The sequence below is a fragment of the Haloarchaeobius sp. HME9146 genome, assembly GCF_025399835.1.
Taxonomy (GTDB): Archaea; Halobacteriota; Halobacteria; order Halobacteriales; family Natrialbaceae; genus Haloarchaeobius.
The window spans coordinates 172,020-287,362 of record NZ_JAODVR010000002.1; the positions used below are offsets into that span (position 1 = coordinate 172,020).

General features: G+C 62.9%; 94 protein-coding genes (1 of these 94 only partly in view). 43 read left to right on the forward strand and 51 right to left on the reverse strand.

The window, feature by feature from the left end:
- Both N6C22_RS18740 and N6C22_RS18745 read left to right on the forward strand, forming a co-directional pair.
- On the forward strand, nt 1-782 hold the 3' portion of the coding sequence (locus N6C22_RS18740) for an alpha/beta hydrolase (protein ID WP_261652723.1). The gene continues 181 nt to the left of window position 1, outside the view; only the last 782 of its 963 coding nucleotides appear in the window; its start codon lies off the left edge, out of view; the stop codon is at nt 780-782.
- Nucleotides 783-924: 142 nt separating this feature from the next.
- Nucleotides 925-2,250: an E3 binding domain-containing protein gene (locus tag N6C22_RS18745; RefSeq protein WP_261652724.1), complete on the forward strand. Its 1,326-nt coding sequence runs from the start codon at nt 925-927 to the stop codon at nt 2,248-2,250.
- 125 nt (nt 2,251-2,375) lie between these two features.
- On the opposite strand, the gene N6C22_RS18750 is transcribed toward N6C22_RS18745, so the two are convergent.
- The 4 genes from N6C22_RS18750 to N6C22_RS18765 all read right to left on the reverse strand — a co-directional run bounded on the left by N6C22_RS18750 (nt 2,376) and on the right by N6C22_RS18765 (nt 6,400).
- On the reverse strand, nt 2,376-3,386 hold the full coding sequence (locus N6C22_RS18750) for an NAD(+)/NADH kinase (protein WP_261652725.1): 1,011 nt from the start codon (nt 3,384-3,386) through the stop codon (nt 2,376-2,378).
- Nucleotides 3,387-3,392: 6 nt separating this feature from the next.
- On the reverse strand, nt 3,393-4,397 hold the full coding sequence (locus N6C22_RS18755) for an alpha-ketoacid dehydrogenase subunit beta (RefSeq protein WP_261652726.1): 1,005 nt from the start codon (nt 4,395-4,397) through the stop codon (nt 3,393-3,395).
- Nucleotides 4,394-5,455, reverse strand: a complete 1,062-nt coding sequence (locus N6C22_RS18760) for a thiamine pyrophosphate-dependent dehydrogenase E1 component subunit alpha (RefSeq protein ID WP_369684453.1) — start codon at nt 5,453-5,455, stop codon at nt 4,394-4,396. Before N6C22_RS18760 ends, N6C22_RS18755 begins: the two co-directional genes overlap by 4 nt.
- 177 nt (nt 5,456-5,632) lie before the next feature.
- Nucleotides 5,633-6,400, reverse strand: coding sequence for an IclR family transcriptional regulator (locus N6C22_RS18765; RefSeq protein WP_261652728.1), 768 nt, complete (start codon nt 6,398-6,400; stop codon nt 5,633-5,635).
- Nucleotides 6,401-7,122: 722 nt separating this feature from the next.
- Between N6C22_RS18765 and N6C22_RS18770 the strand changes: the two genes are divergently transcribed.
- The 4 genes from N6C22_RS18770 to N6C22_RS18785 all read left to right on the forward strand — a co-directional run bounded on the left by N6C22_RS18770 (nt 7,123) and on the right by N6C22_RS18785 (nt 11,085).
- On the forward strand, nt 7,123-8,430 hold the full coding sequence (locus N6C22_RS18770) for a hypothetical protein (RefSeq protein WP_261652729.1): 1,308 nt from the start codon (nt 7,123-7,125) through the stop codon (nt 8,428-8,430).
- A 47-nt stretch (nt 8,431-8,477) separates the two neighbouring features.
- Nucleotides 8,478-10,154: a CRTAC1 family protein gene (locus tag N6C22_RS18775; RefSeq protein WP_261652730.1), complete on the forward strand. Its 1,677-nt coding sequence runs from the start codon at nt 8,478-8,480 to the stop codon at nt 10,152-10,154.
- A gap of 44 nt (nt 10,155-10,198) precedes the next feature.
- On the forward strand, nt 10,199-10,552 hold the full coding sequence (locus N6C22_RS18780) for a hypothetical protein (RefSeq protein WP_261652731.1): 354 nt from the start codon (nt 10,199-10,201) through the stop codon (nt 10,550-10,552).
- An 83-nt stretch (nt 10,553-10,635) separates the two neighbouring features.
- Entirely contained in the window at nt 10,636-11,085 is a 450-nt protein-coding gene (locus N6C22_RS18785) for a universal stress protein (RefSeq protein ID WP_261652732.1), read from the forward strand.
- A 104-nt stretch (nt 11,086-11,189) separates the two neighbouring features.
- On the opposite strand, the gene N6C22_RS18790 is transcribed toward N6C22_RS18785, so the two are convergent.
- The 3 genes from N6C22_RS18790 to N6C22_RS18800 form a co-directional block, all read right to left on the reverse strand.
- On the reverse strand, nt 11,190-12,413 hold the full coding sequence (locus N6C22_RS18790; protein WP_261652733.1) for a site-specific integrase: 1,224 nt from the start codon (nt 12,411-12,413) through the stop codon (nt 11,190-11,192).
- 372 nt (nt 12,414-12,785) lie between these two features.
- Complete coding sequence (locus N6C22_RS18795; protein ID WP_261652734.1) at nt 12,786-13,499, reverse strand: fumarylacetoacetate hydrolase family protein; 714 nt, start codon at nt 13,497-13,499, stop codon at nt 12,786-12,788.
- 75 nt (nt 13,500-13,574) lie between these two features.
- On the reverse strand, nt 13,575-14,552 hold the full coding sequence (locus N6C22_RS18800) for an AIR synthase family protein (RefSeq protein ID WP_261652735.1): 978 nt from the start codon (nt 14,550-14,552) through the stop codon (nt 13,575-13,577).
- A gap of 79 nt (nt 14,553-14,631) precedes the next feature.
- On the opposite strand from N6C22_RS18800, the gene N6C22_RS18805 reads away from it, so the two are divergent.
- Both N6C22_RS18805 and N6C22_RS18810 read left to right on the forward strand, forming a co-directional pair.
- Entirely contained in the window at nt 14,632-15,687 is a 1,056-nt protein-coding gene (locus N6C22_RS18805; protein WP_261652736.1) for an alanine--glyoxylate aminotransferase family protein, read from the forward strand.
- 34 nt (nt 15,688-15,721) lie between these two features.
- Nucleotides 15,722-17,254: a PTS transporter subunit IIC gene (locus N6C22_RS18810; RefSeq protein WP_261652737.1), complete on the forward strand. Its 1,533-nt coding sequence runs from the start codon at nt 15,722-15,724 to the stop codon at nt 17,252-17,254.
- Between the two features lie 52 nt (nt 17,255-17,306).
- Here N6C22_RS18810 and N6C22_RS18815 read toward each other — a convergent pair whose 3' ends face one another.
- Nucleotides 17,307-18,176, reverse strand: coding sequence for an ArsR family transcriptional regulator (locus tag N6C22_RS18815; protein ID WP_261652738.1), 870 nt, complete (start codon nt 18,174-18,176; stop codon nt 17,307-17,309).
- Between the two features lie 100 nt (nt 18,177-18,276).
- Between N6C22_RS18815 and N6C22_RS18820 the strand changes: the two genes are divergently transcribed.
- Nucleotides 18,277-19,284, forward strand: coding sequence for a Gfo/Idh/MocA family protein (locus tag N6C22_RS18820; protein WP_261652739.1), 1,008 nt, complete (start codon nt 18,277-18,279; stop codon nt 19,282-19,284).
- A 230-nt stretch (nt 19,285-19,514) separates the two neighbouring features.
- Nucleotides 19,515-21,617, forward strand: a complete 2,103-nt coding sequence (locus N6C22_RS18825; protein ID WP_261652740.1) for an alpha-amylase family glycosyl hydrolase — start codon at nt 19,515-19,517, stop codon at nt 21,615-21,617.
- Nucleotides 21,618-22,110: 493 nt separating this feature from the next.
- Here N6C22_RS18825 and N6C22_RS18830 read toward each other — a convergent pair whose 3' ends face one another.
- From N6C22_RS18830 to N6C22_RS18855, 6 genes are all read right to left on the reverse strand, one after another.
- The gene (locus N6C22_RS18830; RefSeq protein WP_261652741.1) at nt 22,111-22,953 is read right to left on the reverse strand and encodes an ABC transporter permease; all 843 of its coding nucleotides are present in this window, start codon (nt 22,951-22,953) and stop codon (nt 22,111-22,113) included.
- Nucleotides 22,950-23,897, reverse strand: coding sequence for an ABC transporter permease (locus N6C22_RS18835; RefSeq protein WP_261652742.1), 948 nt, complete (start codon nt 23,895-23,897; stop codon nt 22,950-22,952). Before N6C22_RS18835 ends, N6C22_RS18830 begins: the two co-directional genes overlap by 4 nt.
- 7 nt (nt 23,898-23,904) lie before the next feature.
- Nucleotides 23,905-24,999: an ABC transporter ATP-binding protein gene (locus N6C22_RS18840; RefSeq protein WP_261652743.1), complete on the reverse strand. Its 1,095-nt coding sequence runs from the start codon at nt 24,997-24,999 to the stop codon at nt 23,905-23,907.
- An 87-nt stretch (nt 25,000-25,086) separates the two neighbouring features.
- The gene (locus tag N6C22_RS18845; RefSeq protein ID WP_261652744.1) at nt 25,087-26,265 is read right to left on the reverse strand and encodes a PotD/PotF family extracellular solute-binding protein; all 1,179 of its coding nucleotides are present in this window, start codon (nt 26,263-26,265) and stop codon (nt 25,087-25,089) included.
- Nucleotides 26,266-26,407: 142 nt separating this feature from the next.
- Nucleotides 26,408-27,601 carry an FAD-binding oxidoreductase gene (locus tag N6C22_RS18850; protein WP_261652745.1) on the reverse strand — a complete coding sequence of 398 codons (1,194 nt, stop codon included), beginning with the start codon at nt 27,599-27,601 and terminating at the stop codon, nt 26,408-26,410.
- Between the two features lie 9 nt (nt 27,602-27,610).
- Entirely contained in the window at nt 27,611-28,795 is a 1,185-nt protein-coding gene (locus N6C22_RS18855; protein WP_261652746.1) for a Xaa-Pro peptidase family protein, read from the reverse strand.
- A 1,029-nt stretch (nt 28,796-29,824) separates the two neighbouring features.
- Between N6C22_RS18855 and N6C22_RS18860 the strand changes: the two genes are divergently transcribed.
- Together N6C22_RS18860 and N6C22_RS18865 are read left to right on the forward strand one after the other, a co-directional pair.
- Nucleotides 29,825-30,601: an IclR family transcriptional regulator gene (locus tag N6C22_RS18860; RefSeq protein ID WP_261652747.1), complete on the forward strand. Its 777-nt coding sequence runs from the start codon at nt 29,825-29,827 to the stop codon at nt 30,599-30,601.
- Between the two features lie 69 nt (nt 30,602-30,670).
- Nucleotides 30,671-31,456, forward strand: coding sequence for an IclR family transcriptional regulator (locus tag N6C22_RS18865; protein WP_261652748.1), 786 nt, complete (start codon nt 30,671-30,673; stop codon nt 31,454-31,456).
- Between the two features lie 63 nt (nt 31,457-31,519).
- Here N6C22_RS18865 and N6C22_RS18870 read toward each other — a convergent pair whose 3' ends face one another.
- The 3 genes from N6C22_RS18870 to N6C22_RS18880 form a co-directional block, all read right to left on the reverse strand.
- Entirely contained in the window at nt 31,520-32,449 is a 930-nt protein-coding gene (locus N6C22_RS18870) for a metallophosphoesterase (RefSeq protein ID WP_261652749.1), read from the reverse strand.
- Between the two features lie 66 nt (nt 32,450-32,515).
- Entirely contained in the window at nt 32,516-36,277 is a 3,762-nt protein-coding gene (locus tag N6C22_RS18875) for a glucodextranase DOMON-like domain-containing protein (protein WP_261652750.1), read from the reverse strand.
- Between the two features lie 704 nt (nt 36,278-36,981).
- Nucleotides 36,982-37,398, reverse strand: coding sequence for a universal stress protein (locus N6C22_RS18880; protein WP_261652751.1), 417 nt, complete (start codon nt 37,396-37,398; stop codon nt 36,982-36,984).
- A gap of 114 nt (nt 37,399-37,512) precedes the next feature.
- Here N6C22_RS18880 and N6C22_RS18885 point away from each other — a divergent pair, with 114 nt between their 5' ends.
- The 5 genes from N6C22_RS18885 (at nt 37,513) to N6C22_RS18905 (ending at nt 42,977) form a co-directional block, all read left to right on the forward strand.
- Nucleotides 37,513-38,688, forward strand: a complete 1,176-nt coding sequence (locus tag N6C22_RS18885; protein ID WP_261652752.1) for a sugar MFS transporter — start codon at nt 37,513-37,515, stop codon at nt 38,686-38,688.
- 66 nt (nt 38,689-38,754) lie between these two features.
- Nucleotides 38,755-39,921: a thiolase domain-containing protein gene (locus N6C22_RS18890; protein WP_261652753.1), complete on the forward strand. Its 1,167-nt coding sequence runs from the start codon at nt 38,755-38,757 to the stop codon at nt 39,919-39,921.
- A 55-nt stretch (nt 39,922-39,976) separates the two neighbouring features.
- Nucleotides 39,977-40,366, forward strand: a complete 390-nt coding sequence (locus N6C22_RS18895) for a Zn-ribbon domain-containing OB-fold protein (RefSeq protein WP_261652754.1) — start codon at nt 39,977-39,979, stop codon at nt 40,364-40,366.
- A gap of 31 nt (nt 40,367-40,397) precedes the next feature.
- Nucleotides 40,398-40,898, forward strand: a complete 501-nt coding sequence (locus tag N6C22_RS18900) for a gamma carbonic anhydrase family protein (RefSeq protein ID WP_261652755.1) — start codon at nt 40,398-40,400, stop codon at nt 40,896-40,898.
- 66 nt (nt 40,899-40,964) lie between these two features.
- Nucleotides 40,965-42,977, forward strand: coding sequence for an AMP-binding protein (locus tag N6C22_RS18905; RefSeq protein WP_261652756.1), 2,013 nt, complete (start codon nt 40,965-40,967; stop codon nt 42,975-42,977).
- A gap of 144 nt (nt 42,978-43,121) precedes the next feature.
- Here N6C22_RS18905 and N6C22_RS18910 read toward each other — a convergent pair whose 3' ends face one another.
- Complete coding sequence (locus N6C22_RS18910; RefSeq protein ID WP_261652757.1) at nt 43,122-43,541, reverse strand: metal-sulfur cluster assembly factor; 420 nt, start codon at nt 43,539-43,541, stop codon at nt 43,122-43,124.
- Nucleotides 43,538-44,614: an amidohydrolase family protein gene (locus tag N6C22_RS18915; protein ID WP_261652759.1), complete on the reverse strand. Its 1,077-nt coding sequence runs from the start codon at nt 44,612-44,614 to the stop codon at nt 43,538-43,540. The genes N6C22_RS18910 and N6C22_RS18915 overlap by 4 nt, the downstream gene beginning before the upstream one ends.
- Nucleotides 44,615-44,752: 138 nt before the next feature.
- Here N6C22_RS18915 and N6C22_RS18920 point away from each other — a divergent pair, with 138 nt between their 5' ends.
- From N6C22_RS18920 to N6C22_RS18930, 3 genes are all read left to right on the forward strand, one after another.
- Complete coding sequence (locus tag N6C22_RS18920; RefSeq protein WP_261652760.1) at nt 44,753-45,508, forward strand: SDR family NAD(P)-dependent oxidoreductase; 756 nt, start codon at nt 44,753-44,755, stop codon at nt 45,506-45,508.
- A 57-nt stretch (nt 45,509-45,565) separates the two neighbouring features.
- Nucleotides 45,566-47,236, forward strand: coding sequence for an aldehyde ferredoxin oxidoreductase family protein (locus tag N6C22_RS18925; protein ID WP_261652761.1), 1,671 nt, complete (start codon nt 45,566-45,568; stop codon nt 47,234-47,236).
- Between the two features lie 104 nt (nt 47,237-47,340).
- A complete protein-coding gene (locus N6C22_RS18930) occupies nt 47,341-48,414 on the forward strand; it encodes a 2,3-butanediol dehydrogenase (RefSeq protein WP_261652762.1) in 1,074 nt (357 codons plus the stop codon).
- 150 nt (nt 48,415-48,564) lie between these two features.
- On the opposite strand, the gene N6C22_RS18935 is transcribed toward N6C22_RS18930, so the two are convergent.
- The 4 genes from N6C22_RS18935 to N6C22_RS18950 form a co-directional block, all read right to left on the reverse strand.
- Nucleotides 48,565-49,464, reverse strand: coding sequence for an ABC transporter permease (locus tag N6C22_RS18935; RefSeq protein WP_369684458.1), 900 nt, complete (start codon nt 49,462-49,464; stop codon nt 48,565-48,567).
- A gap of 103 nt (nt 49,465-49,567) precedes the next feature.
- Nucleotides 49,568-51,118: a sugar ABC transporter ATP-binding protein gene (locus tag N6C22_RS18940; protein ID WP_261652764.1), complete on the reverse strand. Its 1,551-nt coding sequence runs from the start codon at nt 51,116-51,118 to the stop codon at nt 49,568-49,570.
- Between the two features lie 37 nt (nt 51,119-51,155).
- Nucleotides 51,156-52,469, reverse strand: a complete 1,314-nt coding sequence (locus tag N6C22_RS18945; RefSeq protein WP_261652765.1) for a sugar ABC transporter substrate-binding protein — start codon at nt 52,467-52,469, stop codon at nt 51,156-51,158.
- Nucleotides 52,470-52,641: 172 nt separating this feature from the next.
- A complete protein-coding gene (locus tag N6C22_RS18950) occupies nt 52,642-53,418 on the reverse strand; it encodes an SDR family NAD(P)-dependent oxidoreductase (protein ID WP_261652766.1) in 777 nt (258 codons plus the stop codon).
- Nucleotides 53,419-53,541: 123 nt separating this feature from the next.
- On the opposite strand from N6C22_RS18950, the gene N6C22_RS18955 reads away from it, so the two are divergent.
- Together N6C22_RS18955 and N6C22_RS18960 are read left to right on the forward strand one after the other, a co-directional pair.
- On the forward strand, nt 53,542-54,396 hold the full coding sequence (locus N6C22_RS18955; protein WP_261652767.1) for a 3-keto-5-aminohexanoate cleavage protein: 855 nt from the start codon (nt 53,542-53,544) through the stop codon (nt 54,394-54,396).
- A gap of 527 nt (nt 54,397-54,923) precedes the next feature.
- Entirely contained in the window at nt 54,924-55,691 is a 768-nt protein-coding gene (locus tag N6C22_RS18960) for an IclR family transcriptional regulator (RefSeq protein WP_261652768.1), read from the forward strand.
- 227 nt (nt 55,692-55,918) lie between these two features.
- Here N6C22_RS18960 and rdfA read toward each other — a convergent pair whose 3' ends face one another.
- Nucleotides 55,919-56,557, reverse strand: a complete 639-nt coding sequence (gene rdfA, locus N6C22_RS18965) for a rod-determining factor RdfA (RefSeq protein WP_261652769.1) — start codon at nt 56,555-56,557, stop codon at nt 55,919-55,921.
- Nucleotides 56,558-57,197: 640 nt separating this feature from the next.
- On the opposite strand from rdfA, the gene N6C22_RS18970 reads away from it, so the two are divergent.
- Nucleotides 57,198-58,277, forward strand: a complete 1,080-nt coding sequence (locus N6C22_RS18970) for an AI-2E family transporter (RefSeq protein WP_261652770.1) — start codon at nt 57,198-57,200, stop codon at nt 58,275-58,277.
- A gap of 71 nt (nt 58,278-58,348) precedes the next feature.
- Nucleotides 58,349-58,513: a hypothetical protein gene (locus N6C22_RS18975; RefSeq protein WP_261652771.1), complete on the forward strand. Its 165-nt coding sequence runs from the start codon at nt 58,349-58,351 to the stop codon at nt 58,511-58,513.
- Nucleotides 58,514-58,540: 27 nt separating this feature from the next.
- On the opposite strand, the gene N6C22_RS18980 is transcribed toward N6C22_RS18975, so the two are convergent.
- Both N6C22_RS18980 and N6C22_RS18985 read right to left on the reverse strand, forming a co-directional pair.
- On the reverse strand, nt 58,541-58,996 hold the full coding sequence (locus N6C22_RS18980; RefSeq protein ID WP_261652772.1) for an Hsp20/alpha crystallin family protein: 456 nt from the start codon (nt 58,994-58,996) through the stop codon (nt 58,541-58,543).
- Nucleotides 58,997-59,110: 114 nt separating this feature from the next.
- Complete coding sequence (locus N6C22_RS18985; protein ID WP_261652773.1) at nt 59,111-59,539, reverse strand: hypothetical protein; 429 nt, start codon at nt 59,537-59,539, stop codon at nt 59,111-59,113.
- A 140-nt stretch (nt 59,540-59,679) separates the two neighbouring features.
- Between N6C22_RS18985 and N6C22_RS18990 the strand changes: the two genes are divergently transcribed.
- Nucleotides 59,680-60,042 (forward strand): lamin tail domain-containing protein, encoded by a 363-nt coding sequence (locus tag N6C22_RS18990; protein ID WP_261652774.1) that lies wholly within the window; start codon nt 59,680-59,682, stop codon nt 60,040-60,042.
- Between the two features lie 74 nt (nt 60,043-60,116).
- A complete protein-coding gene (locus N6C22_RS18995) occupies nt 60,117-60,431 on the forward strand; it encodes a hypothetical protein (RefSeq protein ID WP_261652775.1) in 315 nt (104 codons plus the stop codon).
- Nucleotides 60,432-60,605: 174 nt separating this feature from the next.
- Here N6C22_RS18995 and N6C22_RS19000 read toward each other — a convergent pair whose 3' ends face one another.
- From N6C22_RS19000 to N6C22_RS19025, 6 genes are all read right to left on the reverse strand, one after another.
- Nucleotides 60,606-61,325: a class I SAM-dependent methyltransferase gene (locus tag N6C22_RS19000; protein ID WP_261652776.1), complete on the reverse strand. Its 720-nt coding sequence runs from the start codon at nt 61,323-61,325 to the stop codon at nt 60,606-60,608.
- A 41-nt stretch (nt 61,326-61,366) separates the two neighbouring features.
- On the reverse strand, nt 61,367-63,106 hold the full coding sequence (locus N6C22_RS19005) for an alpha-glucosidase (RefSeq protein WP_261652777.1): 1,740 nt from the start codon (nt 63,104-63,106) through the stop codon (nt 61,367-61,369).
- Nucleotides 63,107-63,218: 112 nt separating this feature from the next.
- Nucleotides 63,219-66,008, reverse strand: coding sequence for a DUF4350 domain-containing protein (locus N6C22_RS19010; protein ID WP_261652778.1), 2,790 nt, complete (start codon nt 66,006-66,008; stop codon nt 63,219-63,221).
- 223 nt (nt 66,009-66,231) lie between these two features.
- Nucleotides 66,232-67,140, reverse strand: coding sequence for a rhodanese-like domain-containing protein (locus N6C22_RS19015; protein ID WP_261652779.1), 909 nt, complete (start codon nt 67,138-67,140; stop codon nt 66,232-66,234).
- Between the two features lie 83 nt (nt 67,141-67,223).
- Nucleotides 67,224-68,408: an alpha-hydroxy-acid oxidizing protein gene (locus tag N6C22_RS19020; RefSeq protein ID WP_261652780.1), complete on the reverse strand. Its 1,185-nt coding sequence runs from the start codon at nt 68,406-68,408 to the stop codon at nt 67,224-67,226.
- A 167-nt stretch (nt 68,409-68,575) separates the two neighbouring features.
- Nucleotides 68,576-69,148, reverse strand: coding sequence for a metal-dependent hydrolase (locus N6C22_RS19025; protein WP_369684454.1), 573 nt, complete (start codon nt 69,146-69,148; stop codon nt 68,576-68,578).
- 257 nt (nt 69,149-69,405) lie between these two features.
- Between N6C22_RS19025 and N6C22_RS19030 the strand changes: the two genes are divergently transcribed.
- From N6C22_RS19030 to N6C22_RS19045, 4 genes are read left to right on the forward strand one after another with little or no spacing between them, the layout of a single operon-like run.
- On the forward strand, nt 69,406-69,681 hold the full coding sequence (locus tag N6C22_RS19030; protein WP_261652781.1) for a hypothetical protein: 276 nt from the start codon (nt 69,406-69,408) through the stop codon (nt 69,679-69,681).
- Nucleotides 69,682-70,758, forward strand: a complete 1,077-nt coding sequence (locus N6C22_RS19035; protein ID WP_261652782.1) for a DUF4350 domain-containing protein — start codon at nt 69,682-69,684, stop codon at nt 70,756-70,758. It begins immediately after the preceding gene.
- Complete coding sequence (locus N6C22_RS19040; protein WP_261652783.1) at nt 70,751-71,746, forward strand: MoxR family ATPase; 996 nt, start codon at nt 70,751-70,753, stop codon at nt 71,744-71,746. Before N6C22_RS19035 ends, N6C22_RS19040 begins: the two co-directional genes overlap by 8 nt.
- A 15-nt stretch (nt 71,747-71,761) precedes the next feature.
- A complete protein-coding gene (locus N6C22_RS19045) occupies nt 71,762-74,704 on the forward strand; it encodes an FtsX-like permease family protein (protein ID WP_261652784.1) in 2,943 nt (980 codons plus the stop codon).
- A gap of 25 nt (nt 74,705-74,729) precedes the next feature.
- Here the strand turns inward: N6C22_RS19045 and N6C22_RS19050 are convergent, their stop codons facing one another.
- The 6 genes from N6C22_RS19050 to N6C22_RS19075 form a co-directional block, all read right to left on the reverse strand.
- A complete protein-coding gene (locus N6C22_RS19050; RefSeq protein ID WP_261652785.1) occupies nt 74,730-76,109 on the reverse strand; it encodes a hypothetical protein in 1,380 nt (459 codons plus the stop codon).
- A gap of 82 nt (nt 76,110-76,191) precedes the next feature.
- A complete protein-coding gene (locus N6C22_RS19055) occupies nt 76,192-77,001 on the reverse strand; it encodes a hypothetical protein (protein WP_261652786.1) in 810 nt (269 codons plus the stop codon).
- 302 nt (nt 77,002-77,303) lie between these two features.
- The gene (locus N6C22_RS19060) at nt 77,304-81,146 is read right to left on the reverse strand and encodes a PGF-CTERM sorting domain-containing protein (protein WP_261652787.1); all 3,843 of its coding nucleotides are present in this window, start codon (nt 81,144-81,146) and stop codon (nt 77,304-77,306) included.
- Nucleotides 81,147-81,329: 183 nt separating this feature from the next.
- A complete protein-coding gene (locus tag N6C22_RS19065; protein WP_261652788.1) occupies nt 81,330-81,854 on the reverse strand; it encodes a hypothetical protein in 525 nt (174 codons plus the stop codon).
- Nucleotides 81,855-81,928: 74 nt separating this feature from the next.
- A complete protein-coding gene (locus tag N6C22_RS19070; RefSeq protein ID WP_261652789.1) occupies nt 81,929-82,354 on the reverse strand; it encodes a hypothetical protein in 426 nt (141 codons plus the stop codon).
- Between the two features lie 438 nt (nt 82,355-82,792).
- A complete protein-coding gene (locus N6C22_RS19075; protein WP_261652790.1) occupies nt 82,793-84,520 on the reverse strand; it encodes a hypothetical protein in 1,728 nt (575 codons plus the stop codon).
- A gap of 483 nt (nt 84,521-85,003) precedes the next feature.
- On the opposite strand from N6C22_RS19075, the gene N6C22_RS19080 reads away from it, so the two are divergent.
- Nucleotides 85,004-86,041, forward strand: coding sequence for a hypothetical protein (locus tag N6C22_RS19080; RefSeq protein ID WP_261652791.1), 1,038 nt, complete (start codon nt 85,004-85,006; stop codon nt 86,039-86,041).
- A 21-nt stretch (nt 86,042-86,062) separates the two neighbouring features.
- Here N6C22_RS19080 and N6C22_RS19085 read toward each other — a convergent pair whose 3' ends face one another.
- Nucleotides 86,063-86,335 (reverse strand): hypothetical protein, encoded by a 273-nt coding sequence (locus tag N6C22_RS19085; protein ID WP_261652792.1) that lies wholly within the window; start codon nt 86,333-86,335, stop codon nt 86,063-86,065.
- Nucleotides 86,336-86,699: 364 nt separating this feature from the next.
- Here N6C22_RS19085 and N6C22_RS19090 point away from each other — a divergent pair, with 364 nt between their 5' ends.
- Nucleotides 86,700-88,415, forward strand: coding sequence for a glycoside hydrolase family 99-like domain-containing protein (locus N6C22_RS19090; protein ID WP_261652793.1), 1,716 nt, complete (start codon nt 86,700-86,702; stop codon nt 88,413-88,415).
- Between the two features lie 96 nt (nt 88,416-88,511).
- On the opposite strand, the gene N6C22_RS19095 is transcribed toward N6C22_RS19090, so the two are convergent.
- Nucleotides 88,512-88,712, reverse strand: a complete 201-nt coding sequence (locus tag N6C22_RS19095; protein WP_261652794.1) for a hypothetical protein — start codon at nt 88,710-88,712, stop codon at nt 88,512-88,514.
- A gap of 121 nt (nt 88,713-88,833) precedes the next feature.
- Here N6C22_RS19095 and N6C22_RS19100 point away from each other — a divergent pair, with 121 nt between their 5' ends.
- From N6C22_RS19100 to N6C22_RS19120, 5 genes are all read left to right on the forward strand, one after another.
- Nucleotides 88,834-89,580, forward strand: coding sequence for a pirin family protein (locus N6C22_RS19100; RefSeq protein ID WP_261652795.1), 747 nt, complete (start codon nt 88,834-88,836; stop codon nt 89,578-89,580).
- Between the two features lie 106 nt (nt 89,581-89,686).
- Nucleotides 89,687-90,244 carry a hypothetical protein gene (locus N6C22_RS19105; protein ID WP_261652796.1) on the forward strand — a complete coding sequence of 186 codons (558 nt, stop codon included), beginning with the start codon at nt 89,687-89,689 and terminating at the stop codon, nt 90,242-90,244.
- Nucleotides 90,245-90,380: 136 nt separating this feature from the next.
- The gene (locus tag N6C22_RS19110; RefSeq protein WP_261652797.1) at nt 90,381-91,172 is read left to right on the forward strand and encodes a winged helix-turn-helix domain-containing protein; all 792 of its coding nucleotides are present in this window, start codon (nt 90,381-90,383) and stop codon (nt 91,170-91,172) included.
- Nucleotides 91,173-91,263: 91 nt separating this feature from the next.
- On the forward strand, nt 91,264-92,007 hold the full coding sequence (locus N6C22_RS19115) for a hypothetical protein (protein ID WP_261652798.1): 744 nt from the start codon (nt 91,264-91,266) through the stop codon (nt 92,005-92,007).
- A 5-nt stretch (nt 92,008-92,012) separates the two neighbouring features.
- Complete coding sequence (locus N6C22_RS19120) at nt 92,013-92,762, forward strand: hypothetical protein (protein ID WP_261652799.1); 750 nt, start codon at nt 92,013-92,015, stop codon at nt 92,760-92,762.
- A gap of 47 nt (nt 92,763-92,809) precedes the next feature.
- Here the strand turns inward: N6C22_RS19120 and N6C22_RS19125 are convergent, their stop codons facing one another.
- The gene (locus N6C22_RS19125; protein WP_261652800.1) at nt 92,810-93,349 is read right to left on the reverse strand and encodes a hypothetical protein; all 540 of its coding nucleotides are present in this window, start codon (nt 93,347-93,349) and stop codon (nt 92,810-92,812) included.
- Nucleotides 93,350-93,509: 160 nt separating this feature from the next.
- On the opposite strand from N6C22_RS19125, the gene N6C22_RS19130 reads away from it, so the two are divergent.
- The 5 genes from N6C22_RS19130 (at nt 93,510) to N6C22_RS19150 (ending at nt 101,351) form a co-directional block, all read left to right on the forward strand.
- Nucleotides 93,510-94,532 carry an ABC transporter ATP-binding protein gene (locus tag N6C22_RS19130; protein WP_261652801.1) on the forward strand — a complete coding sequence of 341 codons (1,023 nt, stop codon included), beginning with the start codon at nt 93,510-93,512 and terminating at the stop codon, nt 94,530-94,532.
- Entirely contained in the window at nt 94,529-95,368 is an 840-nt protein-coding gene (locus N6C22_RS19135; RefSeq protein ID WP_261652802.1) for an ABC transporter permease, read from the forward strand. Before N6C22_RS19130 ends, N6C22_RS19135 begins: the two co-directional genes overlap by 4 nt.
- Nucleotides 95,369-95,452: 84 nt before the next feature.
- Nucleotides 95,453-99,601: a hypothetical protein gene (locus N6C22_RS19140; RefSeq protein WP_261652803.1), complete on the forward strand. Its 4,149-nt coding sequence runs from the start codon at nt 95,453-95,455 to the stop codon at nt 99,599-99,601.
- A gap of 30 nt (nt 99,602-99,631) precedes the next feature.
- The gene (locus tag N6C22_RS19145) at nt 99,632-100,945 is read left to right on the forward strand and encodes a PQQ-binding-like beta-propeller repeat protein (RefSeq protein ID WP_261652804.1); all 1,314 of its coding nucleotides are present in this window, start codon (nt 99,632-99,634) and stop codon (nt 100,943-100,945) included.
- A gap of 127 nt (nt 100,946-101,072) precedes the next feature.
- On the forward strand, nt 101,073-101,351 hold the full coding sequence (locus tag N6C22_RS19150) for a hypothetical protein (protein ID WP_261652805.1): 279 nt from the start codon (nt 101,073-101,075) through the stop codon (nt 101,349-101,351).
- A gap of 231 nt (nt 101,352-101,582) precedes the next feature.
- Here the strand turns inward: N6C22_RS19150 and N6C22_RS19155 are convergent, their stop codons facing one another.
- Both N6C22_RS19155 and N6C22_RS19160 read right to left on the reverse strand, forming a co-directional pair.
- The gene (locus N6C22_RS19155; RefSeq protein ID WP_261652806.1) at nt 101,583-102,089 is read right to left on the reverse strand and encodes a hypothetical protein; all 507 of its coding nucleotides are present in this window, start codon (nt 102,087-102,089) and stop codon (nt 101,583-101,585) included.
- A 285-nt stretch (nt 102,090-102,374) separates the two neighbouring features.
- Nucleotides 102,375-103,847, reverse strand: coding sequence for a S8 family serine peptidase (locus N6C22_RS19160; protein ID WP_261652807.1), 1,473 nt, complete (start codon nt 103,845-103,847; stop codon nt 102,375-102,377).
- A gap of 383 nt (nt 103,848-104,230) precedes the next feature.
- Here N6C22_RS19160 and N6C22_RS19165 point away from each other — a divergent pair, with 383 nt between their 5' ends.
- Complete coding sequence (locus N6C22_RS19165; protein ID WP_261652808.1) at nt 104,231-105,220, forward strand: MBL fold metallo-hydrolase; 990 nt, start codon at nt 104,231-104,233, stop codon at nt 105,218-105,220.
- A 219-nt stretch (nt 105,221-105,439) separates the two neighbouring features.
- Here the strand turns inward: N6C22_RS19165 and N6C22_RS19170 are convergent, their stop codons facing one another.
- From N6C22_RS19170 to N6C22_RS19205, 8 genes are all read right to left on the reverse strand, one after another.
- Complete coding sequence (locus N6C22_RS19170; protein WP_261652809.1) at nt 105,440-106,624, reverse strand: hypothetical protein; 1,185 nt, start codon at nt 106,622-106,624, stop codon at nt 105,440-105,442.
- Complete coding sequence (locus N6C22_RS19175; protein ID WP_261652810.1) at nt 106,621-108,663, reverse strand: VirB4 family type IV secretion system protein; 2,043 nt, start codon at nt 108,661-108,663, stop codon at nt 106,621-106,623. The genes N6C22_RS19170 and N6C22_RS19175 overlap by 4 nt, the downstream gene beginning before the upstream one ends.
- On the reverse strand, nt 108,660-109,670 hold the full coding sequence (locus N6C22_RS19180) for a hypothetical protein (protein WP_261652811.1): 1,011 nt from the start codon (nt 109,668-109,670) through the stop codon (nt 108,660-108,662). The genes N6C22_RS19175 and N6C22_RS19180 overlap by 4 nt, the downstream gene beginning before the upstream one ends.
- Nucleotides 109,660-110,889, reverse strand: coding sequence for a hypothetical protein (locus N6C22_RS19185; protein ID WP_261652812.1), 1,230 nt, complete (start codon nt 110,887-110,889; stop codon nt 109,660-109,662). The genes N6C22_RS19180 and N6C22_RS19185 overlap by 11 nt, the downstream gene beginning before the upstream one ends.
- On the reverse strand, nt 110,877-111,758 hold the full coding sequence (locus N6C22_RS19190) for a hypothetical protein (protein WP_261652813.1): 882 nt from the start codon (nt 111,756-111,758) through the stop codon (nt 110,877-110,879). Before N6C22_RS19190 ends, N6C22_RS19185 begins: the two co-directional genes overlap by 13 nt.
- Nucleotides 111,755-113,470 carry a hypothetical protein gene (locus tag N6C22_RS19195; RefSeq protein WP_261652814.1) on the reverse strand — a complete coding sequence of 572 codons (1,716 nt, stop codon included), beginning with the start codon at nt 113,468-113,470 and terminating at the stop codon, nt 111,755-111,757. Before N6C22_RS19195 ends, N6C22_RS19190 begins: the two co-directional genes overlap by 4 nt.
- Nucleotides 113,458-113,751 carry a hypothetical protein gene (locus N6C22_RS19200; RefSeq protein WP_261652816.1) on the reverse strand — a complete coding sequence of 98 codons (294 nt, stop codon included), beginning with the start codon at nt 113,749-113,751 and terminating at the stop codon, nt 113,458-113,460. The genes N6C22_RS19195 and N6C22_RS19200 overlap by 13 nt, the downstream gene beginning before the upstream one ends.
- A gap of 609 nt (nt 113,752-114,360) precedes the next feature.
- A complete protein-coding gene (locus tag N6C22_RS19205) occupies nt 114,361-115,035 on the reverse strand; it encodes a transcription initiation factor IIB family protein (protein ID WP_261652817.1) in 675 nt (224 codons plus the stop codon).
- Nucleotides 115,036-115,343 lie beyond the last annotated feature (308 nt).

The window sequence follows — 115,343 nt, forward strand, 5'->3', positions numbered from 1 at the left end:
CAGGCGACGTCCCGATTCGACTGTATCGACCCATCGAGGACCGAGCGCTCCCGGCGCTCGTATTCTTCCACGGGGGCGGATGGATGCTCGGTGACCTCGACACGCACGACGCGCTGTGTCGGGCGGTCGCGAACGCGACGGAGTGCCTCGTCGTCGCCGTCGACTACCGACTCGCACCAGAACACCGGTTCCCGGCTGGACTCGAGGACTGCTACGCTGCGACCTGCTGGGTCGCTAACAACGCCGAATCGATCGGTGCTGTGCCCGGCTCGCTGGCGACCATGGGAGACAGTGCAGGTGGGAACCTGGCGGTCGGCGTCGGGCTTCTCTCTCGCGACAGGGATGGTCCGGAGATATCGTACCAGGTGCTCGCCTATCCGGCCACGAACCATGCGTTCGATACGGACTCCTACGAGGAGAACGCACAGGGATACTTCCTCACGCGAAAGGACATGGAGCGGTTCTGGAACGGCTACCTCCGGAGCGAACTGGACGCCGAGCACGCGTACGTCTCCCCCCTCCAGACGGAGTCGCTCGCCGGCCTCCCCCCGTCGCTCGTGCTGACCTGTGGGTTCGACCCGCTTCGCGACGACGGGCAGGCACTCGCGACTCGTCTGTCCGAAGACGGCGTGGACACGCATCACATTCACTATGGCGACATGATACACGGGTTCCTGACGATGCTCTCCGACCCCGAACTCGACCGCGCACGCGAGGGTATCGAAGAGATCGGCGAGATGGTTCGCAGCGAACTCCAGGAAGCTCCCCCGGTCACGTCGTGACCACACCGCCCCTGTGGCGGTCTGACCGCGACGGACAGCCCCACTGTCTCCCGAATCGAAGTCCGAGTGAACGGTTGCCACAGTAAACACGCTTTTGTAGGATGCCGTTGATGAGGTATATATAATGGCAATTATCGTTAAAATGCCAAAGCTTGGGCTCGAGATGGAGCAGGGCATCATCCTGGAGTGGTTCTTCGAGCCCGGTGAGGCGGTGTCCGAAGGCGACGTGATCGCAGAGGTCGAGTCAGAGAAGAGCATCGGGGAGGTCGAAGCCCGCGAAGACGGAGAACTTCGACGGATCTACCTCGAGGAGGGGGAGTCCATCCCCCCGGGTAAGCCGATCGGTATCCTCGCGGCTTCCGATGCCGAGATATCCGACCTCGAGGCCGAGGTCGAAGCCGAACTCGGCGACGCGGGTGCGGCCGTCGACGACAGTCAGGACGACGACGCGGCAGCAGAGACGACAGACACCGACTCGGCTGCCGACACCGAATCCACGGCGTCCGATTCTGGCGCAGCAGGGGACGACGTGAAGGCGTCGCCGCGGGCGAAGAAGCAGGCAGAGGAACTCGGCGTGGACCTCACGACGGTCGAGGGGACCGGGCCGATGGGTTCGATCACGGCCGACGACGTCGAGGCAGCAGCCAGCGAGTCCGACGGGCAGGATTCGAGCTCCGAGCCGGTCAAGGCATCGCCACGGGCGAAGAAGCAGGCGGAAGAACTCGGTGTGGACCTCACGACGGTCGAGGGGACCGGGCCGATGGGCTCGATTACTGCCGACGACGTCGAGGCGGCAGCTGACGCCGCACAGTCGGGTTCGAGCGGTGGGGTTCACCGAACCACCGGCGGACAGTCCGAAGTGTACCGCTACGAGAGACTCTCTGCTGTGGCAAACCCCGAGGCCGGGGAAGCCCTCCTCGAGACCACGGAAGCGGTTCGGTCAGCGTTCGAGGAGCGCGTCACGACCACCGACGTGTTGCTCCTCGTCGCCTCGGCCGCACTCGAGGAGACGCCCGTGTTGAACGGTACCTACGCGGAGTCGACGCATCAGCTGCAAACGCAGCAGGATATCGAGCTCGTGTCCGACGCCGATGACGACCTGGCGTCGGGCGTGATCGCTGGCGTCGACGAGAAATCACTGACCGAGATCGTCGAGGCACGGGAGTCACTCGGCGACGACGAGGACGACGAGACGGCCTCGTTCACGCTCTCGAACACGGCAGGAGAAGACCCGGATGGACCACTCATCAACAGCCCGGGTGTGGCCGCACTGGAGATCGACCCGTCCGGGCAGCGGGCCGTTCCGAACGGTGACGGCGTCGAACTGCAACCGCTGGTCACCGTCGATCTGACGTACGACACGTGCGCCATCGGCGACGCCGAAGCTGAAGCGTTCGTGGACAGCTTCTTCGAACAGGCGGAGCAGGCATCCGAACTGGTGCTCGGGTCGTATCGCGGCAAGGAATAACCGAACTGGCGGTCACGCTTTTCTGGCAGCTGCGCTTCCAGCCTCTCGCTTCTCGAGCGATGCTCGTCTTTGACGAGGAAGGCGACAGTGAATTCGAGAGAAACGGATGACAGTCGGGTAACCGATTACCGCGAGAGACTGCCCCGGAGCAATGCACCGCCCTCGGGGGCGGCCTTGAGCGCGGCATCGACGTCCACGAGACGCGGCCCGTCGGCAGTGGGTGTCATCGTGACGGTCGCATCGGTGAGTTCGAGCTCGCGCTCGCCATCGGCACCGATGACGCAGTCGGTCCCTTCGACGGTCTTTGATTCGCCCCATCCGAGCGGTTCGTGCGCTTCGAGCCCGACGGTCGTCGTCATTCCCGGCGCGAGGACGGCACGGACCGACCGTTCCGCCTGGGCGGGGTCACAGAGGCTGAGTGAGACGCCGCCCGGTGCATCGGGGGCCAGGGGCTCGACACAGCCCGCGACGCTCGTGAGCCCGATCTCGGCGGGGTGTGCCCGAGTCACGACACCACCGAGCAGGTCGGACGGGTCGATGACGGCCCTCGTTCCGATGAAGGATCGGTCGGTGATGCCGACCGTCGCCAGCCCGGCCATCGATTTCTGGCCGGAGACGTCATCCACCTCGACGTCGATTCGTCCGTGACGGTAGGTGACGGCATCGGCGTCGACCACGCCGTTCGCGATGACGGTCGCTGCTGCACCGGCGACGGTCCCATCCACGGGCGTCGGAACGACGTTGTTGGTCCCCGTCGAGACGGAGAGGAGTGGAACGTCGCCGAGTTCCAGCGCTGCGTCCCGGGTCGTCCCGTCACCGCCCAGGACGACGACGACGTCGGCGGTCTCCCGGAAGTGGGCCGCAGCTCGTCGCGTGTCCGCGGCCGTCTCCTGGATGGTCATATCCACCAGCTCGACGTCCATCTCCGGTGGTGCCTCGTCGATGGCGTAGGAGGCGATGCCGACCTTCTCGGGCATTATCTCCACGCTGGGTGTCTCGTCGATGAGGGTCGCTCCGTTCAGCACGCACTCGGCGACCCGGCGCTTCGCGTAGTTGTCGACGACGCTCGCGCCGCCGGTGAGGCGACGGATGTCGCGGCCTGCGGACGGGTTGACGATAAGTCCAACGTGAGCCACGTCAGCTCACGTTATCCGATTGATGGCGTTCTCGACCTGGTCACCGTCCGGCAGGACCTCCTGTTCGAGCGGCGTGCTGAACGGCATGTGCGTGTCGGGGGTCCCGACGCGCTGGATCGGTGCGTCGAGGCTGAAGAACGCCTCTTCCTGTGCTCGGGCGACGACCTCGGCGTGGATACCGTACGAGAGCGGGCTCTCGTCGGCGACGACCATCCGGCCGGTCTTCTGGAGGCTCTCGACGATGGTGTCGGTGTCGAGCGGGTACAGCGAGCGTGGGTCGATGACCTCGACGCTCACGTCACCTTCTAGGCGCTCGGCGACCTGCAGCGACTCGCCGACGAGTCGTTGCGTCGCCACGACGGTGACGTCCTCGCCTTCACGTTCGACGGCTGCTTCACCGATCGGGACGACGTAGTCGTCGTCGACCGGGACCTCGCCCTTCTGCTCGTAGATCATCTTGTTCTCGAAGACGAAGACGGGGTCGTCAGACCTGATCGCGGCCTTGGTCAGCCCCTTGGCGGAGGCGGGCGTACCGGGTGCGACCGCCTTCAGACCGGGGAAGTGGGCGATCCAGGCGTGGACCGTCCCGGAGTGCTGGCTTGCGGCACCCATCCCACCACCCTCGGTGGTGCGTACGGTGACGGGCATCTCGGTCTTCCCGCCGAACATGTAGCGCATCTTCGCCATCTGGTTCATGATCTGTTCCATCGAGACGCCCATGAAGTCCGAGAACATGAGCTCGACGACGGGTCGGGTCCCGGTCGCCGCGGCACCGGTCGCCGCCCCGGTGAACCCGGCTTCGGCGATGGGTGTGTCTCGAAGTCGCTCCTCACCGAACTCCTCGATGAGGTCGCCGGTGACCTCCAGGACGCCGCCGAAGTCACCGACGTCTTCGCCCATGACGTAGACGTCCTCGTCGCGACGCATCTCCTCCCGGAGCGCCAGACGGATGGATTCGCGGACCGTCATCCGTTCCGTCTCCATCCCGTCGAGTTCCGACTGGACGCTCATCGCGACTCACCTCCGTTAGCCCCGCCATCGGTGCGGAGTCGCTCTGCGAACTTCTCTATCTCGGGTACTGGCTCTTTGAACATGTCGTCGTACGCGTCTTCGGGCTCGGGCAGGTCGGACTCCTGTGCGAACTCGATGGCATCGGCGATTGTCGCTTCGACGTTCGCCTCGAGGTCTTCGAACTCGCCTTCGCTGAGTTCGTCGCGGTCGATGAGTCGCTGCTTGAACGAGTCTATCGCGTCTCGCTCCTTCCACTGCTGGAGCTCTTCGTCCGTCCGGTAGTTCTGTTCGTCGCCCTCGTAGTGACCGTGGTATCGGTACGTCTCTGCTTCGATGAGTGTCGGTCCGTCACCCGCTCGGGCTCGTTTTCGTGCCTCGGTGACGGCCTCGTACACGGCCGTCACGTCCATCCCGTCGACGGTGATTCCGGGGATGTCGTATGCCTGTGCGGTGTCGCTGAGGTTGTTCACGTTGTGCTGCTTCTCGACCGGAGTCGCCTCACCGTACTGGTTGTTCTCGATGAGGAAGATAGCGGGCAGGTCCCAGGTCGCGGCCATGTTCATGGCCTCGTGAACCTGTCCCTGCGCGGTCGCACCGTCACCGAAGAAGGCCAGCGCGACCTGGTCGCGGTCCTGGTAGTCGATTGAGAGCGCGGCACCCGTTGCCAGCGGCGGTCCGGCACCGACGATACCGTTCGCGCCGAGCATCCCCGCATCGACGTCGGCGATGTGCATCGAGCCACCCTTGCCCTTGCAGTAGCCGCTCTCCTTGCCGAACAGTTCGGCCATCATCAGCTTGGGGTCCAGCCCCTTCGCGATACAATGTCCGTGGCCTCGGTGTGTGCTGGTGATGTAGTCGTCCGGTTCGAGCGCGCCACAGGTCCCGACCCCCACCGCCTCCTCACCGATATAGAGGTGGACGAAGCCTGGAATCTCACCGTCGGCGAAGTACTGTCCCGCCTTGGTGTCGAACTCTCTGATGGTCAGCATCCGGCGCAGGGCCTCTACTCTTCCCTCGGGTGTATCTAAATTATAATTTGCCATGCTACGTCTTATCATGACAGTAAACACCGGCTTAAAACTAGTGATTACACCATATTATCACTAAGTGGTATCTCTTCCTCAGGTCACAGGCGTGGACAAAACGAACACGGAGATCGCTGTAAGCCCGATTTCCAGCCCACTACGGTCGTTTCCCCTGGGGAAAACCGCCTGGCAGGCCGTGTCGTCGATGTATCACGAATACTCCCGGTTCCCGCGGATGATGTTCGCGTACTCCTGGACGACGCTGGGGTACTCCTCGAAGAACACCTCGTCGTCGAGGCGGTTCGGCGGGCCATACACCGCGATTCCAGCGTGCATATCGTCCGACTGACTCGTTATCGGGACACCGATTCCGCGCATCCCGTCGAAGCATTCCTCGTCGTCGAACGCGTACCCGCGCTGGCGAACCAGCTCCATCTCGTCGAGCAGGGACTCGACGTCCGTGATGGTGTTCTCCGTCTTCGGGTAGAGTCCGTACTGTTCGATGATGGCCCGGATCTCCTCGTCCGGTAACTGCGAGAGGATCGCCTTCCCGTAGGCGGTGGTGTGTAGGCGGGACTTGACCCCGGGATAGGTCCGGCTGACCTGGAGCCGCTTCACCTTCTCTCCCTTCTTCATCGACAGCAACACACCGAGGTTGTTCTCTTCGATCATCAGCCCCGCGAACTCGCCCGTCTCCTCTGCCAGCCGTCGAAGCTCGGGTTCCGCAGTCCGGTATATCTCGTTGTCTCGGCGCACGCGATTGCCCACCTCGAGGAAGGAGGTCGCCACACGGTAGCGACCGTCAGCCTGTTTCGTGATGTGGTTGAGCGTCTCGAGGGTGTTGATGTACTCGTACATCGTACTGAGTGGCATGTCGAACTCATCGGCCAGCTCCCGGACGGATGCCGTCTTCATCTCTACGAGTCTCTCCAGTATCCGATTCGCACGAACGAGCGACTTGAGAGGCTTCGAAGGCATATCAGGTACATCCGCAGCAATCAACATCATTGTTCCGGTTATATCGAAATTGGCAGGTCGAGTCTGAACTTCTGACCTCGATGGTACTCGCCTGGGGACGCGGGTGGCTGTCGGTTCCAGTCGAGTTTTCGAGATAGTCGGAATGACCCCACTGTGGGTATTATTATCATGGACAATTGTGCCATAGTGTTTGGTGGTGATTCCGATTATCTCGAATTACATGTTCCACTCCACTGCAACCGTGTGTTGACCACCGATTCGTCGAGTCCCAGCCGTTTGTCGGTGGACTGCGACGTGTCATTTCCTCCCCTGTGCAAAGGAACGCGACAGTGTGTTACAAAAATATATGTGTAACATGGTGCCCTGGTGGTGGTGTTACACAGATATCTCTGTAACGACCGCTGGTAGGAGTGGTGCGCGGACAGGAGCTGGCTGACGTGACTGTCTCTCTCGGTAGGAAGGCTATCTGGGAATTGACCCTCGAGTACCCATTATGGAACTGATACTACTATTTCCAGAGTACTTCCTCTAGTATCTGCCCCATAGAGGCCGCACTGAATCACGATGATTTTCTCTTTGGGCTCATACAAGACAAATCGCCATCACAGTTGAGTGGGGGATATCTGGAACCGGGAACCGGTCGTGACAGACGGGTACAGTTCAGGTGACCAGTCTCATGCCAGCAAAAACATTTTTATAACTTGATTGTAAATTATAGTAGTATGCCTGCCAATAGTTCTCGCGGACTCTCACGGCGGTCGCTCGTTCGAGCTGCCCTCGCCATCGGTGGCGCGAACGCACTCGCGGCCTGCCAGGAGTTCGAGCGACCACCCGACGACGGGAAGACGACGACGTCTCCGGACTATCCCCGTGGGACCGAAGATCGCTCGAAGCTCCCCGAGCGGCAGCACGCCTGGGACGAGTATCTGGTGAACAGCGTCCACGGAACGACGACCCAGAGTCAGCATCAGTTGCTCCTCGGGCTCAGCTACGAAGGCTCCATCCCACCGACCGAGTCCGAGCGACGACAGGTCGAGAATGCGCTCCGGGGACTCGAACGTGCCTTCCAGTGGGGGAGCGGCCTCAACACGAGTGGCAGTGTCAACAACGGGCTGCTGTTCATGCTCGGCTATGCACCCCGCTACCTGACGCAGGTCGACATCGACGTCGACGGACTGCAGCCGCCCGAGGAGATACTGGATGAACTCGGTGAGGACCCCGGTCTGGCAGCAGAGTTCGACGCGATGTTGCTGCTAGATAGCGATTTCGCCTCTATCCTCCTCGCGGCCGAGCAGGCGCTGTTCGGTGAGAAGGAGACGCTCAACGGGCTCGAAGTCGAGAATCGACTGACCGGTGTGTTCGAGGTGACGACGCGCCGATCAGGTGTCATCGGGAAAGGCCGACCGGCCCAGGAACTCGACAACGAGAACATCCCCGAGGATGCACCGCTCTCGATGGGCTTTCGCGCAGGGTTCGACAACAGCCTGCCCCCGGAGGAAATGGCGACGCTGACCTCGGGTCCGTTCGCCGGTGGGACCACACTCGTCGTCTCCCGCATCAAGACCGAACTCGATGACTGGTACGAGCAGTCTCACCGGGACCGATTGAAGGAGATGTACTGTCCGGCTCACGACTACGAGGAGGTGGGCGACATCGGTGACCGGATGGGTGACCACAGCGGTATCAGGGAATCGGACGTCGAGAACATGGACGAACTGGCAGCCGAGCATGGAATCGTCGGGCACGCCCAGAAGGTGGCCGCTGCCAGGGACGACGATTTCCAGACGAAGATTCTCCGCCGCTCAGAGGGGGTCGCGACCGACGACGTCGATGGCTCCTCGTTCAACTTTTCGTCCATCCAGACGGACACCCAGAAGTTCGTGGACGTGCGAAGGGCGATGAACATCGACGAGTACGACCACGATGTACCGGACGACCGGCACGGCATCGTCGACTACCTCGGCACCCGGTCGCGGAGCACCTACCTCGTCCCACCGCGCGCAGACAGAGCCCTTCCGAGCAACCGATGACGGGACTCACGACACGACTTCCGTGGTCTCGGAAGCAATGGGCTGTGGTGTCGGTGGTGTTCCTGCTGGTCGCGAGTGCCGGCTGTACTGGTCTGACGAGTTCCGGTGCGGACCTCGACACGACGATAGAATTCCGGGACCGGACCGACGAGGTCGGCCTCGAGTACCGGACGGACGGGGGCGGTGCAGGCAACGGAGACGACGGTGTGTACGTCGCGGACTACGACCGTGACGGCTGGCAAGACATCCTGGCCGTCGGCGGGGAGAATCCAGTACTGTTCCGGAACACCGGGGGTGAGTTCAGTCGCGTCAGGAACTTCTCCGTCGGTGACTCGGTCAAGAGTGCACTCTTCTTCGACTACGACGGCGACGGGTGGGAGGACCTGCTGTTGCTCCGGTCCCACGACGAGCCCGTGCTGTTCCACAACGATGGCGGAGAGTTCGAGCGGGCATCGATGGACTTCGGCTCGCTCGCGTACCCGATGGGTGCGACCGCGGACGACTACGACGGTGACGGCGACCTCGATCTGCTGGTCTATCAGTCGGGTGACTGGGCGACCACCAAGCCGGAGGGCTACTTCAGCCTGCACAAGGTCGTCCGGGAGGACAACGGTCACCCGAACGTCCTCTACGAGAACACCGGCGATGGCTTCGAACGCGTCGAGAACTCGGGCCTGAGTGAGTCACACCGCTGGAGCCTCGCGGCGAGTTTCGTCGACCTGAACGGTGATGGACTGCCCGACGTCCACGTCGCGAACGACTTCAACACCGACACCGTGTACGTCAACAATGGAGACGGGACGTTCGAGGAGCGACCACTGCGTGGGAACACGTCTCGGAACGGGATGTCGTCAGAGATCGCCGACGTGAACGGCGACGGGGCACAGGACGTGTTCACGACGAACATCTACCTCCCCCTCGACGAGGTGGGTGACGAAGAACGCCAGGAACGGTTCCGGTTCCTGTTCAGCTACGTGATACAGTCTGGCCGCACGAAAGGGAACACGCTCATGCTCAACGATGGGTCTGGCGAGCTTCACGACCGGGCAGTCTCCTTCGGCGTCCGCCAGGGCGGGTGGGGATGGGCTGCGAGTCTGAGCGACCTCGACAACGACGGCGACCGGGACCTGATTCACGCGACGCAGTACGTGGTCCGCCTCGACCGTGAGAACCCACACTACACCTATCCGATGCTGTTCGAGCGCGAGGGCGACGCGTTCGAGAACCTCGACGCCAGCGAGCGGAACCTGGGCGAGCAAGACGGACGCGGGCTCGTGACGCTCGACTACGACCGGGATGGCGACCGCGACGTGGTCGTCGCCCCGTACGATGGTGACGTGAAACTCTACGAGAACGTGGGTGCTGATGCGAACAGTATCGAGTTCCGGGTAGCCGATGCGCAGGGGTCGACCGTGTACGGTGCAGAAGTCACAGTCTCGACGTCCGCTCGAACAACCGTGGTCCAGCAGACCGTCCAGTCGGACTTCCTCTCACAGGAGAGTCGTGTCTCCCACGTCGGACTGGGTGGACACGACCAGGTCGACCTGACGGTGACCTTCCCGGATGGCACGACGCGGACGTTCGAGAACGTCGATGCGAACCAGCACGTGAGAATCACGAAAGACGGACTATCGGTCGTTGCGGACTGGCAGAGAGACGAGGAAGACTCCGAAGAGGCAGCTCGCCTCGACAGCCCATCGACTTCGGGACAACACCTGCACTGACTGAGCCGGGGGAATTAACACCCAGTCCCCCGAACACGCAGACCATGAGACGGTACGAACCTGACTGCGTGGATGGGACGCTCTTCCTGGTCTCCGAGGGTGACAGGGTCGAAATCGGTGCAGTCGACGACATCGTCGACATCGTCGGTGGGGAGACGTACACCATCGAGTACGACGACACACAGAGCACACAACCCTGGCTCGAGACGGACGATGGGGCACTCACCGTCGAGGTCCGTGAGACGGTGACGACGATGTCACACCCCGAGGAACTGGTCGCTGGGCTCCGTGACCTCGACATGGAGACGGACCGCTACGGTCTCCCGACGCGGACGGTCGAGTTCGCGAACCGGTTCGTCGACATCCTCGACTCCCAGGGTGTGGAAGCGGGAGAATAGGACAGTCCGGTCAGTAGCTGATGAAGGGACCCCGCACGGTTCCTCGATGGATTTATGTAGCATGAGTGGCCACTTGGATAAAGATGGACCGAGGATTAGTACTCATCGAGGAGAGCGACGACCATCGTCGTCTACTGTCGGAAGCGGTCGAACACGCCGTCGGTGCAGGGGCGGATCTCGTCCTGTTGACGACGATGACGGAGAAACAGTTCGAAGACGATGCGGAGACACTGGAGTCTATCGGGCGAAGTGAGAACACGAACTACGACAGCAACACCGTGCTCGACGGCGCAGTTGCGGACATCGAGGCGTTCGCCGGGGACCAGATTCCGGACGACATAGAGACTACTGTGGTCGCTCGGGTGACTGACAGGCCGGCGAAGGCGCTACTCGACGTCGCGGACAAGCGAGACTGTGACCACGTCTTCGTCCTGGGGGAGCGGCGTTCTCCGACCGGGAAGGCGCTCTTCGGGGACGTCGCACAGCAGGTCGCCCTGAACTTCGACGGGTACGTGACGCTTTCGACCCGCTGAGCGACAGAATCGACGGAGCCGGTGGGTCGCAGGCTCAGAGCACCGGCAACGGTCCTGCTACCACCGGCGGCCAGGGATCCGATGGCGGCCGACAGCGACTACAGTCACGTGTCCCTGTCGATTGCTTCGAGTGCTTCAGTCGCAACATCGCCCAGTTCTCCGGCCTCGATGTGCGAGTACCGCTCACGCACCATCTCTTCGGAATTGTCGAGATAGCGGGCGGCGACGGTGTATCCAAACGCGCGCACGAGGACCTCCCCCATGCCACGCCGCCCACCGTGGGGAGCGAGATAGTCGTGTTTCTGGTCGGTGATCTCGATGTTCGCTTCGTCGGTCAATCGCTTGAGGAGCGACCGAGCGCCATCGGTGGTCAACGATGGGGGCCGAATATCCGCATCGAGCGCCAGCAGGAGGTCACGGGCGTACCCATCGCGTCGTTCGTCGATAGCAGCTGGACGGTGCCCTCGGTCGGCGAGTTCGTCACGAACCAGCTCGGCGAGCGTTCGCTGGTCGAAGGTCGGGAACACCGGCCACCGGTCCGATGGCGGGTCCATGAGTCTCCGGTAGGACTCAAGTGGCGCGATGACCGGGTCTGGGAGACTCGCTGCGTCCCACTGCTGTTTCTTCCGGTAGACCTCCATGCTTCCGTCCTCGAGGTCGAGCTCCTCCCACCGAACGCCGCGTCGACGTGGGTCGTTCGGGTCCCGGAGGAGCTCCCCGACGCGGACGGCCGTGTACGCGAGGATGAAGACGAGGGCGCGGTCTCGGGCGGCTCGCAATGCGACGTACCGTTCTCGTTGTCGGTCGGACTCGGTATCGAGGCCGGTGAACGACTCGATTGCGGTTCGGGCCTGTTCGTCGACGTAGCGGGTGAAGGCGTGTCGCTGGTCCGGTGTCCAGGACTGCTGGTCGCCGGGTTTCCTGCCGTCGTCCTCGGGGAGGGGTGCGGTCGCACTCGCTCGCTGGGCGTAGTGCGACCCGAGGTAGCCCTCGTTGACACACCAGCCACACCAGGCCGAGACGTAGGCGTAGTACGTCTTGACGGTGTTCTGCTTGAGACCGCGGTCTCCCGTGAGATGTCGTGCGTACTCGCGGAACACCCGTTCGTCGATGTCGTCGAACGTCGGCTCACGGTCTGCATCCCGGGGGACGATGCCGGCCCAGGAATCGCTCCCGTGGTCGCCGGCCGCCCACGCCGCGAAGCGCTCGAGTTCGCGGGCTGCGTTTCGTCGGTAGTTCCCACCAGAGCCGCCGCGCCCTTTGCCCTTGTCCTGGAGGTAGCGCTCGAACGTCTCGGCGAGCGGTGTCGACGGGCCTCGCCCTCTCATCGGCCGCCCCTCCGTGAATCCGCGATAGCGCTGCTGCTGGCTCTCTTCCGGGGGCACGCCGTCGATTGTGGCGGATGTGGCATTCGTGCTTCACCGACAGCGCGGAGGTACTTCAATCTGGTCGTGATTATCAGAGTAATCATGACCACGATGTGTTTTCCCCGATTCGCCCGAATTCGAGAGTCTGAGCCCACGAACAGCCCACACAGCCCCTATATAAACCTTATGACGCTATAGCAAATCGGCTGAACCGCTCTGAGACGACACTGCGTCAGCACTGCTGGAGAAGCCAGGTTCGTACGGTCGATAGCCGGAATTTCTCCGGAGTCGAGCGAGAAGCAGTATTCCGAACGTCGAAGTGATGTGGCTGGATTACTCGACGATGGTGTTCCGAAGGGTGCCGACCCCCTCGTAGTGGATCTCGACCGTCTCACCCGGGTCGACCAGCCCCGGGTTCGCAGGACTTCCGAACGCGATGACGTCTCCCGGCTGGAACGTGAATCGCTTCGAGAGATACGAGAGGATCTCGTGCGGCCCGAACAGCATCAGTTCGGTGTTCGCCTCCTGTCGTCGCTCCCCGCCGACGTCGGTCCACATGTCCATGTCGGTCGGGTCGACGTCCGTCTCGAGCCACGGGCCGAGTGGGCCAGACCGGTCGAACGCCTTCCGAGCGGTCCGCCCCTGCTGGTCGAGCGCGTCGAGGTCGTTCATGATGGTGTAGCCGCGAACGACTTCGGGAACTTCATCGACAGAGAGGTCCCGGCAGCGCTCGTCGATGACCGCTGCGAGTTCTCCAGCGTAGGTCAGCTCGTCGGTGAACTCGGGATAGGGAATCGGTTGCTCGTGTGCCGCGAGCGAGGTCCGGGGTTTGATGAAGAAGTCGGGTTCGTCCGGTCGTTCGTACTCCATCTGGTCCAGCGTCTCGGCGTAGTTCCGACCGACACAGTACAGCGTCGACGGGTCACAGGGTGGGAGCAACTCACCGTCGACGCCGACCTCGTAGTCGCCATCCGCGGCGTGAATCACTCCGTCCTCGTAGTGCCCCTCGACGGGGCCGTCCGGTGTGGAAAGTCGTGCGATTCGCATACTTGGAGTATCGAACCGACGTGATTAGTAATCGTTGGACCGAAATCGCTCCGGAATCGCGCAGCCCAGTCCAGTTCAGTCCCAGAGGTCGTACATGTCGTCACGGACGCCGCCGGTGAAGCGCTCGCCGTCGGCGTAGACGCCGATCTCGTCCTCGGCTGCCGGTTCGTCGACCGTGGCGACGATGCTCGCCTCGATTCCTTCCGCCCGCAGCGCCGAGAGCGTTTGCTCGGCCTTCGCTTCGGGGACGCTCGCGAGCATCCCACCCGAGCCGAGCACCCGGAGCGGGTCGACAGCCATCGCATCACACAGCGTCTGCGTCTCCGGCCGGACCGGGACGTCCCCTCGCGACACGTCGAGCCGGACCGCCGACGCGCAGGCGAGTTCGACCAGTCCGTTCAGCACACCGCCTTCGGTCGGGTCGTGCATCGCCGTCGCGACCGACCCGAGGACCGCGGCTTCGGGGAGGACGCTGATGTCGTCGAAGAACCCTGTCGCGCGGTCGATGGTTTCGGATTCGACGCCGCGCTCGGTGAGGTCGGCGCGGAAGTCCGTCGCGAGGACGGCAGTCGCTTCGATACCGGCACCCTTGGTGAGTATCACGACGTCCCCTGGCTCCGCCCCGGAGGTCGGGACGTACCGGTCGGTCGGGCCCATGCAGGTCAACGAGAGCAACGGGCGGGCGAGCCCGGCAACCGTCTCCGTGTGTCCACCGACGATGGAGATTCCCAGCCGGCTGGCCTCGTCGTCGAGTTGGGCGGTGATGTCGTCGATGAGGTCGACGTCCGGGTCCGGGAGGAGGATGGTGCTCACGAGCCATTCCGGAACGCCACCGCAGGCGGCGACGTCGTTACTCGCGATGGCGACACCGAGCGTCCCGATGCGTTCCGCCGCGAGCGAGATGGGGTCGGTGCTGACGACCATGGTTCCCTCGTCGGTGGCGATGGCCGCTGCGTCCTCCCCGTAGCCGGGGCCGACGAGCAGGTCCTCGTTGGCCGCGCCCGTCCGCGAGAAGATGTAGCGGTCGAGGTCCGCAGGCGAGAGTTTGCTCATGTCCTCCTCTGTGTGTGGTGTGCTTTTGTGCCTTCCGTCGAGCGCTGGGTTGAAGCGACCGTACCGACAACGGCTCTCTATGCAGATGACACCCGGTCCGACGGCCGTTCCCCCGCGGGTTCGAGACCGCATGAGCGACCCGATGCCGAACCCCGACGTGGAGCAGGCCTTCTTCGACATGTACGACGACGTCTGCGAGAACCTCCAGACCGTCTACGGAACCGACGACGACGACGTGATCGTCATGGGTGGCGAGGGTATCCTCGGACTCGAAGCGGCCATCGCCTCGACGGTCGCCCTGGGCGACGAGGTGCTGTGCATCTCGAACGGGCTCTACGGCGACGGCTTCGCCGACTTCGTCGAGAACTACGGCGGGGACCCCACGCTCGTCGGGGCCGACTACACCGACCCCCTGGACGTCGAAGCCGTCGAGGCGGCCCTCGACGACGGTGATTACAAGGTCGCGACCATGGTCCACTGTGAGACCCCGACGGGCACGCTAAACGACATCGAGCCCGTCCTCGAACTGTGCCACGAACACGACGTGCTGACCGTGGTCGACGCCGTCTCCTCGCTCGGTGGGACGCCCGTCCCGAGCGAGCACATCGACATCAATCTCGGCGCGTCCCAGAAAGCGTTCAGTTCGCCACCGGGACTGACGACGGTCGCCGTCAGCGACCGCGCCTGGGCGGTCACAGAGGAGCGCGACCCGAACTCGCTCTACACCAACCTGCTCCCGTGGCGCGACACCAGCGACATGTTCCCCTACACCCACCTCGTCGCCAACGTCGCCGCGCTCGACGAATCGCTGTCGATGCTGCTGGACGAAGGTATCGATTCGGTGTACGAGCGCCACGAGACCGCGGCTGCCCGCTGCCGCGAACGCGGGGCAGAGCTCGGGCTCGACCTGTACCCCGATGCCGAGCGCAGCGCACCGACGGTGACGGCGTTCCACCTCCCCGGAGAGGCAGCGACCGTCCAGCACGAACTCGAGGAGGAGCACGACATCGTCCTCTCGACCGGACTCGGTGACCTTGCGGACGACATCCTCCGCGTCGGGCACATGGGCTACAACGCGAAGGTCGAGAAGGTCGAGCAGGTGATGGACGCGCTGGAGCAGGTTCTGACGGAGTAGGTAGCTTTTTACTCGGCTCCTTGTGAGTTAGCCCGTGTACGATTTGTCGGGCAGGCTGGTTCGCGAAGCGTTCTCGACGCTGTCGCTCGCCCCCGAGCTATTGCTGCAGGCAGACGGTGGCGTCCAGCTTCTGGAGCAGGTGCAGTCGCTGTTCTCGGCGATGGGTCCGGCGTTGCTCATGCCGGTCATCGTGTTCCTCCTCGGCGTCGTCGTGGGCTTGCCAGTTCTCAGCGCGGTTCGCTCCGGCCTGCTCGTCGGCGTCGCCTTCGTCGGTATCTTCGCGCTCCTGGACTTCGTCCTGGGACCGATTGCACAGACGGTCCAGGCACTCGCGACGGTCTGGAATCTGAACCTCGTCGGACTCGACATCGGCTGGGCACCGGTCTCCGGCTTCGCCTGGGCGATGGGCGTGACCGCGCTCATCATCCCGCTCGGGCTCGGCGTGAACCTCATCATGCTCGCGCTCGGCTGGACTCGAACCCTCGATGCGGACATCTGGAACTACTGGCAGTGGGCGCTCAACGCGGCCATCGTCTACGTCATCACCGGTAGCTGGGTGCTCGGACTCCTTGCTGCGGTCGTCACCGAAATCGTCGTCCTTCGGCTCGCCGACTGGACAGCCGAACTTGGACAAGCGTACTTCGGGATTCCGGGGACGAGCCTTCCCCACGCGCAGAGCGTCCTGCAGGCCCCGTTCGTCTTCGCCATCGACCGCTGTCTGCGGGCGCTCCCAGTCATCGGGTCGCTGGAGGTCAGCCCCGAGGCTATCGAGGAGCGAATCGGCGTCCTTGGAGAACCGGTCCTGCTCGGCTTCCTCGTCGGCCTGTTCATCAGTCTCCTCGCACAGCAGCCACCTATGGACGGCTTCCGAACCGCGGTTTACGTCGCTGGCTTGCTGACCATCCTCCCCGAGATGGTCGAGTTCCTCGTCGACGGCCTCGACCCCGTCGTCGAAAAGGCGTCCACCCGGGTCAACGAGAGCGACCGATTCGGTGGCGACACGGTCGTCATCGGCATCGACGCCGGAGCCATCGTGTTCGCCGACACGACCGCGGTCGTGGCCGGACTCTTGCTCATCCCTTATGCGCTGGGTCTCGCGTTCATCCCCGGTATCGTCGTCATGCCGCTGGCAGACCTGGTCGTCTTGCCGATATTCTGCATGTGGGCCGCCGCGATCAGCCGGGGGAACCTCGTCCGCACCGTCATCGGCGGCGGCATCATGACGACCATCGTGACGGTCGCGAGTACCGTCCTCGCGCCGTATATCACCGAGATCGGGACCGCGACTGGTGGTCTGCAGACGGTCGATACGAACGGTTCCGAACTCGTCTCCGCTCTCAGTGCTGGCGGCCACTGGTGGTCGCTCGGACTGTTCAGCCCGCTCGGACTCTCGGCTGGCGTCAGCGAAGCGGTCGTGCTTGCGGGCGTGGGCTCCGTCGTGCTCGCGTACGGGTGCTACCGGTGGACGAGACACATGCCCGCTCAGGTGGCCGCGAATTTCGATACGGAGTCCAGTGACGGGGTCGAACGGAAGACGGTGGTCGCACCTGCCGAAACCGACGATTGACTGTCCAGTCTGGCGAGAGAGAACGTCTCGACGAGCCGGCGACAGGTAGTCGTTAGTGTCTGGGTCGCCGCCTCGCCGTCTCGACCACGGTTGCGGTCTCGTCGACCGTGACCGCCAGCGTCTCATCGCCAGCGTCGATGGGGACGACGTACCGCGGTGGGTCGGTCGAAGCGACGGTCACCCCTGCATCGTCGAGGCAGAAATCGAACGTCCAGAACCGGCGGTCGTCGACGTAGATTCCGTGGTCACCGAGGAACGAGACGACTTCGGGGTCCGAAAGCAACCGGAGTCCGATGGTCGAGCCGACGGTGCTGCCGCAGTCCTCGCAGCTGCTCGTGGCCGCGTAGTCGATGTACCAGCCGGGGTCCGCATCGACCGTCGTCTGCATCCTGCCGCTACAGTGTGGGCAGACTCCGCGGTGGGCGAGCGTGAAGTCGCGCCAGAGTCGCTGGGAGTATGCATCGAGGAAGTCATCGGCGTTACGCGCTGCCCGGCCACGCGGGGGGAAATAGCCGTAGTGGACCAGGGTCTCACACGCGGGGCACCCGAGTTCGAGGTCGCCATCTTCGTAGGTCGCGTGGAGCTCGGTGCCGCATTCGGGGCAGTTCGCGCCAGCCGGTTCGTCGATGGGGGCTGGAGTCGGGCCGAACCGTTCGTCGAGGACCAGGTCGACCGCCTTGGCCCCGGCCGGGGTGAGGTGGTACCCGTCGTCGGTCTTGGTGACGAATCGAGCCACGAGTTTGTCGAGGTGGTAGTTGAACCGGCCGCTGTCCTCGAAGCCTGCCGCCTCCTGGAGCGCGGCGAATCCAAGCGGGTCGGACTGCCAGAGTGCGAGCAGGATGTCGATGCGTGCCTCGTCCGCGAGCGCGCCCAGCGCGGCTGCTGCCTCCGCCGCGTCCACGTCGCCGGTGCGCTCTTCCATACCCGTTCTTCGGCGAGCAGTCCCCTGAACCTGTCCCTCTGGACCGAAGAAAACTTCTGCTGAACCTTATTGCGCGCTGTCCCCAATCTCCGGTATCAGAATGACAGCCCCAATCAGCACTGGCATCATCGGGACGGGTGGGTTCGGCACGTTCTTCGGCGAACAGTTGGCCGAGGTCGAGGCTGCGTCGATAGCCGCCATCGCCGACGTGAGCGAGGAGAACCGAAACCGGGCGGGCGACCAGTTCGGCGTCCCGGCCAAGTCGCGATACGAGGACTACGAGGAGATGCTCGCCGAGGCGGACATCGACGCCGTCGTCATTTCGACACCCCATACGCTCCACTACGAGATGATCACGGCCGCGATGGATGCGGGCCTCCACGTGATGTGCGAGAAGCCCCTGACCACCGACCTCGGTCACGCGAAAGACCTGGTCAGGCGCGCCGACGAGCGCGACACGATCCTCATGGTCGGCTACCAGCGCCACCTCAGTCCGGCGTTCATGCTGGCCAGAGACGAACTCGCTGGCAGCGAGCCGAAGTTCATCACCGCGGAGATCACCCAGAACTGGCTCGCGGCGACCGGCGGGACGTGGCGGCACGACCCCGACCTCAGCGGCGGTGGTCAGCTCTACGATACCGGGAGTCACCTCGTCGACGCCGTCCTCTGGACCACCGGCCTGGTCCCTGATTCGGTCTCGGCCGAGATGGTGTACGAGGACGAGGCCGAACGTGTCGATATCCAGGCCGTCCTCAATGTGACGTTCGAGAACGGGTGCGTCGCGAGCCTCTCCGTCTCCGGCGACTCACCGCGGGTAAGCGAACACATCCGTCTCTGGAGCGACGACGGCGGCGTCCGCATCGACGGGACCGACTGGGACGAACGTGAGGTCTCCGTCGTCGAACCGGACGGGACGGAGGTGTCCCCATCGACCGAGGGCGTCGAGAACCGCAACCGGGCGGAGGCGTTCATCGACGCCATCGTCCACGGCGAGACCCCACCGGCGACGGCCCGCGACGCGCTGGCGGTGACTGCGGTCACCGAGGCCGCCTACGAATCGGCACGAACTGGCGAGAGGGTCAGCGTCGACCTCGACATCTCCGAGTAGGGACGACGGTTCCAGAAGATTTCTTCACAACGTCGGCGGACGGTCGGTTCTCGTTCGATACCGCCCCCAGTTTCCTCACGAGGTAGTCGGGGGTCCAGCGGGCCTGTATCAGGAGCGTCCCGGACTAACTCCGGAAACCGACGACGAACGCGGTTCACCGAGAACCTGGAAGCCACTGAAGATACCTTCTGAATACCGTTATGGGGAGCGAAACCGTGCCTCGGTGTACGATGCACCATCCTGGCCCCCCTCGGTTCACGACGGTCGGCGACCCTGTCGAACTCGCGCCCCGAGACCCCGACCCGGGCGGCGACTACGACTGGCGAGTCGTGGACGCGCCAGCAGAAAGCACGACCACCCTCGGCGATGGCGCAGTCCTCGACTTCGACCCCGACGCGCCCGGCACCTATCGGATCGCACTCGACGCGCCGGATGGGACCCACGAACTCACGGTTCGGGTCTTTCCGGACGACCGAAAAGAGACACGGCTGGAGTACCCCCTGGACGAGTTCCCCCGTGACGCCGACGAGCTCGACGACGTCTCCGTCATCGGGCTGTTCAACGAACACATCCTCGGCGTGGACCAGCCGACGGTCGAGGACGGCATGGTCGGTATCGAGAAGCGACTCTCGCCGGGCCTGCACCGCTTCGGGTTCACCGCCCCCGGTTCGTTCTGGGTTCCAGGCGGCATGCACGAGGTGCCCGGTCCCGGCCGACCGAAACTCCGACTCGACGCCAGCGTCGAAGACGACGCGGTCGTCGTGAGTGCAGTCACCGCCGCTGCACCCGCGAGCAAGTTCGAGGACGAGGAGATTTCAGTCGAGTTCTACCCGGATGACCGCGACGCCGTCTCGGATAGCGACCTCCAGACGGACGGGACCACCGCGAGGGTCCCCCTCGACGCGGTCGGCGAGCGCGCTCGCATTCACGCGGTCGCAGTCGGCGAACGACACAGTGTGCCCGACGTGGTCGACATCCGCGTGGAGGACAGCAGCGAGGGGTCCGTCTCTCTCCACTATCCGAACGAAGCCCCCGAGTGGCTGCAGGACGCGACCATCTACGAGATATTCGTCCGGTCGTTCGCCGGTAAGCGACCCCCGACGACCTTCGAGGAACTCGAACGACGACTCCCCTACATCGATTCGCTCGGAATCGACTGTATCTGGCTCACGCCCGTCCTCCAGAGTCCGACGGAACACGGCTACCACATCACGAACTTCTTCGAGCTGGCCGACGACCTCGGCACCCGCGAGGAGTTCGAGTCCTTCGTCGAGGCGGCCCACGACCGCGGGATGACGGTCATGTTCGACCTCGTCATCAACCACTCCGACCGCGAGCACCCCTTCTTCCAGATGAGCGCTGCGGGCGTGCCCGAATACGAGGACTGGTACGTCTGGGAGGAGCGCGCAGACGCCTTCACCCCGAACGAGGAGCCGAGCCCGCGGTCCCGGGGCCCCGGAGAATCCGACAAGCGCGCCGAACGCTACTTCAACTGGAAGCGCATCCCGAACTTCAACTTCGAATCGCTCGCCGTCCGGTCACACCTCCTCGACGTGGTCGACGAATGGGCCGGCGTGGTCGATGGATTCCGGTGCGACGTGGCCTGGGGCGTCCCACACGGCTTCTGGAAGGAGACTCGAGAGCGCGTCAACGAGCACCATCCAGACTTCGGGTGGCTCGACGAGACGATTCCACACGACCCGGACTACCACGACCAGGAGTTCGACGCGCACTACGACACGTCGCTCTACTACGTGCTGCGAGATATCGGGACCGGCGATGCCCCGGCCACCGCCATCCTCGACGCCCTGGACCACATCGAGCACGCGGGCTTCCCGGACCGCTCGGTTCACATGCGCTACGTCGAGAACCACGACGAGGACCGATACGTCGACGAGTGTAGCGAGCACGGCCTGCGCGCTGCCGCCGCCGCGACGTTCACGCTCCCCGGCGCGCCGATGATTTATGCCGGACAGGAGCGCGGCATGACGGAGTACCGCGGGCCGATGGCCTGGCACGATGGGGACACCGCGCTCACGGACTACCACCGGCGGCTCAGCCGAGCCCGTGACGAGCACGCAGTTCTCCGTGAGGGGACGGTCGAACGTGTCGACTATGTGGCCGAGACGACCGAGGCGGTCGCGTTCGCTCGGGACGACGGCGACGAGCGGGTGCTGGTCCTTCTCCACTTCGGTGAGGGCACCGCGACCGTGACTGTCGGTGAGGGGGTTGAGGGAACTGACCTCGTCACCGGCGACGAAGTGACCCGGACACCAGTCGACGATGGGGTCGAGGTGTCCGTCGACGATGTGCTGGTCCTGCGGGCGGACTGACCGCTGGAGCTCTCTACCGTTTCGCCGTGCTTCCAGTGGCTATGTTTCGCATGAGATACCGCGTCACGAGTAGTAACGCGAACAACCAAATTTGACAATAAAAGTAAAATACAGTTAAAATATATTCTCTATGTCATTTAGTGTATGGCCTGTTGCTGGAGCTAGCTGTATTCGATATTCATCCAACTTAATCTTCCATACTACCTAAAAATCGCGCATTCACCAAAAATACCTGGGATGTGTGCAGACCTACAATCAGTGGCTTCAAATTCGAGAACACCACTGTTGAACAGCATAGTTTCCAGTAAATCTATCTCAAATTCGCAAAAGCGGTGCTATTCTACCAACAGAGGGGTTTTCGGGTGGGCTGTTCCGATATACACATGAATTAAAACCTATCAACAAAATCAGTATCACTACAAGATGTTGTTTGTGTTCCTCGGCGTTCGTGACCAAGATTGAACAGGGAACGAAAGTCGAGAAAGACAGTGACTCACTCGACGACGCGCGCCGATAACTTCTCGGCGGCGAGCGCTACGAGGAGCGAGAACAGGACGATAAGCGTCCCGATGGCGTTAATCGTCGGGTCGAGTCCCGTCCGAATCTTCGAGTAGATGACTATCGGGAGCGTCTGGGTGTCCGTCCCGACCCAGAAGAACGTCTGGGTGAAGTTGTCGAACGAGATGGTGAACGCGAACAACATCCCTGCGATGATACCCGGCAGTATCAGGGGGAACGTCACTTCGTAGAAGGTGCGGAGCTCGGACGCCCCGAGGTTCTTGGCTGCCTCCTCGAGTTCGCGGTCGAACCCGTACAGCCGAGAGGAGACGACCATGATGACGAACGGCATCGTGACGAGGATGTGCCCGAGGATCACCGAGAACAACGTCCCCTGGATACCGATGAGGTTGTACAGGGTCAGCATGGCGATACCGGTCACGACCCACGGGACGACGATGGGGGAGAGGAACAGCGTATTGAGGACCTGTGAGTTGAGTAGCCGGGAGTTGAAGTCACTCCGGACCATCCCCAGCGCGGTGAGGGTCCCGACGATGCCGGACCCGATGGACGACAGGGTCGCGATCTTGAAGCTCTGTATGAGAGCGTTCACGATTTGCTCGTCGTGGTTCGGCGGGAGCAGTTGTGCGTACCAGTCCAACGTGAACCCCGAAATCGGGAAGGACGGGACGCGGTTAGTGGTGAACGACAGCAACATCACGATGGCGATGGGTGCGTACAGGAACAGGTAGATCCCGTACGTGAACCACCGCAGGAGCCGACCACTGTTCTGGTCCGAGACCTCCACTCGTTCCAGGATTCGGTGAACACCGTTCATTGTGCCGACCCCCCGTCGTCATAGAGCTCTTCCAGCCCAACGATGGAGTTGAAGATGAAGACGAACGCCAGCACGAAGACGGTGACAGAGATCGCGATGGCGCTTCCCAGACTCCAGTTGAACAGTTCGATGAACGTCGACCCGATGGTGTTCGCTATCATGAGGTTCTGGGTCCCACCGAGCAAGAGCGGCACGACGAACGCGCCGAAACCGAGCACGAACGAGAGAACGACCCCCGCCGCGACTCCGGGGATGCTCTGGGGAAGCGTCACCTCGTAGAACGCCTGTGCGTTGTTCGCCCCGAGGTTCTGGGCAGCCTCGATGTGCGAGCGGTCGATGTTGTCGAGCGAGACGTAGATTGGCAGTATCATGTACGGGAGGAAGATGTGGAGCAACCCGAGCACGATGGAGTTCTGCGAGAACAACAGGTTCGCCGGACTGTTCAGAACACCCAGGATATCGACCAGGAACCAGTTGATGATGCCCTTGTTCCCGAGGATGAGTCGCCACGCGTACGTCCTGATGACGAGGTTTATCCAGAACGGGAGGATGATAAGGAGCAATAGCAGGTTCTTCCGGTCGCTCTCGGTGAACGCGAGGAAGTAAGCCACAGGGTATCCGAACAGCAGTGCGCCGAGCGTCGACTTCACCGCGATGACGAGCGAGTCCCAGAGGACCACGCGGTAGAACCCGTTGGCCAGGAACTCGCGATAGTTCTGGAATGTGAACTCGTACGCCCCCTGTGGTGGTGCCTGCCTGAGGAAGCTGTAGAATACGATGATGGCGATCGACGAGCCGAACAGCAGGAACATCGCCAGCCCGATCGACAACTGCGCCGTCGCGGACCCATTTTGGCGCTGCCTGATGAACTGGTTGAGGCGGAACACGGTGTCCGAGACGGTCGAAACCAGCCCGCCGTCGGTGTCGGTTGATGGATGGCTCATGCGTGAATCACCTGTCGAGGACGAGGCAATCGTTCGTGTCCCACGTGAGGCTCACGGTGTCGCCCACCTCGAAGCGCTCACGGAATTCGCTATCGCTCACGTCGACCTGGACCTCTTCGTCGCCCACGGTGACCAGGAACGTCGTCACCTTCCCCTGGAAGGTCTTCGTCTTGATCGTCCCGTCGACGGAGGCCCTGTTTTCGGTCGCGGAGTCCGCGAGCGTGAGGTCCTCCGCCCGAATCGACAGGGCGACCTCATCGCCGTTCAGGTCCTGGTTTCGGGGCACCGCAGCGCGGGAGAGCTGGATGGGGTCCTGTTCCGCGTTGGTCAGGGCGACCGAGACGGTTTCGCCCGCTGCGTCGTCGAGTTGGGCGGGTAAGATGTTCGATTCCCCCATGAAGTCGGCGACGAACGTATTCGTGGGCGCGTTGTACACCTCGGTGGGTGAGCCGATCTGTTCGGCCTGCCCGTCGTTCAACACGAGCAGCTCGTCACTCATGGCCAACGCCTCCTCCTGGTCGTGAGTGACGTACACCGTCGTGATGCCCAGCGTCTCCTGGATTCGCTTGAGTTCGAACTGCATCTCCTTGCGCAGCTTGAGGTCCAGGTTCGAAAGCGGTTCGTCGAGCAACAGCACTTCAGGTTCGATGACGAGCGCACGGGCCAACGCGACGCGTTGTTGCTGCCCACCGGAGAGTTCGGTTGGGGACCGGTCCTCGGTTCCGGGGAGTCCGACGAGGTCGAGGATGTCGGCGACCTGTTCCCGCCGTTCGTCGGCCGGCACGCCCTCCATCTTGAGGCCGAAGCCGACGTTCTCCCCCACGGTTTTGTGCGGGAACAACGCGTAGCTCTGGAAGACCATCCCGACGTCACGGTTGTATGGCGGAACGTCGTTCACCTTTTCCCCGTCGATGTAGACGCCGCCGTCGGTCGGCTTTTCGAAGCCCGCGAGCATGCGCAGGGTGGTCGACTTCCCACAGCCGCTCGGTCCGAGCAGGGAGAAGAACTTGCCTTCCTCGATCTCGAAAGAGACGTCGTCGACAGCACGCGTCTCACCGAACTCCTTGGTGAGACCGCGAACCTCGATGGCTGGTTCCGTCATTGTCGTATGGTCACACAACCTGCTGCTATGTTATTCTTTGTCTCGATCCGGTGCGGTGGACGTGCAGCACTTCTTCTCATCCAACTATCAGTTGCTCCGGGCGATCTGTTGGAACTTCTGTGACCACTCCTTCTGGTTGTTGCTGAACACTTCCTGGTCCCAGAGCTTGATGCGGTCGGGATGCTGGTTGTCCGGGATGGTCTTGTAGGACTCGGGTGGGTTGGATATCTCGTTCGCCTGTGCGTAGCTGATTATCTCTGCCAGCCGGCGAGACGGTTCATCGGCCAGGACGTAGTTCAGCAGCCGCTCGCACGTGTAGCGTTTGGGGTCGTCGATGTTGGAGTTGACTGCCCAGACGCTCGCGTAGCCAACTGCCCCGTCCTCCGGAAGCGTGTATTTCACCGGGACGTCGTTCTCGTTGTTGAGGACCCGCGTCCGCCCGACCCAGAAGTTGCCAGCCAGTGCGGAGTTGTTCGTATAGAGCTGCTGTGCGGTCGTCGCCGAGTCCCACCACTGGTAGGAGTGCTCGTGCTGTTTCTTCACGCGGTTCCAGACATCCTCGACCTTCGCGTCGTCGGATGCGAACTCGTTGATGTCGTAGCCGAGGTCGAGTGCCGCGGTTCCGACGACCGATGAAGTGAACTGGCTCAACGAGAGGTTCCCTTTGAGGTTGCTGTTGTAGATATCCTCCCACTTTTTGGGTTCACTCGAGACCTCGTTAGTGTTGTACACCAGTCCGTAGGCTCCGTACGTATTCGGAACGTGATGTATCTCCTCTCCCTGGTCGTACGGGACCTCGCTCGGTTTGAGGGTGCGGAGGCGGTCGATGTTCGGGATGTTCTTGGTCCGAAGCGGTGCCCAGATGTCATCCACGATGCCCTGATAGAGCGGTGGGTCCGTCATCAGCATGGCATCGACGTCGGCCTGGCCCGCCTTGATCTTCGAGAGCATCGTGCTCGGATTACCGTACGTCTGGAGGTTCACCGTCACGCCGGTCTCCTCTTGGAACGGCTTGAGCAACGCTTCGTCCATCTTTCGGGCCCACGACCCGCCGGTCGAGTAGAACGTGATCTTGTCCGCGAGCTTGTCCCCGGCGGTTCCGACGGTCGTCCCGTTGCTGTCGGTGCTACCGGAACCACCGCTGCCGCCGCCACCGAGACATCCGCCGAGTCCGGCGGTTACCGTGGCTGTGAGACCTGCGCTTTTCAGGAATCCTCTCCGCGAGGAGTTCGGTTCACTGTCTGAGTTTGCACCATTTGCCACCATGTCTCATGATGGCTTGTTGCATACATATAAAATTTGGGCACAGCGGAGATGGTTCCGGCCGGAACTGCCAGAACCGCTTGACTATACAACCCTAACAGTACCGAAAACGGGATTCCGGAACGGGGCTCGCTCCTGAACCGAACTAGTATGCGATGCCGCCGCCGTGTCCCGCTTCGCTCGTCTCGAATCGCGAAAGCGAGAAGAAATCCAGGTCCACGAGGTCCGATTCCCCGGCGTCCAGGAGGTCGGTCATCACGCGACCAACTGCCGGTGCCTGTTTGAAGCCGTGGCCTGAGAAGCCACACGCGACGTAACAGCCATCGGGCCCGCATCCGTCCAGGATGAAGTCGTGGTCCGGACTGTTCGAGTAGACCCCACTGTACCGACCCTGAACGCCCGCATCATCCAGATCAGGAACGTACTCCGCGACGGTTTCGTGGAGTTCTAGGAGCGTCGACTGGTCCGGAGCGTTCTGATACCGGTCGGGGTCGACCTTCTCGCCGGAGTGATGGGTCGCCATCAACACGCTGTCACCGAATTCGGGGCGGATGTAGTACCCGCCCGGGAGTCCGGCGATGGGAACGCTCTCCGGGTACTTGTCGTGAAACTCCTCGTCGGGGTCGAGCAATATCACCCGTTCCCGCGAGGGGGTTACTGGAACGTCGATTCCGAGCATCTCCGCGAGCTGCGGCGTCCAGGGGCCCGCAGCAAGCACGAGTTCCTCGCAGGCGGCCGTCCCGTCGTCCGTTTTGACGGCGGTTACCTCCCCTTCGTCGATGGCGACGTCGGTGACCTCCGTTCCGGTGACGACAGTCGCGCCCTCCTCGGCAGCGGCGCGCGCGAAACCGGACGCTACGTCCGTCCCGTCCGAGTAGGCGGCCGTGAGGTCGCTGACTGCGAAGTCGAACTCGTCGAGTGAGAGCATCGGGAACTCCGCTTCGAGTGTCTCGCCTTCGTACCGTTCGGTTGGAACGTCGAGCCGAGAAAGGATGTCGTAGCCGGCGTCGGCGTAGGCGGCGTCGTCCGAGCCTTCCTCGGCGAACACGACGCGGGGGCACTCCTCGTAGGCGATGGGTTCGCCGACGAGCTCTTCGAACCGTCGGTAGAACTCGTGACTCCACAGCGCCATCCGGGTGTAATGTTCCTTCTCGCCGTAATGGTGTCTGATGATGGCCGACGAGTCGCCCGTCGAGCCAGCAGCGATCGAATCTTTCTCTACGAGCGTGACGTCTCGGTCGGTCTCCGTGACCAGGAAGTACGCGATACTGGTTCCGATGACGCCGCCACCGACGATAACGGTGTCCGTCTCCGCTGGAAGTTCAGGTACTGCGCTCATTGCTCAGACTCACTCCTTGACGATGAGTTCGCGAGGGATGTCCGCGAGCACTTCGGCACCATCTTCGGTGACGAGGAACGACTCGCTGATCTCTATCCCGTAGTCGTCGAACCAGACGCCAGGAATCATGTGGAACACCATGTTTGGCTGCAACACGGTTTCGTCCCCGGGCCGGATGCTCGCCGTCTTCTCGACCCACGACGGAGGATAGCCGATTCCCGTCGAATACCCGATTCTGGACTCCTTCTCGACCATCGTCCCCGCGATCTCCTCGCGCCATGCCATCTCGACCTCCTCACACGTCACGCCAGGCTCGACCGCTTCGAGTGCGGCATCGAGTCCGTTGACGATGACGTTGGAAGCTCGACGTGCCTCTTCGGGCGGTTCACCGAGGAAAATCGTTCTCGTGAGCGGGGAGTGGTACCGGTTCACGACGCCGGCGAGTTCGAGGATGACTGGCTCCCCGCGCTCGTACTCGTCCGCGGTCCAGGTGAGGTGAGGGGAACCGGTTCCTTCCCCGGACGGCATCAGCGGCGGAATTGCCGGGTATTCACCCCCGGTTTCTTCGGTACCAGCGTAGAGCGCCTCATGCACCGCAGCAGCCGCGTCACACTCCCTCACTCCGGGCTCGATGGTCTCGATACCGACCTCCATCGCGCGTTCGGAGATACGAGCCGCCTGTCTGTGGTACTCGACTTCCCTGTCGCTCTTCACCATGCGGACCTCGTTCACCAGCTTCGTTGTATCTTCGAGGGTGGCGTCGGGGAGCGCATTGCGGAGTTCGTGATACGCCCGTGCAGAGAGGTAGTAGGCGTCCATCTCCACCCCGATGGTCTTGGAGGCTTCTCCCCAATCGGTCACCATGTCAGCGACGAGCTGCATCGGATGGAGCTCGGAGTCGACGTAGTCATCGGAGTACAGAACGATGTTCTCGCGGTCCAGCCAGGTCGTCTCGACGGCGCACGTCAGGTCTTGCTCGCGCCCGACCCACACGGGTTGCTGCTGGTCCGGCGTGACGATGAGGATCTGTGGGACGTAGAACGAGTACGCATCGTACCCCGAGAGGTAGTACATGTTCGCCGGGTCGGTGACGAGCAACACGTCGAGTCCCCGCTCTTCCATCCGGTGTTGGGTTTCACGGAGACGATCTTGATACTCGGCTTCTGGAAACGGTCGCCTGGCTAGTTGTGCCATATCACACCATGATTTGCTGACTTTTAATAATTCTTTGGCTCCCCGTTCGGACACTCTGGAACCTGGTCGAACCGAGAGGTGTGGCTGTCGGGACTCCCCCCGCCCTCTTCTGTCTCCACTCCGTGGCGGTACGAGACGTAGACATTGAAGTGCATGTCTGGGCACGAGTCCTTGTCAACGTCTACCAATGGTGGTTCGGTTGGCTGTTGAATTGGTCTGTTGCGGGTACCACGGGCGAAGTAGTATATAAATCGCTACAAGAGGTACATTCACTACACTGATACTCAATTCTAAACCCCGGATGGAAATGCTCTGTCCCCGTTCTCGTGCGAACCGAGCATCCACGTTCGTGCAGGGAGAATAGATATAAACCATCTTCCCGGATCGTGTCATCGAGACGGTGTGCAGTCCGACGGACGAACGAGCTGGTCGTTCGCTACTGGATCGTGTTACGCCAATATGAGTGTAACTTTAATCCTTGTAATCGGGGGTGACCAGGGCGAGGAGAACGGGAGCGTGCTTGACGGATTACTCGGAACCAATTATATCAACTACCATTGTGATACATGATAACATCATTTTATATCCAATCATTTTCTCATCCAGCACATTCAGAAGCCAGTATAACTGAGAACTGCCATTGAAGCGGTTCTGGGCGGTGAAAACTCGGTTTCCACTCCTTTTCTTGGCGATATGCCACTAACTCATTTCTTCCCGAGAGAATATTTCTGAAAGTGCCCTAGAACTCCTCTTCAAACCCAGTATTGCGACAATCGCAGATTTAGTCCCAACTCCATGTGAGCAGTGAACCAGGTTCCCACTATGGATAAAATCTAAAATAAAAGTCATCCTAGTAGATTTGGTAGGAACTGTTTGGGCTTCCATGTCGAGGAACGAACCAGGCGTCGTCTGTCGACGGATCAGCCTCCTTCGTGCCGCCTCCAGCCTAACGCCAACCTTCTTACTCGATGCTGAGAATGGATACCGTAACGGACAAAGATTCTTGGTCGCACGGAGTGGTCAGGACACATGAAACAGCACAACGGGGGGAGAAGTCTGAAGACGACGGAGACTTCGCTCGAAGTACTCGAAGCGGTCATCGACCATGGGGGCGCTTCGATATCGACACTCGTAGACGAATTGGGTCTGTCGAGAAGCACCGTTCACAACCACGTTAGTACGCTCGTCGACCACGGGTACCTGACCGAGGACGCGAACACGTACTACGCGGGGGCGAAGTTCTGTCAGATCGGGGACCACGTCCGGAAGTGTAAACCCGAGTACGTCATCGCGGGTGACATCGTCGCTGACCTGGCCGAACGGACCGAGCTGGACGTCGACTTCTCGGTCGAAGAGAACGGGTACATCATCTCGCTGTACAATGGACTACGGTGGGCGGACAACGCCCACTTTCTGAACTCGGGGAGTTTCTTTTACGTCCACAGCACCGCCTCTGGGAAAGCCATTCTCGCGGAATATACAACGGACCACGCGGAACAGATATTGGAAAAGCGAGGGCTACCCGAGTTGACGAGACACACGATAACCTCGAAGGAAGCGTTCTTCGAGGAACTCGAACGGGTTCGTGAACAGGGGTATGCGGTGAACGAGGAGGAGTCGCTCGAAGGGATGTGGTCTGTCGCCAAGACCGTCCACAATCCGATGGGGAAGGTCATCGGGACGGTGAACTTGAGCGCCCCGTTATACCTCCGCGACCCCGATGTACAGGGGCCGGCGGTGGAACTGCTGACCGAGAGCGTCGAACGCTTCGAGGAGCGTCTCGAACAGAAGTTCCTCGAAGGCTAACGACGGACAGATTCAGCTATGTGAGGGTTCCCCCGTCATGTTTTACGGGTGTAGGAAACATGGTTCGGTATGAAACCACGCCGCACGGAAGGTGGGCTCCAGACGACGGCGATATCGTTGCGACTCGTCGAACTCCTGGTGGAACTGGAGGGTGCAACGCTCGGAAGACTCGCAGAGGAGGCCGACCTGGCAAAGAGTACGGTACATAATCACTTGTCCACCCTCTCGCAGTACGGCTACGTCACGCGGGAGCAGAACACCTACCACGTGGGGTTGAAACACTATCACATCGGTGACTACGCCCGGAAGCGGAACGACGCGTTTGGAATCGCGAAAGAACTCGTTCCGGAACTCGCTGACGAGACGCAACTCGAAGTGGACTTCACAGTCGAAGAGAACGGGAGAATCGTCTCGCTCTACGACGAATCCACCTACTCGGCGACGCCCTCGTATCTGGTCGATGGCAGGCTGTTTCACGTTCACAGCACGGCCTCCGGGAAGGCCATCCTCAGCGAATACGCTGACGAACGGGTCCGGGATATCATCAACCGGTGGGGGTTGCCACAACAGACCGACAACACCATCACGTCGGTCGAGGCGTTACTGACTGAACTCGATACCGTTCGGGAGCAGGGATACGCCACCAACCACGAGGAGGCCATCGAGGGGATGTGGGCGGTGAGTCAGATAGTCACGGGACCGAACGGCGAGGTCGCTGGCTCGCTCAACGTTTGCGGACCGACGTACGTGTACAGCGAGGAACGGGAGGCCGAGATCGTCGATGCGCTGTCCGAGAAGGTGGAGGCGTTCGAGAACCGTCTCGCCGACATGTACCCGTCTGGGGAGCGTCGGTGACCACGGATCAGCGCGAGATCGATGGGTCGCAGCGTTTGCGTGAGCGACTACCGAATGCGACGCTCAGACGGACTCGACCGAAACCGCGCCAGTCGACAGGCGCGTGACCGATAGCAGAGCGTCCTGAGTCTCCACAAGAACGCCCTCGCCGCCGTGTTCCTTCCTGTTCTGCCGGATGACGTTCCCACAGACCGCCTGGCCGCGGCGGGTTGGAGCCCTGTGCTTCGTGTGTCCGACGACCTGTGCCGGTGTGTCGGTGGGCATGTGCTTGAAGTCCATCCAGAGGAGGCCAGCCCCCGGTCCGCGACCGGTGCCCCCGTCGAGACCGAAGACGGTCGGATACCGCTCGGGTATCTCCTCTTGCACCTCGATGTACTCACCATCCTCGATAGCGTCCCGGAGGTCCGCGGCAGCGGCCCGGAGAGTCTCGTTCGCCGCCGACACGTCGATTGCGCTGGGCGACCCGGCGTGGCTGTACGTGTACTCGTGCCCTTTGAAAGCCGCAGTCACCAGTCCGGCGTCGACCCACTCGAGGAAGCTCTCGCGCGACTCGTCATCGAGGCGGCCACTGTACGTCTCAGGCCAGTACAGGACCTCGGGGAGGAGGATGGCCATCTCGTGGTTCCCGAGGTGGAAGCGAACGCGACCGCGGGGGGCTTCGTCGAGCAGTCGCTGGACCATCGCGAGGGTTTCCTCGTTACGGTCGCCGCGGTCGACCATGTCCCCGTTGAAGACGAGCACGTAGTCGTTCCCGGCCCAGTGGAGGGTGCCGTCCTCGTCCTGGGTCACCACCGGGTCGAATCGGTCGGTCTCGCCGACGGCCGTCAGAGCACTGCGAGCGTCGTCGAGGTAACCGTGGATGTCGCTGATGCTGACGATGGGCGCCCGCCAGTGGTCGGGGATAGCGTCGTCAAGTGGATTCCAGCGGTCGAGTTCGACCGCGGCGCGCGGGAGCGTCGCAGGTGGATCGTCGGTGGAGGAGCGGAGGCGCATGCGTGTCAGTATCGGACTGTTGTCAGCTTGAAAAACGTTTTCCACCCGTGGGTACTACTCTCACTCCTATTCCGATTCACTCTCGACCGACAGGAACGGAATCGTCGCTTGCTCGTTTGCGCTGTAGGCCAGAGCCTTCGACTGGGTCGTACCTTCCGGAGGAATCATGTCGAGAACCTTCGGTTCGACGTTGCCGTCGCTCCCGCCGCCGAATGTCCACTCACCCTTCGACGAGCTGATAGCGCGCAGGCCGCCGTCGCCGTAGCCGTCGTAGGGGCAGACCAGCGGCGCAATCTCCATCCCGGCAACCGAGCCGCCGATGGCTCGCTTCGGGAACTCCAGGTACACCGTGTTCTCGTCGGCGAGGCCAGCGTCGGTGTCCGTGCTGACCGTTTCGCCCCCGTCGTCGTTCGGGGCTTCCACTTTGACCGTCGATTCGCCGTTCGCGACGACCCGGTAGTGATAGGGTGCCTCGAAGGCCGCGAGGACGTTTTGCCTGGCCCGCTCGGTCGCGGGCTGGTCGCTGGCTGCACCGGGGGCGCGCAGGTACACCTGGAAGAACTGGTGGGAGAACCCGTTCTCCAGGTTCCACGGGTTCTCGACCGGTTCGGCCATCTCGAACAGGAACCGGACGCGGTCGCGGCTCTCCTCGATGCGGAAGCCAGTGAGGTCGAACGCGTTCTCGTAGAAATCGCCCGCGGTCGGGTAGGTGTAGCTCCCCGGACCGTGGTCGTCGCCGGACTGGTCGGTCCAGCTCGCCAGCGGCTCGAACGAGGACGTCATCGGTGTGTAGGGAACCTCTGCCGGAGCATTTTCACTGAAGGCGAGCGCGTCGGCATTGGTCACTCCCTGTGGCGTGACGAGGTCAATGACGTTCGGGGCGTTCGCGTTCTCTGTGCCGCCGAAGGTTCGCTTGCCGGCAGTCGATTCGACCTGCATGACGGTCCCCTCGGCCTCGGGGTCGTAGCCGAGTACGAGGGGTGCGACCTTCAGCGACGAGAGCGGGTCGTTGAGTGCCTGTTTCGGGAACTGGACGAGGATACCCCCGTCCGGGAGGACTGCGACCTGGCCGGTCGCGACCTGTTCGTCGAGTGCGGTCTCGACGCGAACGCCGTGTTCGCCGTCGACGAGGATGCGGTACTGGTACAGGTCGGGGAATGTGACGCCCACCCCGTCCCTGGCTTCGTCGACGCCCCAGAGCCCCTTCCCGTTGGAGAGGTAGCACTGGAGGTGCTGGTGGGAGAAGCCATGGTCGAGGCTCCAGGGATTCTCGACCGGCCCGGCGACGTCGAACTTCAGCTGGTAGTCGTCGGTCGTCTCGAAGGCGGTCACACCGGTGATGTCGAAGGCTCCATCGGAGACGGCGGTCGGGTAGGTGTAATTCCCGGGGCCGGTATCGTCACCGGTCGGGTCTTCCAGCCCGACGATCTGGTCGCCCAGGCCGACCAGTGAGGGTGTCTCGAGGACGGCGAGCGTGTCGACCGAGACGGTGACCGTCCCCTCGCCACTCCCGACCTGCAGGTCGCTCCCGGTGAACTCGTCGGTGGTCGAGACCGCGTCGCGCAGGTCGACCGAAGCCGCATCCGCACCGAAGTTGACCAACACGACGCGCTTGCCGGCCTCGGCATCCAGGCCGAAGGCGAGTACGTCTCCGTCCGCGTCTGTCTCGTGCCAGGCCTGGGCGAGTTCGGCGTCTGGACCGAGCACCGGTGACTCGTGGTAGAACTCGATGAGTGCTTTGTAGAAACCGAGGTGGTCCTGTGGGACGGTGTCGCCGTTCTCCTCCCAGTTCATGAACGCCCGCTTGTACGGGTCCGTCTCGATGTCGTCGTCGAGACTGTAGTTGTCTTCCCACACGCTATCTCGCCGGGTGCCATATTCGCTGATGAGGCGTTCCTGGCCGTAGTAGACGAATGGGATTCCGGGGAGCGTGAAGCTGGCCGCGGCGGCAGCGCGCTGGGCCCTGGCCGGGTCGTCGCGACTCCCGTTCTCCTTGGCCTCGTAGTAGAGCCGGGGTTCGTCGTGGTTCTCGACGGAATTGATGAGCCGGGTGTAGCTCGGGAAGCCCTCGATTGAGCGCCCTTCGACAGCATCGACCAGTTCCGCGGGTCTGGCCTCGCCGCGAGCCACGTCGTGGGCGGTGTTCATGAAGTCGGCCGTGTCGAAATGCACGTCGAACTCGGACTCGGCGAAGGAGGGGTCGTTCGGGACCGTCTCGTCCAGCAGGAAGAACTCGGTGTCTTTCGCCTTCACGAGGTCACGAATCTCCTTCCAGAAGCTGTGGGGCACACCCCAGGCGACGTCGCACCGGAACCCGTCGACGATGTCCGACCAGAAGTCGGCCGCGGCGAGGATGTGCTCACGGAGGGCGACGTTCCCGAAGTTGAGGTTCGGCTGGAGGCGAACCCCGAAGAAACTCGTCTGTGCGGGTGCGGCGTCGTAGGACAGTCCCTCCATGCGGTCGAACCAGTCGAAGTACTTCGAGTCCTCGTTCCAGCCCGTGATCTGGGGGAACTCCCAGGAGTTCGCCGGCTCCGGGCCGGTGCTGGCGATGGTGTCCTGGAAGAAGGGGTGGGTCCAGCCGCAGTGGTTGATGACGAGGTCGAAACAGACCTTGATGTCGTGGCGGTGGAGTTCCTCGACGAACGCTTCGTACTCGGCAAGTGTGCCGAGGTCCTCGGCCACGTCGAAGTAGTCACCCGTGCTGTAGCCGTGGGGGCCGCCAGGTGCGTGGGTGTCGGTCTCGGCGTCGATGGTCGCACTCCACGCGGGAACGATGGGCGTCAGCCAGACCACGTCGATACCGAGTTCGGCCAGATAGCTGGCCTTCTGCTGGAGGAAGGTGAAGTCGGTCGCGCCCTCGCTGCCGGCGAACGAGCGCGTGAATATCTCGTAGATAACCGCGTCGTCCAGCCACTCGGGCGGTCGGTTCGGGAGGCTGACCGACTCGGATTCTGGGTCGAGCTCGATCTCGTCGGTGTAGCTGTGTGTCTCGCCGTCGAAGGCAGCGGCGTAGAGTCGCGTTGGGCCGTCGAGGGCGTCTTTCGGAACGTGCGCCCGGTACTGGTCGTCGACTTGGATGTCGGCTTTCGAGAGCCCTGCCTGGTCCGCTGGCAGGAACTCGACGTCCAGGTCGTTCGCGTCGGCGTTGCTGTCGCTCGCAAGGGCCGCGTTGGAGTCGACGACGAACTCGCCCGCGTCACCGTCGTAGGACCCCGAGAGTTCGAGCGTTGGGGGAGCACCCGCGTTGGTGGGTGCAGCCTCGAACACCCGGATCGTCTGCTGGTACGTCCCGTCGGGTGCGGCGAGTTCCACGACGTAGGTCCCCGGGACGTCGGGTTCGATCTCCGCGGTGTTGTGCCGACCAGCGTCGTACTGCTCGGCTCCGTCGTCGTAGGGGGTCGGCGCGTACGCAAGTTCGGCTTCGCTATCGTCCGGTTTCGAGGCGAGAGACCAGGTGAAGTCGTCCGGGCTGTAGTTGTCGGGGTCGCGCTTCGGGCTCTGGATGGAGGGTGCGAGGTTGTCCCGGTCCAGGCCGTGGCTCGCGTCTGAGAAGATGGGGTCCACGAGGCGCTCGCCGACCTGCATGAATCTGGGTGGGCCAGGGTCGAACGCGCCACCCGGCGGTCGATTGTTCGTCTTCGGCTGCTCGTCTTCGGTTTCGGGACTCGTCGACTCTTCGGTCGGTGTGGTCCCCGTCTCTGTGGGGTTTCCCTGGGTGCCGCCACAGCCGGCGAGCATTCCGAGACTCGCCACGCTGCCGTACTGGAGAACTCGTCGCCGTGTCAGGTAGCCGCTGCCCGTCGGTGTGTTCTTCCTGTCAGCCATTGTCACGTTCCACGTTTGCTCAGACCACCATCCCACAGCACAAAAATGTTTTGTGAAATTGTACTTCATACTTCTATCCCGCCCGGAGGTTCCTCTCCCAGGACCCAGGGCACCAGCAGAGTGAGATGGTATCGAGGAGGAGAATCAGGGTCATTGGTCTCCTAGAGTATTGACTAATATCGTGAAGTACGCTTACTATTACTATTCAAAACCGTCGACACAGTCCCGATCTCTGATTTCGAACAGACGCTACTTGTAGATGCTCTAAAACCACTATTGGAGGCGTTCTACAGTGTATATCGGCGTTTTCGATACCAGTGTGCAGTAAGTATGCTCCGGCCGTCCCCTCACGAGAGAACCAAGCAGTTAAACTAGGCCATAGGGCGGGTAAAAGGCTTCAAAAGCCAATTCCGCTCTGGATTTGCGTTGAAGAATCCGGTAAACAGGCCAGCCACTGCCCCACCGTGACTGCGGCAGTACCTACTAATTTAGAATGTATTCAATTATTTTGGAATATATGGCGTTCTCTGCCCCGTCTGCTCGCGGGACAGCGGCAAACTATCGAGAGAACGTGGCCAGACTGAGAACGCTTCGAGCGGGCAGCATTCGGGTACCAGAGCTGTCGCTACCCGACCCTGTAGCCCCGGCACGTCCAGCGTCAGGGGTACAGCTCGCTCAGCACTTCGGTGGGGTCGTCCTGCGTGTTACTCAGCCATACCGGTCACGACGACTGGGATCTCCGACTGCAACAACACCGACTGCGTTGTGCTGCCGAATAGCGCCTTGCCCACGGGAGAACGTTTCCGCCCCGCGATGACGACCTGCTCGGCCTCCAGATCGCGAGCCGCTTCCATGATGCCCTTGTCGACTGGACTGTATATCTCCTGTTTCTCTACCTCGATGCCGCGGTCTTCGAGGTGCGATTGCACTTCGACGACCGCGTCGCTCTCCTCAGGAGGGAGGGAATCGTCCATCGGGTTCTCGGCCTCGTCTTCGTCGGCGTACGAGTGTACGATGGTCACCTCGATGGACGACGCCGCGTCCGGGAGTCCCGCGATATAGGATGCCTGTGTCAGTGCTCGTTCGACGTCCGTACCGACCGGTGCTACTATCCGGTACATACGGTAGCGACAACCACGCGCATCTACATAGTGTCTGGGGTCGGGAGCAGCCACGTGAGGGGAAATCTGCCATCGACAGAACATTTTACCACCCACCCTGTGTATCGCTACTCCATGCGTTCGCGTCGCGTCTGGACAGTCGTCTTGTTCGCGTTCGTCGCCGGGCACGGAGTCATACAGCAGTCCATGGGCGCACTCTTGCCGAGTTTCGAGGAAGAGTTCCTCGTCACGCAGGAACTGCTCGGGATGGTCGGGCCCGCAGCGACGCTCGGACTCCTGCTGACGGTCATGCTCGTCGGGATGCGCTCCGGTGCCCTGGACATCGAACGGATGCTGGTCCTGGGGACGGCGGTTACGATCCTCGCCTCGGTGCTCATCAGCGTGACCAGCTCGTTCGCCACACTTCTTCTGTTCCTCTTTCTGCAGGGCGCAAGCGTCGGAATCGTCCGTGCGCTCGACCGGCCGCTACTCAGTCACCTCTATCCGGACGGCCGCGGGCGAATCTTCAATCTCTATGCGCTGATGTGGGCGGTCGGGGCGACGGTCGGACCGCTGTTCGTCAACGCCGTCCTTGCGAACACAGACTGGCGCGTTGTGTACGCCCTCGTCGCCCTCGCGTTCGTCCCGCTCCTCGTCGGCATGTGGCGACTGGACCTCCCTGCCGAATCGTGGTCGGAGGAGACTATCTCCCTCCAGGCCCTCCGGACCGTACTGGAGAAGCCCGCTGTCATCGGGATGGTTGCCGCGCTCGTCTGCAGCGGGGCCATCGAGGGAACGGTGTTCACCTGGCTCCCCTTCTATGCGTCCCAGTTCATGCCCCGCGAGTCGGCGAACGTCCTCCTCTCCAGTTTCCTCGTGATGTACATCCCCGCACGCCTGGCGTACAGCGTGCTCGTGGAACGGGTCGGCCACCTGGACATCGTCGCCATCGTCGGGCTGGCCTCGCTGCCACTGCTCGTCATTGCCTTCGTGTTGCGTATCGAGGCGGTCTTCTTCCCGGCCGTGATGGGCCTCGGTCTGTTCGTCGCAGGGTTCTTCCCCACGCTCTCCGCGTTCGGCGTCGACACGACTCCGGAGTTCAGTGGTCCCGTGAACGCGATCGCCACCGGCGCGAACTTCCTCGGAATAACGGCCGGACCGTTCGTTGTGGGAATCTTCGCCGGTCGAGTTGGAATCACCGAAGCGATGCAGGTCATCGTGGCCATCATGGCTGGACTCGTAGCCATCACGGTTCTGACCCGATTCTCGGTCGACCGAGAGCGACGGCCAGCCGGGAGCGAATCGGTGTAGACTTCCCATTCCCGTATTTGTCTCGACCGCAACAGCTACAAGATAGACTCTATTCTAGAACGTCGTATGCAAGCAGTCCGCATAGCGGGCGTAGCCGTGACTCCGTTCGGCGAACACTCGGAACGCACCGGGAGGGACCTGTTCGCCCAGGCGAGCGACGACGCCCTGGAGGGTGCCGATATCCCTCGTACCGACATCGACGAGGTACTGTACGGCAACTTCATCGGCGAGGTCACCGAGGACCAGGGCCATCAGGGACCGCTCGTGGCGGAGGTCGCAGGAACGACCTCAGCCTCGACGCGGTTCGAGAGCGCCTGCGCGTCCGGTGGCGTGGCGATGCGTGCTGGGGTTCGGGCAGTCCGGAGCGGCGACGCCGACGTCGTCCTGGTCGGTGGGATGGAGCGGATGACGAACGTCGACGTCCATCACGCGACCGACGCCCTGGCACTGGCCGCCGACGACCTGCACGAACGCCGTGTCGGGATGACCTTCCCGGGAGCGTACGCCCTCCTCACGCGGGCCTACTTCAGGGAGTACGGCGGGTCGCGAGAGGAACTCGCAGCAGTCGCGGTGAAGAACCACGAGAACGCACTGGACAACGAGAACGCACATCTCCAGCAGGAGTTATCGATCGAGGACGTCCTGGATGCACCACCCATTGCCGAACCAGTCGGCCTGTACGACGCATGTCCCATCAGCGATGGGGCCGCTGCGGTCGTCCTGGTCAGCGACGACTACGCCGACGAGCACGACCTCGACGCGCCAGTCGCCGTCACCGGAACCGGCCAGCGCAGCGACACCCTGGCGCTCCAGCGGCGTGCGAACCGGGCCGCCACGCCCGCAACCGAACAGGCGGCAGAAGCGGCGTACGAGATGGCAGGCGTCACGGCCGCAGACATCGACGTGGTGGAGGTCCACGATTGTTTCACCATCGCAGAGGTGCTCGCCATCGAGTCACTCGGGTTCTACGAACCGGGCGAGGGTATCTCGGCAGCCGCCTCGGGCGAGACGACTCGTGATGGCGAGCTTCCGGTCAACCTCTCCGGCGGCCTGAAGGCGAAGGGGCACCCGGTCGGCGCGACCGGTGTCGCACAGATCGCAGAGCTCACCGAACTTCTGGCAGGCGAGCACGTCCACAGCGACGCGGTCCCCGAGGCCCGTGTCGGACTCGCGCACAATGCCGGTGGGACCGTCGCGAGTGCTGTCGTACATGTTTTGGAGGTGGTCGCATGAGCGAGCAACGCGAGTTCCTGCGAGTTCGCCGGGCCGCAGGTCCGGAGGTGGTCGCATGAACGCCGAGACCAGGGACGCCGGGTACGACGAGTTCCTCGACGCCATCGCCAGCGACGAGGGCTACTATCTGGCGTGTCCCGAGGGGCATGGCTCGGTTCCCCCGACCCCACGCTGCCCGGTCTGTAACGCGACGGACCTCTCCGAGGAGCCGTTGCCCAGCTCAGGCGTCATCGAAGACCAGACCCACATCCACGTCGCCGCCAGTGGCTTCGAAGGCGAGACGCCGTACGTAGTCGCCATCGCGGCGTTCGGACCGGTCACGATGACAGGGCGACTCCGTGGCGACGCGGTCGCCGACCTGGACACGGGGGCAGCGGTCGTTCCATCGGTCGAACTATCGGACACCACCGGGAGTCGGATGCTCGTCTTCCGTCCAAGCAAGTAGTACTATGCCGGTCGAGCATCCATCTGCGTCCATGCGCAAACCACTGCGGAACACCAGCCCGCTCGTTGCAGAGTCCGCGTTCGTCTCGGACATGGCGTACCTCATCGGGGACGTCGTCGTCGACGAGCGCGCGAGCCTGTGGCCGTTCGTCTGCCTCCGGGGCGATGGCGCGACCGTCGACGTCGGCAAGGAGACGAACGTCCAGGAGTTCTCGATGCTCCACGGGGCGACGCTCGGCGACGAGGTGACGGTCGGACACAACGCGGTCGTCGACTACGCCACCATCGAGGACCACTCGCTGGTCGGGATGCACAGCGCCGTGCTCCGGGGGGCCACGGTCGAATCGAACTGCATCGTCGCCGCGAACACGGTGGTCCTCCAGGACCAGACGATCCCCGAGGGGCACCTGGCGTACGGGACTCCTGCGGAGACGAAACCGCTCAGCGACGCACAGCTCGACGAGATATCCCGCACACACGAGCACTACGTCGAACTCGGTCAGGAGTACAAGGAGTCCGGCGACTTCGAGTAGCTCGCAGGGAACGCCGCCATCCGGTCCTCTTATCATGCCTGCCGTTGTCACAATAGGACAGACGCTATGTCAGACCAGCCATCGGATTCGGCAGCGATAGCGCACGAGCCGTCCGAGGCGTTCGTCGAGTCGACGAACGTCTGGGCGTTCATGCAGGCGCAAGACATCGCCGACTACGACGAACTCATCGAACGAACGACGACCGACCTCGACGGGGTTCCGGACTCGGGTGTCGACTGGTTCTGGGACGAACTGGTCGACTACCTCGACATCGAGTTCTACGAGGAGTACGACTCCGTGCGGGATTCGAGCGACGGGCCGCAGTTCACCGACTGGTATCCGGGCGGTACCATCAACACGGCCCACAACGTCGTGGACCGTCACGCCGTCCAAGGGAGCGAGACGCGGAACAAGGTCGCGCTCATCTGGGAAGGTGAGCCCGGCGACGTTCGAGAGATAACCTACCACGAGCTCCATCGGCAGGCCAACAAGGTCGCGAACTACCTCGAATCGGCCGGTATCGAGACCGGTGACACGGTCGGGCTATACATGCCGATGGTTCCGGAAGTCGTCTCCATCCTCTATGGCTGTTTCAAGGTAGGTGCCATCGCCGTCCCCATCTTCTCCGGGTTCGGCGTCGACGCCGCCGCGACACGGATTGCCGACGCGGAGTGCTCGGTGCTGTTCACGGGAGATGGCTTCTACCGTCGCGGTGGCGAGATCACGCTCAAGGGGGCTGCCGACGACGCTATCGATGCGGCAGGCCACGTAGAAGAGACGGTCGTCTACGACCGGCTCGGTGGTTCGGACCCCGAGGCTGCCGTCGAGGTGCCCTGGGATGACGACCGCGACCAGTGGTGGCACGAGGCCGTCGAACCGCAGTCGGACGAGTACGAGACGAAGGAGCTCGGTTCCAACCAGGAGTCCATGCTGCTGTACTCCTCGGGGACGACGGGCACCCCGAAGGGTATCGTCCACACCCACGCCGGGGCGCTGATGCAGTGCGCCAAGGAGTTACACTTCGGCTTCGACCAGAAGTCGTCGGACCGGTTCTTCTGGGTCTCCGACATCGGCTGGATGATGGGCCCGTGGACGCTCATCGGCAACCACGCGTTCGGCGGGACCGTCTTCATGTACGAGGGCGCTCCGGACCACCCCGAACCCGACCGGTTCTGGGAGATGATCGACCGGCACAAGCTCACCCAGTTCGGCATCTCGCCGACGGCCATCCGCGCCCTGCGCAAGCACGGTGACGAGTGGGTCGAGAAGCACGACCTCTCCAGCCTGCGTCTCCTCGGGAGCACGGGCGAACCGTGGGACCCCGAGTCCTGGCACTGGTTCTACGAGAACGTGGGCGGAGGCGAGGCACCCATCATCAACATCTCCGGCGGCACGGAGATCTGCGGTTGCTTCCTCATGCCGATGCCCATCAACGACCTGAAGCCCTGCAGCCTCGGTGGCCCCGGACTCGGGATGGACATCGACGTCGTCGATGGCGACGGCGAGAGCGTTCGCGAAGACAACGAACGCGGCTACCTCGTCGCCCGGGACTCCTGTCCCAGCATGACGAAGTCGCTCTGGTCGGGTGACGAGCGCTACCTCGAGGAGTACTGGAGCACCTGGGACGACCTCTGGGACCACGGCGACTGGGCCCAGAAGGACGAGGACGGCTTCTGGTTCCTCCACGGTCGCGCCGACGACGCGCTCAACGTGGCCGGTCGGAAGGTCGGGCCCGCCGAAATCGAAGGCGTCCTCTGCGAACACGACGACATCAACCAGGCCGCGGCCGTGGGTGTCCCCGACGACACCACCGGGACCGCCGTCGTCGCATTCTTCATCACCGAACCGGGCGTCGAGGCGAGCGACGAGTTGGCAGGTGAACTCCGCGAGCTGGTCGGCGAAGAACAGGGCAAACCCTTCCGGCCGCGAGAGCTCGTCTTCGTCGACGACCTGCCCCGAACCCAGTCGGGGAAGGTCATCCGGCGCGCCGTCGAGGCGGTCTACCGTGGTGAGGACCCCGGTGACCTCTCCTCGATGGAGAACCCGGCAGCGCTCGACGCTATCGAGGACGCAGTGTAGCCGTCGCTCGGCGGTCGATTTTTCGAAAATCATCGAAGCGCCCGGCGACGGGTGGATGCTATCGGACAGTGGTGGGAGTTGTCGCCGACGCGCCTCGACGATGTGGCACGGGTGGGAGTCGATTGGTGAATCGGGTCGATACGGTCAGCTGGTTCGCTCGGCGTAGGGTGTGACCCCGGCGTCGTCCATGCGCTGGAGGAACCGTTCGCGACGGGTCTTCCGCTCGTCTTCGGACATGCGTTCTTTCGTCCAGATCTGGCCGCTGGTGTCCTGATGGACGATGACCTCCTCGACGGGGTCGAGTGCTTCGACGCGCTCGATTATCTCGTCGTTCATGTCGATGAAGTAGGTGCATAGCTGCGAGGTCAGCAGCAGCGTCACTTCGACGTGACGCCCGCCGTCGCGTGTCTCGATTCCCTCGACGAGACCGAGGTCGAGGATGCTGATTGGATGGTTGCTCGCGCAGCTACACGGGTCGAGTACCTCGTCCAGTTCGGCCTTGATGGCCGACTTGAGGTCGTCGTCGAACTCGGTTTCGGGAGTGATGTGGCTGGACATGCTCATGCACTCGTCTCGTAGGTGGACCAGGGTTCGACCGGGAACTCGGCAGTCTCACGCAGTTCCTGGCGCTTCTGGTCCCACTTGTCGCCCTCGATCTGGTCGCGGATGTCGTCGGGGTCCTCCCCGAGCAGGCGGAGTGCGTTCTTGCCGAGGATCTTCTCCTTGATCTCCTGTGTGACCTCGGGGTAGTCCTGGTTCACGCGGAGGTCCTCCGGCATCTCGAAGTCCCAGAGCCCCTCGATGGGTGGCTGCGGGTGCAGCGCCGTCGCTCCGCTGGCGAAGAGGATGCGGTCCGGGCCGGCCCAGTACAACATCTCACCCAGCGACTCGGCGAACTTCCGGGGCCGCGTGTTGACCATACAGACCGTGTTCTCGAGGTTGGCGTACACGTTCTCGTGGCTCGCCATCGCGAACACCGTCTCCTCGAGGAACGAGAAGCCCGCGTGGATGATCTCGAAGTTGAGGTCGGGGAACGACAGCGCTGCGTCCTCCACGTCGGCCATCCGGAAGTACCGGACCGGGGCCGTCGCGAACGGGATGAACTTGTGCATCGCGACGGTGTCCACGTCGGAGTCGGCCGCCGCTTCGAGGATGGGCCAGACTGCGTCCTCGGTGAGCTGGAGCGAGAGGTCCTGGCCGTTCTGGTAGCGCGACGGGTAGAGCTTGATGCCCTTCACGAAGTCCTTCGAGGCGTAGTGGTGGACCTGCTCGACGGCGTCGTCCTCGAGCGGGTTGATGTCGACGTACATCGATGTCCGGGTCGGGTTCTGTTCGCAGAACTCGAAGCCCTTCTCGCGCGAGACGTACCCGTCGTGGAAGTAGTCGTCGAGCGGGAGCGAGTGGTACACGGTGTAGTCGATCTGGCTCTCCAGGAAGATGAGGCGGGCGAGCTCCTCGGGCGAGTGGTCACGGTAGAAGACCTCTTCCGACGGCACGTGGCTGTCGGGGAGGAGTTTCGCGCCGAGTTCGTAGGTCTCGTCGTCCCATCGCTGGGCGTGTGGGTGCTTGTGGTTGTCGGGTGTGTGGTTGAAACAGTGACTGACAGAGTCAACCACTAATGCGCCAGACTCTAACATACACTGCCATCGTTTCTCACATTCCCTATTAAAGTTATGGATAGTTCCAAACAATTACCAGTCGCGTGGGTGGACGCCCTGAGGGCCTGAACCCGCGAGTAACACTTAATTGACCGGAGACGAGTTGTACGATAGACCATGAGTGGTAGACTCACAGATACCGTAGCACTGGTGACCGGTGCGGCATCCGGGAACGGCCGAGCTATCGCGCGACGCTTCGCCGAGGAGGGCGCAAGCGTAACCGTCGCGGACCTGCAGGTGGAACCCCGACTCGGCGGCGACCCGACGCACGAGGTCATCGAAGCCGAAGGTGGAACCGCACAGTTCGTCGAGACGGACGTGACCGACATCGACGCCCTCCGGAACGCGGTCGACCAGACCGTCGAGGCCTTCGGCTCGCTCGACGTGATGGTCAACAACGCGGGCGTCGACCGCCAACTCCCCATCGAAGAAGCGAGCGAGGAGGACTTCGAGTTCCTTATGGACATCAACGTGAAGGGCGTCTACTTCGGCAGCCAGGTCGCCATCCAGACGATGCTGGACCAGGACGAGGGCGGCCGTATCATCAACATGTCCTCCATCGGGGGCATCCGCGGGCTCCCGAACTCCTCGCTCTACTGTACCTCGAAAGGTGCCGTCACGAACCTCACGCGCGAACTCGCGGTCGAGCACGGAGAGAACGACATCCGGGTGAACGCGCTCAATCCGGGGTTCATCGAGACGGCGATGACCCAGGAGGACGGCGACACGGCAGGTGGCATCCTCGAACAGACTCCCCTCGGCCGGGCCGGTCAACCGGAAGAGGTGGCTGATGCGGCACTCTTCCTCGCCAGCGAGGAGTCCTCGTTCATGACCGGACACAACCTCGTGCTGGATGGCGGCTTCACGGCCTGAATCCATCTGTGCCGACGTCGTAACGACTTAGTAGACCGTGCGAGACTGTCTCTGTGTATGCTTCACACCGAGGGGCACCTCCTGTCGATAGACTGTGGGGACCGTACGACCACTACCGAGAACATCGACGACATCGTCGAGACGTTCGTCGGCGGCCGCGGGGTCGCGACGAAACTCGCCCACGAGCGCGTGCCGTTCGACGCCGACCCACTCGGCCCGGAGAACAGACTCTACCTGAGCACTGGCCCGATGCAGACGTCGAACATGAGCTTCACCGGTCGGATGAACTGCACCGCCGTCTCACCACAGACCGGTGGCCTGCTCTCCTCGAACGCTGGCGGATTCATGTCGCGCCACTTCGCCGACACCGGCTACGCTGCCATCGAGTTCACCGGGGCGTGCGACGAACTCAGCATCGTCCACGTCACCGACGAGGGCGTCGAGTTCGAACCGGTTCCGGACCTCGAACTGGCGACCGTCCCCGAGACGGTCGCGTACATCGAGGACGAGCACGGCCTCGACGCCGAACACACCGCGTGCATCGGCCCTGCCGGGGAGAACGCGGTCCGGTTCGCGTCCATCATGACGACCGAGAGCCGGGCGTTCGGCCGCGGTGGCCTCGGCGCTGTGCTCGGCTCGAAGAACATCAAGGCCATCACGTTCGAGGGTGACTCGCGCCACGAGATCGAGATTCCCCCGGTCCAGATGGACGTCCACCGGGACGCCGCGACCTCGGACAGCCTGATGAAGCGACAGGGAACGACCAACGTCACGGACCTCGCCAACGAGGTCGACGCACTCCCGACGCGGTACTTCTCGGAGCTCTCCTTCGAGGGTGTCGAGGGCATCAACGGTGACAGCGTCGAGCAGAAGAAGTACAAACGCGGGACGTGCTCGGCCTGTGCGTTCGCCTGCAAGCTCCCGACGAAGGACGAGGAGCGCGGCGTCGAGACCGAAGGGCCCGAGTTCGAGACCGTCATGTCGTTCGGGTCGAACGCGGGTGTCGACGACATCGTGGACGTGATGAAGTCGAACGACCTCTGCGACGAGTTCGGGATGGACACCATCTCCTGTGGCGACGTGGTCTCGGCCTACCTCGCGAGCGAGGACGAGTTCGGGAACACCGACCTCATCTTCGACCTCGTCGAGAAGATCGCCTACCGTGAAGACGTGGGTGACACGCTCGCCGAAGGCATCGACCGCTTCCACGAGGAACTCGGCGTGGAGAACTGGACCGTCAAGGGACTGGAGTTCGCGGCTCACGATGGCCGGACACTCCACGGCCAGGGGCTCAGCTACGCCACGGCGAACCGCGGCGCGGACCACATGTATACCACGCTGTACTCGTGGGAATATCCCCTGGTGGAGAAGGACGAGGCCCTCCCACAGGGCGGCCTCGAAGGAAAGGCACCCTTCGTCGTCAGACAAGAGAACGCCCGCGCCTTCGAGGACTGTGGCATCATCTGTCGGTTCTCGCGTGGCACGATGACGGAAGAACGCTTCGAGGGACTGTTCGACGCGGACTACGACGAGATGCTCGCCATCGGCTCGCGTGTGGTGGAACTCGAACGCCACTTCAACAACCAGCGTGGCTTCGACCGGGCGGACGACCGCCTGCCGTACGACCTGCCCGACTTCGAGACGGCACTCGACGAGTACTACGGCGTGCGTGACTGGAACGACGACGGGACCGTTCCCGACGACCACGTCGCGGTCCAGTCGGACTGAACGCTTCGGTCCACCGGTCGGCAGCAGTCGTCGCCTGCCACCAGCCCTGGAAGAGCAGTGCCACATACGAATCCTTTTGTGCGTGGTCCATGGTACTCTGGCCCATGAGGGTTGCAAATTACTACGGCCCCGGAGACGTCCGTGTCGAATCGGTGTCCGAACCCGACCTCGGCCCGGACGAGGTTCGAATCGAGATCGCCGCGTGTGGCATCTGCGGCACCGACCTGCACGAGTACGAGGAGGGTCCCGACCTGACGCCCGAGGAGGATACCTCCCATCCCTTGACCGGGGTCTCCCTGCCCGTTCCGCTCGGGCACGAGTTCAGTGGCACCGTCACGGCCGTCGGCGACGAGGCCGAAGGTGTTGCGGTCGGCGACGAGGTTACGGCGAACCCGGCGATGGTCTGTGGGGACTGTCGGTACTGTGCCGAAGGTCGGCACAACCTCTGTGAGTCTGTCGCGAACACCGGCCTGTCTGCAAAGAGTGGCGGGTTCGCCGAGTCCGCGGTCGTCCCGGCAGACAACGTCGTCCAGCTTCCCGACGGTGTCCCTGTCGAGTACGGAGCGCTGGTCGAACCGTTCAGCGTCGGTGTTCACGCGACTCGCCGGTCCGGCATGCAGACAGGTGACAGCGTCGCCGTCTTCGGCGCAGGGCCCATCGGCATCTCCATCGTCCAGGCGGCGACGGCTGCGGGCGCGAAGGAGGTGTTCGTCTCCGAACCGCGCGCGAAGCGACGTGAGATAGCCGAGGAAGTCGGTGCGAGGACCACGCTCGACCCGACGACGACGGAGGCGGTCGACGAGATCACCGACGCGACCGACGGTGGCGTCGACGTGGCCTTCGAGGCAGTCGGTATCGAGCCGACGTTCAAAGCCGCCATCGAAGCGACCAAGCGCGGCGGTCAGATCACCGCGGTTGGCATCTCCGACGACGACGTCGGGCTGACGCCGAACGAGCTCGTCGTCGTCGAACGGACCATCACTGGCTCGAACGGCTACCTCAGTGGGCCACTCGCGGACCGTGAGTTCGAGATGGTCACGAGCTTCCTCGAATCCGGTGAGTTCGACCCTGAGCCGATGATAACCGCCCGCATCTCGCTCGAGGACATCGTCGAGGAAGGATTCGAAAAACTGCTCGATCCAGAGAGCGAGCACGTCAAGATACTCGTCGAACCGTAACGGCAGGAATACCCGCGATTCAACACCGAGCAGCGTTCTCTGTCGTCGTCAGTCGACAGGCGCGGCTGCTGGGTGAGGAAGTCGAAAGAGAGGCAGACCGGCCGCAACGATACGTACTACGGGTAGTAAGAACAGAAAGGACCGTCGCGGTTACTTCACCACGTCGATCTTCCGGCGGTCGATGGACAGCGCGACCGCAGCGACCACGACCACGCCCAGGATGATCTCCTGGACGAACGAGTCGACCGCGAGCAGGTTCATCCCGTTGCGCAGCACGCCGATGACGAGGACACCGAGGATGGTTCGGTGGGGGCCCCCGACACCGCCGGTCAGTGCGGTCCCGCCCATGACGATAGCTGCGATGCTGGGCAGCAGCAGGCCAGCGCCGAGCCCCGGCGACGCCGAGGAGATACGGGCCGCGAACAGGAAGCCAGCGAGGCCACACAGCAGGCCCGAGAGCACGAACGGGTAGATCTTGTACCGGTCGACCTTCGCACCAGCGAGTTCGACGACCTTCTCGTTCTCACCCAGTGCGAAACTGTAGCGTCCGAACTTGGTCCGCCACGCGAGGAACACCGAGGCACCGTACAGGATGAGGCCCCAGAACACGAGGTTGGGGACTCCGGGGATGTACTCGCCCGTGGCGATGGTACGGACCGCCGGGTTGCGGAACGTGATGGTCGACCCGCCGGTGATGATGAGCGCGAAGCCGTTGATCACCGACAGCGTACCGAGGGTCACCAGGAACGACGGGACCTTCAGCTTGGTGAACACGAGCCCGTTCGCGAGGCCCGCAAGCATCCCGACCACGATGACCATCGGGATGGCGAGCATTCCGAAGTCGCTCACCAGCAAGACGGTGAGCACGGCCGTCAGGCTGACGATGGATTCGACCGAGAGGTCGATGCTCTGCTGGAGGATCGGGAAGGTGCCCGCCAGCGCGACGAGCAGCAAGAACGCGCTGTTCTTCGCGACGTTCCCGACCAGGTTGTTGTAGGTCAGGAAGTTCTCCGACATCGTGGAGAACAGGATGCCGAGGACGATGAGCATCGCGAACGGACCGAGGTCGATGATCCAGTCCTGACGGGTGCGTTCTTCTCGCTTCTCATGTAACCAGTCTCGAATCGCGTTGGATGTTTCGTTCGTACTCATTTCAGATCATCTTCTGAATCAGGTCTTCTTCGGTCGGCTTGTTCCCGGCTGAGGCGTCGATCGTTTCACCGACGAGTCGTCCATCGCGCATGACGGCGATGCGGTTCGACATCCCGATGACCTCGGGAAGCTCGTCGCCGATGAAGACGATGGAGACTCCTTCGTCGGTGAGTTCACGGCAGAGGCGGTACACCTCCTCCTTCGCACCGACGTCGATACCCCGCGTCACGTTGTCCATCACGAGGACCGGCGTGTCGCGAGCGAGCCAGCGCGCGATGACGACCTTCTGCTGGTTGCCGCCACTGAGCCCGTGCACGAGGGCATCCGGGCCGGGCGTCTTGATGTTCAGCTCCTCGATGGTCTCGGCGGTGACCTTGTCCTCGGCCTCGAGGTCGAGGAGCGGCAACAGGCCGTTCATGTCCCGGATCATCGCCAGAGAGGTGTTCATCGTCACCGACTGGAACAACAACAGTCCCTCCGACTTCCGGTCCTTCGGGATGTAGCCGACACCCGCGTCGACCATGTCCGCCGGTGAGGACGGTCTGATCTCCGTCCCGGCCACAGAGACGTTCCCGTCGGTCGGGGAGAGTGCGCCCGCGAGCATCCGCCCCAGGCGTTCCTTCCCTGACCCTTCGACACCGACCACGCCGAGGATCTCTCCCTCGTGCAGGTCGAAGGAGACCGGGCCGATGTCGTCCTCGAACTGGAGTTTCGACGCCTGGAACACCGTTTCCCCCAGGGCGTCGGCCGTCCGCTGGTCGGAGACGCGGTAGTACTCGTCCGACGACTCGCGGCCGACCATCCGCTCCTGGAGCGAGTCCTGCGTCGCGTCCGCCGCCATCGTCTCGCCGACGAGTTCGCCGTCCTTGAGGACGTAGATGCGGTCGGACATCTCGAGCACCTCGTCGAGTTCGTGGGAGACGAAGACGAACGTCGCCTTATCTCGGAGGTCGTTCACCAGGTCGAAGAGAATCTCACGTCCCGCTTCTTCGAGTCCGGCGGTCGGTTCGTCCAACAAGATGACCGGGTGGTCCGACTCGCGGGACGTGTGGAACGCCTTCGCGATCTCGAGCATCTGCCGCTCGTTGAACGAGTAGTTCTGGACGTACTCGTCCATGTCGATGTTGATGCCGAGGTCGTCGACGAACGCCTGGGCCTCCTCGCGCATCTTGCTGTGCTTGAGGATACCGAAGCGCTCCTGTTCGCGGGCGAGGAAGAGGTTCTCGTAGCCCTTCAGGTTCGGGATGACGTCCTGCTCCTGATGGACCAGCGAGACACCGAGTTCCGATGCCTGCCGCGGGTTGGTGAGTTCGACAGGGTCGCCGTCGATGACGATACGACCGTCGTCCGGCGAGAGGACACCCGTCAGTATGTTCAACAGGGTACTCTTGCCGGCACCGTTCTCGCCGACGAGCCCGACTACCTCTCCACGGTCGATGCGTAAAGAGACGCCGTCGAGCGCAGTGACGTGTCGGAACGACTTCGACACGTCTTCGACGACCAGACTCGGTTCCGAGTCTGGGCGGGAATCGCCTGATTGGTCAAGTTCCATGTCTGGTGTGCTCATCGTGCGCCTCTTACTTAAACTATTATTTGAGCGGGTTGTTCTGGAGCTGTTGCTCGTACGTCTGCGCGACCTCGTCCATCGCGGCCTCGTCGTCGAAGACCTCGTGGAGAGTGTATCCGCTGGGTTTGTTGCTCTCCTCCCAGTCGAGCAGGCTCTTCAGGTCCGTCTTCCGGATCGGCTCCATCCTGATCTGGGGGTCCCAGTCGTCGCCCGAGGCCGCCACGGACATCTTCTTCCAGTCGTACGGGGTCTCGCCCTCGAAGATGTCCTTCTTGTACTGGGCGGCGTCGAGGATGGGCAGTTGCGTCTCGTCGCCGATCATGTCCTGCCACTTGCCGGGGTCTTTCACCGTCAGCGGTGAGTCGAACGACATCATCCGCTCGGCGGGCTTGAGCTTGTGCCCCTGCAGGTAGTCGTACACCTTCGCCATCGACCAGCCGGCCTGCCACGGGCCCATCCCGGAGACGGAGCCGGTGAGTCGGCCTTCCTCGATCAGTTCGAGGCCGGGTTCGCTGGAGTCGATGCCGACGACCGGCACGTCGAAGTCGTTCTCCTCGAGCATCGTCAGCCCACCGATGGCGACGGCGTCGTTCTGGCCGAAGAAGCCCTCGATCTTGTCGCCGTGCTTGGAGATGAGGTCGGACATCGCCTTCCGGGAGTCCGAACGGACCCAGTTCCCCTGCAGACGCGGGCCGAGCAGTTCGATGTCGGGGTACTCCTCGAGCGCCTTCTGGACGCCGAGGTTACGACCGATGTTCGGGGCGGTCCCACGGTTCCCCTCGATGTGGACGAAGCCACCGCTGCCGCCCATCTCCTCGAAGAGCACCTTCGCGGCCGTGTACGCGTGTCGGACGAAGTGCGGAGTGAAGAACTGCGTGTACTCCTCACCAGCGTCCATCGGTGTGTACCACTTCGCGATGGTGACCGCGAGCACGGTCGGAACACCGGCCTGGACACACGTCTCGGCGAGCGAGATCGCGGCCGCGTTCGTGTACGTCTGGCCGACGATGGCGTCCGTGTTGTTCGCGATCGCGGTGTCGAACTGCTGTTGCTGCTTGCTGACCTGCCCGTCGTTGGTCTGGAGGTTCTGGTCGAAGTCGAAGGCGGCAGCTGCCTCCTCGTAGCCCTTCTTCCAGGACAGCCAGTACGAGTTCTTCAGGTTTGCGATGGACCCCATCGACGTCAGGGAGTCACCGGAGTTACCGCCACCGCCACCACCGCCGGTGTCGTCGCCGCCACCGCCGCCGCCACCGTTACTGGTCGATCCCGAGTCACCGGCACACCCTGCAATCGCACCGAGTCCCATCGTCGTCCCACCCGCGACGGTCTTCTTCATGAAGTTCCGGCGGGAGTGGTTGGTGCTATCTCTTGCCATGTATTGAACAACCTGAACATGAGAGGGCACCCATTTATAATTTATGATTGATTATTTAATAATAGGGCATACAACAACCGCTAACGGAGCGGTGAACACACGGATTACGGCTCTGGAGTGTCGCCTGCGAGGGTCAGTACATCACTTTACCGGCGGAGACGTTGACGTCCTGACCAGTGATTCGGTCGGCATCCGACGAGCAAAGGAACGCCACGGTCTGTGCGATGTCCTCTCGCTGGACGAGCTCTCGACGAGGACTCTCTGCCTCCGCCTCGCTCCTGACCGCCTCGTACGTCCGGCCGGACGCGTTGGCCTTCTCTTCGAACACTCGCTGGATTCGCGGACCGTCGACCGACCCGGGACAGACCGCGTTCACGTTGATGTCGTCCTCACCGACCTCCGCGGCCAGCGTGCGCGTGAACCCGATGAGTCCCATCTTGGTCGTCGCATAGGGGGTCCGCTGGGTCAACGGGCGCTTCCCGGTCACGGACGCGATGTTGACGATGCGGCCGTACGATTGCTCCTTCATCGATGGAAGCACCTGCCGGCACATGTAGAACGGGCCGCGAAGGTTCACCGCCATCGTCTGGTCCCACTCGTCGGGTTCGACGGCTTCGCAGGCCGCTGTCGGACCTGCGATACCCGCGTTGTTGACCAGGATCTCGATTGTTCCAAACTCGGCCAGGGCCTCGTCGACCGTCGCTTCCACGTCTTCGAACGACCGGAGGTCTGTGTGTATCGGATAGCCACGCACGCCTTCTTCCTCGACGAGGGCTGCTGTCTCGGCCATCTCGTCCTCGTCGATATCCGCGATGACGACGTCGGCACCCTCTGCTGCGAGTTCACAGCAGATAGCACGTCCGATACCGCGACCGCCACCGGTAACGATGGCAGTGCTTCCTGATACCATGTATCAACAAGTATTCGAGGGTAGTAATAAACGTACCGCAACAATAGGTGGCGTGTCCGAAGAGTAGCTCACCCGACGACCCACCCAAAATTATAAATCTCGCATTCCCGCTGTTCCAATCGTATGGCGTACGACGGCTACAGCGACTATTTCGACGAGAAGCTCATAATCAGCGTGGCAACCACCGGCGGGCACCAGGGGAAGGAAGCGAACCCGAACCTGCCGGAACAGCCCGAGGAGATCGCACAGGACCTCGCCGAGTGCGAGGAGGCCGGTGCCTCCATCGTGCACCTGCACGCCCGTGACGAGGACGGCCAGAACACCAAGGACGTCGCCCGGTTCCAGGAGATGCGCGACTGCATCGACGAGTACTGTGACGACATCATCGTGAACTTCACCACCGGCGGCGGTGGCATCTACCCGCGCGAGGAGCGCATCGCGCCTGTCCTCGAGACGGACCCCCGACCGGAACTGGCCACCATCGACCTCGGCCCCATCAACTTCGGGCAGACGAGGACCGCCGAGAACACGCGCGAGCAGAACGAGGAGTACGCAGAACGGATGCGTGACGCGGGGGTGAAACCCGAACTGGAGCTGTTCAACCCCGGCCAGATACCCGAGGCCGAACACCTCATCGAAGAGGGACTCCTCGACGCCCCGTACTGGGCGACGGTTATCTTCGGCATGCAGAACGGGATGCCGCCGGGGCCGCGGAACCTGATCAACTTCGTCGACAACCTTCCCGAGCCGGTCGAGTGGCAGGCGCTGGCCGTCGGCAAACACCAGCTCCCGATGACGACCGCCGCGATAACCATGGGTGGGCACGTCCGGGTCGGCATGGAGGACAACGTCTACTACCGCAAGGGAGAGCTGGCAGATAGCAACGCCCAGTTGGTCCGTCGGACCGCCAGAATAGCCGAGGAACTCGAGCGTCCCATCGCGACCCCCGCCGAAGCACGAGAGAAACTCGGCCTCTGACCGCTCGAACTGCCGTCGTTCTGGTTCCTCCGTACCGTCCTTCGAACCCCCAGCACGCCGTTTTCCTACGGTAGCACCACTCGTGCTAGGCATTCGCACCTCACGAACTGGTGTCCGCTTCGCTTCCCCACTGAATGGGGGACAGCGGGGACAAACTGCGATTCTCGTGTCTCAGGTTTTCTATCGTGGTTGTTCATGATGCTCGAGTGGGTTCGACAGCCGAGTCCTGTCGAGATCTTGGTCAGACGCACGGTCAGGTCAAGGGGATGGGCAGACGAACGCTGACTAATACCGAATATTTCGTTACAGAAATCTACTTTTCTGCGTATTAATCCACACACCGTCTACCGTAGAGATTGTAACTATATTATGAATGAATTCGCCCCGTCAGAATATTATATACTAGAACTCCGCCCACCAACCGTTCTGCCCCCCCGATACCCATGACAATGTTTGTCAATCCGAGGTTGCGGAGGGGTGGATTCGCACACGCGGAACTTTAAGTACCTCCTCGTGAATGCCACCGTATGGGCACGAACGAAAGCGGACGGACGTTGCGGACGACGGAGACCTCCCTCGAAGTGCTGGAGACACTCAGGGAGATCGGTGGAGCGAGGGTGACCGAACTGGCAGAGGAGATGGGGCTCGCTCCCAGTACGATGCACGCGCATCTCACGACGCTCAAAGAGAAAGAATACGTCGTCAAGTCGGGGGACGTCTACCATCTCGGTCTCAAGTTCCTCTCGTTCGGTGACTACGTGGCGAACCGGAAGGAAGCATACCGCACGGCGAAGTCCTACACGGAGCAGCTCGCGAACGAGACGGAGTGCCGGGCTGTCTTCGTCGTGGAGGAGAACGGACGCGGCGTCTACCTACACACGTACTCCGGGAAACACGCGGTCTGGAAGTACTCGACCGTGGGCAAGCGATTTAATCTCCACCAGACCGCATCCGGGAAGGCGCTACTCTCCCAGCTTCCCGAGAGTCAGGTCAGGGTGTTCGCGGACAAGTGGGGACTGCCCGCCGAGACGGAGAACACGATCACGGACGTCGAAGCCCTCCTGGACGAACTGGCCGAGATTCGCGAGACAGGAATCGCGTTCAACGAGGAGGAGCAACTGGAGGGTGTGAAGGCGGTCGGTGTCCCCGTGAAAGGTCCCGATGGCCGTGTCGTGGGTGCATTCAGCGTCGCCAGCCCGGCGAACCGGGTCGACGAAGAACGGTTCCGGAGCGAGCTTCCGAACATCCTCCTGGGTGTGGCGAACGAATTCGAACTCGAGATATCGCTTTCCTGAGCGAGCCGATTCACGTTTCCTCTAACTCGCCACCTCCATAACATCAGTACGCTTGTTAGGGTAGTTCTTGGACCGTGTTCTACCTGATGGACGGCCAACCGCTCACCACACGCATCACTGCTGGTACTGGGAGAACGCCGCAGACCCTCTCACAGTCTTCCGTAACAACAGTACGTCTGTTATGGAAACACCACGAAGTCAGAATGGACCGGGGTCACTACCGACGTTCACGCAGATTCGTCGGTGGCCGACTCGCAGTCACAGCCTTCGTTTCTGAAGAACTCGGCGATGTCGTACTGGTTCCCACAGTCAGAGCAGAGCACGGTCGCCTCGACGAGGAGCGAGTAATCACCGACCGAGATCCGTCCGGTCCGCTCCAACCGGTCGATTCGCTCGTCTGCGACCGATTCGAGGCGTGACCGGAGCCGCTCGATGCTCTCGGCGTCCTTCTCGAGCTGGGCCTCGTCGCTGGTCTGTTCGTATTCGGCACCACGGTTCTTCACGTACGTCCGTATCGACTGGTACGAGACGAAGTCCGAGAGGAGTGTATCGACGTCGATTCCAGCCGATTCGAGTTGCGTCTCGATCTCTATCCTGTCCCCCGCTGTGAAATCAGGGTTGGTCAGCCGGAGGTAATAGGATTCGACCTCGTCATCGTGGGGATGAGTACCGTTCTCTTGGAGGGCAGCGCGCAAGAGTTCCCGGTTGAAATAGTCCGCGAGATCTCGAAGGCTCATCCGTTCAGCTCCGTCACCGGTCCATCGAGCGACGAGGTCCTCGCCTGTCTCCTCCCCGAGGTTGTATCTCTCGATGAGGCGAGCAACCTTCCCTCGACCGCCCTGCGAACTCTCGGATTCGTCGGCCATACCGGGAACCTTGTTTGGGCGAGATTATAAAGTGTCGTTTCATCCGACCGTTGTAGAACTCGCCATAAATTTACAGATAAACTACTGATTTGTTTATGTAATTGGTTCTAAATCACAGTTGAGAATTGTCGATAGTGGAAATAACAAATCTATGCTTGAAAGTATTTTCACGCCACCAATCATCGGTTATCACATTAATTTTCGAAATTAATAATGTTCTAATCAGAGATTTAGTTACATATATTGAGTCAATCACCGAACGCCCTGTTCTTACTCTCTCCCGCTCTGAGTCTGTGTCAGGAAACTCCTCTACGACCAGATTTCAAGTTCTTTGAGTCATCTCCATCGATTCTCGAACAAGAGAATCTCTCTGCCCGGGGCTCGTGCCGAGACTGCGGATCTCTCTTCGGGCAATCAGTTTACGCACAAATAAATCCAATCGAGTTTATTATTCTGTGGCAGCACGAGGCAGCTCGGCTGACGTAGCGCCTCGGACGCGCCCACCTACAGCGGACGCGCATCTCACCACCGGCCTGGATAACCGTGATTACCGGGGCACGCCTATGAACGACTCTATGAAGCGCAGTCGACTCCCGTCCGATGCGCGGGTCGAGTCGCGGCCTGGACGGAGGGTCGGCTGATGGTCGACCGTGAGGGTGAGGGCGACGGGGGTGACGAAGTGGAACGGAACGACGAGACCAACCAGAGCAAGCAGATGTCGTCCCGGACCACGTTACGAGCCCTGCTGCTGGTGGCGGGAATCCTCTCAGCGCTTCTGGTGTTGCCGTTCCTGCAGCCCATCCTGTTGGCCGGACTGCTGGCGTACCTCGCCAGACCGGCACAGGTACGGCTCGCGCCACGACTGGGGCGAACCATCGCGGCGGCCGTCACGATGACAGCGACCGTCGTGGTCGTCCTCGCCCCGGTACTGCTACTCCTCGTCGTCGCAGCGACCCAGGCCGTCCTCTTGCTCCGTGGAGTCGAGATACCCGACATCGCAGCTATCGAGGCGCTCTTTCGGGGTTGGCTCGGGACGAACCCCCCGGACCTCTCCGTGCTGGCCGAGCCGGTCGCAGGTGCGCTTCAGGCCGGCCTCCAGGGAATCCTGGGAGGTGTGGTCGGCTTCCTCGGCGGCGTCCCGGCCTTCCTGGTGGGGACGGTGGTATTCTTCTTCGCGTTCTTCTCCTTCCTGCGTGACGGGGACAGACTCGTCGTCTGGATTCGGTCCGCTATCCCCCTCGGCCCTGCCACGATGGACGAACTGATCGAGCGGACCGACGACCTCCTGTGGGCAGCGGTCGTGGGGAACGTCATCGTCGCGGCGCTACAGGCGGTACTGACCGTTCTCGGGTTCGTCGCCGTCGGTTTCGACAACATCATCTTCTGGGGCATGACGACGTTCGTACTGGCGCTGCTCCCCATCATCGGTGCCTCCGTGGTCTGGATTCCGGCCGTCCTCTATCTGCTCAGCACCGGACAAATCCCGGAGGCAGTGGGGCTGCTGGTGTACGGCTCCATCGTCATCAGTGGGTCGGACAACGTCGTCCGGCCGTTTGCGATGAAGCGTGGTGCTGAACTCGATACGGGCGTCCTCGTCATCGGTATCTTCGGAGGCATCGCGGTCTTCGGCTTCCTCGGGCTCTTCATCGGGCCCGTCGTGCTGGGACTGGCGAAGACGCTGGTCGAACTGCTCGTCCGAGAGCGAGGGGAGCACGTATAGGGCCGAGGCTGGGGATGGTGGGGCAGCTAATCAAGGGAACCGTTACCCGAGCGACCGGCGTGGTAGACGATATGGCTGATACCAAGAAAGGACGGGAAGACCAGGCCGACACTAAGGAAGCGCAACAGCGCGAACACGAGCTCGAGGAAGAACTGGCGTACGAAGACGCAGCCGAGAAACGGAAGAAGGACCACGAGGACGAAGCGCTCGAAGAGGAACTCGGGGAAGACGAGTAATCGAACAGGGACCTGGAACGGTCCAGCTCACTCGATGGGGATGTCTTTCCCCTTCGGTTTCTTGGACTTCTTCAGTTCGACGGTCAACACGCCGTTCTTGTACGTCGCCGAGACGGCGTCCTCCTCGACCGCGGCAGGCAAGGTCACCGACCGCTTGACCGACCGCTGGGTCCGTTCGCGGTGGATGAACTCACCTTCCTGTTCGTCTTCGCTCTCGGCCGCGTGCTCGGCACTGATGCTGAGTGTGTTCCCGTCGATGGTCACGTCGATTTCGTCTCGCTCGAAACCGGGCAGCTCCGCGGCGACGACAAGCTCGTCGTTCACCGCCTGGATGTCGAGTGGCATCGCATCGAAAGTCACCCCACCCCAGTCGCTCATCGGTTGCCCCCAGCCGGTCCAGGTGTCGTTGAACTCCGCGAACTGGTCGCCCATCCTGTCGAAGAACCGCTGGAGCTCCTCGAACGGGTTACGCTTCGTTGCCATGGTGGTATCCACGGGCAGTGTAGGGTCGCCCACGATTCCAACCGCTCCCTTATATCCCAAGGGCGTTGCCCGACGGGTACGGAGAAGTGGATTTCAGACGGGTCGGTGGCCGTCTCAGGCTGGCTGCTGGACGTCCCGCAAGAACCGTTCCAGCTCGGTCTGGCCGTAGGCAGCGACGCGCTCACAGTACTCGAACAGGACGTCGTTGAACTGCTCGCGGGTCGCCTCGTCGAGGCTGTGCTCCCCCCGGTAACCCTCGCCCGGAATCTCAGGGTGGAAGGTACAGACGACTCGCAAGGGGACCTCCTCGAGGTCCTGTCCCGTGATGATGCCGTATTCGTCACTGCCCCAGATTCCGAGGCCCGTCTGCCTACTCAGCGCGGAGTCGATGCGGTCGAGCTGGCGAAGTTCTTGCCCCGTCACGACCGCGTCGGGGCCGTCGAAGAGGTCCGCGAACGCCCGGTCCCGGCCGTCGAAGATCCAGCTATCGAGCTGTTCCCTCGCTCGTCGGAGCAACGACCGGTCAGGAAGTACGGGTTCCATGTCACCACAGAGGGCCCGAACCGGAATGAGCGTAGCTCCCTCGCGACACGGAGCCGTCAGGAATGTGGGTGTCGGCCGAGCGCGAAACGAGGTGACTGACCTATGTTCCTTGCTCGCGTAGTACTGGTGAGGGGAGACACATGAGCCAACCCGAGAAAGTCCACCACAGTGACCTGCAGCTCGACGAGATCCACAACGACCCCATCGGCCGGGACGTGAACCACCTCGATGAGGAGTACGTGCGGTTCCAGAACACCGGAGACGACCCGCTGAACATCTCGGGCTGGACCGTCGAGAACGATGCCGGTGACGTGTACGAGTTCCCCGAGGGAACGGTCGTCGAACCCGGCGAGCACGTCACGCTCCACACCAGCAGCGACGATGACACCACGTGGGACTACCACTGGGGGTCGGAGAAGCCCGTCTGGGCGAACCTCGAAGACACGATAGCTGTCAGAGACGCCGACGGAACGCTCAGGATTCGCGAGTCGTACAACAAGTAACGGACCAGCGTCGAAACGGTGCGTTGACAGAACTGGCGAAACCGCGATGTGTCCCCCACCCCTATAGTAAAACCATGTTCCAGGCACGTTGGGACGACATCAAGGGGAGGGAACTACGCCACGGGGGCCACACCTGGGAGCTGACCGGTGACATCGCCATCGAGGACAGCGGTGAGGTGCTCTCGGTAGAAGCCAGACAGGTCGACGGCGTGAAGGGGGACATCGCCCGACTGCAGTTCGACATCGACGGGCCGCCGCACTCGTTGAACCCGGGAAACGCAGGCGAGCACTTCAACAGGCTCGAACGCGTCGGGGAGCGCCAGTATCTGGTGGTCAAGAACGAGGGGCGAACCTACCGGTACGAACTGCACCGCATCGAGTACGTCTGAACCGGCCCTTCTGAACTGGTCCTGCCGTTCTCAACATCGGAACGGCCGGGAGCCAGGTCTGCAACTCAATCGGAGAGACGGAACTGCCCGTCGGCCAGATACGTCACACGGTGAAGAAGCGGGCGAAGCGACCTCCCAGAAACGTCTCTTTTGCGGTATCGCCCGACCCGTTCACTATTCGGGTCTCGACGCTCGGACACACAGGAACGTCGGATATCGCAGCCGCTTCTCGTAGGATTCTGGCTTCTTCTCTTTGAAGCTCTCTTTCGGGGTCGGTTCGACCAGTTCGTCCAGTTGGAAGCCAGTTTCGATGAGTGGGTTGATGGCCTCCGAGATCGGCCGGCGATAGAACGGGACGTCGACCTCCTCACCGCCGGCCGACCACGTCATCACTTCCTGTTCGACCTCGAAGTAGTTCTCTGCCTCGAACGCGATGTACTCGTCGACTGGATTCTGCGCCGAGAACACGAGGAAGCCACCGGGCTTGAGGATGCGGGCGAACTCCCTGAAGGGCTGTCGCCAGTCTTCGACGTAGTGGAGCGATAGGCCGCAGATGACGCCATCGAACTCGTCGTCGGCGGCGAATTCGAGTGGTGCTGTGATATCGCCCTGGCGGATCGCTGCTCTCTCACCGATTCGTCGTCTCGCCTGTTCGAGCATCTCCTCGTTCTTGTCGACAGCGACGACAGTTGCCCCACGCTCGAGCAACCACTCTGTGTAGCGACCGTGTCCACAGCCCGCATCGAGAATCCGCTTCCCCGCCACGTCTGGAACGAGCTCGGTCGTCGCAGGGAACTCGAAATCCGTGCAGTACGGGTCCTGTTCTTGCGACTCGTACGTCTGTGCCAACTTGTCGTAGGCCGCATCGACGGTGGGACGCTGGTCAGGCGGCATGAACCCGAGTATGTGTCACACTTCGGATTAATCGTTGTGATTCAGTTTTCGAGACGGTAGACTCGTGCTTCCCAGGGTCGCAGGTCGAGCGAAGCGAGCGCGTCGGCATCTGCTGGCTCCTCCCGTTGGCCGTAGTTCCCGAGCAGGAGCGTCGCCTCGTCGTCGCCGAGGTCGACCGACTCGGAGACGTCCATCGTCGTCGAGGAATCCGAGAAGTTGAGCGCGACGAAAAGCTGCTCGTCCCCGTGGGTCCGGGTGTATGCCCAGAGTTCCTCGTGGTCGGGCGTGAGCTGGTCGTACTCGCCGTAGACGACCACGTCGTGTTCCTTCCGGAGGTCTATGAGGGCACGGTAGTAGTGGAAGACAGAGTCGGGGTCCTCACGCTCGGCTTCGGCATTGATGTGCTCGTGGTTCGGATTGACCTGCATCCACGGCTCGCCGTCGGTGAACCCGGCGTGCTCGTCGTCGGACCACTGCATCGGGGTCCGGGCATTGTCTCGGGAGTTCTGGCGCACGTCGTCGGCCACGGCCTCGAACGAGTCGATGCGACCGTCGTCGATCGCGTTCTGGACCGGGTTGACCGTGTCCACGTCCTGGTAGTCGTCGAGGGACTCGAAGGGGTAGTTTGTCATGCCCAGCTCTTCACCCTGGTAGATATAGGGCGTTCCCTGGAGCGTGTGGAGGAGGGTTCCGAGGAGCTTCGCGGACTCGCGGCGGTACTCGTCGTCGTTCCCGAACCGGGAGACCATCCGGGGCTGGTCGTGGTTGTTCAGGTAGAGGCTGTTCCAGCCGTCGTCGGCGAGGCCGTGCTGCCAGCGGTCGAAGACGGCCTTGAACTCGGTGAGGTCGAGTTCTTCGCGCTCCCAGATGTTGTGCCCACGGTCGAGCAGCATGTGCTCGAAGTGGAATATCATGCTGAGACCGTCGCCGTTCTCGCCGACGTACTGGCGCGCGGTCTCCATCGCCATCTCGTCGCCGATCATCTCGCCGACGGTCAGCAGGTTCTCGCCCTCGAGCACCTCCTCGTTCATCTCCTGGATGTACTCGTGGATTCGCGGGCCGTTGAAGTAGTGCTCCGGAATCGCATCGTCCGGGGCGTCTGCTTCAACCTTCGAGATGAGGTTGATGACGTCCATCCGGAAGCCGTCGATGCCCTTCTCGAGCCACCACTGCATCATGTCGAACACCTCCTCTCGAACGTCGGTGTTCTCCCAGTTCAGGTCGGGCTGCTTGCGGTCGAAGAGGTGGAGGTACCACTCCTCGGTCTCGTCGTCGTAGGCCCACGCCGGGCCGCCGAAGAACGAGCCCCAGTCGTTCGGTGGGGCTTCACCCTCGGGCCCTTCCTCGGTGTCCCAGTCCACCTCGTCCGCGTCGACGCCCTCTCGCCACCAGTACCAGTCGCGGTACTCACTCTCGGGGTCGCGCGACTGGACGAACCACTCGTGCTCGTCGGAGGTGTGGTTGACGACGAGGTCCATGATGAGGGCGATACCGCGCTCGTGGAGCCCGTCGAGGAGGTCTTCCCAGTCGGCCATCGTCCCGAACTCGTCCATGATAGAGCGATAATCGGCGATGTCGTAGCCGTTGTCCGCGTTCGGGGACTCGTAGACGGGATTGAGCCAGACGACGTCGACGCCAAGCTCGTCGAGGTAGTCCAGCTTCTCGATGACGCCCTGGAGGTCACCGACGCCGTCGCCGTCGGTGTCGTTGAAACTGCGGGGGTAGACCTGGTAGACGACTGCTTCTTTCCACCAGTCGCTGTCGTGTTCGAGACCAGCCATTGTAGAGAGATTACTTACAGGAGTTGTAAATATATTTGGAACCGCGCATCGCAGGGCGAACCACTGAGGGGAAAGAAGGAAGAACAGCCTGCGCTATCGGGAGACCAGTCGCTCAGTACGAGTGCGTCAACACCGTGTTCCCGCTCGCGTCGAACAGGTAGACCGTGTCGCCCGAGTTGTTCCACACAGAGGAGCCACGACCCCAGTAGAGGTCGGTGCTGGTGTCGGTCCCGCTCCCGGTGTGGAGCGTGACGGTCGCGCCCGCGTCGAGGGTGAACGACGGGAAGGTGTAGTCGTGGGCCGCCTCGTCCTCGCAGACGTAGTCGGTCATGTCGACCGCCGAACTGCCGGCGTTCTCGAAGACGACGTACTCGTCGTTGAGGTTCTCCGAGTCGGTGCCAGCTGCGTCCTCGTGGACGTCCTTGACCACGATGCCATCACTGGTACTCCCGTCGTCGCCGGTCTCGTCGAAGCCATCGCCGCTGTAGGTGCGGTTGATGATCTCGGCACCCGAGTCGTCGGTGACGATGACGGTGTCACCGGAGTTGTTCCAGACCGAGGAACCTCGGTTCCAGTAGAGGTCGGTTGCCGAGTCGGTCCCACTCCCGGTGTGGAGCGTGACCCGCGCCCCAGCATCGAGGCTGAACTCGGGGACGGTGTAGCTCTTGCCGGCCTCGTCCTCGACCACGTAGTTCGTGAGTTCCATCGACCCGGAGCCGGTGTTCTCGAAGACGATGTACTCGTCGTTGAGGTTCTCGGACTCGGTGCCTTCCGCGTCAGCGTGGACCTTCACGAGTTCGAGCGTGCCCGACCCGCCGGTGTTGCTCCCGTCGAAGGCCGAGAACAGCGGGAACGAGGTGTCGAATCGCGTGCTGACCGGGACGGTCGCGTCCGAATTCACGTTGTTCGAGTCGTCCTCGACCTGGTCGTCGCTCAGGCGCAGGTCGCTGCCGAGGTCGGCCGCGAGCGCGTTGAGGTTCGACCGGGCATCGCTCGTCGCGGTGGACGCGCCGATGAGGACGACGGAGCCCCCGTTCGCGACGAACTGCGAGATGGCGTCGGTCTCGGACGTGGTAAGCGACTGTGGCGGCGAGGTGACGATGAGAGAGCGCGCGCCGGAGAGGTTGTCGCTCGTGAGGTTGTTCACCTGGTCGAAGTCGATGCCGACGCCTTCGAGGTAGCGCTGGTAGTACGCCACGTCCTCGCTGGAGAGTGCGTAATCGGCGCTGAACTGGCCGTGACCGCCGTCGATGACCACCTTCCCTGCGCTATCCGAGAGCCAGTCGAGCAGGTTGGTCAGGAAGGTGAAGTTCTCGTAGGTGGACGTGTCGACCGCGTAGTCCTCGGCCTGTTCGTAGCTCTCGTCGATGAACGGCGAGCCGACCATCGCGACGTTGGCCGCCTCGTCGACGCCGACGAGCGGGATGTCGGTGTACGAGACGCTCGGGGTCCCGGTCTGGCTCGCCGTCGACTCCGCGAGCACGGGCACGCGGGACTGGCTGATGGCTCCCGAACTCGTCTTGATCGACGCCGCGTCGGGGAAGAACTGGTCGTCCACGGTCCGATTGCGGATGGGGTCCGTGGCCGACGGGTCGCTCTGGCCCCATAGGTTCGTCCCGTTCTGCTGGGCCGTGACCTCGGCGTCGTAGAACTGCTCGTACTTACTGAACGCGGAGGCGTAGACTCGGGCGTAGCCGTTCTCGACCGTGCGCAGGTTGTAGAAGTCGTCGCGGACGCCGTCACCGGTCGCGTCGTAGTGGATGTACCCGAGCAGGCGGTCGTAGGTGTCGAAGATGCCCGGCTCTGCCGGGTCGAACGAGAGCTCGATGGTCTTTCCACTCAACTCGTTCTGCCCCCATGTCGTCGCGTTCGCGCCCCAGTCTGCGAGGTAGGTCAGGGACTCGATTCCTTCCCACTCCTGGGTGCGCTCGTACTGCTGGTACTGCTCCTTCTCGGGCGTGTCCATCCCGAGGATGCGGACGTTCTCCTCGCGCCCGGAGTCGAACCGGACGTTCGCGGTGTCCCCGTCGGTTACATCTACGACGTCGACGAGGTGTGTCGTGTCCGGGTCGATCTCCATCCCTGGCCGGTCCGCGAAGAAGTCGAAAGTGGTGTCGAACCGGGAGGTCGTCGGCTTGTAATACACGCCACCGTTGTTGTCGTTGTCCGTGACCTGGTCGTCGTTGAAGCGGAACGAGAGTCCGAGCCCGTCCGCGATGTCGTTGAGGTTCGCGGTCTCGTCGAAGTTCGAGTAGTCGGCGCGGTCGAAGATGAACACGTGGCCGCCACCTGCCACGAAGTCCGCGAGGTCCTGTTTTTCGGAGCTGGTGTACGCGGTCGCCGGCCCGGTGAGCCAGACCGCGTCCGCGGTCGAGAGGTCCGACGAGAGCGTCGAGGTGCCCGTCACCGTGTAGTTCTGCTGGGTCTCGGCGTAGTTCGCCATGTTCGAGAACCCGGTGAGCGTGTGGTAGGCGTCGTGTCCCTCGTCGTAGAGGATGGTCCCGGAGCCACCGAGGTACGCGTCGAAGACGTTGAGGACGAACTCCTCGTTGTCGCTCCTGAAGTTCGCGTCGTCGGAGACGAGCGTCGCGCCGAAGCCGACGACCGTGCCCGCGCTGGAGTCGTCAACAGCAACGAGTGGGATGTCGGTGTTGTAGGGGTATGCGACCGCGTCGCCGTTCCCGTCGGCGTCGTCGTTATCGGCGGTGGTCTCCGCCTTCACCGCGATGAGCGAGTCGTCGGTCAGGGTGTTGCCCGAAGCGTCGAGGAGGCTCGCTGAGGAGTCGAACTCCAGCGAGTCGATGGTGCCCGAGGCGGCTCGCGCCACCGTAGATGCCGAGTTCCCGATTGCTGTGCCCGCCGCCGCGACCGTGAGCGATGTGAGGAAGTCACGTCGTCGCATACCATGTCGGGCGAAGCACGACTTAATAAAACATTGTATTTGTTCTAAATAGTATACTGAACACAGCGAGAAAAAGACAATCTGCTTTGGTAACTAAACTAGTGGACCCGATTCAGCCGAATCTGCTCGATACACCAACCAATACTGTTGGCTATCAGGAATGGTTATTGAAACCCGAGACGAACCTGCTGCAAGGAACATCACCCCCGACGTCGATTCCCGCCTACCCGGTCACGACCCGCGTCGAGAGACCAGCAAGGGTGCCCGTGATATCTCCCGTCGGGAGTTCGACGGTGACTCTCGTCTGGCCGGTCACGTCCGCGAACTTCACGTGGACCGAGAAGGTTCCGTCGGCCCGTATCGGCGCGGCCTCCATCCGGTCGCTGCCGACCTCGCGGACCCAGACCATCTCGCCCTGCTGTTCAGGATCGACGCGTCCGCGGATGCGGTACGTTCGCCGCTCGGAGACGTTCTCGCCGACGACCGGGTAGTCGAGGCCCTTCCACTCGTAGTACCCCTCGTCGATGACGAAGACGTTCGAGTACCCGGCCTGCTGGAGTTCTGCGGCCCGAACCGACGAGAGGTGATGTGGACAGCCGCAGTAGCAGATGATCCGGTCGGACTGGCTCCAGTCCGCGACGGGCGAGATGTCCAGCGGGCTTCCAGCCGGTGAACTCACCGCACCGTAGACGTGCTCGTTCCGGTACTGTGCCATCCCGCGGGCATCGGCGAACCGGGCCTCGCGTCGCGCCCACCAGTAGTGGACGTCCTCGACGGGAGCCAGTCGAACCTGCTCACCATCGACCCCGATGGTCTCGTACGCATCCGTGTCGATGTCGCGCTCGGCAGGAACCGAATCCGGCTCTGGTGGGTAACCATCGGCCGGCTTCGGGTCGTTCGGGTTCGACGTGACCTCGCGCGGACTGGGGCGGTCTGTTCCCGTTGTCGCGGTGTCGTCGTTCCCGCCGATCTCCTGTGCCTCGTCGGTATCTGTGGTTCGTGTCGCCGTCGCGGTCGCGGTCGACACAGTGGAGTCAGTACCGTCACCTGCTCCCGACCCAGCGTCGGTAGCACAGCCAGCGAGCCCTGTGACGATTCCAGTGGAGAGTGCGAGGAACGCACGTCGCTTCATTACCAAATTCTTCGTGTCGAATTAAATAGGCCCTTCGGTCGACGCCCGATACCGTGGGGCACACCAGGTCGGACCCGCGGCCCCTACGCTTCCACCAGGACATCGCGGTCTAACTCGCCGGCCGTATCGTGTCCCGTGAGTGCCACCGTGAGGTCGAAGTCCGCGAGGAAGTTCTCGAGGACCTCGTGGACGCCGTCTTCCCCGTCGATGCCCAGCCCGTAGGCGTAGGGGCGGCCGAGCATGACCGCGTCAGCACCCAGGGCCAGCGCCTTCACCGCGTCGGCACCCCGACGGATACCCGAGTCGAAGATGAGGGTCGCGTCGCCCCCGATTCGACGCGCGATGGTCGGGAGCTGGCGGAGCGCCGCGACCTCACCATCCACCTGACGCCCGCCGTGGTTCGAGACGACCACGCCGTCCGCCCCGTGTTCGACCGCCTGCTCCGCGTCGTCCGGGTGCAAGATGCCCTTGCAGACGATGGGCAGGTCGGTCTGGCCCGCGAGCCAGTCGAGGTCGGGCCACGTCAGCGACGGGTTCGAGAACACCTCGACGAACTCCTGTGCGGCAGCCTGTTCGTTCTCCTCCGGGGGCTGGGCGAGCCGGTCACGGAACACCGGGTCCGAGGCGTAGTTCGCGATACCGTCGCCGGCGAGGAACGGAAGGAAGCCGCGGCTCACGTCGCGCTCGCGCCAGCCCAGGTGGGGCGTGTCGAGTGTGACCACCAGCGCGTCGTACCCCGAGTCTTCGGCCCGGTGAACGAGACTCTCTGTCAACTCGCGGTCCTCGCTCCAGTATAGCTGGAACCACTTCGGCGTGTCACCGAGTTCCTCGGCCACGTCCTCCAGCGGTTCCGACGACTGGGTCGAGCAGACATAGGGCATGTTCAGCCGGGCCGCGGCGCGAGCACTGGCCAGGTCGCCGTCCTCGTGCAGGATGCCCTGTGCACCGATGGGCGCGAGCAACACCGGGACGTCGAACGATTGCCCGAATACCTCGACCGAGAGGTCACGCTCGGCGGTGTCCCGCATCACCCGCGGGACGATTCGGTAGTCCCCGAACGCGACCCGGTTGTGGTGCTTCGTCGACTCAGAGCCTGCACCGCCGGCGACGTAGTCGTAGGCCTCGCCCTCGAGTTCCTCCGCTGCTCGCTGCTTCAGCGCCTCGTACGCGGGCGGAATCTCGGGCGTCTCGCCGGTGAGCATCCCGGTCGTGTACACCGTCGTCTGGCGGAACCGACCGTACGGCGTCGACGTGTTATCGTCTGACATGTCCCGGGGTTCGGTGGGGTCGGAGATAACGTGTGGGGGTTGCTCACCATCGACTATTTCAGTAAACTAACAAGTGGGCCCGATGGGCAACACTAAACTATAGACGTTTCAACAAGAATGCACGAAGGGTATTAATACTGGAGCCACGCCACGCGAGATCTCCCGGGCTACCGTCGGTTCAACTCGGTCCGGACGAAGACCGCGAGCGCGAGCACAGAGAGCACGAAGCCAACGATGGTGAACCCCGAGAACGAGAGGTTCTGGAAGTGAGCGGTGAAACTCTTGTCCGTGGGGTAGTCGGGCGAAGGGAGCACCGGCCACAGCAGGAACGTGAGGTCGGCGAACTGGAGCTTGAGCAGCGAGTTGAGTGAATCGCCCACGAGGTGGGAGGCGTAGCCGAACGACGCGGCAAACGCGAGGTCGGTACGGTCGTACCGCCGAGCGACCGCGTACGCGAGGACGATGAAGACGCTCAGCGTCAGAAGGGAGTGCGCGAAACTCCGGCCCGTCGGCAATATCGTCGCCCACCAGGCGAGCGGTTTGTCGACGAGGTCAGGCAACTGAGTCCCGACGAGCAACACGAGTAAGACCAGCACCGACTCGTGGGCCTTCCGTTTCGTCGGTAGCAGTCGATAAGCGAGATAGCCGAACGCAGCGTGTCCCCAGGGCCACATCGGACTCTGCTTTGCAGAGGAGCGGGATACGTTCGTTGCTTTCCCGGAGAAGATTGCGAAATGCATTGGGACGCATGGCCAAAAACTATATACTATGAATGTCTCGCTACTATCACGTCAACCACATTGGGGTTGTGGTGGGGGAAACATGTCAGGTATGAACACTCAGTATTGCGAGCACTGTGAGGAAGAGAAGCCGATCGTCCAGACGGTCGGCTGGCAACCGAACGTCTGCAGAGGTTGTGGGAACGACATCGAAGACTGACAGCAGGCACGGGGGCGAGCCAACATCTTCTTGAGCGCCCCCGCACAATCGGCGACCAATGACAACTCGTCGTCGCCAGCGGTACGTCCATGCGACCCTCGCATGGACCCTCGCCAGCGCACTCGCGCTGTCGCTGCTGGGCGCGCTCGAGTACGAGCTCTTCTTCGTCTGTTCGCTCATCGGGGTGTTGGTCGTGACCGAACTGACAGCTGCAATCAATGTGACGCCGACCTGGCGCAAGCGCCTGCGCTGGCTCATCGGACTCGGGTTGGTCGTCTTCGCCTACATCGTGATCCGGCGGATTCTGGCCATCCTCCCGCCGGGGGTGTTCTGAGTGCATTTCGCTGGCCGGACGGTCCGGTACCCGCAACTCCTGGTCGCCGGTCTCCTGGTCCTGCTCGTCGGGGCAGGACTCTGGGCAGGCGTCACGTCCGCGGACGCCTTCGGTGCGTACAACCCCGCGTGGGACGGATTGCAGGACGCACGGACTATCGTGGGAGAGACGGACAGGACGGTCGTCGTCGCGCAGGAGACGAGCGAATACGGGACGCTCGACGCGAACGAGACCACGGCGTTCGTGCTCTCGCCGACCAGCGACTACGGCCCGGCAGCCGAGGCCGACCTCAGGAACTTCGTCCGGGACGGCGGTACACTGGTCGTGGCTGGTGACTTCGGTGGGACCGTCAATCCCCTGCTTTCGGGTATCGGAGCTACTTCTCGGCTCGACGGGACGACACTCCGTGACGAACAGCAGTACACGGAATCCCCCGCGATGCCACTAGCGACGAACGTCAGTGACGACTCGCGCGTGGCTGACGTGGACGAACTCGCACTGAACTACGCGACGGTCGTCGACCCCGGAGCCGAGAGCACCGTTCTCGTTCGAAGCTCCCCGTACGGGTATCTGGACGCGAACGGGAACCAAGCCCTCGACGACAACGAGACCCTTGCCAGCTATCCCGTCGTCGTCACCGAGTCCGTCGGTGAGGGACAGGTGGTCGTCGTCTCCGACCCGAGCGTGTTCATCAACACGATGCTCGACCGGGGCGACAACCGGGCGTTCCTCTCCGCTATCGTGGGTGAGTCCGAGACGGTCCTCTTCGACTACTCCCACGCAGGGCAACTCCCGCCACTGGTCAGGCTCACGCACCTGCTCGCCGACTCGGCGCTGGCCATGCTCGTGACCGGTCTCCTGCTCCTTGTCGGTGGAACCATTGCCGTTCGTGGGCTCCCGGTATCGGTTCCGGTCCCGTGGGGACGGGAGTCGCCATCGATCACAAGTGTCACTCTCGACGAGGCGTCCATCACCGACCTGCTGGAACGCCGGCACCCGGAGTGGGAACGCGAACGTGTCCGCCGTGTCGCGAAAAGTATTAACAGGCCATCCGAAAATACGGTGAACGATGAATAACCCGGCCGACGCCTACGCCGCCCTCCGCGACGAGATATCTACCGTTCTGGTCGGCAACGACGAGCTTATCGAGTACCTGACAATTTCGCTGTTCACTCGGGGACACGTCCTCGTCGAGGGCGTCCCGGGCGTCGCGAAGACGACCGCGGCGAACGCCTTCGCGAGGGCGGTCGGCCTCGACTACACCCGTATCCAGATGACGCCCGACGTGCTGCCCGCGGACATCACGGGAACCCACGTTTTCCGTGAGGGAACCGGTGAGTTCCAGCTCCAGCGTGGTCCCATCTTCTCCAACCTCGCGCTGGCCGACGAGATCAACCGGGCGACGCCGAAGACCCAGTCCGCACTGCTCGAAGCGATGCAGGAGAACCAGGTGACCATCGAGGGAGACACCTTACCCCTCCCACAGCCGTTCATGGTCATCGCGACCCAGAACCCCATCGAGATGGAGGGCACGTTCGACCTGCCCGAGGCGCAACGCGACCGCTTCCAGCTGAAGCTCGTCGTCGATACGCCGACCCGTGAGAACGAGCGAATCTTGCTCGACCGGTTCGACGACGACGCACAGCTCGGTGCGCGAGATGTCGAACAGGTGTTGACCGCGCAGGACGTGCTCGAACTTCGAGAGGTCGTCGAGGACGTCCACGTCGCGTCGTCGGTGAAGGAGTACATCCTCGACGTGGTCCGGGCAGTGCGTGAGGACGACAACGTCGACGTCGGGTCCTCACCGCGTGCGGGCATCACACTCCTGAACACGACGAAAGCGCGGGCCGCGATCAGGGGTCGGGACTACGTGATTCCCGACGACGTGAAGGCGCTGGCGAAGCCCGTGCTCCGGCACCGGATAGTGCTCAGTACCGAGGCAGACCTGGGGAGCGTGGATGCGGAGGACGTCGTCGAGGACGTGCTCGACCGCATCGCGCCGCCGGAGGTCAGTGGCTTCCAGTTCGGTGACGAGACGCGAGACGCGCCGACGGCAGACGAGTAAGGGCCCTACCTCCTGATGGAATACAGACGGCTCGTTCTGACGCGGTGGACCCGACGCGACCGGCTGGCAGTTCTCACCATCGCGGTCACCGTCGCCTTCTTTACGAGCACGGTGCTCGCCGTGACGGCCGTCTCGACGCAGACGACCGCCATCGCCGCCGAGTTCGAAACCCCAGCGAGCGTCGAACACGTCTCTGGTGGCGCGGCCACGGAGCAGGGTGTCGCCATCCCCGCAGGGACGATCCAGGTCGACGGGACGAACGCGACGCTCGTCGGGCTCTCGAACGAGACGGTTCAGCGCCTGCAAGCCTCGAATATCGTCGTGCCGCCGCCACCAGGGGCCGGTGTCACCGTCGCAACTGACGGAGCAGGGCGGTCGGCTGGCAACGTGACTGTCGTGACGAGCGACGGGACCGAGACGACCGTCTCGCTCCAGACGCGGTCCGCCGGGCAGCAAGCGATACCCGGGGAGTGGTATGTGGCGAACGAGACGCTCGCTAGCCAGGTCGGTGGCGGGGACGGGTACCGAATCGAGACGGAGACGCCGACCGTCCCGGCCGACGGATCCCCGGTGCTCGGTGCACTCGCGTTCTTCGTCGCCGGGACGCGCTCGCTCGTCGGATTGCTGTTCGCCGGGGCAGTGGGTGTCGCCATCCTCGTGGGCGTCATCGTCTACAGCGTCGTCAGGATGACCGTCAGGGACCGGCGAGAGGAGATACGGCTGGTCAGGGCACTCGGTGCGCTCCCGCGACAGGTCCTCACACTGTTCGGCGGGCGGGCACTGTTGCTGACGGCGGTCGGCATCGCACTGGGGTATTCGGTCGGCGTCATCGGGGTGAACCTGGCCGCGAACGTGGGCGTGTTCCTCGGGCTGCCGACCTCCCTCTCCATGCGCGTCTCGGCACGTTCCGCGGTGTTGCTCTTGCAGGGGTACGGCATCGTCTTCGCCAGTGGTGGCATCGCCGGGATACTCGCGACGCTTCCGGCAGTCAGGGGCGCACCCTACGCCGAGACGGGCGAGGACTACTCGGACGGTCGCCTGACGAGTCTCGCACCTGCAACGCTCGAACCGGAACTGTTCGACTGGCGCGGGGTGGTGCCTGCCGCCGGAGCCCTGACCGTTTTCGTCGCCGTGCTGTTGCTCGTGACCTCGTTCGCCGGAGCACTCGGCCCACTCGCGGGCGGTGACGGTGCGACGGTTACCGAACCGGGCGCGACGCATCCCATCGCGAGCGACGTCCCCGGACACTACGCCGGTGTGCTCGAATCTCAGGACCAGATTACCGCGAGCCCGGAGATACTGGGTTTCTCGACCGTCGACGGTACCGCCGTGCTGGTCCGTGGGGCGGATTACGAGAAGTTCGCGACGGTGAGCGACGCGGCCCTCGTCGCCGGCCGCCGGCCGACCACACAGGGCGAGGCCGTCATCGGAGCGGACCTCGCCGCGTCACTCGGTGTCGAGCCAGGTGACGAGGTGACGCTCGGGGGGAGCACGCGACCCGCGTTCACCTCGGTGTCGGTGGTGGGGACCTACGAGGCACCGGGCTACTTCGACGACCACCTGCTCGTCTCGCTCTCGACGGCTCGTCATCTTTCGACGAAGCGCGGTGATTCGGTGAACTTCATCCGGCTGTCCGAGCGACCGGACGCCTCCCCGGGCGGCGACGAGGTCCAGGTCGTCGACCTCGGTGCGCCGAACCGGACGACGGTCGGGTCGACGGTCACGGTGACCGCAACGGTGTTGAACCCGACCACCTCGACAGTGGAGCGGACGGTGACGTTCACCATCGATGGACAATCGGTCGACCGGACGGTATCGATCCGGTCGTTCGCCTCGCGGACGGTATCGACCAGATTCGAAGCGACCGAGACCGGGTCGGTGACCGTCGGCGTCGAGGACCGCACGAGGACGGTGCAGGTGCTGCCCGCCGATGCAGTCACCATCCGCGGGCTTCCCCCGGTCGCGCCACCCGATTCGAGCATCCGCGTCCAGGTGGTCGGAGTGGCTGACGGCGCACCCGTTGCAGGGGCCACGGTGACCCTCGGTAGCGAGACGTACGAGTCTGACGAGAACGGCGTGGTGTCGCTTTCGGTCCCATCGACGGGAACCTACGACGTGGAAGTCGCTCGCGGGGACTACGCGACGACGCAGCGGCTCGAGGTCGCCACTGGTGCGCAACGTTCCCTCGTCGCCTCGTGGGACGTTCCTGCGGCCGCCTCTCCGCTCTCGCAGGTGGAGGGCCGCCTCACCGTCTCGAACCCCTGGAACCAGACGCTCTCCCGGACGGTCCTGCTCAACTATCCCGGCAGAACGCGGTCGGTGTCCGTCTCCCTCGCCCCCGGTGAATCCCGGACGGTGCCGGTTTCGGTCGGCAGGCTGGCACCCGATTCGTACGAGTTCACCGCCGTGAGCGACGGCGAGGAACTGGCGACCGCGACGCTCCGAGTCGAGGGCGACGCTCGGCTCGCGTCTGCAATCGCCTCCCACAGCGCGACCGAGGCCGGGACGACCGGTATCGGGCGGGCCGTCGCGACCGTCTTCGGGAACGTCCAGATAATCGTCGCTGCCCTCGTCGTGTTCGCCGGCGTGATGACCGTCGGTGGGACCACGGCCGCATTCGCCCGGAGCGTCCAGGCCCGGTACCGCGAACTCGGGCTGTACCGGGCGGTCGGTGCGAGTCGCCGGCAGGTCCTGGGCGTGGTGGTCCGTGACGGACTCCGGGTCGGGAGCGTGGCGACCGTGCTGGGGTTGGCACTCGGGACGGGGTCTGTGCTCGCGCTGGAACAGCTCGGGTTGCTCCGGGTGTACGGCGTCAGCGCACCCGTTGAACTCGGTGTTTCGACGCTGGGTCTGTCGGTCGTGACCAGTCTCGTGCTGGTCGTCACCGGGACGGTGCTGGCCGTCTGGCCGGCGCTGCAGAAAGAGCCGGTCGTGCTCGTCGAGGCTGGAGACGAATAGAGTCCTAAATCGGCTGCTAACAGGCTCAGTCCGACTCGTCTGCCCAGTCGTTCCAGACGTACACCAGCGTGTGCACGTCGATCATGTCGGCGTCGGGCCGTTCTTCCCTGAGCACGTCACGGAGTTCGCGACAGGTGAGGACCACCTGCCAGTACTGGGTCGGCCGGAAGCCGGTGTCGAGGCCGTCGACCGAGGAGTTCGCCGCGAAGAAGGAGTCGAAGCGGCTGTACTGGAAGGTGATGTAGTCCTCGGGGTAGGCGAACATCAACAGCGTGCTCGCAAACCGCATGAGGTTCCCCGGGGAGACGTCGAGCGGGGCACAGAAGTTCTGGAGTGCGCCGAGCCGGTCGGTGACGTGTGCGTCCTCGGTCAACAGGTCCGAGATGACTGCTGCGCCCTCCTCGGGGTTCTCGAGGCAGTGCTTCCGGACGGCGTTCCAGTCGGACGCGCCCCACCGGCCCATCATGTGGTTCAGGACGGACGAGACCGGCTCCATCCCCACGTCGAGGTCCGCGAAGAACGAGTCGAGTTCCTCGGGGTCGAGGTCGGTGATATCGTACTTCTCTCGAATCGTTTCCTCGAAATACTTCGCATACGCCCACTTCCAGGACTCGATGTGGGTCCCGCCCCAGTGCTCGGTCGTCTCGTCCTGGTACGCTCCGGACTCGCGCGCGGCGAGGTGGCCGTCGATGGCGGGAGCCAGTTTCTCGTAGTCGAGCCGTATCGGCCGGTTCGTCTCCGTGCTCCCGGACGAACCGTACCCGTCGAGCGACCGGTAGAGCGGCCCGCGCGGGCCGTCCACCTCTGCCCGAATGGTCTCGGGGTCGACCGTCGTCACCAGCGCAAGGAGTTCGTCAATCTCGACCCAGACGGGGACTTCGTGGTCGGTCCCGGCGGTCACGTGGCCGACGCGTTCACGGTAGGTCTCCGCGAACCGTTCGAGCGAGTCGACCCGTTTCTCGTACGTGTTGCCGCCCGCGAACCCGAACTGCTTGAGCCCACTCGCGGCCTGGCTCGTCGGGATGGGACTGGTCTCGGCGTGGGTTCGCCCGTACAATTCCCAGAGCGATTGCGACCACTGGAACTTCCGCTCCCATGCCGGTTCGTACGTCTCGGCGTCGCGCACCTCGGCGAACAGCTCGGCGAGCTCCTCGACCGACCCCCAGAAGGAGTCGAGGGCGAGGCTCTTGTTCGGAGAGAGCGACTCGTAGAGGGCGTCGAGGTCCCACAGTTCCTCGAAGGTCTCTGTCGATGGGTTCTCGATGAACTCGTCCAGACGCTCGGTACACACGCGGGTCCGGTTCGATTCCGAGAGGTCGTATCCCGGTCCAGTGGGATGCTCGGGAACTGTCTGCTTCCACGCGGAGAGTATCGCTTCCTGCCGGGGACCGAACGTATCTGTCACGGTACAACAGACCCATGCAGGACGTAAAGTTCCCAGGGCAACGGTCGCAAGTTTTCTTGGTGTACTCGACCGCCGACTCGCCTCACCGCCAGCGGATAGTGAACGTTCCTTCGGGTGGAATCCGGTATTGCCCAGACGGCAGATTGAACTTCTCACTGGCCAACACGGGCTGGAACCGGACCTCCGACTCGGAGGCTGTCCCGGGAGACGGGTTGTCGGTCCGAATGAAATACTCGTGGTAGTCGTCCAGGTTCTTCCCAGGGCCACCGTGCCCCTGCAGCTGGATGAGCAGGTCCCCGTACCCGAGGTCAGTCCCCGGGAACGGATAGGTGGCAACGTATCCCATGTCGAAGTGCTGCTCGTCCTTGTCGACGGTGAAGGTGCCATCCTGATACGCGTCGGCGAACGCAGACTGAACGTGCCACTCCGCGGGAAGCCATTCGAACGCCTTCGTGCTCATCTGTGTCGTCGCACTCTCCTCGATGCTGAACCCCTCGAAACTCGCGACCCCCTCCAGAGTACCCGTGTCGCCACCGCTGTTCACGGCCACGACGGCGAGGTTCGCCTTCGAGGTGGCAGGGACCACCATCTGAATCACGTCCTCGTCGCTCTGCCGCTGGACTGCCTTGGAGTATACCGCACCGTTGCTTGGATATCGGAGTCTGATGGCGACGTGCGAGAGATAGACCTGATTTGCGACACCCGGGGCACTCGCACCAGCGAATCGGGTCGAACTCGACGCCGTCTCGAGCGTCGATTCGAGGTGCTCCCAGTCGACCTGGACCTCGTACAGTGTCGGCTGGTCCCCGCTTCCATCTGACTCCTCTTGCGTCGTCGATTCAGTCGGTCGGTCTGTCGGTTGCTCCGTCGTCGCAGTCGTCTGCTCCGTCATCGCGGTCGTCTGTTTCGACGTCTGCGTCGACGATTCCGTATCAGTACCACCCGCCACATCCGCGGTGTCACTTTCCAGCCGAAGACAGCCTGCAAGCGAGACAGGGGCAAGCGCCCGAATGAAGGTACGACGATCCATCGTAGTGATACCAGTACTCTCGATAGCCTCCTAAAATGTGTTTCGCCCGCGAGTATTGTAGATGACCGGGAGTACGACAGCAGAATTCGTTCGCGAGCAAAAAACGAGGTCCACCCTTCAGGCCGTCCGCTTGAATCGGGTGATGAACGCAGGTCGTCCTGCGCTCAGTTGGTCCGACGCATCGCGAGCAGCGCCGCCGCGACCAGGGCGACGAGCGCGGGTCCGAGACCGAATCCGGGTATCGAGGAGCTGCTTCCGGAGTCGTCAGCGTCGTCCTCTGCCGGGGGTTCCGTCGTGGTGTCGGCCACGGTGGTCGACTCGGTCGTCGTCACCGGGTCGTCGCTGTTCGACGGTGCGGTCGTGGTCTGCGTCGAGTCGGTCGTGGTCGGCGTCGCGGTCGTGGTCGTCGATTCGCCCGCCGATTCGACGGTGACGAACTCGAAGTCGCTGCCGTCGGGACTGAGGCTGTGCGTTCCCTCCTCGCTGAAGCGGTAGGTGAACTCGACGGTGCGCTCCATGCCCTTCAGCACGGAGAGGCGCTTGCCTTCGACGAGTTCGCCGTCCACGTACAGCGCGGGGGTGATGGTCTTCGTGCTGTCGGCGTTGTTCGCGACCGTGACGGTGAGCGTGACCTGCTCACCGGGGGCGACAGTCGAGTCCGAGACGGACCAGTCAGCAATCTTGATGGTGCCAGCCGAGCCACTGCCCTGACCGCCACCACCGCCGCCACCGCCGCCCTGGTTACCCCCGCCACCGCTGCCGCCGTCACCGGCACCAGCCACGGTGAAGTTCACCGTCTTGTTGAGGGTGCGGCCGAGGGAGTCAGTGAGCGTCACGACGAGCGAATACGAGGAGCCGTCCGAGAGATTCGTCGCGGAGTAGGTCATGGTGTCACCGTCCCTGGTCAGCTCTGCCGTGGCAGGCTGGCCGTCGAACGTCGCAGCGACCGAAGTGACCTTCGCATCGACCGCAGTGAAGTCCACCGTGATGTCGGTCACGTCGGTTCCCGCGGAGAGCGTGCCGTTGTCAATGGGCTCACTGAAGGTCGTCGTCATGGCCGCCTCCTCCTGTGTGGGTAGCGTGAGCTCGAACGACCGGTTCTCGGTGACCGAGATGTCTCGGTGCTCCCACCGGAAACCGAAGTCGTCGGTGCCTTCCGGTGGTTCGAAAGAGAACTCAACTGGACCGGCGAGTTCCAGTCCGGCAGGGTCGTCGATGTCACCCGAGGCGTGGATGCGGCCGTCAGCGTGCGTCTGGATGGTGAACGGGAGTGCGTACTCGTCACCGGACGCGTTGGAGTTGTACCAGACGGTCGCGTCCTCGACCGGCTCACCGGCCTTGCCGACGACAGTCGGGTCAACGACGTGCCCGTCGGGGATAGTCACGTTCCCGTAGGACGTATTGCTCCAGATGGACGGGCTCTCGAACTCGTAGATGTCTGGGAGTCCGTCGAGGGGACCGGCACCGGCTTCGCCGCCGGTCTGGACGAACAGCATGGTGTAGTCGCCGGCGGGGACAGTGATGTTGAATCGCCCCTGCTGGTCGGTCTGCTGGCTCACCAGTGTATTGCCTTCGTCGGAGCGGACGATGAGCTCACCACTGGTCAGGACCGTGCTCTGCTCGTCGACGAACCGGCCGGAGACGGAGTAGTTCTTCCCCAGTGGGATGGTGATGTTCCGGTCGCCGTCGATAGTGAACGTCCGAGTCTCGTACCCGTACGGGTGACCGTGTGACAGAACACCGATGGTGAGGTTCCCCGACGCGAGTTCGATGCCGGCGGGGCCATCCTGCAGATGGACGACGCCGTTGTCGTCGGTCGTCCCACTAGCTTTCGCCGCCGACCCGTTCCGTTCGTACTCGACAGTGACGTCGACGTCCGCGAGGGCGTTCCCGTTCTCGTCCGTCACGGTGACGTTGACCAGATGCGGCGCTGTCGGAAGGGTTCTGGTACCGATGTCGGTGTCGGACGCCCCGATGGCCGCCTCGTCCTCGAACACGTAGAGGTCGGGCTGCCCGTCCTTCGGGTAGGACCGGTCGGGGGAGTCCAGGTCACGCTGGTCGAACTCGAGTTCGTACGAGTCGTTCGCCACCACCTCAGTAGTGAACGACCCATCGTTGCTGAGGCCTTCGATATCGACGTCCTCAGAGCCATGGAGCGTCACCATGGACCCCGACGGGCTGGTGCCGTCGGCGTACTCGAACTGTCCCGAGACCTCGGCCGTCTTCCTGAGCGTCAGCGTAACCGTCTCGTCCCAGCTGACGGTCTCCTGGGTCCCGTTCGAATCGTAGCCCTGGTCCTTCCCGTTCGCGTAGAAGTCGATCTGTCCGACGACCTCGGCCTGTACCGTCCCGTTTGGACCAGTCTCCGTGTAGACGGTCGAGCCGCCCTTCATGTTCGGGAACTCGTGGGTCAGTCCCACGCGAATCCCCGAGAGTGGGTCACCGGACTGGTCCACGACGCGGATGGTCAAGTTGTTCGCGCTCGGCAGTGTCTCCGTCCCGAGCGCGGGGTCACTCTCACTGACGACGCCAAGGTAGTAGAAGTCCGGAATACCGTCCTGCGGGAAGCTCTCGGCGTGGTCGCCCTGCTCGGCCGTCTGGTGGAACTCGACCTCGTAGGAACCACTATCGGCGACCTCGGCGGAGAATGTCCCGTTCGAATCCGTCCAGGTCGTTTCGCCGTTGTTGTTCTCGAGATGAGAGATGCGAACGTAGTCGGAAGCCGCGGGCGTCCCGTTCGCGCCCTCGACGGTCCCGGTGACAGTCATCGCACTGGGGAGCGTCACGGTGAGGTTCGTGCTGTTTGTGACGTTCGTCGCGACCTCTGTCTCACCGTACCCCGGAGGCGTGTCCCATATGTCGACCGCGATAGAGCCATTCACCTCGATACCGGGGTCGGTCGCCCCATTCGGAACGAACATGCCATTCGCGTCGGTCGTCCCGGGGGCACTCGTCCTCTCGTTGTTCCGAACCGCCTCGACACTGAGGTTCACACCCTGGATGGCTACACCACTCTCGTTCTGCACCGTGACGTTCAGGTCGTGTCCCTTCGGGAGCTGGATGTCGTGGGTCCCGCCGTCACCGACCGCAATCGGGTCCGTGACATACACACCGGGGACGCCATCGTCGGGGAACGGGGTAGGTTCGGCCCGTCCCTGTTCCAGACGAACGAAGTGACTCTTGTTCGGGTGGACGGCAACCGTGTATCGCCCCTCCGAGTCGGTCACGTTCGAGTCGTACGAGCCATCGCCCGCGTAGTAGAGCCACATGTTCTCGACCGTCGCGCCGGTGTGGTCCGTGACCGTCCCGTTGACCTGCACCTGCGGGTCGACAGTCAGAGTCACGGTTCGGTCTTCGGTCATCGTCACGTCTGTGCTCTCGTAATCGAGATGGTCAGTCGGAATCACGTAGACGCGGATATCGCCCGTGACCTCGATGTCGACCGTGCCGTTCGCGTCGGTCGTCCGCTCGGCCCCGACGTGCCCCTCACCACGTTCGTGAATAATGCGCACCTCGGCGTCGGCGATGCGCGTGCCGTTCGGGTACTCAAGCTGGACCGTCAGGTTGTGCCCGGCGGGCAGCGAACGAGTCCCGAGGTCGGTGTCACCGGAGACCTCGACGTCACCGAATGTGTAGACGTCCGGAATCCCATCGGCGGGTGCCAGGGAACCGTAGCCGTCCTGATGGTAGGTGAGTTCGTGCGACCCGTTCTCCTCGGTCGAGAACGTGAAGTCGCCGGTCTCGTTGGTTTGATTGAGCGTAAACCGCCCGCCTGGATTGACGAGTTGGACGGTGTCTCCATCGACTGGTGTCCCATTGGCCGCCGTCAGCGCTCCGGTGACCTCGTTGTCCCCTGCGAGCGTGACGTTCCCGAAGGCGAAGACATCTGACACACTGTCCTCCGGTGCCTCACCGTCCGAATACGTCGGTGACCTGATCACGTCCACCGACTCCGCTTGTTCCTGCATCGGCATCGACACCGCTGTCCCGCCCACCGTGGCAGCCATCGTGACCAGCACCATCACGACGAAAACTGCTCTAAATCCGTTACTTCTCACATGCAAATTAGTCAGACTGCCCGAGATAAATATTACTCTTTAGATACGAAGTTGGTTGAAAATACGGCAGTTGGGAAGAAATGCAGGCGAGATAGTACAGCAAGATATCAGGTCGTGGCCGGATACGTCTGGTCAGAATCCGCGAATCACGTTGGGCACCGGCCCTGGCGGAATCCGTGCCTGTGCGGGGCCCAACGCGAACCGGACCACGGCCAGCTCACCGGCGGGGTCGAACTCGCCGTGTTCGTCGCGCGAGATCTTCAACAGACGCCGCAACAGGGGTCGCTGGTCGACGAACGCCGAGAGGAGTTTCTGGCGCTCCGGTCCCGAGGTGACGGTCCCGATAGCGGCGCGCTCCTCGCCGTTGTACCAGATGGAACAGGGGTGGCCGTCGTTGAAGTTCGGCCACCATGCGCTCTCGGCCTTCGGGGTCACCACGACGAGTGCGCCGTCGACGCGAGCGTAGGCGACCGGGAAGGTGTACTGGCGACCGCTCTGTCGGCCAGCGTACGAGAGGAGGATGAGCCAGCGGTCGACGGTTCGGTGTAACGGCGACCGAAGAACAGCACGGAGAACCGGATTCGCCACCCAGGCCTCGACGGCCCGGTGAAGCCAATGAATCCGTTTCGTTGGTGGGAAGGAACGCTGCGCAGGCATAGCGTAAGATACGACCCCAGAGAAAGTAGCTGTTCGCCTGGTATCGCTGCCCGGTCGAGAGACGAGGACAGGGCCTATGTTACGTTGCGAGCGCTCAGAATCGCCAGACTGGCCACGATGGCGAGTGTAGCGATTCCGAGACCGAATCCGGGGGCACCCCCACTGGACCCGACGTCCGACCCATCCGCTCCAGTGCCAGACTGTGTCGAGTCTTCGACGGCCACGAAGTGCGCTTCGAACCCATCGAGCGACGTGCCTCCGGCCCACGTCGCAGTGGCCTGGGTCCTGGCCGTCGGCGGCGGTGAGACAGTCACAAGTTCGTAGCCAGCGGGGCCGGTGACTCGGAACGCTCGGTCGATATCGAACCCGCTATCGAACGGGTCGCTGACCACGAGCTGGTCGTCTTCACGCGCAGCGAGGCCCTCCCAGGTCACCGACAGTGCAACGATTCCGGTGTCGTTCTCGGTGACGAACGCGATGTTGGGGTCTCGAATCTGCATCTCACGACCAGATTCAGTCTGGGCACCGGCAGCGACGTTCCGCAAACGGTCAGCGAACTGATTCAGCCGTTGTTCACGGGCGGTCGTATTGGCACGGAGCGCTTCGAAGGCAGCGCGTTCACTGTCAGTCGTCAGATCGAACGTGACAGCGAGCGTCGTCCGTGCGGACCCGTCTTCGTGGAGCGAAACCACGAACGCGGAGTCGGTCGGAACCGTTTGCTGTGGGTTGGATGCGTCCTCTCCCGCCGCTGAGCCGACTGGCGCAGTCACGAGGAGTACCAGCGCGAGGAGCACACACGAGAGGTGCACGTGACGTCTGGATAGCGTTGTTTCGTCTGTTTTCTTGGAAGTCATTGATAGGGAAACGGTGTGTGGATATCGGTTGAATCAACAGCAGGCACCACGGCGAGAATACCGCGGCCGAACCGGTGACCGGAGCTATACTGTCCCGTCGTCCTCGGACTCGTCGTGGTCAGGCTCGTCGTCTTCTTCCTCCGGTTCAGATTCGGTCTCGGTCTCGTGTTCGTCGTCCTCTTCCTCCGCTTCGTCGTCTTCACTCTCTTCTGCGCCGTCGTCGGCGTCCGAGTCCTCTACCTCTTCAGCCTCCTCTTCCTCGTCGCTCTCGGCCTTATCACCGTCACCTTCGTGCGCTTCCTCGGTCAGGACGAGCGACCCATCCTGGATGTCGTACCGAAGCTCGGCCTCGAAGGCGCCCTTGACCACCTCGAGTTCGAGTTCCTCGGTAGTCTCGCTGTCGAGGGTGAACGTCACCGTTCCCTCGGCGTCGGTCGTTCCGACGGCACGGTCGTTGGCGAACACAGACGCGTTCGCGACCCCGGTCCCGTCGTAGTTCACAGAGACGGTGACCGTGTCGTTATCGAGGGTCGCGGTCGTTGCCAGACGCTGGAAGACCTCGTCGTCCTCCTCGCTTCCGTCACCGAACTCGAACTCGAGTTCGCCGCTTGCATCACCACGCTCGGCCTCGAATTCTACCTCTCCCTGTTCTGGGAGCGTCACGGTCACGGTGCCGTTCTCGTCGGTGGTTCCGATTTCTCGATCGTTCATGTGAACCATGACGCCGTCTGCGGGTGCGCCGTCGGCGAGGGCTGTGATGGTGATAGTCGCGCCAGGGGCGGCGGCCCCATCACTGACGAGGAGTGCCAGTTCACCGTCCTCGCGCTCGTCATCGTCGCCGTCTTCATCGTCGTCGTCCCGTTCAGGCACCTCGATCTCGGACTCCAGCCGGAACACGTCGCCGGTAGAGCCGTCCACGCGGACTTCAGCCTCACCCGTCTTGTTCGACCCCGTAAGGACGAACTCGAACTTGTGGTAGCCGCTGTCCTCGTGGATGCTTGCCTTCTGAAGCGTCCAGTTCCCGGTCTCGGGAGAGCCGAGTGCCTCGCGAGCGGTGTCCAGGGCGTTCGCCTGACTGACGGTGATGCTGTTGTTGTTGTCGCGCGGTGCCTCGAACTCGCGGGACTGTTCGCCGTCTTCGTTCTCGATTTCGATCGAGAAGCCGTCGGCAGTCTCCAGTTCGATTTCTCCGCGCGCCTCGCCGGTGAACTGTTGCAACAGAGCAGCGGTACCGCTCCCGTTGACGCTACGGAGGTTCTCGACGACGTCCTGGAGCGCGCTCTGGTTGACGCCAGCAGCCCGAAGCTCGAACGCGGACACGTTCGCGCGCCGGTTCTGGAGGCGTTCGACGCTCTCGAGGAGGTTGCTCGCTCGCGCGTTCAACGTCGCCAGCTCCTGTGCGTACTCGGACGCAGTGAGTTCGCCCTCCCGGTACGCTTCGGTCGCGTCGTCGTAGTCCTCGCGGATGTCCTCCGCACGCTCGCGGAGTTCCTCTGTGCGCTCCGCGATCGCCTCGACTCGCTCGTCTTCCTCGCCGCGCTCAAAGGAGAACTCGAATGCGGTGTTCTCGAAGTCCGTCTGGACCTCGTCGCTCGATACGTCGATGACGGTCGAGAGTTGCTGTCCGACCGTTACGTTCACGCTGGAGTTGTTCTGTGGTGCGGCCGCCTGTGCCGCCGTCGTTGCTGCGTCCGAAGCGCTCCCAGTCCCTGCAGACTGCGCGGCGCTCGTCGACAGTGCCATCGCGGGGAGAGCCGTCCCCGCGACGAGGAGCACTGCGAGCAGCAATGCGGCGATTCCGGTTCGATTCATCGTAGCAACTACTCATGCCCCAGGGATGATAAACCGGTGAGATGTTGGCGGTGTCTGGTGGACTCTTGCAGACGTTTGCATCCGTTTTCATCCGCTAAAACCACGAATTTGGGGGCTTCAGCCGATGTTTCGGAAGTAGACCACATTCTGGAGAGTATGACAGAAAGTGCACCTGCTTCGCACGGTTGCACTCGTTTGCACCAGATCAGACTCGGTACGGGGGTATCGGCATTTGCGTCGATCACCGTGGCTGATAGGAGTCGTGCCGCCGGGGGGCCAGGTTCCCCCGCCTGGCACTACTCGATTGTCGATCCAGCAGGTGACAGAGCCGATGAAAGCGCACGACTTATGCGATTTTCGCGAGAAGACGACGGTAGCCGAATGGTCCCGTCACGGAATTCCCGACTAGTGTCCGTCCTCTCGGTCGCCGTTATCGGGCTGCTGCTGACCTGTGCGATAGCACCCCCGACTGGTGCAGCGACTGTGAATCAGAGCCAGCAGGCACAGCCTGAGACGGACAACACCGTGACGCGGATCGAGGTGTCCGCGGACGGGTCCGCGAACTGGACCATCCAGATACGGACCCGGCTGGATACCGACCAGCGGGTCGAGGAGTACACCGCATTTCAGGCGCAGTTTCGGAACGACACGGCCCGGTATCTGGGTCCCTTTCGTGACCGGATCAGTGGCGTCGTCGCGAACGCTGCCGACGCGACTGGCCGCGAGATGGCTGTGACGAACTTCACAGCGAGTACGAGCATCCAGGAGATCCCCCGTCGGTGGGGGATCGTCACCTACACGTTCACCTGGGAGAACTTTGCCGCTCCTGGGGACAACGAACTCGTCGTTGGCGACGTGTTCCAGGGTGGCTTCTTCATCGCATCGAATGACACCCTGCAGGTCGCTGCCCCCGAAGATTACGGAGTTCAGAGTGTGACGCCTGCGGCCAACAGTAAGAATTCTGGCGTCGTGACGTGGGTCGGGCGTAGGGACTTCCCGGATGGGCAGCCTCGTGTCGTCTTCGCACCGACCACCGCAGACGGGATGACGACCACCGGGTCGACACCGAACCGGAACCCGGAGTCGTCTGGCGGGTTGAGTCCTGCAGAAATCGGCGGTGGGCTCGCTGCACTGGTGCTCGTTGGAGTTGTGGCACTCGTACTGTATCGACGCCAGACCAGCGAGAAGAGCGCCACTGCAGCCGATTCACACGAGGCAGACCCCCAGGAGGAACCCGCTACGGGAATCACCGAACCTTCTTCCACCGGGCCAGAAGACGACCAGATGCCAGCCAACGACTCGTCCTCACCAGGGACAGCAGTCATGACCGACGACGAACGAGTGCTGGACCTCCTCGACTCTGCAGGTGGCCGCGTCCGGCAGGCAGCGATCGCCGACACGTTCGACTGGTCCGCCTCGAAGACGTCCCGTGTCATCGGCCGGATGGCCGACGACGGGACTGTCGAGAAACTCCAGCTCGGGCGAGAGAACCTGGTTACGCTACCCGAGGACGAAGACTGACCGCTGGCTCCCGTGAGGGAATCAGCGACCGTCGCTGACGACTCGCACCGGAGTCTCGAGTTCGGCCTGGATTCCGATGAGGAGTTCGTCGGGTGGGAGTGCTCGGGAGCCCTCTGCGGTAACCGAAACGAATCGGCCTTCGTCCTGGCTCTGGGTCGTCCAGGTCATCGTTGGCCAGCGATCGGAGAGCGCCCGGCCGAGCACCACGTCGTCGAGCGCCACCGGGTCGATGCTGTGGACCTCGAAGCTTGTTCGGATGGTCACATCGACCGCCGTATCGGTCCCGCTACTCACGCAGAGTCACCTGTAGCTGGGAGCGACGGCCAGCGTGGCCGACCGAGTGGGTGTTCGTCGGGCGATAGTGGGGGGTGTTGTGTATGGTCATACAGTCTGTGCTATCGAGGGCCAAGGTGTAGTTGGAGTTCAATGTACCGGTCACGGCGAATGGTGGACACACGCCGGGACAGGCACGAATATTTACACTCTGCGATGAGGACTACGAGACATGGATCCCACGCGGCGTCGCGACCTCCTGCGGCGATTGAGTTTACTCGGAGCAGCCGGGCTAGCGGGGTGCCAGGGGCTTTCGTCGGACGAGCAGACCGACACTACAGGGGAAACGAAGACCCACAGAACGACGACGACCGATTCCGCAACGGTGGAATCGACAGACGAGGAGAGGACGACACAACCCGTCGCGACGGGACCGACCTTCGACCTGCAGACGGCTATCGAAACCGGCGACACGTCTCAACACATCGTCGTCACCGGTCGAATCACTGCTGACACCGGCGTCGATTCGGTCACGGTCGAAACACAGGGAGCGGATGAGAGGCTCGATGCTGGTGGCGAATCCGAATTCACGCTCGATACCACCCTTGCGGTGGAAGGCGGGCGAGCGTACCAGATAACGGTCTCGGCAGTCACTGGCGATGGACGGGAGGCCAGCACACAACTGGAGACGGACCACGTTCCGGTCTTCGCCGAGTCCCTGGAGACAGACCGACTCGTCGGTGCCCACTACTACCCCTGGTACGAGATGTCCGGCGGCCACCAGGACTGGACCGAATGGACCGTAAGCGACCCTGTGCTAGGAGAGTATTCGGCTGACGACGCACGCGTCGTCGACCAGCACCTCAAGTGGTGTCTCGAATACGGCATCGACTGGCTCTCGGTGAGTTGGTGGGGACCGGAGTCCGGTTCGGACACCGCACTGAACGGGACGCTCGTCGAGATGGAGCGGTTCGACGACGTCCAGTTCTCCATCCTCTACGAGACGGTCGGTCGGCTGGAAGCGTACGAGTACGACCTCGACCGGTCCGCTGCTCGCGAGCGGTTGCAGTCAGACTTCGAGTACCTCGCGGAGAGGTACTTCGGACGCGAGAACTACCTCCACATCGACAGCCAGCCGGTTGTATACTTCTACGTCTCGAACAACCTCAGCGGTGACGTCGAAGCCGCGTTCGCGGATGCGACGGCGAATCTGGACACAGACCTCTACGTCCTGGCCGGTATCCCGTTCGGGTCCGCCCCGGCCACGTACCCGATAATCGACGTTGCAGACGCAGTCACCTCGTACAACCCCTACAGCCCCCGGGCAGACATCGAGGCGGTGTTCCACGACAACTACGAGCAGGGGAACAAGGTGATGAACCTTGGAGCGCGGGTCGCCGACATCGGGTTCGTCCCGGTCGTCATCCCTGGATTCAACGATACCGGAATCCCCGACAACGTCCGCGAGGACAATCCCATCCTCTCGTCCTCTCCCGACCGCTACGAACGCATTTTAGAACAGGTTCGACCGCACCTCGCCGACAGCGAAGCGGTTCTCATCACCTCGTTCAACGAATGGTACGAGGACACCCAGATCGAACCGGGAGACGACTTCGGGACCGAGTATCTGGAACTCACAGCCGACAAGCTCGCGAACGCGACCTCCGCCGGGTTCAACACCTCGGGGACGACCCTTCGCTTCGCGTTCAACGAGACGATCGTCCCCGCGGAGACGAACCCAGATAGCACGGACGACCGCGAGTTGGCGTTCATGGCCGGTGGGCTTCGGTTCCTCGACGACGGCGAGGTCCTCACAAACTTCGACATCGGGGACGCCTCCAACGAACCCCTGCTGTTGAAAGGTGTCTACGGCACGGCGTCGAACGACTCGTACTCCTGGCGCTGGTTCGGTGGTCCGGACGCCGAAACGGTCCTCTTCGTCGAAGCAGACATCTCGAACGCAGACACTGCGGTCCTCACGGGCGAACCGATGCGCTCAGACCGCATCGAGGCCGAGGTCTTCGTCGATGGGGCCAAGACCGACCAGTTGGTCTTCGGGAAGCGCGACGGGAGGTTGGACGACTACACGTTCGCCGTGTAGTGAACGAATCGCGATCTGCCACACTCTCACTCGGCAGTCGATATGCAGGCCGACTGGAGGAGTAACAGATCGCCCGCAATCGAAGGGAACGTGCTGTTACTCTTCCATCGCTTCGATGTCTTCGAGCGAGAGTTCGGTGTCACTGAGTGGCATCGCGACGAAGCCCTCGTGGTGGGTCGGCCAGTAGCAGACGACCCCGGTCTCCGTGTCGATTGCTCGAACGAGTTTGGTGTTCTTGTGCGCCGAGAACGTGTCCACGATGACGTCGTCGGAGTCGTCGCCAGAGAGTAGTCCCATGACCCGTAGTCGGGCCGACATCTCTTATACTCCACCGTAGGCTGGGACGGAACCTCCGACCCTGCAAACGAGAGTACCGCGACCACACGATTGGTAGGGCTCGCCCTCCTACGGCGAACAGATGACCGAACACGACCCCTCGGACGGCGGCCCAGTCCCCCGCCAGGCCGGTGACCTCACACATCCGGGTGGGATGCGCGCCCGGCGCGTCTTCCCGTTCGACCAGCTGCCCAACCTCGACCCCTTCGTCGTCTTCGAGCGGTTCTTCATCGAACCGACGCAGGGCTTCGGTACGCACCCACACCGCGGTTTCGAGATAGTCTCGTACATGCTCGACGGGGCGATGGCCCACGAGGACTCCATGGGTCACGCCAGTACCGCACGGACTGGCGACGCCATGCGAATAACCACCGGGAGCGGGATGGAGCACTCCGAGATGCCCGGCGACGACGAGGCCTGCAGTGGCCTGCAGTTGTGGGTCAATCTCTCCCGGTCGAAGAAGGACCTCGAGCCCTCCTACCAGGAGGCATCGAGCGAGGAGTTGCCGGTCACAGAGCGCGATGGAGCGACCATCACGACGGTCGTCGGAGCGGACGCTCCAATCGACCTGCACACTCCAGTCACGTACCAGGACGTGGCGATTACGGACACCTGGGAGTGGGAGGTTCCGGACGGCTGGAATGGCTTTGCGTTCGTCATCTCTGGGTCCGGTCGCGTTGGCGAGCACTCGCTGGAGTCGGCAGCGTTCTTCACCATCGAGAACGGTGGGTCAGTCACCATCGAATCCGACACCGAGGTTCGCATCGCCGCGATAGCTGGCGAGCCACATCACGAGCCGATTCGGCAGCGTGGACCCTTCGTGCTCTGACCATCAGCGACGGAGGGTGACCCAGATTGGTCTGTACGTGGAAGCTGTAGACAGTGTTCAGACTACCACGACCACTGCTTATTCCTGGGACGTGCGTAGTTTAGACATGGTAGCACTTGACAGTCATGCGCTGGACGAACTGTTCCAGCGGGGGCGCTGGCTCACCTTCCCGGATTTCGTGCGTCTCGTCGAACAGGACCACCCACACGACGAGCCGGGCGTCTCCAGAGAGGTCCTCGACGCGTACGCCGAAGCCATCGAGAACGACCTCGGCGGAGCGGCCCCTTTCACGGTCGAAGAGATGGAGCAGCGACTCGAGCGACATCTCAGTGACTCTGGCGGTTGGTCGAAACGAGCAGTGTACGAGGTTGGGTCGGACCGCATCAGTTTCTATCCCAAGTCCTGGCACGACCGGCTGCGTGGGGAGACCGACCCCCGGAAGTACGTGGCGGTGATGCAGGCAGATTCCGACCCATCGACCAGCCAGTACCCCCGGGGGATACGGGGGGCGCGCGTGCCGAAACAGCAGTTGCTCAACGCGATGCAGATTCTGGGTAGGATGAATATCCATGCGGCCACCCAGGCGGTGGACGACGGCCGAAAGCGCGGCGAGTTGCTCGTCTACCCGTTCCAGAACCCGGAAGCCGACGTACTGCTCCCCTGACCGGCAGGAACGAGGCGGAGGCTCCGTATTTCTGCGGAATCGAGCCGAGGTAGCGACAGAATCGGCTCTTGGAGAGACAGTGAGCCAACTCGGTCTGAGGGTGAGTATTATCATGGTAGGGCGTGCGTGAGGGTACATGGGTGCTGAGGACGTCGCGTTTCTGGCCAGGTCGCCGAACCGGGCTGCAGTGTTGGCTGCGCTGGTCGACGCGCCGTGCGACCGTGCAGAACTCCGTGAACGCGTCGGTGCGTCGCGGGTGACCATCGGGCGCATCACGACCGACCTCGAGGCGCGCGGGTGGGTCGAACAGGACGCGACTGGGTATCGAGCGACCAGGTCAGGGCAGACCGTCGTCGCAGCCTACGAACGATTCCTCGAAGTCGTCGACGCGACACGCCACCTCGAACCCCTCCTCGAACATCTGCCGGTAGAGGCGTTCGATTTCGAGCTCTCGGCCCTCGGCGATGCGGATGTGGTCGTGCCGACACCGACGATTCCAGATCAGCACATCTCCAGACTCGGCACGCTCTTCCAGCAAGCCACCTCGGTCTCGATGGTTGTCCACGCGATGTCACCGAAGGTCGTCGCCTCGAGCCACGCATCCGCACGAGACGGAGACCACGTCACGAAAGGCGTCGTGACGCCGATAGTGACCGACGCGATTCTGGCGAACGAGACGGTCGCCGAGCAGGTCCGTGAGATGGTCGGTGAAGGGACACTGGAACTGTCCGAGCGACCATCGGTCCCGTTCCAGGCGGGCGTCTACGACGAGACGACAGTCATCTCTGCTGACGACGAGGCGGGGGTCCCCCGAGGAATCGTCGAAACCCAGTCCCGCACCGTCCGGGAGTGGGCACTCGGAGAGTTCGAGCGACTTCAGGCAGACGCGACGCCGTTGTCCGTCGAGGCTCTCGAACCGGACCGCTGACTGAGACGGGTGCGCACTGTTGGCACACTGTTCACACCGTGAACAGGTGTTCACGAAGTAACCTGATAGTGTTCTGTTCCACACAACTCGTATGAAAGAAGTGTCACGGCGGCGGTTCCTTCTCGGTACATCGGTCGCGACGGCCGGGTTGGCCGGGTGTACAGGTGGTGGCGAAACCGATACCAGTAATGGCGGTGGGAGCACGGACAGTGGTCAGACCGATGCATCGGGTGGGTCGTCCGGTGGCGGCGGCGACCAGAGTGAGACGTCGACACCGAACAACGACCCGGACCCCGACTGCACGCGCCTGGAAGGGAGTCCGACGCCATTCGACGTGGCTGGTACGCCCTTCGTCTTCACCTTCGACTACATCGATTCGTGGCAGCCGAAGGACCCCCTTGCAGGACCGAAAGGGCGAGTGCAGGGGTTCTCCTCCGCAACTGTGACCGTCGATGGAGAGACAGAGAGCGCTGGCCTCACCGTCATGCAGTCGTACGAGGCCATGACGGCGGCCCAGGTCGACGAAGCAATCTCGGATGCCGTCTCCGGTGACTACGCCCGGTTCGAGGTCGTCGCAGAACAGGAATTCAACGGTGAAACGGTCCGCGTCGTCGGGTCACCCGACGAGGACGTCTACTACTACAAGGTCTGGCTTCCCTACGGCGACGGCGACGCGCGATACTATCCACTCGAACTCTCGCTCATGACGAGTATCGTCAGACTGGACGAAGAGAACGTGGCACAACCGCTGTGTGTCGACGCGACGGTCGCGAGTATCGAGACGGTCCGAGAGAGCCTCGCGGTCAATCCCGAGTCGACCATCGAGGAGGTGTGATTCCGGTGGATACCGACAGCACCCGGCGACGGTTCCTCCTGCGGGCTGGGGCAGCCGCAGCGGTCTCCGGGCTTGCAGGCTGTACCAGCGACAGTGGTGGGTCACCTGAAGGAGACGAAAGTGACACACAGACGGCCACTGCAACGGCGACGGACACCGCAACCGCAACGGCGACCGAGACAGCGACAGACGAACCCGCCACCACGGCCAGCCAGGCTGCCTCGTTCTGTCAGCCCATAACCGGCTCTCCGACGGCGTACGAGGTCGCCGACACCCCGTACGTCTTCGCGTTCGATTACATCGACAGCTGGACCGTCGAGGACCCGCTCGACCGGAGCAACGCACGTATCCAGCGCATCGTCAGCCCGGAACTGACCAGCGAGGGGTCGGCCTCCAGCGCCACGGTCCGGGTTGGCCAATCCCTGGAGGCGGTCACCGCAAGCAAAGCCGAGTCAGAGATCGAAGCAGCCATCGAACGCGAGGGAAGTTCTGGCGTCGCCTACGAGGAGGAGTTCAACGGCGAGACGGTCAGGTTCGTCGAGTTCCCGAACGTCGACGTCAACAGCTATACGACCTATCTGCCCTACGGCGACGGTGACGCCCGGTACTACGCGTTCTCGCTGGTGACGTTCCTCGACATCGGTAACAGCAACGTCGAAAATATCGGCGACTGTACCGACGCGGTGAACGTCGCCACCCAGACGGTCCGCGGGAGTCTCGCGGTGAACACCGAGTCGACCATCGACCAGACGTGAGGTCGACCCTCCGGTTTCATTGACGAGGCCTGTTCTCCGGTCGGCACTCACACATCGACCGAGTGACGGTCCGACTCACGAATCGCGGCGTCCTCGCAATCGAAGGTCTGGTCACCCTCCTCGACGACGACGTTCTGCGTCGATTCCGCGAGCACCTCGGGCCCGTCGCGAACGCGGATTCGCACGGTCGTCGTCTCACCCACGGCGAGGGTCTCGTCGTCCTCGACGATCCAGAAGAAGCGGACCGTCTCCCGACCCGAGTAGTCACCGGTCTTGGTGGTCGTCTCCCCGACATCCACGAGGGTCATCACAACCTGATAGTCGTGGTCTGCGCGGTCGAACCCGTCCTGTACCGGGACTGTGACTGTCACGGTCCCGTACACGCCGATGCTGTCCCCTGGAGTGCCCGAGGTGATGCACGTCTGCACGGAGTCGTTCGCGCTCTCCGGGAGGTCCCACTCGTCGTTCAACCGGACCGAGAGGTCAGTCCGGTCGATAGTGGCGTCCGAGTCCGATACCTGGGGTCCGGGGCCGGTGAAGGTGACCCACGCGCCGGCACCTACCAGTATCACGAACAGGACGGCCATGGCGAGACCACGACCACGAAGCAGATTCGACACAGTCGAACCTACATGTTCAGAATCATAACAGTGTTTGTTTCCCCGTAGGTCGTGCTCCAGCTTGCCCGGTCGATGGTCCGACAGCGAGCAGGTGTCCTTTTGCCGACAGGGGCCGAAGTCCCGCCCGATGGAAAGCCAGTCGGAGAAACGGGCGAGCGAGCGGCCGGAAACTGCCGACCGGTCGGGAGAGGACTCGGACCAGACGCCGGCCATCGCCGTCGAGGGGCTCACCAAGACCTTCGGGAAGGGGGACGAGGCACTCACCGCGGTCGACGACGTGTCCTTCACGGTCCGGGAGGGCTCGGTCGTCGGTCTGCTCGGTCCGAACGGGGCGGGCAAGACCACGACCATCAAGTCCATCCTCGGGATGATCCTGCCCGACACCGGCACGGTCCGGATACGTGGCATCGACGTGCACGCCGACCCGCGGCGAGCCTACCGCCACGTCGACGCCATGCTCGAAGGGGCCCGCAACGACTACTGGCGACTGACCGTCCGGGAGAACCTGCGGTACTTCGCGACCATCAGTGGTGTGAAGCCCAACTCGGTCGCTGGCCGACACCAGCGCCTGCTCGAACAGCTCGACCTGGCCGAGAAGGCGGACACACCGGTTCGAGAGCTTTCCCGCGGGATGAAGCAGAAGGCATCGCTCGCGAGCGTGCTGGCGACCGACTCCGACGTGGTGTTCCTCGACGAACCGACGCTGGGACTCGACGTGGAGAGTTCGCTGAAACTCCGCCGTGAGTTGCGCCGCATCGTCAGCGAACGCGGCCTCACGGTCGTCCTCTCCAGTCACGACATGGACGTCATCGAGGACGTCTGCGACCGCGTCATCATCATGAGTGAGGGGCGAGTCATCGCCAACGACACCGTCGCGAACCTCCTCCGTGGCTTCGAGACCCGGGGATTCCGGGTTTCGAGCCCGAACCTCGACGAAGACGCACTGTCCGAGGTCCAGGCCGAGTTCGACGTGACCGACGTGCAGCAGTACGACGGTCACACGCGCATCGAGGTGGCGACCGACTCCGACGGCTTCTACGAGCTGATGGCTGTGCTGCGGGCCCACGCGGTCACTATCGACGCCATCGAGACTGTCACTCCGGACTTAGAAGAGGCATTCCTCGAGATGACGAAGGGGGAGCAACGATGAGTCACGAGACTGGTGAGGGCACCTCATCGCAGGCACCGTCAGTAGAAGACGATGACCCACAGCCGGCGACCTACTGGGACCTGTCGAAGGCCGTCCTCTACCGGGAGTTCCTCCTGTTCGTGCGCTATCCGGCGAACGCCATCGGTGGCATCGTCATCTCCCTGTTCTTCTTCGGCCTGCTGTTCTATGGCGGGCAGATGCTCGCCGGGCAAGCCCTGACCGACTCGATAGAGGGTATCATCGTCGGGTACTTCCTCTGGACGCTCGCGGTCGGAGCCTACAGTTCGCTCTCGAACGACATCGGGAGCGAGGTCCAGTGGGGTACCCTCGAGCGCCACTTCATGACGCCCTTTGGCTTCGCCCCGGTCGCGCTCGCGAAGGGCGTCGCCAAGGTTATCAGAACGTTCGTCACCTCGATAGTCGTCCTCGCCGTCATGCTCGTCCTGACCGGGACGACACTCCAGTTGAACGTCCTGACCATCGTCGTGGTCGCGACCCTTTCGATCGCGTCCGTGCTTGGGCTCGGGTTCGCTGCAGGCGGTATCACCGTCCTCTACAAGCAGGTCGGGAACTGGCTCAACCTCCTGCAGTTCAGCTTCATCCTCCTCATCTCGGCACCCGCATTCGATTTGGGCTGGACGCGCTTCCTCCCGCTGGCACAGGGGAGCGCGCTGCTTCAGCGCACGATGATCGATGGCACCCGGTTGTGGGAGTTCCCACTGCTCGACCTCGCCGTCCTCGGGGGGGTGGCAGGTGGCTACGTGGGCGTCGGATATCTCATCTTCCAGTACACGACGAGACGGGCGCGAAAGCTGGGCGTCCTCGGGGATTACTGAGCCGCCTGAAGACTGGGGGAGCAGCCAACCCCTATTTATGTAATTTGGCCAAGTATTATTTGTGTCGAATATCGTGACTGTACCATGCAGAAAGAGGTGGTGATAACCATTGCACTCGTTGCCCTCGTCGCACTGGCAGGGTGCCATGGTGGAGGTGGGAGTGACGAACCGGATCGGTCTATCGACATAACGAACGACCAGCGATACGAATCTGGGGTCAGTCCGGCAGACGAACCACTCATCAAGGCTGACGCCACACGAGAGGACGAACTGGAGAACGTGACGCTGGCGTGGACAGCCTACAACCGGAGTGGGAGCCCGGCCATGGGGCCCGACGCCGATGGGACGAAATCGATGACCGAAGAGGGAGACCGATTCCGTGCCTCGCTTCCTGATTTCCCCGCAGGGTACCAGGTAGAGTACGAGGTGCGAGCGAACTACAACGACAACGAGACGTACACCGACGACGCCTCCTACACCGTCTCGTACGTCGAGTCGGTCGACGGGCCGAACACGAACGCCGAAACCGCCAATCTCACCACGGACGTGTCGGTGGAGCTCTACTCCACTACCGCCGTCAAACGGGTCGAACTCGTATACGAACGGGATTTCACCGAGACCGGCAACGTCGAACAAGAGACCGTCGTCATCGCACGTGACCCCAACACGACGACCGTCACGGGCAGTATCCAGAACGAAGAGGACGGCGAGTCCGCCAACAGTATCGACGTGAACTACAGCGTCAGGGTCGTGTACGGGCAGAACACGAGTCTGGCGTACCGGACCGGGAACAGGACATACCGGTACCGTAACGACAAGCCAGACGTCCTGTACGTCCCGATCACGTTCGACGACAGCGACACGTCGACGAACTTCGCGGACCCGAAGGACGTCGATGCGGACCTCGACTCCAAAGCTGCGAAGTCGGTCGCCTATTACCGACTCGAATCGCGCGGGGAAGCAGCGTTCGACTACGTCTGGGCCCGCAACGATACCCCGAACGACTACTTCGTGTTACCCGGGCATCCGCTGGATTATCGCGGACAGCTCGAAGAGACGCACAACAGCTCGTTCCAGCAAGGGAACGCGACGATTAACGTCACCGAGTTGGAGTACGCCCACGACGAACGGGCGATTCGACAGGCAGCGCGCACCGAGGTGGAGCAGGAGGCCAACGTCGACCTGGGCTCCTACGAAGCGGTCGTCTTCGTCTACCCCAAGCTCAACGGGACGGAAACGACGACGTGGAAGACCGCCAACGAAACGATGAGGCTCCCGAACGGGACGACGGTCTCCGGTAACAACAGGTCGTACGTCGTCGACCGGGGCAAGAACTGGGAGAACGCCGTCGCGTACGGCAACGATGCCTACATCATCCAGTCGGCGGACTACGGGACGCACGTCCACGAAATCGGTCACGCGGCGTTCGAGTGGGCTGACTACTACAATACGAACAACGACGAACGTGGCATCACCGGGTCCTGGGCGCTCATGGGGAACGGAAACTACAACGATGAGCACCCGTCGCAGGTGATGTCGTACCACAAGCTCCAGGAAGGCTGGATAACGAGCGAATCTCTCCCCGTCTGGGACCTCGACCACAACGAGAGCCGAACGAGGTTCATCCCGTATATGAAGGACTCGAACACGGTCGACCCCGGGTATCGGGTCGTCGACGTTCGACTCTCAGCCCTGACGCTGTTCGATAGCTACCTGTTCGAAGCTCGAGACCCGCCCAACGACGAGCTGCCCAGACAACCAGGGTTCGCAGGTGGGAACCGGCAAGGGCTCGTTGCCTACGCAGTCGGGAACGACCAGGTGAACGTGGTCTGGTCCCAGACACCCAACTCCGGGCGTATCCGCCGACCGAGCCAACCGACGCTCGCCGCGGGGAACTACAGCGGACAGTTCTACGATCCCGACGCTGGTATCGCGGTGACGCTCGACCGAGACCCACGTGCGCCAGCAGAGGGACTGAAGCTCAACGTCACCCGCGTCTCGCCGCGGAACCTCAAGGGCGTCAACGTCTTCTATCGAATCGACTGTGAGAACATCACGACGAACTGGGCCTGCTCACGGTACCGGAACCAGGGAAGCGAGGGACAACCAGCGACGATCGGCGTCGTCGCACACACCGAGGAAGGACGAGTCGGGACGACTGCCAATGGGACGATCATCAACGAGGTCGAGGGCGCATACGTCGTCTCGGCTGGGACCGCCCAGAAAGTGTACCTTCCCCGGAACCTCTCGGCTCGATTCGTGGTGAACACGAGCACCCTCCCCGGTGAGGCGTCGGTGAACGTAACCAGCCAGACGGTCACCCGCGACAGCGAGGGGACCCGTATCGCATCGACGCTGACCAGCGAGACGGTCGCTGGAAACACGACCGACGCTCCGCCCCTTGCTCGACTGAATGCCTCGCAGGCGACGTGGGATGCCGGTCGCTTGCGGACGCTTCAGGGGAACTCCACGACGGTCGCGTTCCAGAACACTGGTATCGATGAACTGACGAACGTTACCGTCACCACCGATGGGGCGCTCGTCTCTGTCAACCGAACGGATGTCGGGGCGCTATCGGCGACCGAGCGGGTCCAGCTCGAACTCGACGCCGATGTCCCCGGAGGGAAGCCGGTCGGGGTGTATACGACGAACGTCACCGTCACTGGCGATGGACCTACGGGGCAGGTCACGCAGAACGTGACCGTCACCGTCAGCGTGCTCCCGACGGTGTACTGGAACGCTACGCCGGCTGCCTTCAACGGAACCATCGCGGAGACCAACACGACCACGCTCTCGGCCGTGGTCTCCAACAGTGAGGCCTCGAACGTGCCGCTTCGGGACGTCGAAACGACCATCTCCGGAGCCGTGACCACGTTCCGTGTCGACGCACCGCGATTCGTCGAGACGGTCGAGCCGGGAGCGAACGTCACGCTGACGACGACGTTCACGGTTCCAGACGGTGGCATCGAGAACGGGAGCTACGCCGGCACCCTCGCCGTCAGCCCACGACTGAATTACGAGGACTACTACGACTATCCCGTGACCATCCCCGGGGAGTACACCGTCCCCGAGCCGGCCTCGGAGACCACGAACGTGACGGTGCAAGCGGTCGGTCCGAGCGTCGACTCGGCAGCGACCTTCCACCCGACGCAACAGGTCGCCATGCGGAAGGGAGCGGCGACGGAACGTGTCACGGTCGACCCTGTGTCCGAGGGAACCGAGATTCCCGCCGAGGAGGTGACCGTCCGTGCTGAGATTCCGGATGGCTGGACCTACACCGGCAACGCCGGTGCGAACCATCTCAAGGTATGGATAGTCACGGAGAAGCGGGATACGAAGGCGGGACACGGTGGGAAACGTGTCCAGCTCACTCGGGACGACTACGACCTCACCGTGACGGACGACGCAGTCGTCCTCCACATCGACGACGTGCGAGAGACCACCTTCGGCCGGTACATGAACGAGAACCACGTGCTTGAGTTCGAGTTCAAGCTCGACAAGCGACCGAAGGCGACGACCTATCGCTACGTCTCACAGGTGGACGCTGCGACCACCAGTCCGGTCGGTGTCTACCGGACGGAGCGGCCAACCGCAGCCATCGACGTGTTCACGCCGCCAGCTGGCACGCCTCCGGGACAGGTCGGGAACGGCCGACATCGCGTCGCTAACGGGCGTATCGCCGTCTCGAAAACGGCACTGGGAACGAACGCGACCCTCGCGCCGACCCGGCTGTACGTCTTCGACCGCGACGGTGAGCAACAGCGGTGGGCACGGTTCCGTCTCGAAGCCACCGAGAGTAACCGTACCAGGAACGTCTGGCTCCCGGTCGAAGAGGTCGGGGGAGGCTATCAGATCGAGGTCGATGCCGTCGACGAGGACCGCGCACTCCTCGGTGGTGTCGTCACTCGGAACGTGCAAGGAGCAGTGTCGAGCGCACTCCGGGATGGGAAACCGATTCGCATCGCGGTGCCGATGGACGGCAACGTGAGTGGTGTGAGCGCGCTCCAACTGACTGTGGCAGGGAGCGACAACGTGACCGGCGTAACGCTGGCCACGCCCGATGGGGACGCCAGCGCGGCTGCCGATCCGACAGTCCCGCTCCACGTCGTCGTCGGCAACGACGTGTTCGACGCACCAGTCGATAGACGAGATGGTGACAGCTCAGAAGCGGACGACCGAGCCCGTCACGTCTATCCGATGCACAGCCAGCGTGGCATCGTCACCCACAGTTAATACCCGATGGCCGATATCTCAAACCCAACGATGGACCGACGCGCCGCACTCCGGGCACTCGCCGCCGCGGGAGTCGCTGCTGTCGCGGGCTGCCAGACGACGGCCCAGAACGGGACTGAAAGTAACACGACAGAGACGGCCACGGAGTCGGCGACAGCAACAGACACGTTTGAGACAGGCCGGTCGGTGTCGGGCTGGGAAACGTTCCGAGGTGACCACGGCCATACTGGCCGTGTCGGTGACGCCACTGGACCCACGGGCTTGACCGAGCAGTGGGTGCAGTCGCTCCGGACGGTCGATACCCTTCGGGTCTCGGCAGCCGATGGCGTCGTCTACGCGGCGTCACGGGCCGGTGGAATCGCCGCGTTCAACGTGGCCGACGGTCGTCGGCTGGGCGGTGACCTCTCGAGTGGTCGGCCAGTGACGACAGAACCGGTCCTCACCGACGGGTGGGTCGTCTTCGGGACCCGGGCCGGCGAGGTCGTCGGTGTCAGTCCTGGTAACGGCGTCGACTGGACGATACAGGCACCGCGACCACAGAGTCACGACGGGACCGGTCCACACCGCCTGGACAGCACGCCGATTCTCGACGAAGAACTCCATATCGGGTTCAGCGAGTATCCATCCACGGACGACGCGAACGGCGCGGTGGCCCGCGCAACGGTCGGCGACGAGGCTGGCTTCACCGCCGACGGCTGGCCCATCGAGACGAGGTATCCGATCCGGGCCAGTCCGACGAAAGCCGGTGGCCGAGTGTACGTTCGTGACGGGCCGGACGTGCTCGCCGTCGATGCCGAGACGGGGACGGCAGAGTTCCGGTCCGCCGTCCGGTCGAGCCCGCGACGCGTCGGTCGGCTCGACCGAAGTCCGGCAGTCACCGCGGGGACGCTCGTCGCGGGCGGGGACGCCATCGTCGCACTCGAGGCCGGCTCCGGTGACGAGCAGTGGACCACACCCGTCGAACCCGTCGACGGCAGCGACCATACCCGCCAGGTGTACGGGGCGGCGCTCGCGGACGGGACGGTGTACGTCGGGTCCGCAGACGGAGCGCTTCGCGCACTCGACCTCAGTACGGGTGAACTGCTGTGGTCCGTGTCGACGTCGGTGCTCCGGTGGTCGCGACCAGCAGTCGGGCAGGACACGCTCGTCATCGCCGGGAACGAAGGGTACGAGAGCGGTGGAACCCAGTACGTAGACAGAGAACGAGGCTTGGCGATGCTCTTCGACCGCGAGACTGGTGAGCAGTTGGCGACGGTCGAACGCGACGGGCTCGTCGGCGACCCCGTCGTCGTCGGAAGCCGGGCCGTGGTTCCGTTCGGAAACCGTCTGGTCGCGCTCGAGTGACCGGGGCGAGCGAGCGCCTGTGAGACGTCTATCTTTTGGACACAATTGCCTGCATCCATCCGGGGCGGGGTCGGAGCCTGCCAAGCCGACCGGAATATACACAACCGGCCCGGCCATTGGACCTGCCATGTCACCCACCGTCCACGCCCTCCGGAACGAGATTCGAGTCGCTGTCGGCCGGTACGAGCGGATGGAATCGACCGGCTTCACCAAGGAATCCCTCGCAGCCATCTGTGAGGCAGTCGGCTACGAAATCCCCGAGCACTCGCTTCCCTCAAAACCAGAGATGCGAGCAGGCATCCTCTGGAAGATCGGTGAGATCGAGTCGGACGACCCGGACGAGGTCGGGAGTTCGTTCCGGAAGGCGGAGCTGACCGCGATTGCGACGGAACTGCGAGACGAGTAGGAACATTCCGTTCCAGTGATACCCGGGTATCCGGACTGTTCCTGACGGTCCATCCGATTGTGTTCGATCGTCGAGAGCGCCGCGCGCTCGCGTTCGAACCAGACACTCGAACTGCATTGCAAACTCCACTCGGCCAGCGGCTGCTCGCTCACCGGGTATGACTAACGTTCGCTATCGCTGGTGACATTGGCACTGAAAAAGGAGCTACGACTGACGTTGGGGTGACCGGAGTTACGCGGTCGTGGTAGCCGTCACGGTGGCGTTCTCGTTCGCGTGGGGGGACTTGTCGCCGCCGACCTCGTCGTCGCTGTCAGCGTTCTCGTCCTCGGCGTCCTCGTTCAGGTCGCTGAGCACACCGCCGAGGGTTCCGTCCATCGCGCCGTCGAGGAACTTGTTGATGTGGTTGTGGATGTTCTCGACGCGGTTCTCGACGTCATCGGGGATGGCATCAGGGAGGTCGCTCGGGGGGCCCTGCTGGCCGACCGCTTCGGGCTGCTGGCTCCCGGCATCCGTGCCGTTCTCGCTGGCGTTCGCGTGGTCACCAGCCTGCCCAGACTGGTTCTCATCGCCTGCGTGTTCGCCAGCGGTTTCGTTCGCATGGTCGTCAGCGGGGGTGGTCGGCTTGTCGTCGTCGCCAACGTTCAGGGGACTATTCGTCGGACCAGCTGCAGCCGCGACCGTGCCCGCACTCACGAGGAGTGCAGCCAGGGCGACCGCGGTCAGTTTGGAGAGTCTCATTGTGGGGTGCCTCCACTCGAACCGAAGTGGCCGGAGGGATATGAAGGGTGAGAGCCGTTCAGGCAGTTCAGGAGTGTGAACGCTCCTACTGCTGTTTTTCGCGGTTTCAAATCGTTTGAACGCTGCTGAACGCGGTGCAATGGTTCGTGGTCGTTCACGAGACCGAAAACGTTCGCCAGAACCCCGGGAGAGAGCCGGCTATTGTCCTTCTCGGTGACAAAATGGAAGGGAGTTCTCGAATACCAGCCAACCCGGAACAGGAACGTGGAATCGGTTGGACCTGTCTCAGCGCCTTGCAGCTGCAGCTTCGAGCGCGGCTGGCGCATAGATGACGCCTGCTCCCACGTCGGCGTCGCCCTTTCCGTTGCTTCCTCTCGCCGTGTTCTCGATGATACTCTGGACCTCCTTCGCACCGAGGTCGGGGTTGACCTCGCGGATGAGCGCGACCAGGCCAGCTACCTGTGGCGCGGCCATCGAGGTCCCCGCGTACCAGGCGAACGCCTCCCCGTCGTTCAGGTCCGGTGGGACCGTCGAAAGGACGAGATTAAGTGGGAACGGCCACTCGGTGTCTGCCGCGAGTGTCTTCTCGAGCGTCTCGTACCCGCCTCCGGGTGCGCCGACGTCGATGTCGCTGGTGCCGTAGTTGGAGTAGAACACGCGCTTGTTGTTCGGACCGGTCGCGGAGACGCTGATGGACCCCGGCACGCTGTTCGGGAGCGTGTAGTACCCTTCGTGCTGAAGGTCGGCGCTGGCGTTGCCGGCGCTCGTGGTGACGACGGTGCCGCGCTGGACCGCCGACTGGATGACGCGCTGGTATGCGACGTGCTCCTTGGTCTGGTGGTACGGTCCCTTGATGACGCCCCCGCCGAGGCTCATGTTCGCTGCGTCCGCTCCGATCGTCCCGGCGTAGTCGATGGCGCTCAGGATATCGAAGTCGGTCGTCCAGAGGGCGGTGACCGTGACCTCGTCACCCTCGTACGGATAGCCCTCGTACTTCTTCCAGTAGAACACGCGAAGCGGGATGACATCGGCGTCGGGGGCCATGCCCGCGATGCCGAAGTCCTCGCCGACGGACGTATCGTCGTGTTTGGCCGTCGCGATACCGGCGCAGTGGCTCCCGTGGGAGTCGATGTCGTCGCCTGCCGCCTGTTCGCGCGTGTCCGGCTCTCCCAGGTAGATGTAGGACCCGATCTCGGGGCCGCCCGGGAACCTGGCTTCGATGGTCGTATCCCCCGCGACTGTCGGCGACCCGTCGGGACTGGATGCGCCGTCAGCCCGGAAGAGCATCCCATCTCCGATGTTGTTCCGGAGGTCCGGGTGGAAGGTGTCGATACCGGTGTCGATGATGGCGACGCTTCGGTCCGCGCCAGTCGCCGTGTCGTGGGCCTCGAAGGCTCCCGTTGTCTTGTCCTTCTTGTCCCACTGGAGGGGCGCGAACTGCTCGTCGGTGGACTCGTCCGTCGAGGTCTCGGCTGGCCCGACCGCACGGTAGCCGATGTTCTCGCGCACGTCGACGACGCCGCTGGTCCCGCGCAGGGTGTCCGCGTCGGCGGCGGCGACGAGCAGTACCTGCCCGTCTGCGATGGACGCCAGGACGTCGGCGTCACTTCGTTCGAGTCGGTTCTTCGCACCCTTCCCCCGGACCGTGACGACGAACTGGTCTCGGCCGTCGGCCGCGCTCGCGACACCCATCGTCGTCAGTGCTGTCGCGCCGGCCGCAACGGACTTCATGAATCGCCGTCTGCTATGGTCTGTCATACCAGCCAATGGTAACCGGCGAATGGTCATATATCTGAGGGTCGTTCAGGCGGATTGCCCCTTCTCGAACATGCCGGAATCCGAGACGGTTTGAACCGCTCCGGGGTATAGGCCTGAGGGGATCGTGTTGTTCATCTGGAGACCGCAATACTGAATCGAGATATCGTTTCGACCAGTTAACTTTCCATCACTTACTCGGTCCTCGGGTTGACGGTGATCGCACGTGGCACCACGGCCAGAGAGGACGGTCCGGTGCGTTTCACATGGCAGGGGCAGGTAGCGGCGAGAGCAGTCGTTGCCGGTCCGGGTCAGCAACAATGCCTCCCGGCCAGACCTGAACCTGCACGATACACTCAAACGACAGCAGCAGGTTAGGACTGAGTATGGAGCGCCTCACGCTGTCGAACGCTGCGTTCGAGGGGAACAACAACGCCTACCTGTTCAACGATGGGCCCGAGACGGTGCTCATCGATACGGGCGACTGGATGGACGCGACACGAACGCAGCTGGAAGCGGCTCTCGAGGACCATGGCGTCACGGTCGAGGATATCGACCGGATATTCCTGACGCACTGGCACCCGGACCACACCGGCCTGGCTGGCGAGATTCAATCGCGGAGTGGGGCAGCGGTGTATGCCCACGTCGAGGACGCCCCACTCGTAGAGGGAGACGAGCAGGCGTGGAATGACCTGCATAGGACCCAGGAGCGGTATTTCGACGAGTGGGGCATCCCCGAGCCGAAACAGGCAGTGCTCCGAGAGCGGATGGTCGACCCGACGACGATCCAGGCACCCGAGGTCACCACGATGGAAGACGGCGACGTTTTCACTGTGAACGGGCACGACCTGCGCGTCGTGCACACCTCGGGACACGCTGCAGGCTTGTGCATGTTCGAGACGACGCTCGATGGCGCTTCGGTCGTCTTCACTGGGGATGCACTGCTCCCCGTCTACACTCCGAACGTCGGCGGTGCCGACGTGCGGGTAGAGAACCCGCTCGAGAAGTATCTCCGTGCGCTTCGACGCATCGCGGATGCGGAGTACACGCGCGCCTGGCCCGGACACCGTGACCCCATCGACGACCCGACTGGCCGAGCCGAGCACATCATCGACCACCACGAGGAACGAGCCTGGCGCGTGCTGAACGTGCTCGACGAATCCGGCCCACTCGACACGTGGGAGGTCAGCGCTGCGCTCTTCGGGGAGCTCTCAGACATCCACATCCTCCATGGACCGGGAGAAGCGTACGCGCATCTCGAACACCTGGAGCGGACCGGCGACGTCATCACGAAGGGCCGGACGTATCGCATCGCCGAGAGCGCGATCGAAGACCTTCAGCAAGGCACTACTCAACGCTGGAAGCTCGGGTTTTAGCTTTCGGCTGTCGCTCGGACGACCACCCAGAGCCGTTGAGGTACCATTGTGTGCAGTCCGGATAGGAACTCGAGTTCGCGGCTGTTACCGCCAAAGTGAGCCAGAAGATGGCGTTTCCGAACGTGGGCCCCTCTTGTTGACGCATCGTAATCAACACCATCCCATTGACGGTTATCTCGGGAAATCGGTTGGTCAGCCGTCTCATCTATCGAGCGTTCACTATGCACGGAGTCGCTTGATCATCCGCGACAGCCGAGAGCGAATCGAGGCCTGTTTCGGTTCGGGTGGTTCTCGTTCGCTCTGGGCCTCATCCATCCGTCGTTCGAATTCCAGTCGCTCTTGGGCTCGGGCTTGCCGTTCTTTGTCGAGGTCTTCTCGTGCGAAGGCGAGCTTCTCGTCGAGGTCGTCGACACGCTTCGTGAGGAGTTCGTTGCGTTTGCGAAGACTGTAGAGTTCATTCTGCGTCTTCCGGTCGAGCGTGGTCGACTGGACGGGCTCGGAGGAAGCATCCTCGGCCGGTGGAGTATACACATCTCCCGTCACGTTGACCGCACGCTCTATCGTCCGCTTCCCGTAGGTCGTCCCGTCCGAATAGTGGACTTCGTCCCACTTGGGTCGATGGAGCCCGGACTGGCGAAACAGGCGGTCGATTCGAGATTCATCGTTGGCCGTCCAGAACGCGAGCAGGCAACAGAGTGCCATGTCGGCCTCGGAGTGGCTCTCGTAGCCGGTCGTGTTCCCACCCCAGAGTCGCGTGAACTTCTGGCCGTTCTCGGCAGATTGGGCCTTCTCGAGGAGCTCCGAATCGTCGAGCGTGGTCGACGTTCCCATTGAGGTGCTCCCTGTGGCGTGTTGTGCCGACTGCTCGGGTTTCCGTTCCTTCGGAGGCGAGACGTATGTCCGGTACATCGCGTCGAAGGCGACCTGCCGAGGCTCGACCGCGGGAGAGCCGGTGGCGAGTCGGTCCCCAGTCATCGTGAAGAACCGGCCAGAGTCGTAGCACTCGACCGACCCCTTCCGCGAGCGACTGCCTGGAATCGAGCCCTCGAGGATCACGTGGACGCCCGTTCCAGAGGGGCTGACCTCGGTGTACGAGTCGAGCCGGTCGACGATGTCCTGCGCACGACTATCGAGCGCGCCTCCTGCCCGGCAGTTGTCGAGGTCAACCCCCAGGAACGGGTCGTCGTCGGTGAACACGAATCCAAGGCCGAGGTTGCTACGGAGTGCGCGACACGCGTTCTCGAAGTCTGTCCACGTGTCCGGGTCCGAGACAGACGCGTACTTCTTCATCCGCGGAACGACCGGGAGCTTGGTCCGCTTCCCGTTCCGGATCACTTCCCGCCAATGGACCCACTGGTCGTACTCGCGGAGAGCTTCCGGGATTACCTCCGTGTCGACGGTCATGGCGATTCACCTCCATCGGCTCGGGGAATGCTCGTGGACGTCTGGTCGAGGCTGGCCTGCACCGTCCGTGACGGCCCCGGTGAGACAGGGGGTTCGGAGCTGTTCTGCGTCCCCTCCACAGCCCCAGCCAGCACCTCACGTTCGTAGGGACTGGCGCGTACCCGCAGGGGGAACCAGCCGGCTTCGTCGATACCCAGCAGTGCTTCGGAGAAGCCGTCTTCTTCGTTCCCCGCCTTTGCGGTTCGGACCCAGTTCGCCTCGCGCTCGCTCAGGCCGAACCACTCGGCGAGTTTGTCGGCCTCCTCGTTCACCCGGTGGATGAGCGTGAGCGAACAGAGGCTCGCGATGGTCCGGGCTTCCGGCGTCAGTGCGAACTCGCCACCTGTCTGGGTGATGAACTGCAGTGAGAGATCGTAGTGCCTGCTGTGTCTGACCGCCGTTTCGAGGAAGCCGAGCGAGGTGGCATCGTTGAACAGGTAGTGGGCCTCGTCGATGACGAACACGACGTTCTTGTCCGTCCCCTTGGCGCGCTCGTAGACGGCGTTGAACAGCACCTGCATCATGAGACTCGTCTGGGCACGGCCACGGACGCCCTCCTCCTGGTGCAGATCCAGGTAGACGACGGGCGACTCGAGGTCGAACTCGGTGGGACGGGCCAGATTGGCGAGGTCACCATCCGGCCGGAACGAGGGCCGCAGGTCCGTCAGCAGGGAGCGTGCATCGACGCGGACACGCTCCTGTTCGCCCTCCGTCGGATAGTCGAACGAGCCGGGGTCTTCCAGCATCGTTTCCAAGACCGAGATGAGGTCGGTGATCGTGGGTGACGGCTGGCCGTGCGTCGCCGGGTCGCGGGTGATGCCCTGGTGCTCGTAAGTCTCCTGGACCGCCCGCCTGAGCGTCTGGGTGCGCTCTCTGAGTGGGTTCGCGGCCACGTGCTCGAAGAACGTCTCGAAGAACGTGAGCACCCACGCGACCTGCTCCGCCCACGGGTCGAGGTCCGAGACCGATTCGAGGACGCTCGCGGGCGTCTCACGAAGTTCGAGCGGGTTGAAGCCACGGGTGCCGCCTACGGTGATGCGTTCCCCACCGAGGGCGTCGTTCACGCTCGCGAAGCCCTCGAGCGGGTCGAGCATCACGATGACCGTCTCCGGGTCGTACATCGCCCGCCGAAGGAGCTGGAGCTTGGTCGAGAACGACTTGCCAGCGCCGAGTTTTCCGATGACCATCGCGCAGTACCCGGTCTCGCGGGCGAACCGGTCGAGGATGAGCGGGCTCTCGTTGAGCGCGTAAGTGCCATACTCGATGCCGGGTTCTGCGAACGAGCCCGCGACGAACGGGAACATCGCACCGAGCGCCCCACCGAGCATCGGCGTCGTCGTCTCGAACGATTCCTCGAGTTTGTCCACCGCGACCGGACTGGCCGAGATCAGGGCATCGAGTTGCTGCCAGCGCGGCGTGACCGGCGTCAGGTTGGTCGGCGACCGCCTGGCCACGCCCATCACAGCATCCACGTCAAGGACGTCCTCGGTCCCGCCGTGGAGGCTCAGGTACATCGAGACGTCGAATGCCTCCATCGACGTGTTCCGCAGCACGTCGTAGAGGTCCTGGTAGTCTTCGAGATCTTTCCGGACGCCACGAGCGCCAGCGCGATGGCGCTCGGTGAGGTACTCGAAGTCCGCCTCGAGGTCTTCGATCTTGTTCTCGAGGGCGTCGAGCGTGCGAGCCGTATCGCGCGGGTCGATGTGCAGCGAGATGTCCGTCTCGCGGGTCTCGGGCGTCGCATAGAGTGACTCGAACAGCCCATCGACCGGTGCGTCGGGGAACTCACCCATCCAGAGCGTGCGTCGCCAGCGGTCGCCCGTTCGAACCGAGTTCGGATGCCGTTCGAGGCTGTCCGGGCCGACAAGCGTCTGGTGGACCGTCGATTGGTCACCCAGGCCGCGGTCGCTCCCGGTGTACTCCTCGGCACCGTCTCGGTCGGCTGTGTGGTCACGAGCCGAATCGGGCGAGCGTCGTCTCCGGAGCCAGCGTCGAATCATCGTCGCCCCCGGACCATCGGCCCCGTTCGAAGCGTCTGGGCAACGTCCCGGTCGGTCCCGGTATGCCCACCCCAGAACGAATCGAGTAACGCGACCGTGTCAGCCGCGGAGACCCGGCTCGCGTTACACCCCTGCATCTCCCTGATACCGGCCCTGAGCCGGGCCAATCGGTCGTCGAGTGCATCGTGCATGGCCGTGCGCTGTTCCTCGATAGGTGGTGCAGAGAGTACTCGAACGAACGCGCCGAGGACTGGAATCGTGGTCAGTTGCTGGGAGAGACTCTCGCGCTCGAAGCGCACCTCGTCCGGGCCGACCGGCACAACCACGTAGTGGTCACGAATGGTCATCTGGCGCGCATCGAGGTCTGCGGCGTACCACTCTGCGTAGTTCTCGATGAGTGCAGCCAGGCGTGGATTCGCCTGCACGTCCGGGTCGCCGAGGCGAGCCTCGTAGTGTGCGAGATACTCTTCGACCGGGAATGCCTGTGTAGTCGCATAGAGCTGAATCGGGAAGGCGACGCTCGTGTTCAGGAAGTCCTGGAAGTCATTCGCCATCGCCGCCCACTCTTCATCCGTCGCCAGCGCGAGCATGGGTGGGTCGACCCTGAGCAAGCCGACGAGAGTCCCATCGGTGCGCTCGATGAATCCCGATACCGGGTCGATCTGCTGAACCTGGGTGTACTCCCGGGCAGTCTCGTGTGGGAGGCGTTTCTGTCGTCTCCGGTACCCCACCATGGTGAACACCCAGTCGAGGCTCGACGTGTGCGCGGGCGTGAGGTAGACGAACACCCCACCGACCAGGGCTGCAACGGCTGCCACAGGGAGCACCAACAGCTCGACCGAGAATCCACCGATGGTCATTCCGGGTGGGACCAACAGCTGCGTCCCCAGGACGACGACCACGGCCGGGACCAGCCCGACTGCGAGGTCGCTCAACGTGTACTGCCCGAGGAGCTTGGTCTCGGTTCCCAGCGACTTCGGGACCCGCTTCGCTTGCTCATTCGGCATCGGAGTCACCTCGCGGGGTCTTGTGGGTGCTCGATGCCTCCGGGCTCGGTGCTGGTGGGAGCGCCCGGGGACGCAGTGTATCGAAGCTGGTGTTTCGAGACTCTTTAGGACGGGTACTACCACCGGGTCCGCCCTTGCCACCACGCCGGCCCCCTGGTGTGATCGCATCCGAGAGGCGACTGCCTGCATCACGGACTCGGGCCCCTGCACCGTGTGCCCGAGAGCCACCAGAGCCCAGCATGTACTGCCCATCGCGTCGCACCGCAACGTCACCACGAAGGCCACGGGAGAAGTTGCGGCCGCCCTGGGTGGCAGCAAGCCCGGTATCGCGGGTTCGAGCCATTCGGTGCTGTGCGCGACGACGGGACATCTGGCCGGCGATGCGCTGGGTCGCGACGAATACAGCGCCCGCCTGCCAGAACAGGATGAGTGGCGCGATGATGGCCATCAAGGGAACGATGAGCGCGAGAATCCACGCGCTAAGCCCATCAATCGATAACCCGAAATTCTTGCCGAGGAGTCCACTGAACTGAAGCAGGATAGCCACTGGGACCGTCATGAACAGGAACGGGAGGTAGAACCCAGCAAGTCGGATCATCAGTCTAGACATGAGGGCAAATGGACCAACCCCTGGTATCCAGAGGGCGATGAGGATGGGCATCAACAAGACGTACATGTACAGCGCGACATGGCGCACGATGTACAGTAGTAGAATCGCCACGACAAGCGTGAGATTCACTGCTTGCGAGATTGCGTAACCGAGCACCCCAATTCCTGCGAATGAAATGGACTGGACCAAGTCGACGTCGGACAAATCCGGTGCAAGATAGACAGCAAGTACATCGGTGAACTGTAGCGATAGTGCGGCAATCCACCACCACGATAGAATTCCGAGTAGACCCGTGACTGCCCGCTTCTTCAATTTTGACCGGTGGTAGCCACTGAACAGGTGACTCGTCGCTTCGAGGAAGATAACGAGCCCGACTGCGAGTCCCCAGAGGAATAGAGAGAGCGGGATGATGGTCTCCCAGTAGTATTCGTAGACCGATGGCCAAGGCGTGTTTGTCGGAGACGTGAAGATGGTATTTGGTGCAGGTGCACCGACAACTACTGCGATGACCTCATTCCCGTATTCTTCCACAAGTCCCTCGACCGGAGCGAATAGGAATTTCAGAAACTCCTCGATTGCCCGGACGATTACGTCTTCTAATTCTCCCATCTCGACCTCTTGATGGCACTAATTTCTACGCTCGATTCACTGCAAGCGTACTCCCCAAGCAGGTCTTGGTTAATCTCATCACCGTCGATCTGACCAGCTAGGTCAACCTGAATCATTTCACCGGTTGCGACTCCTATCAAAGCACGAATCTCGAAAATTCCCAGGTCGCACCCAGAGTATTCCCGAGATGAGAAGCGTAGCGGATTGGATTCGGGGACGAGTTCCACCTGTTCGTTTGGACCCAAGACCAAGTCTGGAGCTTCACTCGGAGACTGTAGTTTTGGAAGACCAGGAAAATCGCTAAGCGGATCGTTCGCCCCAAAGTTAGGTGCCCCCTCATAGGTAATGTCGAATATCCAGGTAGGAGCAGTACCTTGGTTCTCCATCCGGAACAGTAATTTTCCTTGCCTCAAGCCATCGCGAGCAACCGAATTCACTTCGATATCGACCAACTGGACATCTGGTTCTAAGCTCAGCTGAGTTCGCTTGACAGAATCCTCAGTGATGACCACTAATTCGTGGATGCCAGGACTGTAATGTCTATATCTACTGGATAGCTGTCTGAGCTCCAGAATCGGAATCCGAACGGTGGTCGCTCCCCTCGTAACGGACTTGCTGGCGAACGCAGTCCCGTCAGGCGAGATGAGGTTCAACTTGGATACTGCGGCGTCCGGTCGTAGGCCGACGACGAGGTCCATCCCCTCGAAGCCTATTTCAGTTACCACGTCAGGGAGCTCCTCGGTTGTCGTCGCAGTTTCAGAAGCCTCGGGCTCTCCGGAATTCGAATCGTTCAGACAGCCGGCGAGTAGCCCAGCCCCCGTCAGACTCGCACCTGCGAGGAACCGGCGACGGCCATACTGCCCCGTCATCGGAGGACACCTCGCCACGGTGGCCAGACGCCCCAGCCGGTGATGCGGTCGATGATGAACACGCCGAGTAGAATCGAGCCGAGCGGTATCGCCATGTTGTAGAGCAGTTGAATCACGGCCAGCGGCGAACCTTCGACGTAGAGCACGTCGGCAGCAGGCAGATGCGGGGCATCATCGTCCCACCAGGTCCCCGGGTCGTACTCAGCCGCATAAACGTTCCTGCGCGGGAGGGTGATTCTCCCCACACCGTCGATACCCGTCTCGACCGGATTCCCATCCACGGTGACCGTCCCGCCGATGCGTTCGGTGCTGATGGGCGCGCCGCTCACCGTCTCGTTGAGCCGAACTTCCAGAGTTACCGTCTCCTCGGTCGCCTCGGTGACAGACAACCGAAGCGTGCTCTTGGTGAGTGGATTCGTCTGTACGGACGAAATCGCTCGCTGTCCCGAGACACCCCTGACGAGGCCGTAGACAGTGAGTGAGGGGGTCAGATTCGCGGCCTCGTGGCGCGCGACGACGCGGTCGCTCACGGTGTAGGTTCCGTTCGGGGTCCGAAGTTCGACGAGGGGTGGGAGTTCCGGTGTGTCTCGTTCGACGCCATCCGATGCGAGGAGCTGCACCGGCCCGGTTCCGGTCGCAGGTCGGTCGCCCCATGCTGGCGCGGGATAGGCGTGCACCTGGAGCGGGAGCGCCGAGGAGTTCTGGACCGTCGTGTTGTTCGCGGTCGTGACCACCAGCGTATCCCACGAAGCATCCCGAGCGGAGTAGAACGCCCAGCGACCGTCGACGGTGGCCTCGCTGGTCGCGTACCCACGCCACGGCTGGGTCGCACTGACCTCGAGGCCGAGGTCGCCATCAGGGTATTCGACACCCGTCGCCGACGAGACCAGCTCGTACGCGGTGACGGCTACCGAATCGTCGACCGTCATGAACTCCGTCACGGTCGTCGAGTTGTTCGCAGGGACGCCCGGACAGGTCGTGTTTGGACTCCCACCAGGTGGTGAACAGGACGAATTGAGCGGTTCGACGGTTCGGTTAAGCGCGACCGTGATGGTCACGTCGACCACGAGGTCGTGCTCGGTCCCCGCGTACTCGTCGAGGCGCGTGTACTGCAGCCTCGGTCGTTTCGACCCCAGGCTCACGTCTTCGACCTGCCCGTCTACCAGAAGTCGAACGGGTGAGACGGTCGTCTTCTCCAGCGCCCAGGAGACGCGATGCGTCGAGTTGTTCGTGGCTGCAGGGACGGCGATCCGATAATCCAACGTCGCCAACACGGTTCCGTCTGCGGCCACGTACAGCGGTTCGTCATCCAGGGCGATGTGTGCCCGCGTCGACGGCTGGACGGCGAAGACGGTCACGTGTGCGTCCCTGACGAACTGGCCGGAGCGAGGCGTCGCGGCCTGTGGGTAGACCGAGACGGTGTGGTCTGTCCGGGGGTAGTCCTCGATGTCACCGGCGTTCCACCGCTCAACGGCCGGTGGTGGGGCCGCGAATGGGATGTCGGTCAGGGCACTCAGTTCCTCGAAGGCCGAGGCGTTCTCGTCGACCGTCCGGTTGTCGAGATCGCCCGCCCAGAGCGGGTAGAACGTCTCGTTGGAGAGGCCGTGGTCCAGCCCCGGTGGTGCTCCTGGGCGTGAGGCAGCACTCTGGACGGCTGCGAGCAGGGCCACCGTGACGACGAGGAGTGCGACCTGTGCCCTCAGAAGGCGCAACTCGCACCTCCAGCGACGACACTGGTCAGCAGGAACTGGATGATGACAGTCCCGAGCGGGGCGACGATGACACCCCAGACGATGCCCTGGTTGCGCACCTCTTTCAGCTCCTGCTTGAGGTCGGAGCGTCGAACCATCGGCGTCGCAACTGCGGCCCCGAGCGCGAGCAAGCCCCCGACGAGGGGACCGCCGAACTGGATGACAGAGAACAGATTCCGGATGGTATCCGCCATATCGGTGGTGCAGAATGCACTGCCACTCCCCTGGGCGAGCACAGGCATACTGAACACGGTGATCATTATTCCACCGAGGATCACCCAGCGAAGGGCGTGTTTCGTACGGTCGATACCCGTTGCTAATCGTGCAGCAGTTGCGGTCATGGTATATGGAAGAACGACACCTCTCGGCGAAGCACAGCTAGACAAAGCTCGCAGGCACCGCAGCGGATGAAGTTCCACTGGATACCTCAATCGGCGATAGCATAAAGGTATGCAACTGATTAGCACAGGATAATTCCAATTACTAGTCTAGAAATACCAACTGGTTTGTATTGATATTTCAGAGCTACCGACAGAGTACTCTGTATACCTCGAACAGAGTGGCCCCACATCAGGTTTCGAACGTTCGTGCCCCAGTCCGGTAACAGTGCCAGCAGGGGAAGCCGTCGGTCAGGTCTTCACAAGCGCATTCGTCCTCTCCGTCCTGTTCGTCAGCGGCAGTCTTCCGACCGCCATCGGTCAGGATTCCCGGTACGCTCTCTGTTGGGTGCCTCCCCTCATCAGCAGGGCCTTGACATCGGTGTCGACGCGCCTGCTGCAGTTCATGGTCGTTGTTGCTGTCTGGTTTCATCCGTATGACGAGGTGGTCGATTCGGCAACCCCCCGCACCCCTCAGGGGGCGATAGAATCGGCTGCGGAGAGTTCCCTGTACCGAGCCCGAAGCGTGGTGGCCGTCGACCCCGCCGCGTCTGCGATGGCTTTCTGAGTCAGTGGGTATCTCGCCTCCCGCACCGCCAGATACAGACAGGCCGCCGCGATACCGGATGGACGCCGGCCATTCGTCAGTCCCTGTTCCCGTGCTCGTCTCCCGAGTTCGCGGGCGCGACGCGAGAGGTCGTCCGGGACGTCGAGTTCAGAGAGGAGTCGCGAAAGTCGGGCATCGTAGGAGGTCGGCTGGGTATCGAGCTGGAACTGTTTCTGCAGGGCGCGATAGCACGCATCAACCAGGCCTGCGGGACATTCCACACAGCAGAGCACCTCCTCGCGAGTTCTCCCAAGCCCACGACAGCGACACGTCGCGTAGACACAGGCCGCGGCCATCGCCTCGACCGACCGCCCAAGAAGCAGGTCTGCCGTCTGGGCGGCACGGAACAGGGTCGACGCTTCCTCGCGGACAGTACGAGAGAGGTCGAGCATCCCGCTCAGTCGCGACACCTCTCGACAGCCACGGGAGAGGTTCTGTTCGGCCGTCGACTGCCAGCGCCCACGGTGATGCTCGCGCTGCATCCGGTAGACACGCCGTCGCTCACGGGCCGAGAGTTGGTTCCCCTTCGAGTCCCTGGTCACCCAGATCGCGGTTGAGAGCCCGCGGTCGTGCCTCGTCGCTGTAAGCGGGGCACCCGTATGCTCGAATTGGGTGATGCCCGGTTCGAAGGCTGGTCCATCGACGATGAGGCCACAGTCACGACAGCTCGTGTCTGCTGCCTCGTGGGTGAGTCGGCCACCGCATTCGTTGCATCGAGTCGATCGGGAGTCGGTTCTAGCCGTCGCTGGTTGAGTTCGTTCTGACGACATGGTCGAAACGGGGCGAACGCCCCGCACCCCCAGTGGGCCGATACAATCGCTCTACAGCATGACCCGCAAAACGAGCCATC

Excerpts from the sequence above, each read along its gene's own strand:
- N6C22_RS18950 (WP_261652766.1), bottom strand. The coding sequence starts at position 53,418 with ATGGTATCAGGAAGCACTGCCATCGTTACCGGTGGCGGTCGCGGTATC.
- N6C22_RS19045 (WP_261652784.1), top strand. The coding sequence starts at position 71,762 with ATGGAATACAGACGGCTCGTTCTGACGCGGTGGACCCGACGCGACCGG.
- N6C22_RS19165 (WP_261652808.1), top strand. The coding sequence starts at position 104,231 with ATGGAGCGCCTCACGCTGTCGAACGCTGCGTTCGAGGGGAACAACAAC.
- N6C22_RS19055 (WP_261652786.1), bottom strand. The coding sequence starts at position 77,001 with ATGACGGAGCAGACGACTGCGACGACGGAGCAACCGACAGACCGACCG.
- N6C22_RS18800 (WP_261652735.1), bottom strand. The coding sequence starts at position 14,552 with ATGAGCAAACTCTCGCCTGCGGACCTCGACCGCTACATCTTCTCGCGG.
- N6C22_RS19135 (WP_261652802.1), top strand. The coding sequence starts at position 94,529 with ATGAGTCACGAGACTGGTGAGGGCACCTCATCGCAGGCACCGTCAGTA.
- N6C22_RS18785 (WP_261652732.1), top strand. The coding sequence starts at position 10,636 with ATGGACCGAGGATTAGTACTCATCGAGGAGAGCGACGACCATCGTCGT.
- N6C22_RS19110 (WP_261652797.1), top strand. The coding sequence starts at position 90,381 with ATGGGTGCTGAGGACGTCGCGTTTCTGGCCAGGTCGCCGAACCGGGCT.
- rdfA (WP_261652769.1), bottom strand. The coding sequence starts at position 56,557 with ATGGCCGACGAATCCGAGAGTTCGCAGGGCGGTCGAGGGAAGGTTGCT.
- N6C22_RS18820 (WP_261652739.1), top strand. The coding sequence starts at position 18,277 with ATGACAGCCCCAATCAGCACTGGCATCATCGGGACGGGTGGGTTCGGC.
- N6C22_RS19190 (WP_261652813.1), bottom strand. The coding sequence starts at position 111,758 with ATGACGGGGCAGTATGGCCGTCGCCGGTTCCTCGCAGGTGCGAGTCTG.
- N6C22_RS18960 (WP_261652768.1), top strand. The coding sequence starts at position 54,924 with ATGGGCACGAACGAAAGCGGACGGACGTTGCGGACGACGGAGACCTCC.
- N6C22_RS18920 (WP_261652760.1), top strand. The coding sequence starts at position 44,753 with ATGAGTGGTAGACTCACAGATACCGTAGCACTGGTGACCGGTGCGGCA.
- N6C22_RS19115 (WP_261652798.1), top strand. The coding sequence starts at position 91,264 with ATGAAAGAAGTGTCACGGCGGCGGTTCCTTCTCGGTACATCGGTCGCG.
- N6C22_RS19065 (WP_261652788.1), bottom strand. The coding sequence starts at position 81,854 with ATGCCTGCGCAGCGTTCCTTCCCACCAACGAAACGGATTCATTGGCTT.
- N6C22_RS19130 (WP_261652801.1), top strand. The coding sequence starts at position 93,510 with ATGGAAAGCCAGTCGGAGAAACGGGCGAGCGAGCGGCCGGAAACTGCC.
- N6C22_RS18955 (WP_261652767.1), top strand. The coding sequence starts at position 53,542 with ATGGCGTACGACGGCTACAGCGACTATTTCGACGAGAAGCTCATAATC.
- N6C22_RS18835 (WP_261652742.1), bottom strand. The coding sequence starts at position 23,897 with ATGAGCCATCCATCAACCGACACCGACGGCGGGCTGGTTTCGACCGTC.
- N6C22_RS19170 (WP_261652809.1), bottom strand. The coding sequence starts at position 106,624 with ATGACCGTCGACACGGAGGTAATCCCGGAAGCTCTCCGCGAGTACGAC.
- N6C22_RS19005 (WP_261652777.1), bottom strand. The coding sequence starts at position 63,106 with ATGGCTGGTCTCGAACACGACAGCGACTGGTGGAAAGAAGCAGTCGTC.
- N6C22_RS18845 (WP_261652744.1), bottom strand. The coding sequence starts at position 26,265 with ATGGTGGCAAATGGTGCAAACTCAGACAGTGAACCGAACTCCTCGCGG.
- N6C22_RS18825 (WP_261652740.1), top strand. The coding sequence starts at position 19,515 with ATGCACCATCCTGGCCCCCCTCGGTTCACGACGGTCGGCGACCCTGTC.
- N6C22_RS18790 (WP_261652733.1), bottom strand. The coding sequence starts at position 12,413 with ATGAGAGGGCGAGGCCCGTCGACACCGCTCGCCGAGACGTTCGAGCGC.
- N6C22_RS18970 (WP_261652770.1), top strand. The coding sequence starts at position 57,198 with ATGGTCGACCGTGAGGGTGAGGGCGACGGGGGTGACGAAGTGGAACGG.
- N6C22_RS18745 (WP_261652724.1), top strand. The coding sequence starts at position 925 with ATGCCAAAGCTTGGGCTCGAGATGGAGCAGGGCATCATCCTGGAGTGG.
- N6C22_RS19155 (WP_261652806.1), bottom strand. The coding sequence starts at position 102,089 with ATGAGACTCTCCAAACTGACCGCGGTCGCCCTGGCTGCACTCCTCGTG.
- N6C22_RS18990 (WP_261652774.1), top strand. The coding sequence starts at position 59,680 with ATGAGCCAACCCGAGAAAGTCCACCACAGTGACCTGCAGCTCGACGAG.
- N6C22_RS19020 (WP_261652780.1), bottom strand. The coding sequence starts at position 68,408 with ATGTCAGACGATAACACGTCGACGCCGTACGGTCGGTTCCGCCAGACG.
- N6C22_RS19075 (WP_261652790.1), bottom strand. The coding sequence starts at position 84,520 with ATGAATCGAACCGGAATCGCCGCATTGCTGCTCGCAGTGCTCCTCGTC.
- N6C22_RS18755 (WP_261652726.1), bottom strand. The coding sequence starts at position 4,397 with ATGAGCGTCCAGTCGGAACTCGACGGGATGGAGACGGAACGGATGACG.
- N6C22_RS19060 (WP_261652787.1), bottom strand. The coding sequence starts at position 81,146 with ATGGCTGCCACGGTGGGCGGGACAGCGGTGTCGATGCCGATGCAGGAA.
- N6C22_RS19185 (WP_261652812.1), bottom strand. The coding sequence starts at position 110,889 with ATGGGAGAATTAGAAGACGTAATCGTCCGGGCAATCGAGGAGTTTCTG.
- N6C22_RS19010 (WP_261652778.1), bottom strand. The coding sequence starts at position 66,008 with ATGCGACGACGTGACTTCCTCACATCGCTCACGGTCGCGGCGGCGGGC.
- N6C22_RS19070 (WP_261652789.1), bottom strand. The coding sequence starts at position 82,354 with ATGCAGATTCGAGACCCCAACATCGCGTTCGTCACCGAGAACGACACC.
- N6C22_RS18930 (WP_261652762.1), top strand. The coding sequence starts at position 47,341 with ATGAGGGTTGCAAATTACTACGGCCCCGGAGACGTCCGTGTCGAATCG.
- N6C22_RS18985 (WP_261652773.1), bottom strand. The coding sequence starts at position 59,539 with ATGGAACCCGTACTTCCTGACCGGTCGTTGCTCCGACGAGCGAGGGAA.
- N6C22_RS18780 (WP_261652731.1), top strand. The coding sequence starts at position 10,199 with ATGAGACGGTACGAACCTGACTGCGTGGATGGGACGCTCTTCCTGGTC.
- N6C22_RS19095 (WP_261652794.1), bottom strand. The coding sequence starts at position 88,712 with ATGGGACTACTCTCTGGCGACGACTCCGACGACGTCATCGTGGACACG.
- N6C22_RS19040 (WP_261652783.1), top strand. The coding sequence starts at position 70,751 with ATGAATAACCCGGCCGACGCCTACGCCGCCCTCCGCGACGAGATATCT.
- N6C22_RS18840 (WP_261652743.1), bottom strand. The coding sequence starts at position 24,999 with ATGACGGAACCAGCCATCGAGGTTCGCGGTCTCACCAAGGAGTTCGGT.
- N6C22_RS18940 (WP_261652764.1), bottom strand. The coding sequence starts at position 51,118 with ATGGAACTTGACCAATCAGGCGATTCCCGCCCAGACTCGGAACCGAGT.
- N6C22_RS18925 (WP_261652761.1), top strand. The coding sequence starts at position 45,566 with ATGCTTCACACCGAGGGGCACCTCCTGTCGATAGACTGTGGGGACCGT.
- N6C22_RS18895 (WP_261652754.1), top strand. The coding sequence starts at position 39,977 with ATGAACGCCGAGACCAGGGACGCCGGGTACGACGAGTTCCTCGACGCC.
- N6C22_RS19105 (WP_261652796.1), top strand. The coding sequence starts at position 89,687 with ATGGTAGCACTTGACAGTCATGCGCTGGACGAACTGTTCCAGCGGGGG.
- N6C22_RS19175 (WP_261652810.1), bottom strand. The coding sequence starts at position 108,663 with ATGATTCGACGCTGGCTCCGGAGACGACGCTCGCCCGATTCGGCTCGT.
- N6C22_RS19000 (WP_261652776.1), bottom strand. The coding sequence starts at position 61,325 with ATGCCGCCTGACCAGCGTCCCACCGTCGATGCGGCCTACGACAAGTTG.
- N6C22_RS18975 (WP_261652771.1), top strand. The coding sequence starts at position 58,349 with ATGGCTGATACCAAGAAAGGACGGGAAGACCAGGCCGACACTAAGGAA.
- N6C22_RS18900 (WP_261652755.1), top strand. The coding sequence starts at position 40,398 with ATGCGCAAACCACTGCGGAACACCAGCCCGCTCGTTGCAGAGTCCGCG.
- N6C22_RS18880 (WP_261652751.1), bottom strand. The coding sequence starts at position 37,398 with ATGTACCGGATAGTAGCACCGGTCGGTACGGACGTCGAACGAGCACTG.
- N6C22_RS18870 (WP_261652749.1), bottom strand. The coding sequence starts at position 32,449 with ATGCGCCTCCGCTCCTCCACCGACGATCCACCTGCGACGCTCCCGCGC.
- N6C22_RS18885 (WP_261652752.1), top strand. The coding sequence starts at position 37,513 with ATGCGTTCGCGTCGCGTCTGGACAGTCGTCTTGTTCGCGTTCGTCGCC.
- N6C22_RS18760 (WP_369684453.1), bottom strand. The coding sequence starts at position 5,455 with ATGATAAGACGTAGCATGGCAAATTATAATTTAGATACACCCGAGGGA.
- N6C22_RS19160 (WP_261652807.1), bottom strand. The coding sequence starts at position 103,847 with ATGACAGACCATAGCAGACGGCGATTCATGAAGTCCGTTGCGGCCGGC.
- N6C22_RS18795 (WP_261652734.1), bottom strand. The coding sequence starts at position 13,499 with ATGCGAATCGCACGACTTTCCACACCGGACGGCCCCGTCGAGGGGCAC.
- N6C22_RS19015 (WP_261652779.1), bottom strand. The coding sequence starts at position 67,140 with ATGAAGCGACGTGCGTTCCTCGCACTCTCCACTGGAATCGTCACAGGG.
- N6C22_RS19030 (WP_261652781.1), top strand. The coding sequence starts at position 69,406 with ATGACAACTCGTCGTCGCCAGCGGTACGTCCATGCGACCCTCGCATGG.
- N6C22_RS18945 (WP_261652765.1), bottom strand. The coding sequence starts at position 52,469 with ATGAAGAAGACCGTCGCGGGTGGGACGACGATGGGACTCGGTGCGATT.
- N6C22_RS18865 (WP_261652748.1), top strand. The coding sequence starts at position 30,671 with ATGAAACCACGCCGCACGGAAGGTGGGCTCCAGACGACGGCGATATCG.
- N6C22_RS18890 (WP_261652753.1), top strand. The coding sequence starts at position 38,755 with ATGCAAGCAGTCCGCATAGCGGGCGTAGCCGTGACTCCGTTCGGCGAA.
- N6C22_RS18815 (WP_261652738.1), bottom strand. The coding sequence starts at position 18,176 with ATGGAAGAGCGCACCGGCGACGTGGACGCGGCGGAGGCAGCAGCCGCG.
- N6C22_RS19145 (WP_261652804.1), top strand. The coding sequence starts at position 99,632 with ATGGACCGACGCGCCGCACTCCGGGCACTCGCCGCCGCGGGAGTCGCT.
- N6C22_RS18875 (WP_261652750.1), bottom strand. The coding sequence starts at position 36,277 with ATGGCTGACAGGAAGAACACACCGACGGGCAGCGGCTACCTGACACGG.
- N6C22_RS18805 (WP_261652736.1), top strand. The coding sequence starts at position 14,632 with ATGCAGATGACACCCGGTCCGACGGCCGTTCCCCCGCGGGTTCGAGAC.
- N6C22_RS19025 (WP_369684454.1), bottom strand. The coding sequence starts at position 69,148 with ATGCATTTCGCAATCTTCTCCGGGAAAGCAACGAACGTATCCCGCTCC.
- N6C22_RS18935 (WP_369684458.1), bottom strand. The coding sequence starts at position 49,464 with ATGCTCATCGTCCTCGGCATCCTGTTCTCCACGATGTCGGAGAACTTC.
- N6C22_RS18995 (WP_261652775.1), top strand. The coding sequence starts at position 60,117 with ATGTTCCAGGCACGTTGGGACGACATCAAGGGGAGGGAACTACGCCAC.
- N6C22_RS19140 (WP_261652803.1), top strand. The coding sequence starts at position 95,453 with ATGCAGAAAGAGGTGGTGATAACCATTGCACTCGTTGCCCTCGTCGCA.
- N6C22_RS18765 (WP_261652728.1), bottom strand. The coding sequence starts at position 6,400 with ATGCCTTCGAAGCCTCTCAAGTCGCTCGTTCGTGCGAATCGGATACTG.
- N6C22_RS18770 (WP_261652729.1), top strand. The coding sequence starts at position 7,123 with ATGCCTGCCAATAGTTCTCGCGGACTCTCACGGCGGTCGCTCGTTCGA.
- N6C22_RS18830 (WP_261652741.1), bottom strand. The coding sequence starts at position 22,953 with ATGAACGGTGTTCACCGAATCCTGGAACGAGTGGAGGTCTCGGACCAG.
- N6C22_RS18915 (WP_261652759.1), bottom strand. The coding sequence starts at position 44,614 with ATGTTAGAGTCTGGCGCATTAGTGGTTGACTCTGTCAGTCACTGTTTC.
- N6C22_RS18860 (WP_261652747.1), top strand. The coding sequence starts at position 29,825 with ATGAAACAGCACAACGGGGGGAGAAGTCTGAAGACGACGGAGACTTCG.
- N6C22_RS19180 (WP_261652811.1), bottom strand. The coding sequence starts at position 109,670 with ATGCCGAATGAGCAAGCGAAGCGGGTCCCGAAGTCGCTGGGAACCGAG.
- N6C22_RS18910 (WP_261652757.1), bottom strand. The coding sequence starts at position 43,541 with ATGAGCATGTCCAGCCACATCACTCCCGAAACCGAGTTCGACGACGAC.
- N6C22_RS19100 (WP_261652795.1), top strand. The coding sequence starts at position 88,834 with ATGACCGAACACGACCCCTCGGACGGCGGCCCAGTCCCCCGCCAGGCC.
- N6C22_RS19200 (WP_261652816.1), bottom strand. The coding sequence starts at position 113,751 with ATGCCTGTGCTCGCCCAGGGGAGTGGCAGTGCATTCTGCACCACCGAT.
- N6C22_RS18855 (WP_261652746.1), bottom strand. The coding sequence starts at position 28,795 with ATGGCACAACTAGCCAGGCGACCGTTTCCAGAAGCCGAGTATCAAGAT.
- N6C22_RS18980 (WP_261652772.1), bottom strand. The coding sequence starts at position 58,996 with ATGGCAACGAAGCGTAACCCGTTCGAGGAGCTCCAGCGGTTCTTCGAC.
- N6C22_RS19150 (WP_261652805.1), top strand. The coding sequence starts at position 101,073 with ATGTCACCCACCGTCCACGCCCTCCGGAACGAGATTCGAGTCGCTGTC.
- N6C22_RS18850 (WP_261652745.1), bottom strand. The coding sequence starts at position 27,601 with ATGAGCGCAGTACCTGAACTTCCAGCGGAGACGGACACCGTTATCGTC.
- N6C22_RS19125 (WP_261652800.1), bottom strand. The coding sequence starts at position 93,349 with ATGGCCGTCCTGTTCGTGATACTGGTAGGTGCCGGCGCGTGGGTCACC.
- N6C22_RS18905 (WP_261652756.1), top strand. The coding sequence starts at position 40,965 with ATGTCAGACCAGCCATCGGATTCGGCAGCGATAGCGCACGAGCCGTCC.